We start from the raw sequence: 112,665 nt of genomic DNA on the forward strand, positions 1-112,665 counted from the left end.
GTGCCTGCAGCGACCGCAGGCTGGTGACGATGATCGTCGCCAGCGAAGTGGCCAGACACATCTGCATCAGTTGCGGGCCGTCGTAGCCCAGCGCGCCGAACGCATAGAAGAACGCCGGCACGAGGATGATGCCGCCGCCGACACCCAGCAGACCCGCCATGACGCCCGCGATCGCCCCGATCACCAGCAGCAGGGCCCCCATCGCCAACAGCAGGGTCGTGTGGTCCATGCGTGGTCCCTCCTCAGGCGGCGTGGGTGGTCACGCGGTCCAGCGCATCTAGCACCACCTGCGGGCTGGCACCATCCACGTGGGCGTTCTCGGACAGGAAGCGCCGCCATTGGCGCGCGCCCGGCTGGCCCTGAAACAGGCCCAGCATGTGACGCGTGACCTGTCCCAGCCGCCCGCCAGCCGCCAGATGATCCGCGATGTAGGGCAGCATGGCATGCACCACCGCCACCGGATCGCCGGTGTGGCCGCGGCCATAGATCCGGCAGTCCGCGTCCAGCAGGATGGCGCAGGGATCGTGATAGGCCGCACGCCCCACCATCACCCCGTCCATCCCGGCATCAAGGAAATCCTGCGCCTGATCGAGACTGGTGATTCCGCCGTTCACCGACAGGTGCAGGTGGGGGAACGCCGCCTTCATCGCCATGACCAGATCGTAGTCGAGTGGCGGGATGTCGCGGTTCTCCTTGGGGCTGAGGCCCTGCAACCATGCCTTGCGGGCGTGGATCGTGAACCGCGTCACACCGGTGGCGGACACGCGCGACAGGAAATCCGGCAGGACCTGTGCGGGGTCCTGATCGTCGACGCCGATCCGGCACTTCACCGTGACCGGCACGCCGGTCACCGCCTGCATGGCGGCCACGCAATCGGCGACCAGATCCGGTTCCGTCATCAGGATCGCGCCGAAGCGGCCCGATTGCACCCGGTCGGACGGACAGCCGCAGTTCAGATTGACCTCGTCATAGCCCATGTCGGCGCCGATGCGCGTCGCCTGCGCCAGCAGCGCGGGGTCGGATCCGCCCAGTTGCAGGGCCACCGGATGCTCGGCCGGGCCGTAGGCCAGAAGACGCAAGGTGTCGCCATGCACGACGGCGGCGGCGGTCACCATTTCGGTATAGAGCAGCGCCTGCGACGACATCAGGCGGTGCAGGTGCCGGCAATGGCGATCGGTCCAGTCCATCATGGGCGCGACGGACAGGCGGGCATGGCGGTTCAGGTCTGCTGCGGTCAGGTCTGTCATCGTGACCCCTCTGGGCTGTCGGTCGGGCGGTGTGGTGCCGGGCGGTTCGGCGTCAGGACGCTGTCCTAGCCCAGACATACCCGCAGCGCAAATGACGGCATGACATGCGAAGGGGCCCGCGCCGTCACCGGCGCGGGCCCCCTGTTCAGACCGGCCAGCGTTCAGCGTGCGGCTGCGACCGCATCGGTGGTCACGACGCCATGATCGTTGCCCCAGCTGTTGCGGATATAGGTGCCGATATGCGCGATTTCGGCGTCGGACAGCTGACTGCCGAAGGCAGGCATATAGCCGAAACCGTGCACCAGCGTCGTCGCGACATAGGCCTCGTCCGCCAGCTTGAGGTTGTCGGCCAGTTGTGCTGCACCATCGCTGCGCCCGGCGGGGCCGTGACAGGTGGCGCAGGTCTGCGCATAGATCGGCGCACCGGCGGATGCGACCGCGGCCACGTCCGCGTCGGCGGCGATCGCCTCTGCGGTTGCATTGCCGGTGTTGGGATCCTCGAACTCCTGCGGCATGTCACCGGTGGTGCCCGTGGCTCGTGCCTCGTCGACGGTCAGGCCAGCGGGTGTCTGGCCCACGTCAGACCCGCCGCCACCGGCCGCGTCATAGGTGAACAGCAGGATCGATCCGGGGTTGTGCAGGACGGATGTGTTCAGGCCGTCGCCGAACTTCTGCGCCGCTGACCCGAAGGCATCGGTGGCGATGAACACGCGGTTCTCGAGGCCCACAACCACGTCGCGGTAGCGGTTCTGCGTGGACAGCCATGCGACCGGGTCACCGTCCGCCTGCAATCCGTCGTCGGACAGACCCTGCACGTAAAGCGTGCCATGCTTCAGCGTCGGCAACAGGATCGCATTGCCCCATTCGGCAATCCCGTCCGCACCCGCCACATAGGGCAGCAGCGATGCCGGGGCGATCGTCGGATCGCAGATATAGCCGCAGATCTCGCCGATGGGATAATCGTCGTCCACGGTGAAATAGGTGGCCAGTGGCGGCACCATCTCGGCCTCGTACGCCTCCTCGGGGTACTGCGGGACGCTGTCGGGCAGCGGGTCGGCGTTCTCGCTCACGTCGGCGGGGGCCGAGCTCCAGTCGACGTAGAGGTAGTTTTCGCCGTCGATGCGGCCCGCCACGCGGGGCCAGCCATAATTGCCGCCCGCCGTGATGACGTTCAACTCGTCATCGGTGGCGGGGCCATGCTCGGCCTCATAGAGGACGCCATTCTCGCCGAACGCCAGACCCTGCGGGTTGCGGTGGCCATAGCTGAACACGTGGCTGCGGACGCCCTCGATCTCGGGGTTGTCGTCGGGGATCGTGCCGTCGAGGTTCAGGCGCAGCACCTTGCCGGAGTAGGTCCGCCAATCGCCCGCCGCCACCTCCTCGGCCGACGGCAGCACAAGTGCGAGGTTCGCCTTGCGCAGGTTGCGGCCGAAATTGTGGCCCTGCTCGCCGATCGCGTAGTAGAGTTTGTCATCCGGCCCGAACACGACGCGACCGGCGTTGTGGTCGTCGCCCGCCGGCAGGCCGTCGATCAGCACTGTCGGATCGGTCAGTTGCTGGGTCGCCGCATCATAGGTCATCCGCACGATCCGGGCGTGGGGTTCCGGCGCATCGGCGGTGCCGTAGTTAACGGTATAGCCGACATAGACATAGTCGTTGCCAGTGTCCTGCAGCAGTTCCGGATGCAGGGCGAGGCCCAGCAGGCCTTCGTGTTGGGGGCCTGTATAGACGTCGTCGATCTGCGCCAGCACCTGCTGTGCGCCCGTGACCGGATCGACGCGCGTGATCTCTCCACTCGTGCGTTCGGTGACCCAGATCATGTCATCCGGCCCCCAGCGCATCGCCCACGGATTGCTGAGGCCCGTGGTCAGAACCCGCTCCGAAAACAGGCCGTTGTCGCCCTGTGCGATCGCGGTCGGCGTGACTTGCGCCGTGGCAGCGCCTGCGGTCAGCGCAAGGGCCGCGAGCAACCCGCCCCCGCTGGTCAGGCCGAAGGCGGTCGCGGAGTTGCGGCGGTGTGGGCGTGTATGGGTCATGGGGTCTCTCCAGTGTCGGGTGCGCAGGCGGGACGCGGACGCGGTCGTCCGCGATATCACCTGCTTCAACGTGTCGCAGAACAATCGGTTCCAGAGGGGTGCGACATCACGTCGTCGAACGCAACTTGAAAATCGGCGATCAAATTGTGCAAAAACGCACGCAACCTGATGAGTGGACTGGTTTTTCGGCTGGCAGACCTGCGCGTTTCACCCGGCGTGGTCTGTCGTCAAGCGAAGATCAGGGCGATGTCGTCGGGGTGCAGCAGCGTCCACTGACCGGGTGCCAGATCGTCAGGCAGCGACAGCCCGCCCAGCCGTTCGCGATGCAGCTTTTCGACATGATTGCCCGTGGCGGCGAACATGCGACGCACCTGATGATACCGCCCTTCGGTCACGGTCAGCAGCGCTTCGTTGGGCGAGACAACCTCCAGCACGGCGGAAGCCAGCGGTGTCGCCTCGCCCCGCAGCATCAACTGACCGGCGGCAAAGGTTTCGCCTTCGGTCCCGTCCATGGGGCGCGCCAGATGCGCGTGGTAGGTCTTGGTGATGCGGTGGCGCGGACCGATGATGCGGTGCAGCAAGGGACCGTCGTCGGTCAGCAGCAGCAGGCCGGAGGTCTGCTTGTCGAGCCGTCCAACGCTGGAAACCACGGGATCGCGTCGCCGCCAGCGCGCTGGCAGCAGGTCGTGGATCAGCGGCCCGTCTTCGGTATGCGAACAGGTCATGCCGACGGGCTTGTGCATCAGGATGACCATCCCCACCAATGGATCGAGCGCCTGTCCGGCGATCTGCATCCGAGCAGGCAGGTCAGGCGTCAGCGGGATGCGGTGCGTGGCATCGCGCAGCGCAACCCCGTCAAGGAGGATCCCGCCGCGCCGCGCCATCTGCGCGATGTCGGGGCGCGCGCCATAACCCATGGACGACAGCAAGCGGTCGATGCGCGATGTGGGGGTCTTGGCCATGACGGCGGATGTCCTTGACGGCAAACGGCCCGTCGCCCTGCGATCGTCTGCAGGACGCGAGGGCGGCATTCTGGTGGGCGGTGCGGGGCGCGACACCCCGACATCGTCGGTGTAAACGATGACGACCGGGTGTCAACGATCTGCTTTCGTTGGATTTTGCCTGCCGACTGCGGTGGTGGACCTGACCTCGCCGGTGGTCGCCCCGTGGGTCGCGCCAATGATGCCTCATTGGTTCGGTATGCCGAACTTCGCACAAATTCTCGGTATGCGACACAATTAGTGCCAATGGCGCAACGATACGGACAATCGAACATGTCACGCGAGCGCCCCATGCAGAGACGGTTCAAAAGTCTGATGTCGCCTGGGAACGCCTATGCAGCCAGCATCGCGCTGCTGATCGCGATTTGATTGGTCTTTGGCATTCACGGTGTACGCACCAACATCGCGGCCCATGTCGAACAGCAGCGCGGGAAGGCCGCGCAGGACGTGGCCCAGATCGGCGCCCGGTTCGCCGAAACGGTGTATGGCCAGGACGGAATCGGATTGGCGCTGGCCGACTTCCTGCGCGTGAGGCCGGATCCGGACACGCGTGATCTGGATGAAATGGCCACGCGATTCCTGACACGGCACCCCGATGTCCGTTCCATCGTCTTTGCGCCGGATCTCGTCGTGTCACAGGTCTATCCGGAAAACATCTACCGGAATCTGGTCAGCATCGACTACACCGCGTTCCCGGAACGGATGACGGCCATCGACCGGGCCATCGCAGAGCGCGGGCCCATCTTCGACCACCAGCCGCTGAACCTAAACAGCGAGCCGGCCTATATCATCAGGTATCCCGTTTTCGTGCCGGACGATGCCACCGGCGCCGAACGGGTCTAGGGCATCGTGTCCATCACCATCCCGCAAGAGACGCTGCTGGCCAGCAAGCTCTTTCCCGGACAGGACTTCGCCCCTGCGACGTTCATGATCCGCGAGATCGACGTGATGGGTGAGGAAATCAACCGCCTTGCCGGCGATCCGGCCGTGCTCGATCGCGATCCCATGACAGGGATCATCCCGGTTCTCGACTCTCACTGGGAAATCGCGGTCGCACCCACGGCTGGCTGAGTCATGTTTTCGGACAGTTCGGTCGGATTCATCGCATCGCTGATCACGGCCGTCCTCGTCCTGGCCGGCCTGATCGTCATGATCCGCAAGCTGAACCGGTCGAACATGCGGATGCTGCAATTCATGACCGAAAGCATCGACGCCATCGGAGAGGGGATCGTCGTCTTCGACCGCCAAGACCGGGTCGCGTTGGTCAATCCGAGGTATTCCAAGATGATGCGGAGCAACCAACCTGCCGTCGCCAAGAAATCCCGGTTCATCGGCAAGGTGTCGCACGAACTGCGCACACCGCTGACCGTCATCAACGGCTATATCGCATGTCTGGTCAAGGCCGCCGAGCGGGCGGCCGAAGGGGCAGATCCCGATCGCAACGTGGCACAGATCAAGGCTCACGGCGCCCGGATCCAGAGTGCTGCCAGCCACATGCGACGCATCGTCGAGGATCTGCTGGACTGGAGCAACAACGAGCGCGGTCGCCTTGTCATGGATCGTGCGCCGTTCGCCATGGATGCGCTGTTGCGTGATGTCACCGACGACTTTCGCATGGAAATCGAACGCAAGGGACTGGTGCTGGAGACCGCGATCGGCGGCGCGCAGGTGATGGGTGACAGGGCACGGCTGAAGCAGGTGATCTGCAATCTGCTGTCCAATGCCCTGCGCTTCACGGATGCCGGGCGCATCGTCGTCACGCTGGCGTCCGATCGCGACGAAGTCCGCATGGCGGTGGCGGACACGGGAATCGGAGTTGCGCCTCAGGACCACGCCAGGATCTTCGAGACGTTCCATCAGGTCGATAATTCCGACGCCCGGACCTATGGCGGGTTGGGATTGGGTCTGGCGATCGTCGCTGAAATCGTGCGCCAGCACGGCGGACGCATTCAAGTCGACAGCGATCTTGGAACAGGCGCGGTGATGACGCTCAGACTTCCGACGCATGCCTGAACGCTGAAACCCCGCGGAGGCGGGCACCGACGCCGGCGGTGACCGTCAGGCATCGAACAGCGTCGCCTTTGGGCGGGCAGTGTAGGCGGTGTGCTGCTTTGGTCCGCTGACGACACCGTGGTCGCGGGCGCCGCACAATTGGCCGGATCACCGCATCCACGATTGGCCAGCGTCCACGGCCCAAACCAGATGAGTGTCCCGGAACGATACGGCGCGCGGATGGTTGAAGGGGCGGTAGCGAAAATGGGTGCGGCTTGCAGAATGGTGACGCCATGACGGAAACACATGACGATCTGGGGCAGGTGCTGCAGGAATTGCGCGACGCCGCAGCCGACAGCGACGGCAATCGGGTGGCGGTCGGCGATCTGTTCGATGCGCTTGATGCGCGGGGATATGGCTCTGTCCTGACCATCCTGCCGCTGGTGGAGCTGACGCCTTTGGGTGGCGTACCGGGGTTTCCCACCACCCTCGCACTCGTGCTGGCGATCGTGACCTTCCGCCTGTTTCTGGGTTACGACCATTTGTGGGTGCCCGGTTGGCTGCGCCGCCGGCAGTTGAAGTCCGACAAGGTCGAAGGCGCCGTCGATTGGCTGAAGCCGGTGGCCGCCCGCATCGACGCGCGGCTTCATGCGCGGCTGGAACGGTTCACCAGCGGATTCTGGCAGCGGATCGCCTGCGTCGTCATCCTCGCCCTGCTAGTGACCGTGCCACCGCTGGAGCTGGTCCCCTTCGCAACCTCCGGCCCGATGATCGTCGTGGCCCTGTTCGGCGCCAGCATCCTGTTCCGCGACGGCCTGCTGATGCTGTTCGCGCTGGCCGGAACCGCGCTGCTGGCGGGGATCCTGCTGGTGATGCTGGGCCCGTAGGCGGGTCCATCCAGATGCTGCTCTAGCCAGTCAGGGACCGCACGCTGACGCTCTGCGTCTGCGTGCGTCTGGCCTGCATCCAGAGGACAAAGGTCCCGTTTCCGGCAGGAACGCCGGTGATCGCATCGTCCCGGACGGTTGCACGGCGCTGCACCTTGGGTGGGACTGCGATCACGTCGGCCCGCCTCTTCAACCGGCGTGATGTCGTAATGGCCGACACCGAGGCTCAGGCGACCAGCGACGATTGCCTCACCGGTCGTGGACACGTTCGCCTGCCAACCCTGGATGCGACAACTGTGACGTTCCATCGGCAGTCCGTTTGCGAAGTGCGGGAATGGGGCTGTCATCAAGGCCAGCCTTGACAGGACGCCACGGTGGGTCAGCGCAACAGCATTGCTCAGTTACTAAGCCAGACAATGTAGATGAACGTCAGGACCAGAACGATGACGATCTGGGCGATCATCGCCTTGATCAGAAACTTTGATCGTTTCGTATCGTCGTCGACATCGATCTTTTTCATCACAGGCCTCCTTGCATGTGCCCTGCAGGCGTCGACGCCACCACGATATGCGGGCCGCCGTCAAACGGATGGGCCTCGCACACGGCCACGCCGCAACAACCTTGCGCCCAGCCACCGCGCAGTCGTTGGTATCTGGTGGGTGGTGAGGGGCTCGAACCCCCGACATTTTCGGTGTAAACGAAACGCTCTACCAACTGAGCTAACCACCCGCGCCGTGGTGTTAGGGCGGATCGCGCCGTGACGCAAGAACCCGCCGCACCATGTCAGGCCATAGACCGCATCGCAAATGTTAAGGGGTGCCACCCTGCGGCGACACCCCTTGATATTCTGGTGGGTGATAAGGGATTTGAACCCCTGACATCTTCGATGTGAACGAAGCGCTCTACCACTGAGCTAATCACCCGGTACGCGGGATTTAGCCCTCGTCATCGTCGTCCGCAACCCCGGATTTCGCGTTTTTCGACGATCCGCCCGACGCGCGGCGGCCCTTCGGTCCCCCACCTTTTGCATTGCGGCCCTTGCCCCCCTGCCCCTGCGCCGGATTGTCGCCAGCCTCGGCGCCCTGCGCCACAGGTGCCGTGCCACCTGCTCCGTCCTTCATCGTGCGCAGCTTGATCGTCAGCAGTTGCGCACCGTCGCCCAGATCCTTGACCTTGATCGCCTTCAGCTTGCCCATCGGCGGCAGGGTCAATTCGCCACCGGCGATCAGGATGTCGGCCAATTCGGCAAGGGTCGCCTCGATCGCGGTCTTGGCGTCGCGTTTGCGCAGGTTGGCACGGGCCGTGACGCGGTCGATGAACTCCGCCTTCTTCACCTCACCGCCGGCAGGCATCGCGGCAGCAGCGCCGACGACGCGGGGCTGCGCCACGGCGACGGGCGTCGCGGCGTCGACCGCCGTCTCGACCTGCGGCGTGATCGGCGTCAGACGCAGTGTGCCGCCCGTGGTGTCCGGCATGGGCGTATCCGTAGTGGTCTTCGGAAGGATGGGGCCTGACATGTGCGATCCTTGGCTGTGGGCGGGACGCCGTGTCGCGGCACCCTGTTGCATCCACGATGCCAGACGGATGCGCCACGAAAAAGGCGCGCCTGTGACGGCGCGCCTTTCATTTGTGACCGGGTGGCACGATGCAGGATCAGTGGATCCCGGCACCGACACCCTGTTGGCGGGCCGCAAGGGCTGCCGCTGCGGCCGCCTCTTCCGCCGCCTCGTCCCATTCGATGGGCTCCGGCTTGCGGATCAGGGCGTGCTCCAGCACCTCGGACACGTGGGTGACGGGGATGATCGTCAGCCCTTCCTTCACGTTGGCGGGGATGTCCGCCAAGTCCTTTTCGTTCTCCTGCGGGATCAGGACGGTCGTGATCCCGCCGCGCAGGGCGGCCAGCAGTTTTTCCTTCAGACCGCCGATCGGCATGGCATTGCCGCGCAGGCTGACTTCGCCGGTCATGGCGATGTCCTTGCGAACGGGGATCTGCGTCAGCACCGACACGATGGACGTGACCATCGCAAGGCCCGCGCTCGGCCCGTCCTTGGGCGTCGCACCGTCCGGCACGTGGACGTGGATGTCCGTCGTGTCGAACTTCGTCGGCTTCACCCCGATGCTGGGACTGATCGAGCGAACGTAGGAGCTGGCCGCGTCGATCGACTCCTTCATCACGTCGCCCAGCTTGCCGGTAGTCTTCATCCGGCCCTTGCCCGGCAGGCGCAGCGCCTCGATGCTGAGAAGCTCGCCGCCGACGCTGGTCCACGCGAGGCCTGTGACGACACCGATCTGGTCGTCCTTTTCCGCCAACCCGTAGCGGTGCTTGCGCACGCCAAGGAAGTCGCCAAGGTTGTCCGCCGTGACCGTGATGTGATCATAGGCCTTCTTGGCGATCTGCGTCACGACCTTGCGGGCGATCTTGGCCAGCTCGCGCTCGAAGTTCCGCACGCCGGCCTCGCGGGTGTAGTACCGCGCAATATCGGTCAGCGCGCTGTCCTCGACCACCAGTTCCTTCGCCCGCAGCCCGTGGTTCTTCATCACCTTGGGCAGCAGGTGGCCGCGCGCGATCTCGCGCTTCTCGTCCTCGGTGTAACCCGACAGGCTGATGATCTCCATCCGGTCCAGCAGCGGCCCCGGCATGTTGTAGGAGTTCGCCGTGGTCAGGAACATCACGTTCGACAGATCGTATTCCACCTCGAGGTAGTGGTCCACGAAGCTCGCGTTCTGTTCCGGATCGAGCACCTCCAGCATCGCCGATGCGGGATCGCCACGGAAGTCCTGCCCCATCTTGTCGATCTCATCGAGCAGGATCAGCGGGTTGGTGGTTTTCGCCTTTTTCAGCGCCTGGATGATCTTGCCGGGCATGGACCCGATATAGGTCCGCCGGTGACCGCGGATCTCGGACTCGTCACGCACGCCGCCAAGGCTGATGCGGATGAACTCGCGTCCCGTGGCCTTCGCCACCGACTTGCCCAGCGAGGTCTTGCCCACGCCCGGAGGGCCGACGAGGCACATGATCGGCCCCTTCAGCTTGGCGCTGCGACCCTGCACGGCCAGATACTCGACGATCCGCTCCTTGACCTTTTCCAGCCCGAAGTGGTCGTCATCCAGAACCTTCTGCGCATGGCCCAGATCCTTGCGGGTGCGCGATTTCACGCCCCATGGCACGCTCAGGATCCAGTCGAGGTAGTTGCGCACGACCGTCGCCTCGGCGCTCATCGGGCTCATGTTCTTGAGCTTCTTGAGTTCCGCATCGACCTTTTCGCGGGCTTCCTTGCTCAGCTTCGTGGCTTCGATGCGCGCCTCGAGCTCGGCCACTTCACCGGCCCCGTCCTCGCCGTCGCCCAATTCCTTCTGGATCGCCTTCATCTGCTCGTTCAGATAGTATTCGCGCTGCGTGCGCTCCATCTGGGACTTCACGCGGGTCTTGATCTTCTTTTCGACCTGCAGCACGGACATCTCGCCCTGCATCAGGCCGTAAACCTTCTCCAGCCGCTCCGACACGGACAGCGTTTCCAGCAGACCCTGCTTCTGCGCGACCTCGATCCCCAGGTGGCCCGCCACCAGATCGGCAAGCTTCGCCGGTTCCGTCGTCTCGCTGACGGCGGACATCGCCTCTTCGGGGATGTTCTTCTTGATCTTGGCGTAACGCTCGAACTCGGCCGCGACCGTGCGCACCAGCGCCTCGATCTCGTCCTCGGTGCCGGGCACTTCGGTCAGCGCCTCGGCGCGCGCCTCGAAGAAGCTGGCATTCTCGACGAAGTCGGTGATCCGCACGCGGCTGCGGCCTTCGACCAGCACCTTCACGGTGCCGTCGGGCAGTTTCAGCAGTTGCAGGACGTTCGCCAGCACACCGGCGCGATAGATGCCGTCCTGTGCGGGGTCATCTTCGCCGGGGTCGATCTGGCTGGACAGAAGAATCTGCTTGTCGTCGCGCATCACCTCTTCGAGGGCGCGGACGGATTTCTCGCGACCCACGAAAAGCGGCACGATCATGTGGGGGAACACCACGATGTCGCGCAGCGGCAGGACGGGATAGGATGTGGCAAGGTTGTCTTGCATGGGTCTTTTCCTTTCAGTGGCAACGCGCACCGGTCCCACTGTCGGCAACCTGTGGTGCGTGTCCGATACGACATGTGGGGCGGTGTGCCACGTGTTTCAACGCCCCCGCAACGCCGCACCGGGCTTGGGGCGAAATGTGAACCCCGCCGCGGCGACCTGCAAGGCGACATTTGGCGTCAGTTGCGAAAACCGGCTGCGGCGCGTCGCCGGGCGATGACCGTTCACGAAAAATTAACAACATTGCAAATTGACGTTACGTAAGGTAAAAGAAGGACAGGAAATTCAGCGTGGAACAGTCATGTTACCAGGTGTTGCAATCCTCTTGGCACTGCTCGCGGCGCTTGCGTCCGCATCGTTCGACGCATCAGATCCAGACGATACCGAAAACGTAGAGGGGCCGGACGACAACACCGACCCCAAGCCCGATCCCATCACAGACGCCGGTGACGATACCGACCCCGACGATACGGATCCCGACCCCACAGATCCCGTCAGCATCTGACACGTCCATGGCAGGCAGTCAGCCGGTCCTGTCAGTCATCCTCACATACTATGACGAGACGCCATTCCTGCAGATGGCCGTCTCGTCCGTGGCGGCACAGGGCATCGACGGAATCGAGCTGATCATCGTCAACGACAATCCCGCGCGCTTTTCACAGCAGGACTTCGATCACTACGATCTGCCTGCCTTCGCGCGCGTGGTCCACCATGCCCAGAACCTCGGCCTGTCGGCGGCCCGCAATACCGGGCTGTCGCACGCCACCGGCACGCATGTGGGATTTCTGGACGGTGACGATTACTACGTGGCCGGCGGCCTTGCGGCGCAGCTGGCCCATACACGGGCCACGGGTGCCTGCATCACCCACGCCCAGTGCTATGTCTCGCGTCTGCGCAGCCCGCAGGTCGATCTGCTGCGCCGCGACCGTCTGCTGTTCGGCACCCCCCGCACGGGTGAGGGGCTGACCGCGTTCGAGGAGGCGCAGTTCATCACCTCGAGCTGGTCGAGCCTGTATCGCCGCGACTTCCTGACCGACAATGCGCTTGCGTTCGATCCCGCGCAGCGCAAGTTCGAGGACCGTCTGTTCGTGCTGCAGACCGTCACCGCCGCACGCCGGATCGCGACGCTCGGCCGCCCCACACGCGTCTGGCGCAGGCGGGCGGGCTCGATCTCGGTGACGCGGGGCGATCCGGACCTGCACCGTCTGCAAGTGCAACTTCTGGAGAAATGCGTGGCGCACGTCACGGACCAGAGCGTCACGGGCCGCCTGCCGCCACGGTTCCTCAAGCGCGAGCATTTCAACACCTTCAGCCGGGTGATCTGGGACCTGCAGATCATCGACGCCATCGCCACGGCCGACCACCCCGCCTATGGGGAACTGGGGCAGCGCATCGCTGCGCTGCTGGACGGGGGCCGGTTCGGACATGCGATCTTCGACGATCCCGTGCTTGCCCCGGTTAACCGTGTCGGCCTGCGGTCGCGACAGGGCGTCATCGGTCGCACCGACATCTTTGCCCTGCACCGGATGCTGCGCGATGCCGACTTTGCCGGTGCCGCGGCGCTGCTGGCGGACCGGCGCGCGGCGGCGGCATCGCCGCCACCGGCCCGCCCCATGGTGCACAGCGCACGTCCACGCCTGATCCTGCACGTGGGCCTGCACAAGACGGGGACGACCTATCTTCAGCATCAGTTGCTGGCGCAGCGCGCGGCGCTGCTGGACCAGGGCATCCTCGTGCCGCTGACAGGCCTGACGGACCACGGGCACGCGGCGATCCGCGCCGGTGGCCAGCCCGGCCATCAGGGGTTGCTGGGCGCGCTGCGGCGTGACGACCCCAAGGTGTGGCAGTCGCTGGAGGCAGAGTTGGCGCAGGCGGCACAGGTGCCGATCCATACGGTCGTCGTGTCGTGCGAAAACATGCTGCTGCCCCTCGCCGATGACCGCGACGAGCGGATCAGAATGCTGGCGGGCCTGACCCATCGCTTTGCGTCAGCCGTGCCGGTGGTCACCCTGCGGCGTCCGGACCACCAGATCGAAAGCTTCTGGCGCGAGATCGTGTGCAACGGCCAGCGTATGGGCGCGCGGTCGCTGGAAGAGTTCACCGGCGACACCGCCCCCCTGCTATGCGACCTGCCCGCCCTGATCGGTCCGGTCGAGGCGCTGACCGGCGAACGCGCGATCCTGCTGGACTTCGATGCCGCCCGCGCGCGCGACGGCCTGTGGGCCGACCTGTGCACCGCCATCGGGATGACGCAGGCACCGACGCCCGTTCCCGTGCCGCGGTATCCCTCTGCCGGGCCGCGCATCACGCAGGCCGCCCGCCTGATCAATGCCCTGATCCCGGAGACGTCCCTGCGGATCGCCACGTTGCGCGACCTGTTCGCCGTCTGGCCCGCAGAGGAGCCGGGCGGCTGGACCATGCCGGTGTCGATGGCCAGCCACGTGCTTGACCGCTTCGAAATCGCCAGCGCCGCCTATGCCGCCGAACGTGGCTATGTCCCGCCGTTCGCGGCATGGCGCGCCGATCTGGCCACCACCCCCCGCGCCGAGCCCGCCATCCTCACCGCCGCCGATCTGGCGCGTCTGCGCGATGCGCGTCTGCGCTGCGAACGCCCCGACCGGGTGCCGGCCGCCGCCGCACTGCCGCGCCATCAGCCACCCCCGATGCAGCCAGAGGCGGACCCGGTTCCGGCACAGCACGCCGCGCGGCCCGCACCGCGCGCCGCCGGTCCGCAGATCGTCATCCGCCCGCGTCCCTGGCTGGTGCACGCGCTGCGCAGGGTGCGCATGCTGCGCTAGGCGTCAGGACACGGCGTCGGACTGCGTTTAAACCGGTTCGATGTCGCCCTGCGCGCGGACCGCGTGGAAATCCGCCTCCCACGCCACGAACCGCCCGGCCGCGATGGCGTCGCGCATTCCCTGCATCAGCGTCTGGTAGTAATGCAGGTTGTGCCACGTCAGCAGCATGCCTAAAATCATCTCCTGCGCGCGAAAGACGTGGTGCAGATACGCGCGGGAATAGTTGCTGCAGGCCGGGCAGGTGCACCCTTCGTCCAAGGGTCGCGGGTCGTCCGCGTGGCGCGCGTTCTTCAGGTTCACGACGCCGCGCCGGGTAAAGGCCTGCCCCGTGCGCCCGGAGCGGCTGGGCAACACGCAGTCCATCATGTCGATGCCCCGCTTGACCGCTCCCACGATGTCGTCGGGCTTGCCCACGCCCATCAGATAGCGCGGCTTGTCCACCGGCAGCACGCCCGTCGCATGGTCGAGGCAGCCGAACATCGCCTCCTGCCCCTCGCCTACAGCCAGACCGCCGACCGCATAGCCGTCGAAGCCGATGTCGGTCAGCGCCTGCGCGGATTCGGCGCGGAAATCCTGTTCCAGCCCGCCCTGCTGGATGCCGAACAGCGCATGTCCGGGCCGGTCGCCAAAGGCATCGCGCGACCGCTGCGCCCACCGCATCGACAGTTGCATCGATGTGGCGATCCGGTCCCGGTCGGCGGGCAGCGCGGGACATTCGTCGAAACACATCACGATGTCGGATCCCAACAGCTTCTGGATTTCCATGCTGCGTTCCGGCGACAGCATGTGCTTGCTGCCGTCGATGTGCGATTTGAAGCTGACGCCCGCTTCGGTCAGCTTGCGCAGATCCGCAAGGCTCATGACCTGAAACCCGCCCGAGTCGGTCAGGATCGGCCCGGACCAGTTCATGAAGCGGTGCAGACCGCCCAGATGCGCGATCCGTTCCGCCGTGGGCCGCAGCATCAGGTGATAGGTGTTGCCCAGCAGGATGTCCGCACCCGTGGCCGCGACGCTTTCGGGCAGCATCGCCTTGACCGTGGCGGCGGTGCCCACGGGCATGAAGGCAGGCGTGCGGATGTCGCCGCGCGGGGTGTGGATCACGCCGGTGCGGGCCATCCCGTCGGTGGCGTGCAGATCGAAGGCAAAGCGGTCGGTCGGGGTCGCGGTCATGGGGCAGCATCCTGAATGGCCTGCCCCTTTTGCCTTCGCACCGCCGAAATGGAAAGAGGCGGGGCGCCGCCACTGCCCTTTACGCCACGCCCGGCAAAACCTATATGAACGGTCAGGAATGCACGGGGAAGACTGCCATGACCGATCAGACAGCACCGATGGAAGGGACGCCGCTGATCGCGCCTTCCACCACCGATCACCCGCTGCACGAGCAGATCGTGGCGGCCTGCCGCACGGTCTATGACCCGGAAATCCCGGTGAACATCTATGATCTGGGGCTGATCTACACGATCCAGATCGACGACGCGTCTGCGGTCAAGGTCATCATGACGCTGACCGCACCCGGCTGTCCCGTCGCAGGCGAAATGCCCGGCTGGGTCGCCGACGCGATCGAACCCCTGCCCGGCGTCAAGCACGTGGACGTGGAGATGACGTTCGAGCCGCAGTGGGGCATGGACATGATGAGCGACGAGGCCCGCCTCGAGCTAGGATTCATGTGAACCACTTGAGTGTGAGGGCCACCGCCCTTACGTTCCAAATGTCACGCTGAAAGGACATCCCATGTTCGGTATCCCCGGCAAGCAGGCGGTCACCATCACACCGCGCGCAGCGACGCAGATCGCGAAACTGATGGCCCGCGACGGGCATCAGGGCCTGCGCATCGGCATCAAGAAGGGTGGCTGCGCCGGCATGGAATACACCATGGACTACGTGACAGAGGTCAATCCGCTGGACGAGACCGTCGAGGTCGACGGTGCCCGCGTGATGATCGCGCCCATGGCACAGATGTTCCTGTTCGGCACGGAAATCGACTACGAGACGACGCTGCTCGAGTCCGCGTTCAAGTTCCGCAACCCCAATGTGGTCGATGCCTGCGGCTGCGGCGAATCGATCAAGTTCGACATCGGGCTGACAGCCACGCAGGCCTGACGGGCTGTCAGCGGTCCGGGCCGCGCCCGTCCGTCGCGACACGCATTGCACGTCGTTCTGTTGCGGCCTGGCTTGGCCCGCCGTTCAGGTATCGACGCTGCGCGCCACCCGCATGTCATCAGGCGTGACTGGGGCCAACCTGTGGTCAGCCCCCGACGGGCTCAACCTTCCGCGAGCATGCCCTTTTCCGCGGCCAGATCGCGCATCCGCTTCTGCAGCTTCTCGAAGGCACGGACCTCGATCTGCCGGATGCGCTCGCGGCTCACGTCATAGCGCGACGACAGATCCTCCAGGGTGATGGTCTCGTCGTTCAGGCGGCGCTGCATCAGGATGTCGCGCTCGCGTTCGTTCAGCACACCCATCGCCTCGGCCAGCATGGCGCGGCGGCTTTCGAGTTCGTCACGCTCCTCGTAATCGCCGGCCTGATCGGCGTCCTCGTCCTCCAGCCAATCCTGCCATTGCATCGTGCCCTCGCCCTCGGACCCGACGGTGGCGTTCAGCGACGCGTCGCCGCCCGACAGGCGACGGTTCATCGACACGACTTCGGCTTCCGTCACGCCAAGGTCGGTGGCGATCCGTGCCACGTTTTCGGGGCGCAAATCGCCCTCCTCCAGCGCACCGATCCGGTTCTTGGCCTTGCGCAGGTTGAAGAACAGCTTCTTCTGGGCGCTGGTCGTGCCCAGTTTCACCATCGACCACGACCGCAGCACGTATTCCTGAATGGACGCCCTGATCCACCACATCGCGTACGTCGCAAGGCGAAACCCTTTTTCGGGGTCGAACTTCTTCACGGCCTGCATCAGGCCCACGTTCGCCTCCGAGATCACCTCGGCCTGCGGCAGGCCGTAGCCGCGGTAGCCCATCGCGATCTTGGCCGCCAACCGCAGGTGCGACGTGACCAGCTGGTGGGCCGCCTCCGTGTCCTCGTTCTCGGTCCAGCGTTTCGCCAGCATGTATTCGGTTTCGGGTTCCAGCATCGGAAACTTGCGAATCTCCTGCATGTAGCGGTTAAGCCCCTGTTCTGGGGACGGGGCCGGCAGGTTCTTGTACTCGCTCATCGGATGCTCCTTGTGTCCGGGCGGTCCCGGACGGATTGGATATGGCTGTCGCCGGGCGGCTGTTCAATCGGTTTGACCCCGATTGACTGACCCTTCGTAAACCTAACCCAGTATGCCCTGCCGCGTTCCGTGACACAGTGGTAAAGTCTGTGCGAGGCCGCACAGACCTTGGGTCAGATCAGACCTGATACTGCAAATTCAGCAAGAGCTGCGCCATATCCGCCGGCAGGTCGGACGTAAACTCCATCTCATCGCCAGTAATCGGATGCGTGAACCCCAGCGTGGCCGCGTGGAGCGCCTGCCGTGGAAACGTCCGCGCCGCCACCACGCCCGCGGGCCCCACCGCCTTTTCCGCCAGCTTCTGACGCCCGCCATAGACCGGATCACCGATCAGCCCGTGGCCGCAGTGGGACAGGTGCACGCGGATCTGGTGGGTGCGCCCCGTTTCCAGCCAGCATTCCACCAGCGCCGCGACGGCTGGCGTGCCGAGCGGGGCAACGATGCGCACCCTCGTCACCGCGTGGCGGCCGGTCTGGAACGATACCGCCTGCTTCTGCCGGTCGGACCTGTGCCGCCCGAGGAAGGTCTGCACCTTCAGGATGTTGCCCGGCTCGAAACTGGTGCCCTTCACCCCGCGCAGACGCGGATCGTTGGCATCCGGCACGCCGAAACACACGGCCAGATAGCGCCGTTGCACGCTGTGATCGGCGAACTGCGCCGCAAGTCCCCGGTGCGCCGCATCCGATTTGGCCACCACCAGCAGGCCGGAGGTTTCCTTGTCGATGCGGTGCACGATGCCGGGACGCTTCATCCCGCCCACCCCCGACAGCGCATCGCCGCAATGATGGATCAGCGCATTCACCACCGTGCCGTCAGGGGTGCCTGGGGCCGGATGCACGACCATGCCCGCGGGCTTGTCCAGCACGATCAGGTGCTCGTCCTCGAACACGATCTCCAGCGGGATGTCCTGGCCTGCGATATGGCTCTCGACCGCCTCGGCCACGGTGATGGCGACGGCGGCCCCTTCGCGCACGCGGGCCCGCGGATCTGTGACGACCGCGCCGTCGATGGCCACCGCGCCGTCGGCGATCAGCCGCCCCAGACGCGAGCGCGACAACACCGCGTCGTCCGGCACATCGCGTGCAAGGGCCTTGTCCAACCGTGCAGGCGGATCGGCGGCGATCAGGAACGTCACCAGCCCGGCAGCGATGCCTGCGGCATGCGCCGCATCGTCATCGTCCGGCAGGTCGTCGTCGTGAAACGGGGCATCGGTCATCGGTCAGGCACTCCTTGCGCGCGTCGCATACGCGCGACGGGCCGGGATGTCACGCGCGACGCACGACAAGGGCTATTCCATTAGATATGGGGGATGGTACCACGTCCCCGGTTTGAACGGGGGACCTCTTGATCCACAATCAAGCGCTCTAACCAACTGAGCTAACGCGGCACTGAGGGGTGATCTACCGAAGCCCCGCCACGATTGCAAGTCCCGAACGGCCCGCGTAGACATCCGAAAACAGGAGGCCCCCGTGGGTATCAACGACGAACGCGATCTCGAGGCGAACATGCAGATCGGCCCGACCGAACTGGGCATGGTGCGCCTGTTCATCACCTCCGGCACGCTGGAAATACCGATGGATTTCGACCCCGAAGAGGCCGAGGAAATCGCGGAGGAAATCCGTGCCGCAGCGCAGGCCGCCCGGGCCGTCAAGCCGCGATAACGCGCTGCGTTCGCTGTTCTAGGGTGCGACTGTGCCTGCGGCCTTGTCAGCGACCCGCGCGGTGAACCGGGCGACGTCGATGACGGCCCGCCTGTGCGTCCCCTCGCCGATCAGCCCCGCCGCGTCCCACGCGGTCACGCGGAACCGCAGACTGCGCCCCGTCACATCGACCAGTTCGGCACGCGCGCGGATTTCCATGCCCGCAGGTGTCGGGGCCACATGGGTGACGTTGATGTCGGTGCCAAGGGAATGCTGCCCCGCGTCCTGATGCGGCAGGATGCACTTGATCGCGGTCTCCTCGAGGAATCCGACCAGATACATCGTCGCCAGCACCGGCGGCATGGTGGAGAAGTCGCCGAACACACCCGCCGCCCCCGGCACCAGCATGGACGGCGTCACCACCATGCGGCTCTCGGCCACCAGTCCGACTGTCAGCATCGCTCACCCTCCGAACGGCAGGACGAAACCGGGGTCCCGCGCCGCCTGCGCCCGCACCGCCGCATGGCGGGCGATGGCCTGGATCATGGCCTTTCGCCGCGGGGGCGCAAGGGGTGTCGCGTCACCCATCGCCACGATCTCGGCGTCGTAGCTGTCGGCGATCATCAGGCCGGACCCCTCCGGCAGCAGGTCGGTCGGAAACGCGGGCCCCACGGCCCAGAAGAATCGGTCGCACCACGGCAGGTAGCCTTGCCACTTCGCATCCGCCCGGTAATCCGCGACCGAGGATTTGCACTCCACGATCCAGACCTCGCCCTTTGGACCCAGCGCCATCACGTCGACGCGCAATCCCGGTGCAGGCACCAGTTCGACGACGCTGACGAAATCATGCCCGCGCAGGTGCCGCGCCACACCACGGGCCAGCAGCTGGCCCGGCGTCAGAAGCGGTGTCGGCACCGGCAGGATCGCATCGTCCATCATGGCAACCAGATATGAACAAAACGGAAACATGCGTCAAGCCACCCGCCACCTGCCATGCGCCCCTTGCGGCGGCGCCCCACTGCGCCTAACTCTTGTGGTGGCGGGTTTCTGCTCTTCCCGTGCGCATGGGGGCTACATTCCAGTGGCCTTAAGCAAATCCGAGGGCGCTGGCTCTGTCCGGACTCCGGTTCGGTTACCCGGTACCCACCTGTACATACAGGTCCTCGGGAATAAGCCCTCGCACGGTCGCTGCGGTTCCCGCCACCCGCATCCCAATAACGAGACACGACGCTGGGGCCCCTCTTGGGTTTCTTCTGGTCACAAATATCCTGGGGTCCGGGGCAAAGCCCCGGCTTCTTCCTGTCACGGGGCAAAGCCCCGAAAAGGGGGTGGGCGGGCGGGGCCGCCACGCCCCGTCACTCAGAACCCGCCGGGGCGATCCTCGTGGGCCATGTGATCCAGCACCGCGTTCACGAAACGCGGCTCCTTGCCGTCGGGAAAGAACGCCCCGGCCACATCGACGAATTCGGTGATGACCACGCGCGGCGGCGTGTCGCCCGCGATCAGCTCGGCCCCGGCGGCCCGGAACAGGGCCCGCAGCGTCGGATCGATGCGGCCCAGCGGCCATTTCGCCACCAGCGCCCGGTCGGTCATCTGATCGATCTTCGCCTGCTCGTCGACCGCCCGTTCCATCAGGCCACGGAACGTGTCCACGTCGCCTTCCAGCATCTCGATGTCGTCGAAGATCTCGCCGAAGCGGTGATCCTCGAACTCCTTGATGACGCTGTCCACGGTCTGCGCGGTCGCTTCCATCTGGAACAGCGCCTGCACGGCGAAAAAGCGTGCGGCAGACCGCATCTTGCGCCGCTGGTTGTTCGAAATCGTCATGCGTTGTCACCACCGCGGCCAAAGCCGCCGAAACCGATGGATGACCCACGCTGTCCCCAGCGCCGCGACAGTGCGATCAGGTGCAGCGCCGCCGCTGCCGCACCGCCGCCCTTGTCCTGCCCGTCCGCCTGCGCGCGCACGGCGGCCTGCTCATGGCTTTCCACCGTCAGGATGCCGTTGCCGATGCACAGCCCCTGCAGGCCCAGCAGGGTCAGGGCACGGCTGCTGTCGTTGCAGACCGTATCGTAATGTGTGGTCTCGCCACGGATGACGCAGCCCAGTGCCACGTAGCCGTCGAAATCGCCCATCCGCGCGGCGATGCCGATGGCGGTCGGAATTTCCAGCGCGCCGGGTACCAGCGCCTCTTCCAGCTCTACCCCGGCTGTGGCGCAGACGGCGCGGACGCCCATGATCTGCTGATCATAGATGTCCTTGTAATAGGGTGCTGCGACCGACAGCAGGCGGACCGGCTTGTCAAGGCCCGCCCCCGTCAGGTCCGGCAGCGGCAGCGTTTGGTGGGTGGGTCCGGCCATCGTCAAATCTCCGAGATCTTGCGGGTGCCGGTGATCTCCAGACCATAGGCGTCGAGGCCCACGACCTTCGGTCGCGGCGAATTCGTCAGCAGTTCGATCCGGTGCAGGCCTAGCGCCGACAGGATCTGCGCGCCAAGGCCGTATTGCCGCAGGGTCTGCGGCGACACGTCGTCGTCAGGCACCATCTGCATGTCCAGATCGCGCAGCAGCACCAGCACGCCGCGCCCTTCGGCCGCGATCAGCGTCATCGCGTCGCCGAATTCGTTACGGCGACCGGGTTGCCCCGTCCCCACCACGTCCAGCATCGGATCGAGGGCGTGCATCCGCACCAGCACCGACGCATCGTCGGTGGTCACATCGCCCTTGATCAGGGCGATATGCTCGGCCCCCTGCGTCTCGTCGGTGAAGATGCGCATGTCCCATTCGCCGCCGAACTCCGACGTGATCAGGCGCTGCGCCTGTTCGCGCACGAGGTTGTCGTGGCGACGGCGATAGGCGATCAGGTCGCTGATCGTGCCGATCTTGAGGTTGTGCAGCTGCGCGAAGGCCACCAGATCCGGCAGGCGGGCCATTTCGCCGTCGTCGCGCATGATTTCGCAGATGACGCCGGACGGGTTCAGGCCTGCCAGACGGCTGATGTCCACGGCCGCCTCCGTATGGCCGGCGCGCACCAGCACGCCACCCTCGCGGGCGCGCAGCGGGAACACGTGGCCCGGCGTGGCGATGTCGGCGGCCCCCTTGGCCGCGTCGATGGCGACCGACACGGTGCGGGCGCGGTCGCCCGCGCTGATGCCGGTGGTGACACCTTCGCGCGCCTCAATGCTGACGGTAAAGGCGGTCTCGTGGCGCGATGCGTTGTTGGTGCTCATGAGTGCGAGGCCCAGTGCGTCGATGCGGCTGCCGGGCAGCGCCAGACAGATCAGGCCGCGCCCGTGGGTCGCCATGAAGTTGATCGCGTCCGGCGTCGCCATCTGCGCGGGGATCACCAGATCGCCCTCGTTCTCGCGGTCCTCGTGATCGACCAGGATGAACATGCGCCCGTTGCGCGCGTCGGCGATGATGTCGTCTGTCGGGCTGATGGCGTCGGACCAGTCCCGTTCGACCGGGCCTGCGGTATCAAAGCTCTGGCTCATCGGGTTCCTTTCACGTCAACGGGCCGCAGATACCCCAGCCCTGCGCGATTGGAAAGGCCGCAGGACCGCACAGAATGCCTCAGCCCGCGGCGGCGAAATAGGCGTCGCCCGCCACCCAGCCCGCCGCACCCACCGCCGCCACCCAGTCGCGTTCCAGCGCGGTATCACCCACGATGACGAAACGGTCGGCGGGGCCACGGAGGCGCACCACGCCCCGCAGATGATCGCGGGTCGCGGCCCATGACAGGGTCGTGGCGGGGGCGGCGAAGGCCGCGTCGATCACCGCCAGCCGCGCAAGGGCGGCGGTGGTGACGCGCGGCTGCGCCAGCGCCACACGGTCGGCCCGCAGACGGGACAGCAGCGCGGTCCGGTCGGCGGGCAGAGCATCCGCGTCGCGCAGCACCCGCAGCGCATTGGATGAAAACAGGAATCCGATCAGATCATGCCCCGTGCTGGCCCTGATCCCGGCATAGGTCCTATAGGGCAGCCCCAGCTCCTGCGCCCGTTTCACCCGCAGGCGCACCACCTCTACGGCCAAGTGCGGCAGCAGGGCGGCGCGGGCGTGGGTCCATGCGATGGTGCGGCCCCGGTGACCGGGGTCCAGCGCCGGACCCGCGTTGTGACCGATCCCCGGCCCCACGGTTGCCAGTCCTTTCGGCGACGGCCCCGCCATCACGCCCAGTCCTGCAACCGCGCGACGTAGCGGGCCATCGTGTCGACCTCGAGGTTGATGCGGTCGCCGACGCGGGTCGTACCCCATGTGGTGACGGTCTTTGTGTGCGGGATCAGGTTCACGCCGAAATCGGCACCGTTCACTTCGTTCACCGTCAGCGAGGTGCCGTTCAGCGCGATGGACCCCTTGGGCGCGATGAAGCGGGCAAAGGCGTCAGGCGCGCGGAACGTATAGCGTGTGCTGTCACCCTCGTCGCGCATGGCGATGACCTCGGCCACGCCATCCACGTGGCCCGACACGATGTGCCCGCCCAGTTCGTCCCCCACCCGCAGCGCGCGTTCGAGGTTGATCGCGGTGTCCACCGCCCAGCCGCCCACGTTGGTGGCGCCCACCGTCTCGGCGCTGATCTCGACCTCGAACCAGTTCTGCGGATCGCGGCCCAGTGCGACGACGGTCAGACACACACCCTCGCAGGCGATGCTGGCGCCGATGTCGATGCCGCCCACATCATAGGCGGTGCCGATGCGCGCCCGCAGGTCGCCCCGCTGGTCGAGTTTCAGCACACGTCCCACGTCGGTCACGATCCCGGTAAACATCGCTGCTCCTTCACTGTTTCACAGCAGTTAATCCTGCATGATCCGCCGGGCAAGCACCGCTGCCCCGTCAGCGGCGCGATCAGGACTTAATTTCGCCCGTCACCTTCGCTAGTGACGGTCACGTAACCCGTAGCAGATGGCACCCGTAACCCCGTGACAGCCCCCCGGCACTTTCTGTTTCTGCAAGGGCCGCATGGCCCGTTCCTGCACCGTCTGGCCCGGATGCTGCGGGCGGCGGGGGCACAGGTGTGGCGCGTGGGCTTCAATGCCGGCGACCGGGCGTTCTGGTTCGGCGCGCCCGGCTATATCCCGTTCAGGGGCAAGGCCGAAGCATGGCCCGACACGTTCCGCGACCTCGTGGCGCAGCATGGGATCACCGATATCGTCCTGTATGGCGACACACGGCCGATCCACGCGCAGGCGGTCGCAGCGGCGCGCGAAATGGGCCTGCGCATCCACGTGTTCGAGGAAGGCTACATGCGGCCCTACTGGATCACCTACGAACGGGGCGGCACGAACGGTCACTCGCGTCTCATGGACCTCAGCGTGGACGACATGCGCACGGCGCTGGCGCGCTCCGACCTCGACGTGCTGACGCCGCCCGCGCACTGGGGCGACATGCGCCACCACGTGTTCTACGGCGCGCTGTATCACTGGTTCGTCATGTTCATGAACCGCGACTACCGCAATTTCACCCGCCACCGCGAACTGCCCGTCGGCACCGAGGCGTGGCTCTATACCAAGCGTCTGCTGCTGATGCCCTACATCGCGCTGGACCGGCGCATCGCCACGCTGCGCATCCGCTATGGCGGGTTTCCCTATCACCTCGTGCTGCTGCAACTGGAACACGACGCCAGTTTCCAGAAACACTCGCCCTTCACCCGGATGGAGGAATTCCTGCAGGTCGTCATGGACGGCTTCGCAAAGGCGACACCGCGTCATCATCATCTGGTGTTCAAGGCGCATCCGCTGGACAACGACCGCAGCCCCACGAAACGCATCATCCGCCGTCTGGCCCGCGAGGCGGGCGTGCAGGCCCGCGTCCACTATGTCCGTGGCGGCAAGCTGGCGCGGCTGCTGGACCATGCACGCACCGCCGTCACCGTCAATTCGACCGCCGCCCATCAGGTGCTGTGGCGCGGCATCCCGCTGAAGGTGTTCGGCAACGCGGTCTACAACAAGCCGGAGTTCGTGTCGGATCAGGCGCTGCCGGATTTCTTTGCCAGTTCGGACCGGCCCGACACCCGCGCCTACAAGGACTACCGCCGCTTTCTTCTGGAAACGAGCCAGGTGCCCGGCGGGTTCTATTCGGCGGGCGGGCGGCGTCAACTCATGCGCCAGTTGATCGACATGATGCTGGCGGATGCCGATCCCTACGACACGCTGGCCGCCGGCAAGGCCCCCCCCCGCCAGCCCCTGCGCATCGTCAAATAGAACCGGATCGCCCCGGCCCGATCGCCGCACGACGCGACAAGTCGGCAACACTGCGCCGACCCTGCCCCCGCCCGGTAGCCTGCGGAACTATCTTTTCCTGACGTCCTGTCATAGCTTCGCACAAAAGACGACCGAGGCAGAACAAGAACAGGTCGAGGAGACCGAGCAGTGCTTTACCCGACATTGCGCCCGATCCGGGGTGCGACCCTGTTGCTGACGGCAGGCCTGCTGGCCGCCTGTGCCCTGCCACGCGTGGGGCCGAACAAATCCGAAATCTTCGCAGGCTCGGTCCTGCGTGAAGGCGACGCCTTCGTGCTGACCGTGGACGACCGCGTGAACGCCATCGCTGCGGTGGCTCCGGCGCTGGGGTTCAGCGCCGGGTTCCTCAACGCCGGAGAGCTGGGGGCGGACACGATCCGCGCCGGCGACACGCTGGGCCTGACGATCTTCGAGAACGTGGACGACGGCCTGCTGGTGCCCACCGGCGCCAACGCGACCGCGATCGAGGAGGTGCAGGTGGATGCGCAGGGGTTCATCTTCGTCCCCTATGCGGGCCGCGTGCGCGCCGAGGGCAACAGCCCGGAGGCATTGCGCCGCGTCATCACCGAACGGCTGGCCGAACAGACGCCGGACCCGCAGGTCGCGATCAACCGTCTGGCGGGCGACGGTGCCACCGTGTCGGTGCAGGGTGCCGTGACGGCGCAGGGCGTCTATCCCATCGAACGCCCGACCCGCTCGTTGATCCCGATGCTGGCCGCCGCCGGCGGCGTGGCAGTGGAGCCCGATATCGCCCGCGTCACCATCCAGCGCGGCGACCAGCGCGCCGAGGTGTTCTATGACGACCTCTTTGCAAGTGCCGCCAACGACATCGCACTGCGCGACGGCGATGCCATCGTGGTGAAATCCGACAGCCGCACCTTTACCGCGCTGGGGGCCACCGGCGCACAGGACCGCATCACGTTCGAAAGCCGGACCATTTCTGCGATCGAGGCGCTGGCGCAGGTCGGCGGGTTGTCGTCCACCGCAGCCGACCCCACCGGCGTCTTCGTGTTCCGCAACGAGCCCGAGGAGATCGCGGAGCAGCTGGTCGGTCAGGACGTGACCGGCCCGCAGCGCGTCGTCTATGTCCTCGACCTCACGCGGCCCAACGGCATGTTCATGGCCCGCGACTTTGCCATCCGCGACGGCGACACCGTCTATGTGACCGAAGCGCCCTTCGTGCAGTTCAACAAGACCATCGCCGCGCTGACCGGATCGCTGAGCGCCGCCAACGGCGTGCAAGACGCCACCGGCCTCTGACGCCGCCATGACAGCCCCGTTGCCAGACGCCGCCGCAGGGACACCCCTGCGGCGGCTTTTCGTGTACAACGGCGGCTTCCTGACGCAGACGACCGTGCGGCGCATCCTGTCGCTGGCGGGCTGGGACATCCGGCTGGGCCTGCCCGGACCCGACGACGCCGTGGGCGTCTGGGGCCATTCCCCCACCGCCCCCCGCGGCGAGGCGGTGGCACGTCACAAGAATGCGCCCGTCGTGCGGATCGAGGATGCATTCCTCCGTTCCGTCCTGCCGGGGCGCGACGGGGAACCGCCACTGGGACTGGTGATCGACCGGCGCGGGATGCACTACGACCCCACCCGGCCCAGCGATCTGGAATGTATCCTGCGGGACGATCCGCTGGACGACACCGCCGTGCTGAACCGCGCCCGCGCCGCGATGGCCGACATCGCGCGGCTGCATCTGTCGAAATACAACGCGACCGACCCGGATCTGCCGGTGCCGGACCCCGGCTATGTGCTGGTGATCGACCAGACGCGGGGCGATGCCGCCGTCACCGCCAGCCGCTGCGATGCCAACACGTTCAAGGAGATGCTGTTTCTGGCGCGGACCGAACACCCCGCCGCCCGCATCGTCATCAAAGCCCACCCGGAAACCGCGGCGGGCCACCGGGCGGGCTATTACGACGCGACCGCCTGCGACGATCCCCGTATCACCCTGCTGGACGCACCCGTGTCGCCCCACGCGCTGCTGGCCGGGGCGGTCGCGGTCTATACCGTGTCATCGCAACTGGGGTTCGAGGCGATCATGGCCGGACACAGGCCGGTCGTGATGGGCCAGCCGTTCTACATGGGGTGGGGACTGACCGACGACCGGATGCCGCTGGACCGCCGCCAGCGCCGTCTGACGCGGGCGCAGCTGTTTGCGGGGGCGATGATCCTCTATCCCGTCTGGTTCGATCCGTACCGCGACGCCCTGTGCGGGATCGAGGACGTGATCGCCATCCTTTCCGCCCAATCCCGCGCATGGCGTGACGATCGGCGCGGTTGGATGGGCTACAGGATCAGCATGTGGAAGCGCGGCCCCCTGCAGCAGGTCTTCGGCCGCCACGTGCCGATGCGCTTCGCCCGCAAGGGCGGACAGCAGACCGACACCCGGCGCGCGATGATCTGGGCCAGCAAGGCACCGCCGGACTGCGACATGGTGCGGATCGAGGACGGGTTCCTGCGCTCGCGCGGGTTGGGTGCCGATCTGGTCGCCCCCCTGTCGCTGGTGCTGGACGATCTGGGCATCTACTACGACCCGACGCGGCCCAGTCGGCTGGAGCAGCTCATCACCGAAGCCTGCACCTTGCCCGCAGGCCCCCGCGCGCGGGCCGACCGCCTGGTCGCGCACCTGCAACGCGCGCGGCTGTCGAAATACAACGTGGGCGGCACCGATCCGCTGCGCGGCCTGCCGGTGGGGCGGCGCATCCTGGTGCCCGGTCAGGTGGCGGACGATGCGTCGGTGCGGCTGGGGGCTGGTGACGTGGCGGACAACGCCGCACTGCTACGCACGGCGCGGGCGGCCAATCCCGCCGCCGTGATCCTGTTCAAGCCGCACCCGGATGTGGAGGCGGGTCTGCGCGACGGTGCCGTGCCTGACGCGCTGACCCATGCGGATGCGGTGCTGACGGACATGGATGCAGTCACCGCACTGGATCTGGTGGACGAGGTCTGGACCATGACCAGCACCATCGGCTTCGAGGCGCTGCTCCGGGGCAAGCGCGTGACCTGTCTCGGCACGCCGTTCTATGCGGGCTGGGGGCTGACGGACGACCGCGCGATGCCGCTGGCCCGGCGCGCGGCGCGGCCCGACCTCGCGGCGCTGGTTCATGCGGTGCTGATCGACTATCCGCGCTATCACGACCCCGTGACAGGCCTGCCCTGCCCGGTCGAGGTGGTGGTGGACCGGCTGGCGGACGGCGACCTGCCCGCCATGGGCCGGGCGAACCGCCTGCTGGCCAAGGCACAGGGGGTGATGGCGTCGCAGGCGTGGATCTGGCGGCGCTGAGGCGGTGGTCTAGAGCGGCCGCCAGACCTGCATCACGTCGGCCCCCACAGGTGACACATGGTCCAGCCGGAACCGGGGGGCCTGCGCCAGATCCGTGACGCCCAGCCCCGCCAGCGACGGCAGACCGTCCGCACCGATCGCCACACCGGCCTGAAACAGCACCAATTCGTCGACCAGATGCGCCTGCAACAGGGCTGCGGCCAGATGCCCGCCGCCTTCGCACAGCACGCGGGTGATGCCACGGGCGGCAAGCGCGCGCAGGGCCGACAACGGATCGACGCGGTTGTGCGCGATTTCGCATTCAATCGGCACGACACCGACCCGCGCCCATTCGCGGGTGTCCGCATCAGGGCCGTGGCACAGCCAGACCGGCTGGTCGCGGGCGGTCTGCACCAGTCGGCTGTTGATCGGCAAGTTCAGGTCGCGCGACAGCACCACACGCACCGGCTGGCGCACGTCACCCAGATCGCGCACGTCCAGCATGGGGTCATCCGCCCGCGCGGTGCCCGCCCCCACCATCACCGCATCGTGCCGCGCCCGCAGCGCATGGACCGCGTGCCGCGCCGCATGACCGGTGATCCAGCGGCTTTCGCCGCTGGCCGTGGCGATGCGACCGTCGAGGCTGCTGGCGAGCTTCAGCGTCACCCACGGGCGGCCCTTGGTGATGCGCGCGAGGAAACCTGCATGATCCGCTTCGGCCACGCGGCGCAGGCAGCCCACATCGACCGCGATCCCCGCCGCCTGCAGACGCGCGATGCCCTGCCCCGCCGTGCGCGGGTCGGGATCGCCCGCGGCCACGACCACGCGTACAACGCCAGCCGCGATCAGCGCATCGGCGCAGGGCGGCGTCTGGCCGGTGTGGGCGCAGGGTTCCAGCGTGACATAGACGGTGGCCCCGCGCGCCGCATCGCCCGCCTGATCCAGCGCCACCCGTTCCGCATGGGGCCTCCCGCTGGTCTGGGTATGACCGCGACCGACGACCACATCGCCCTGCACGATCACGCAGCCCACCGCCGGATTGGGCCAGACCTGCCCCATGCCGCGCCGACCCAGCGCCAGCGCCAGCGTCATCCAGCGGGTGTCGCGGTCATGGCCCTGACCGGTCATGCGTCTGATTTGTTGTTCGGGCGCAGGTCGGTCATGAACTTTTCGAAATCGTCGGCGGCCTGGAAATTCTTGTAGACGCTGGCAAAGCGCACGTAGGCCACCGTGTCGATCCGCGCGAGGCTTTCCATCACGATCTCACCGATGGTGCCAGACGGGATGTCGGTGTCGCCAAGGCTTTCGAGGCGGCGCACGATGCCGGAAATCATCTGATCCATCCGCTCCGGCTCTACCGGGCGTTTCTGCAGGGCGATGCGGATCGAGCGTTCCAGCTTGTCGCGGTCGAACTCTTCGCGGCGACCATTCGATTTGATGACCACGAGGTCACGCAGCTGAACCCGTTCGTAGGTGGTGAAACGACCGCCGCAAGCCGGGCAGAAGCGCCGCCTGCGGATCGCCACGTGATCCTCTGCGGGACGCGAGTCCTTGACCTGGGTATCGACGTTTCCGCAAAAGGGGCACCGCATGGCCGATCCTTATCTCTGTCCCTGCCCTGGGGTTCGATCCCCAGTGATCCACAGCGACTATAGGCGGGCCGCTAGGGTTTGGGTAGGGCCGCCGGGTGCCCCCCCGCATCTGCCATCGCCTGGGTGAGTCTTTTGTGCACAAGGCACGCGGACCCCATCGTGACCCGCCGCGTTAAGTCTGCACACAGAATTGGAGAAAGCCGTGACCGACACCCCACAAAAGACCCTGTTCATCACCGGCGCATCGAGCGGCATCGGTGAGGCGACGGCCCGTGCCGCCGTCGCATCGGGTTGGCGCGTCGGTCTGTTCGCCCGCCGCCGCGACAAGCTGGAGGGGCTGGCGCAGGAGCTGGGCGACGCGGCGCTGGTGCTGACCGGCGACGTGACCGATTACGACGATCAGGTCGCCGCGCTGGACCGACTGGCGCAACATTTCGGCAGGGTCCATGCGGCCTTTGCGAACGCAGGCCGGGGTGCCGCCAAGGGTGGCGTGGGCGGTGGCGACGTCGACGACTGGCAGGGCCTGATCGACCTGAACGTCGTGGGTCTGCTCAAGACGGCAAAGGCCGCCCTGCCCCATCTGGAAAAGACGCGCGGGCATATGGTCCTGACCGGATCGGCTGCGGGGCGCGTCCATCTGTCGGGCTCGATCTATGGCGCGACCAAGTGGTTCGTGCACGGTTTTGCGGGAAACCTTGCGGAGGAGATGAAAGGCTGGGGCGGACGCTGCACGGTGATCGCACCCGGCATGGTGAACACGCCGTTCTTCGACGAGGCCAAGCCCGACAAACTGCAGCCCGCAGATGTGGCGGGTGCCGTGATGATGGCGCTGAATGCCGCCGACAGTGCGGACGTGCGCGAAGTGTTCCTGATGCCGCGGGGCTGATGGGACCGGTCGCGGGGCCGGTGCCTGCACGGGAAGCCGTCACGGGGGCCAGCCCCCGCACCCCCGGGATATTTGTGACCAGAAGAATGAAGGACGGGGCACGCGCAGCAAGCCAGCGGTGACCTATGAACGCGGCGATGGCCAAAGAAGGCGGTCGACGTCGCCCGATCGGTTCGGGCGCGGTCACGCGGTGATCAGGTTTGCGTGAAAGGGCGTGCCGCAGGCTGGTGCGGCGGGACGCCGTTGTTACGCTGCGGCGTGCGGGGGCATCCTTCCTCGTCGCTGACAGGAGGGACGCGCGATGACGCGACTGACGGCCAAGGATTTCGAGCCCAAGCTGCTGGAGCTTTACGACTTTTATGCCCACGGAATGATCACGAAACGGCAGTTCCTCGACGGGGCGGCAAAGTTCGCCGTGGGCGGCCTGACCGCCGCCGGCATCCTCGGGTTGATGGCCCCGAACTATGCCCTTGCAGAGCAGGTGTCGTTCAACGACGAAAGCATCACACCGGAATACATCATGTATCCGTCGCCGAACGGACATGGCGAGGTGCGTGGCTACCTCGTGCGGCCTGCAGGCGTCGCGGGGCCGCTGCCCGCCATCGTCGTGGTGCACGAGAACCGCGGTCTGAACCCCTATATCGAGGATGTTGCCCGGCGGCTGGCCAAGGCCGGTTTCATGGCGCTGGCTCCCGACGGGCTGACGTCCGTGGGCGGCTATCCGGGCAACGACACCGAAGGGCGCGATCTGCAGTCCAGCGTCGATCCGGAAAAGCTGATGAACGATTTCTTTGCCGCCGTGGAGTTCATGATGGCGCATGAGGGATCGACGGGGAACGTCGGCATCACCGGGTTCTGTTACGGCGGCGGTGTCGCCAACGCGGCGGCGGTCGCCTATCCGGAACTCAAGGCCGCCGTACCCTATTACGGTCGTCAGGCGGATACGGCGGACGTGCCCGCGATTCAGGCGCCGCTGCTGATCCATTACGCGGAACTGGACGAGCGGGTGAACGAAGGCTGGCCCGCCTTTGAGGCGGCGTTACAGGAGAACGGCAAGACCTATGAGGCGCACATCTATCCGGGTGTGAACCACGGGTTCCACAACGACAGCACCCCGCGCTACGATCAGGCGGCGGCGGAGCTGTCGTGGGAGCGGACGCTGACGCATTTCAGGACGCATCTGGTGTGAGACGACACGGGGCGGACCTGCAAGGTCCGCCCCATTCGATTTCCGTCGTTCAGGCGATCAGCGGAACAGGGCGTCGCCCTGTTCGTCGATCATCTGCCGGGCCTTGGCGATGCTGGCGGACATCGCCTCGTCCCGGTCGGCCATCGTGTCGGCGCGGATCAGGTGATGCGACCGCGACACGCCGTCGATGTCCTTGGCGATATGCGCCGCGATCCGGTGCACCGATCCCTCGCGGATCGGGTCCGGCGTGATGCGAAAACCGTTGTGGAGCACCGGCTCTACAGTCGTATTACCACCGGTGTCGGCGTCGTCGCGACCACCTAAAAGGCGTGACCAGAGCGACATCGGCAATCCTCCCTTACTGATCCAGGAACGAACGCAGCTTACGCGACCGGCTGGGGTGCTTGAGCTTGCGCAGCGCCTTCGCCTCGATCTGGCGGATGCGTTCGCGCGTGACGCTGAACTGCTGACCCACCTCTTCCAGCGTGTGGTCGGTGTTCATGCCGATGCCGAAACGCATCCGAAGCACGCGCTCCTCGCGCGGGGTGAGGCTGGCCAGCACGCGGGTCGTGGTTTCCTTCAGGTTTTCCTGAATGGCGCTGTCCAGCGGCAGGATCGCGTTCTTGTCCTCGATGAAGTCGCCAAGCTGGCTGTCCTCCTCGTCGCCGATCGGCGTTTCCAAGCTAATCGGTTCCTTGGCGATCTTCATCACCTTGCGGACCTTCTCGAGCGGCATCTGCAGCTTTTCGGCCAGCTCCTCCGGCGTCGGTTCGCGGCCGATCTCGTGCAGCATCTGGCGACCGGTGCGCACCAGCTTGTTGATCGTCTCGATCATGTGGACCGGGATGCGGATGGTGCGAGCCTGATCGGCGATGCTGCGGGTGATCGCCTGACGGATCCACCACGTCGCATAAGTGCTGAACTTGTAGCCGCGGCGATACTCGAACTTGTCCACGGCCTTCATCAGGCCAATGTTGCCTTCCTGAATGAGATCAAGGAACTGCAACCCGCGGTTGGTGTATTTCTTGGCGATCGAGATGACGAGGCGGAGGTTGGCCTCGACCATTTCCTTCTTGGCCTGACGGGCCTCCTTCTCGCCCTTCTGGACCTGGGACACGATGCGGCGGAATTCGGTGATGTCGACGCCGACATACTGGCCGACCTGCGCCATGTCGCCGCGCAGCTCCTCGATCTTGTCGGTGGACCGTTCGACCAGCGCCTGCCAGCCGCGACCTGCGCGGGCGGCGATTTCTTCCAGCCAGTTGGGGTCGAGCTCGCGGCCCCGGTAGGCGTCGATGAATTCGCGGCGGTTGATGCGGGCCTGATCCGCCAGCTTCACCATCGCGGAGTCGATCTGCATGATCCGGCGGTTGATGCCGTAAAGCTGGTCGATCAGTGCTTCGATGCGGTTGTTGTGCAGGTGAAGCGAATTCACCAGCTCCACGATCTCGGACCGCAGGGTCTGATAGGTCTCTTCCTCGGCGGTGGAAAAACTCCTGTCCTCGTTCAGCGTGGCGGACATACGCGCGTCCTGCATCTCGGACAGCTTGCCGAAGTCGCGGGCGATGATTTCCAGCGTCTCGAGCACGCGCGGCTTCAGCGCGGCTTCCATCGCCGCAAGGCTCATGTTGGCCTGCTCGTCGTCCTCGTCGTCGTCATCCTTTGCGATGGGGTTGCCATCGGCATCCAGATCGCTGCTGTCGTCATCATCGCGCGGGCCGGCATCGCCGGCACCGGTCACGACGGCCACCTCGCTGTCGTCGTCGCCCAGCTGGTTGCCGAACGTCGTCTCGAGGTCGATCACGTCGCGTAGCAGGATGTCCTCGGACAACAGTTCGTCGCGCCAGATCGTGATGGCCTGAAAGGTCAGCGGGCTTTCGCACAGCCCGAGGATCATGGTGTTGCGACCGGCCTCGATGCGCTTGGCGATGGCGATCTCGCCTTCGCGCGACAGCAACTCGACGCTGCCCATCTCGCGCAGGTACATCCGCACGGGATCGTCGGTCCGGTCGAGCTTTTCAGCCTCGGCCCCGCCCAGCACCACGTCGCGGCCGCCCTGGACGGTGGCGATGTCGGTCGACCCGCCTGGCTCTTCGCTTTCCTCTGATTCTTCCTGTTCGGTGACCTGGATGCCCATTTCCGACAGCATCGACATCACGTCCTCGATCTGGTCGGAACTGACCTGATCGGGCGGCAGAACGGCGTTCAACTGGTCATAGGTGATGTAGCCGCGCTCGCGCGCGTCGGCGATCATCTTCTTGACGGCGGCCTGGCTCATGTCGAGGCTGATGTCGCCGTCTGAATCGTCCTTGCGGTCGTCGTTGTCCTTGGCGGCCATGGATCAAAGCTCCTCGTCGTGGCAGTCAGTCGGGGCGGTCAGTCGTCGGCAGGTCGGTCTTGGGTTGGTGGATCGTCGATAGGCGTGGTCTCGGTCGGCGCGGCGGCAGACGGTCGGGTCATGACGGACAGGTAAGGCCCGTCACCGATTCGGTTGGAACGAATCAACGCGCAGTGCGGTCGATTCGCAACCGGGAAAGGCTGATTTTCAGGGCCGATGTTGCACGTCTCCCCGCACTTGCCCCGGATCGGCGCAAATCGCAAGCAGCAACGCCAGCACCATTCCGCCCCTTCACTTAGGATCGCGGGGGCGTTTTGCAATCTGGATGGCGTCGAATACCGACCGGGCATGTTCCACCTCGGACTTGTCCATGCCGAAGCCGTTGTCGGCCACGACGATCTCGGCGTTGTCCTCGCCGCCGATGCGGGTAGACTGCGCTACGGCGCGCACCGCCTGCCCCAGCCGCCACGTCAGCCCCTCGTCGGCAGCGTCCACGTCCTCGACCGCCTCCGACACCTCGCGCGGCAGCGCGCGGGCGGCGGTCAGCTTTGCGAAACTCTCGGCCAGGCAGCGGCGGGCGAAATCGACGTCGCCGGGTTTGCGCAGACCCGATGTCAGCGCCACGTCGGGCTGCGACAGCAGGGCCGCCGTCGCGTCGGGGCCAAGGCAGTCGGCCAGATGGACGGTCATGTCCGCGTCTTCGGCACAGCGCAGGATCGCATCCCGCAGGCGGGCGTGACCTGCGTCGGTGCAATCCATCGTCTCGAGGGGGGCGAGGAAGTCGCGCAGCACCGCCGGCGTGGCGATCAGCGTGGCGAGGATCACCGCCTCGCGCATGTGGCTCTCGTCCGCGGCGCCCGCGCCCAGCGCCGAGCGCTTGTTGCTGGCGACGGGGGCCATGTCGCGTTCCCACGGTTGCTGGCGCGGATTCCATGCCGCGCGCGGGGTGAACGGTTTGCCAGACTTCGGCGCGCGCCGGGAGCGGAACAGGTCCCAGCGCAGCTCCTTCAGCGCCTCGTCGTAGTGGCGGCGGATCGCAGGGTCCTTGATCGTCAGGGTGCGGTCGAACAGCGCCTTTTCCAGCGCTGCACGGCGTTCCGGGCTGTCGAAGACGCGGTCTTCCGTCTCTCGCTGCCACAGCAGCTGCACCATCGGCTGGGCCGCATCGACGATGTCCTGCATCGCCTGACGGCCCAACTTCTTGATGACGTCGTCGGGGTCCAGACCCGCCGGCATCACCGCAAAGCGCAAGCTTTGCCCCGCCTGCAACAGCGGCAAGGCCAGATCGACGACCCGCAGGGCGGCGCGCAGGCCCGCCGTGTCGCCGTCCAGCGCGATGATCGGTTCCGGCGAGATGCGCCACAGCATGTGCAGGTGGTGTTCGGTCACGGCGGTGCCGAGGGGGGCCACGGCGGCCCCGAACCCGGCCTCTGACAGCGCGATGACGTCCATGTAGCCTTCGGCGACGATCAGCGGCTGCCCCTTGCCCGCCGCCGTGCGCGCGGACTGGACGTTGTAGAGGGTGCGCGATTTGTCGAAGAGCGGCGTTTCCGGCGAGTTGTAGTATTTCGCCGGGGCCTGCGCGTCCATCGCGCGACCGCCGAAGGCGATGGCACGCCCGCGCGCGTCGCGGATCGGGAACATGATGCGGCCCCGGAACCGGTCATAGGGCGCACCGCCCCGGTCGCTGAGGGCTGCCAGCCCCGCCTCGATCACCTGCGCCTGCGGCACGCCCTTGGCGGTCAGCGCAGCCAGCACGCCGCCCCGGTCGGGGGCAAAGCCGATGTCCCAGCGCGCGATGGCCTCCACGCTCAGCCCGCGACGGGTCAGGTAGTCGCGGGCGGCGGCGGCGGCGGCGGTGTTCAGGTTCAGCCGGAAATGCTGTACCGCCTGTTCCATAACATCGGTCAGCGCGGCACGGGTGTCGGTCTGCGCCTGCGCGCGCGGATCGCGGGCGGGCATCGGCAGGCCCGCCTCGGTCGCGAGGATCTGGACCGCCTCCATGAATCCCACGTTCTCGGTCTCCTGCACGAAGGAGATGGCGTCGCCCTTGGCGTGGCAGCCGAAGCAGTAATAGAACCCCTTGCGGTCATCGACGTGAAAGCTGGGGGACTTTTCCTGGTGAAACGGGCACGGCGCCCACATGTCGCCCTTGCCTTGATTGGACTTCTTGGCATCCCAGATGACCTTGCGCCCGACGACCTGCGACAGCGACAGGCGGGTGCGCAATTCGTCGATGAAACCGGGGGGCAATGACATGGGCGTAGTATCGCGGCTGGGCAGGCGGGAGTCGAGAGGGTGCCGGGGATGACGCTGGTGCTGCATGGGGGCCAGCCCCCCGGCTGCGCCGTCCCCCGGGATATTTTTGACCAGAAGAATGCGGACGGGCGTCTTGGGTTCAGGTCGGTGTCGGGCGCCAAACGGCGCGGGGTTCAGGGCCGGCTTGGGGCGGGGGCCGCCGTGGATGGTCCGGCGATCAATCCTCGCGCAGCGGCATCAGGAAATGGCCGGTGGCCTGCGCGAACAGGCGTGCGCGGTTGTCCTGCCACGCCTCTACATGGACCGAGGCATAGCGGCGGCCGGAGCGGTTCACGCGGGCGCGGGCATAGGCGTCGCGCGGCAGGCCGGATCGCAGGTAGTCGATGTTGAAGTCGATGGTCTTGGGCAGGCGGCGCAGGGGGGCGGCGGCCGTTTCGGTTGCGGCGGGCGTCGTGCCACCGGCCTCCATGTCCTCCCAGATCATGACCCAGCTCAGTTCGACGATGGCCGCCACTTCGAGGAAGGCGGCGGTGACGCCGCCGTGCAGCGCGGGGATCGCGGGGTTGCCGATCAACATGTCCGCGTATGGCAGCACCGCCGTCAGCTCATCGCCATGACGCTCGAACCGGATGCCGAGGAACCGGATGTAGGGCACACCCGCGACGAGGCGCTGCAGCGTCGTGTCGCGGCGCTGCTTGACCACCTGCACGGGTTCGGGGGGGCGACGGGGGGTCATGTCGCCGTTCCTGTCGCCGGCCGCGACGCTGCGGGGCGTTCGACGGTGAACGCGCCCGTGGCACTGGCGACGGGGCGCGCGGTGTCGTCGTCGAGTGCCACGGCCCGCACGAAGGCGACCGACCTGGTCACGTGATAGCAGGTGGCGCGGGCGGTGATCGTCTGGCCGGGGGTGGCGGGGCGCATGTAGTCGATGCGCAGGTCGATGGTCGCCGTGCCCATGCCCGCCGCCGGGTGCACCATGACGGCCGCCCCGCAGCAGGTGTCCATCAGCGCCGACACGGCACCGCCATGGATCACCCCCGTCTCGGGATCGCCGACGAGGCGGTCGTCGTAGGGCATGGTGATGGTCGCCTCGCCCTCGCCCACCTCGGTCAGGGTCATCGAGAGCGCCGCCGCATGGGGGATCATCGCGATGAACTGTCCCGCCGCCCGCAGGCGACGGTCCGCCTGGCGGCGATCGTCCTGCCCGGAGGCGATGAGCCGGGGATCGAGTGGCACCTGTGGGGCATCGGTCATGGCGGGGGCCTTTCGCTGGTCGCGGCCAAATTGGCACTTGCGAAGGCGGGCGCAACCCCTATGTTCCGCTTTGAGAATAAGTCGCAACTGCAAACAGCCGCATCTGAAAGTGGTCCACACCGACATGCCTGCCACATCGGCCATCGCCACGCCTTCGGGTCCGAATTCACCTTCCGACACAGCGCAGGCACCGGGCTGGCGGCGCCGCACGATCGGCCCGTTCCGGTTGCCGCGTCTGATCGTGGCGCTGTCGCTGCTGGCGCTGGCACTGGCACCGGGATCGCTGGGGGCATTGACGCGCGGCCTGATGACCGACGCCTTCGTGCAGGTGTCGGCCTTCGTCGCGGCGACGCTGATCCTGTTCTACGGCGCCGAGCGGGTCTTCCGCTTCAACATCGGCGACACGCTGAGCAATGCCCGCGGCTGGCAGGTGCCGATGGCGGCGCTGCTTGGTGTGACGCCCGGTTGCGGTGGCGCGGTGATGGTCGTCGCAGCCTACAGTTCCGGCCACGTGCGGTTCGGCGCGGTGGTGGCGACGCTGACGGCGACCATGGGCGATGCGGCCTTCCTGCTGATCGCCACGCGGCCCGACGCGGCGCTGGTGGTGCTGCCGTTGTCCTTCGTCGCGGGCATCGTCAGCGGCTGGATCGTCGATGCCCTGCCCGGTCACGACCGCCCGGCGCGCAAGGTCGGCACCGGCGCGCTGGCCCCCCTGATCGGGCGTACCCGCTTGCAGGACATCGCTTACGGACTGTTCGCCCTGCCCGGTCTGGTGATCGGCGTCACGCAGGTGATGGGCGGCGACGTTGCGGCAATCTTTGGCCCACTGCTGCCCATCGTGGGCCTTGGCGGCACGGCGGTCGGCCTGTTCATCTGGTCGACCTCGCGCCTGCAGGCCATGACCAACGACCGCGACGCGCCCGTCACGCGCATGGCCGAGGAGACCGCCTTCATCTCGGTCTGGGTGATCTGGGCCTATCTCGGCTACGATTACCTCGTCGCCTACGGCGGCTTCGATCTGGAGGCCGTGTTCAGCGCGGTGGGTCCGCTGTTGCCGCTGATGGGCGTGCTGGTGGGCCTCGTGCCGGGGTGCGGGCCGCAGGTGCTGGTGACGACCCTGTATGTCGGCGGCGTGATTCCGTTCGCGGCCCTGATGGGCAACGCGATTTCGAACGACGGGGATGCGCTGTTTCCGGCCATCGCACTGGACCCGGGGGCCGCGATGCGGGCCACCATCTATACCACGGTGCCGGCGCTGATCCTGGCCTACGGGTTCCACTGGCTCGCCCCGGGCTTCATGAACTAACGCGACGCTGAACCGACGCTGGCCGATTGCCCTGCCCCGGACGCACCGCTAGGCTATGGATCAAAGGAGCATTCCATGCCCGACAGCCGACTGTCCTTCAAGGAGATGTGCACGCGTTTCGACGTCACGCCGCGGACCCTGCGCTATTACGAATACATCGAGCTGCTGACGCCAGAGCGCGAAGGGCGTGCGCGGTTCTATGGGGCCCGCGAACTGGCGCGGATGACCCTCATCTTGCGCGGACGCCGCTTCGGCTTTGCGCTGGAGGATATCCGTCAGTGGCTGCTGATCTACGAGAAGGAAGGCACCACCGCCCAGATGCAGGCCTGGGTCACGATGGCCGACCGCCAGATGGCGGAACTGGCCGAACAGCGCCGCCAGCTCGACGAGACGATGGCCGAGTTGCAGCGTCTGCGCGACGAGACGGCCGCCACGCTGGGCTGACGCCGCGTCAGATGTTGCGCAGCGCGGCCCGCATCTTGCGTGACCTTTCGTCAGCGGTTTTCTGACGTGACGTTATGTTTACGTTAACGTCAACGTTCGTTGTATGATCCGGATATAGCGCCGATCTGGTGTCCATGACCGCCAGACGGAGAACGAAACGATGACGACCCAAGACACACACCAGCACGCATCCGGCCAGACCAAATCGGATCAGACCAAATCGGGCCAGACCAAACACAGCCAGACGAAGGCCGCCGACACCATGAACATCCGCGAGATGTGCGATGCCTTCGACGTGACGCCGCGCACCCTGCGCTTCTACGAGGCCAAGGAACTGCTGTTCCCGATCCGCGAGGGCCAGCGCCGCCTGTTCACCCGGTCCGACCGGGCGCGGTTGAAGCTGATCCTGCGCGGCAAGCGCTTCGGCTTCAGCCTCGAGGAGATCCGGCAACTGCTGGACCTCTATGCAATGGGCGACGGGCAGTTGACGCAACTGAGCCAGTCGCATGCGCTGGCCGAAAAGCACCTGGCCTACATGCTGGCCCAGCGGGCGGAGCTGGACGAGGCCATCGCGGAGCTGAAGGCTCAGATGGACTGGGGTGCAGCCAAACTGAAAGAGATCGCGGCGCAACGCAACAGCGCCGCCTGACACCACAACGCGCAGACCCCTGCGCCCTGCAGACACGCCAAGGGAGTGACACCATGCCAAGCTATACCGCCCCGCTGAAGGACTATCAGTTCGTGCTGCACGACGTGCTGCAGGTGTCCCAGCAGGACATCCCCGGTTTCGCGGACCTCGACCGCGACTTCACATCCGCCGTGCTGGAGGAGGTGGGCAAGCTGTCGTCCAACGTGCTGCAGCCGCTGAACGCGGTGGGCGATATCGAGGGCTGCCATCTGGAAAACGGCGTGGTACGCACGCCCACGGGCTTCAAGGCGGCCTTCGATCAGGTCCGCGAAGGCGGCTGGACCGCGCTCGACGCGGAAGAGCAGTATGGCGGCCAGGGCCTGCCCTACGTCATGCACACGGCGGCGAACGAGCCCATGGTCAGCGCCAACATGGCGTTCAACATGTATCAGGGTCTGACCCACGGTGCCTATTCCGCGATCCTCGCCCACGGGTCGGACGCGCAGAAGGACATGTTCCTGCCCAAGCTCGCGTCCTGCGAATGGACCGGCACGATGAACCTGACGGAACCGCATTGCGGCACCGATCTGGGCCTGATGCGCACCAAGGCGGTGCCGCAGGACGACGGCCCTTACCGCGTCACGGGACAGAAGATCTTCATCTCGGCCGGTGACCACGATCTGGCGGACAACATCATCCATCTGGTGCTGGCCAAGATCCCCGGCGGCCCGGACGGCATCAAGGGCGTCTCGCTCTTCATCGTGCCCAAGTTCATCGTGAAGGACGACGGCACCCTGGGCGATCGCAACGGCGTCAGCGTCGGCAAGATCGAAGAGAAGATGGGGATCCACGGCAACTCCACCTGCGTCATGAACTACGACGAGGCCGTGGGTTACCTGATCGGCGAGGCGCACAAGGGGATGCGCGCGATGTTCGTCATGATGAACGAGGCGCGTCTGGGCGTGGGCCTGCAGGGCTATTCGCAGTCCGAAGTCGCGTATCAGAACGCCGTGGCCTATGCCAACGACCGCCTGCAGGGCCGTGCCGTGACCGGCGCTCAGAACCCCGCAGGGCCCGCCGACCCATTGATCGTGCACCCGGACATCCGCCGCAACCTGATGGACCAGAAGTCCTTCAACGAAGGCGCGCGGGCCTTCACGTTCTGGGGCGCGATGCTGCTGGATAAGGCACACAAGACCGGCGACAAGGATGCCGAAGGTCTGGTGTCGCTGATGACGCCCGTCATCAAGGGCTTCCTGACCGACAAGGGCTTCGAGTATGCCACCGCCGCCCAGCAGGTCTACGGCGGCCACGGCTATATCGAGGAATGGGGCATGTCCCAGTTCGCCCGGGACGCCCGGATCGCCATGATCTACGAAGGCGCCAACGGCGTGCAGGCGCTCGACCTCGTGGGCCGCAAGCTGGCGTTGGACGGCGGCAAGCACCTGATGGGCTTCTTCGAGATGATCAAGACCTTCATCAAGGACAACGAGGGCAACGAGGGTCTCGAGAAGGACTTCCTCGACCCCCTGAAGGCCGCGAGCAAGGACATGCAGGCGGCGGCGATGTACTTCATGGGGTCCATGAAGAACCCGAACAATGCGCTGTCGGGATCCTACGACTTCATGCACCTGATGGGGCATGTGTGTCTGGGCTACATGTGGGCCCGCAGCGCCAAGGCCGCGATGGCGGCTTTGGAGGGCAATGCCGCCGACACCGCGTTCTACGAGACCAAGATCGCGACCGGGCGCTACTACATGGCGCGGCAACTGCCGGCGACGGCGTTGCATCTGGCGCGCATCAACACCGGCGCCGGGACGGTGATGGCACTGGACGCCGCGCAGTTCTGAGACGGGTGGCGGCGGGGTCCGCCCCGCCCTACCCTCTCGCAGGACACGATGAGGCCAAGGAGATTCCGCGATGCCCAAACGCCTGCGCCTGACCCGCCGTTTTCCGGTCGCCATGACCGAGGACGGCTACCGCCGCCTCAAGAAATTCGCCCGCGATGCCGGACTGGACGAAGGCGAGGCGCTGTCGTTCCTGTTCGAGAACTTCGACTCTGTGCTGGATCAGGACACGTTCGGCCACCGGTTGCGGTTGTTCAATGCCGAACTGGAGGCGCGCAAGACGTGATGGTGGGATGGGCCGGGATGGCGGGACGCCTCCCGCGGGGGAGTATTTCCCAAAAAGCGAGGACATCCAATGTGGCCCGATCCGCAGAGAGTTCCCCAACCCCGTCGGGAGAGGCGCAGCACGACGGACCGGGTCCTCGCTTTTTACGGTCATCGGCTCTCCAGCTTGTACCGTGACACCATTTTGCCGCGACGCGGTTAACGGCTGGTAAAGCAGGCCAGGTCCTGTCCTCGCTTTTTCAGAAATACTCAAAACATCGCGCCGCAGGCGCGACCGACCGAGAGGACCGACATGACGATCCAGCTCTATTGCTTCGGCGAAAGCGGCAATGCCTACAAAGCGGCGCTGACCATGACGCTGGCGGGGGTCGCGTGGACGCCGGTCTTCGTCGACTTCTTCAACGGTGGCACGCGGACGCCCGCGTTCCGGTCGCTCAACGTCATGGGCGAGGTGCCGGTGATGGTGGATGGTGATCTTGTCATCTCCCAGTCGGCGGTCATTCAGGACTACATCACGTCCAAGACCAGCAAGCTGGGGGGCCGCAGCGCCGACCAGCGGCGCGAGATCCTGCGCTGGATGTTCTTCGACAACCACAAGGTCAGCGGCGTGGCCGGGACGTTGCGGTTCAACACCAACTTCCTGCCCGAGGACAAGCGCAACGCGGACGTGAACGCCTTTCTTCTGATGCGGCTGAAGTCGGCGCTGAAGGTGATGGAGGTGCACTTGACGGGCCGCGACTGGCTCGCGGGCGACGCCCTGACCGTCGCGGACATCGCCTGCTGCGGCTATCTGTTCTACACCGAGCCCTTCGGCTTCGACCGCGCGGAATTTCCCCATGTGGACGCGTGGCTGGACCGCATCGCGGCCACGCCCGGCTGGGCCCACCCCTATGACCTGATGCCGCGGGCCCTGCCCGCCGCCTGACCCGACCTGACCAGAAGGACCAGATCCATGACCGAAGCCTATATCTATGACGCCGTGCGCACCCCCCGCGGCAAGGGCCGCGCCGACGGTGCCCTGCACGAGGTGACCTCCGCCCGCCTATCAGCAGGCATCCTGAACGCGCTGAAAGAGCGCAACGACCTGCAGGGCCACGCGGTCGAGGATGTGATCTGGGGCAACGTCACGCAGGTCGGCGAACAGGGCGGCTGCCTCGCGCGGACGGCCGTGCTCGCCTCCGACCTCGACCAGTCGATCCCGGGGCTTGCGATCAACCGCTTTTGCGCATCCGGCATGGAGGCGGTGAACCTCGCCGCCAACCAGATCCGCGGCGGGGCGGGACAAGCCTATATCGCCGGCGGGGTCGAGATGATGGGCCGTGTCGCCATGGGCAGCGACGGGGCGGCGATCGCCGTGGACCCCAGCATCGCCATGGACACCTATTTCGTGCCACAGGGCATCTCGGCCGACATCATCGCCACCGAATACGGCTTCACCCGCGACGACGCGGATGCGCTGGCGGTGGAATCCCAGCGGCGCGCCAAAGCGGCCTGGGACGATGGCCGTTTTGAGAGGTCCATTGTCCCCGTACGCGACATGAACGGTCTGACCATCCTCGGCCATGACGAGTTCATGCGCCCCGGCACCGACATGCAGAGCCTCGGCGCGCTGAAGGCCAGCTTCAAGGACATGGGCGAGACGATGCCCGGTTTCGACAAGGTGGCGCTGATGAAGTATCCCCACCTCGAGCGGATCAACCACATCCACCACGCGGGCAACTCCTCGGGTATCGTGGACGGGTCCGCAGGCGTGCTGATCGGGTCCAAAGAGTGGGGCGAGGCCATGGGCCTGAAGCCCCGCGCCGTGATCCGCGCCACCGCCAAGATCGGCACCGATCCCACGATCATGCTGACCGGGCCGGTGCCGGTGACGGAAAAGATCCTTGCCGACAGCGGCATGAGCATCTCGGACATCGACCTGTTCGAAGTGAACGAGGCCTTCGCCTCGGTCGTTCTGCGCTTCATGCAGCGGTTTGACGTGGACGCGGACAAGGTCAACGTGAACGGCGGGTCCATCGCCATGGGCCACCCGCTGGGTGCCACCGGGGCGATCATCATCGGCACGCTCCTGGACGAGCTGGAGCGGACAGGCAAATCCACCGGTCTCGCCACATTGTGCATCGCATCCGGCATGGGTGCGGCCACGATCATCGAACGCGTCTGAAGCATGTCCGCTACGCTTCTGCAGGATTGGCTCGACCGGGTTGCGGCCCTCGTCTTTGCCGACGACTTCGACGGATGGGCCGATACGATGGGCCAGCCGCTGCTGGTGGTCAATCCTGTTGGACGGTCTAGCATCGTCACGCGCGACCAGTTGCGGGACAAGTTCGCGCTGTGGCGGTCGATGTTCGACACTCTCCGGGTCACGCACATGATCCGCACGGCGCACGACAGCGTCGGACTGGACGACGACCGTCTTGCCGGGACCTATTCCACCGACCTGCTGAGCAACGGTCACAGGGTCATGCCGCGGTTCGCATCCACCATCATCCTGACCCGTCAGGACGGCATCTGGCGCGCCACGGAACTCAGCAGCGGCATGGCCCCCACCTATCGCCACCTGATCCATACCGATACACCACCTTCCGCCGCAGGGACGACAGGCCCGGCTGCGACACCGACACAAGGGAGAGACACATGACCGATTTCACCATGGCCACCGGCGCGGATGGCGTCGCCGTAATCACCTGGGACACCATCGGCAAGTCCATGAACGTGATGAGCCAGCAGGGCTTCGCCGATCTGGACGCCCTCGTGGCGCAGGCACTGGACGATGCCGCTGTGAAGGGCATCGTCATCACCTCCGGCAAGGCCGGCAGCTTTGCGGGTGGGATGGACCTGAACATCATCGCCCGGATGCGCGACGACAGCGACGATCCCGCGCAGGGCATCTTCGACGGCGTGATGGCGATGCACGCCGTGCTGCGCCGGATCGAGCGTGCGGGCATGGACCCCAAGACGCTGAAGGGCGGCAAGCCGATCGCCGCCGCCCTGCCCGGCACGGCGCTGGGCATCGGTCTGGAAATTCCGCTGGCCTGTCACCGCATCTTTGCCGCCGACAACGCCCGCGCCAAGATCGGCCTGCCGGAAATCATGGTCGGCATCTTTCCGGGCGCCGGCGGCACCACGCGGATCAGCCGCAAGCTGGGCGCCATGGCGGCCAGTCCGCTGCTGCTGCAGGGCAAGCTGAACGATCCCAAGGCCGCCATGCGCGCGGGCATCGTGGACGAGGTCGTGGCCCCGGAAGAGCTGCTGGACAGAGCCAAGGCCTGGGTGCTGTCCGCAAAGGATGCCGACATCGTGAAGCCGTGGGACCAGAAGGGCTACAAGATGCCCGGCGGTGCCCCCTATCACCCCGCAGGCTTCATGACCTTCGTCGGTGCATCCGCCATGGTGAACGGCAACACGATGGGCGTCTATCCGGCGGCCAAGGCGCTGTTGAGCGCGGTCTATGAAGGCGCGATGGTGCCTTTTGATACCGCGCTGAAGATCGAGGCGCGTTGGTTCACCCATGTGCTGCTGAACCCGTCGTCGTCGGCGATGATCCGCAGCCTGTTCATCAACAAGGAAGCGCTGGAGAAGGGTGCTAACCGTCCCGACGTGCCCGACCAGAAGGTGCGCAAGGTCGGCGTCATCGGCGCCGGCATGATGGGGGCTGGCATCGCGCTGGTGTCGGCCATGGCCGGCATCGCGGTCGTGCTGATCGACGCAAGTCAGGAGTCCGCGGACAAGGGCAAGGCCTACACCGCCGACCACATGGACAAGGGCATCGCGCGCAAGAAGGCCACGCCCGAGAAGAAGGACGAAGTCCTCGCATTGATCGAGGCGACCACCGACTATGCGGCATTGAAGGACTGCGACCTGATCGTGGAGGCGGTGTTCGAGGACATGGGCGTGAAGGCCGACGTGACGAAGAAGGTGCAGGCCGTCACCGGCCCCAACTGCATCTTCGCCACCAACACCTCGACCCTGCCAATCACGGAACTGGCCGCTGCCGCCAATGACGCGGAAAAGTTCATCGGCATCCACTTCTTCAGCCCCGTGGACAAGATGAACCTGGTGGAAATCATCCGCGGCAAGGGCACCGGCGATGTCGCAGTGGCCAAGGCGCTGGATTTCGTGCGCCAGATCCGCAAGACGCCGATCGTGGTGAACGATGCGCGGTTCTTCTACGCGAACCGTTGCATCATCCCCTACATCAACGAAGGCATCCGCATGGTCGCCGAGGGCGTCAGCCCCGTGCTGATCGAGAATGCGGCCAAGCTGGTCGGCATGCCCTTGGGCCCGCTGCAATTGGTGGACGAGACCAGCATCGACCTTGGCGTGAAGATCGCCAAGGCCACCAAGGCCGCGATGGGCGACGCCTATCCGGACGGTGCGGTGGACGATGTGCTGTTCGCCATGGCCGACCAAGGCCGCATGGGTCGCAAGTCGAAGTCGGGCTTCTACGCCTATGACGACGCGGGCAAGCGGCTGGGCCTGTGGGAGGAGTTGGCGACGCAATACCCGGTGGCGGACGACCAGCCCGATCTGGTGACCGTGCAGCACCGCCTGCTCTTCGCACAGGTGCTGGAGGCGGTGCGCGCGCTGGAGGATGGCGTGCTGACCGATATCCGCGAAGGCGACGTGGGCGCGATCCTCGGCTGGGGCTTCGCCCCGTGGTCGGGCGGCCCGTTCAGCTGGCTCGACATCATCGGCGCCCCCTATGCGGCGGAACAATGCGACCAGTTGCAGGCGGCCTATGGCGACCGCTTCGCCTGCCCCGCCCTGCTGCGCGAGATGGCCGACAAGGGGCAAAGCTTCTACGGCCGCTTCGGTCAGGGTGCCGCCAAGGCAGCCTGAGGCTTTCCCCGAGTTGATCCAACAGGCCCGGCTCCCGTGATCGGGGCCGGGCCTTTTGCTGCGCGGACGGCCAGCTTTGTGCCGGATGCGGGCTGAGCGCGACGGCAAAGAGCGCGATCTTTGGCCGCCCGGGAACGGCGCTATGGCGAGGAGCAGCACGCGCACCCGCAATACTCGCCCAACGAACGCGTCAAGGCGTGATGCCTCGGTGCCGTATGTCAGTCAGACCGGTGATCAGGAATGGTGCCCCCACACGGACTCGAACCGCGGACCTACTGATTACAAATCAGTTGCTCTACCAGCTGAGCTATAGGGGCACTGGGGGCGGTTTAGCGTGGGTCCGGTGGCCGCACAAGAGGGGTTTGCACGCACCGCGACACGGATCTTCAGCGGTTCGCGCGGGCGAGCAGCAGCACCGCGCACAGACCCACAGCGCAGATCACCAGCGCCGCCGGTGCCGCCTCGGCCAGATTCTCGAGGCTGGCCTTGGCATAGACCCGCGTGGACAGCGTCTCGCGGTTGTAGAGCATCAGGGTCGCGGGCAGTTCCTTGACCGCATCGACGAAGGTCAGCAGCAGCGCGGAGCCGACGCTGGCACGGATCAGCGGCAGGTGCACGGCCCGCAGCACGGCCCCCGGCGACCGGCCCAGCGACCGCGCCGCCATCGGCAGGCTGGCCGGCACCCGGCCAAGGGCCGCATCCGCCGCCCCCTGCGAGATCGCGAAGAACCGCACCACATAGGCCAGCACCAGCACCCCGGCGCTGCCCGTCAGCAGCAGACCCGGATCGGTCCCCGTCACAGCCAGGATCAGATCGGCCAGCCGGTTGTCGAACGCCGCCATCGGCACGAGGATGCCCAGCGCCAGCACCGCCCCCGGTGCGGCATAGCCAATGGCCGACACCGGCAGCAGCAGCTTGGGCAGCCGGTGGCCCGACAGACGTGTGCCATAGACCATGAACACCCCGGCCAGCACCGCGATGGCGGACGCGGTGCCGCAGACGACCAGCGTGCGGACCAGCGCCTGTGCCAGACCGGGTGCGGTCCACTGCGCCGCCGACAGCGCATGGCTGCCCAGCACCGCCACCGGCAGCACGAACCCCACCAGCACCGGCAACGCGCAAACCGCCGTCGCGACCCACGCCCCCGGCCCCGAAAGCTGCGCGGGCGTGACCGGGCGCACGTTGCGGGCCGATCCGGCGAACCGGGCGCTACGACGCGTCGCCCGTTCCAGCCCCACCAGCATCACGATGACCGCAAGGATCACGCAGGCGATCTGCGCAGCCCCACCCAGATTGCCGCCCTGCCGCCAGACCGAGAAGATGCCCGTCGTCAGGGTCTGCACGGCGAAATAGTCCACCGTGCCGAAATCGTTGACCGTCTCCATCATCACGACGGCCGTGCCTGCGACGATGGCAGGCCGCGCCAGCGGCAGGCCGACGCGCCAGAACCGCGCGACCGGCCCGGCCCCCAGCGCGCGCGCCACCTCGAAGCCCGCACCGCTCTGCTCCCGGAACGCCGCGCGGGCCAGCAGATAGACGTAAGGCGTCAGCGCCGCACCGATCACGAGGATCGCCGCACCACGCGTCCGGATCTGCGGGAACCAGTAGTCGCGCGAATCCGCCCAGCCGAAGGTCGCGCGCAGGCCGGTCTGCACCGGCCCCGCATAATCGAGGAAATCGACCAGCGCATAGGCCCCCACATAGGCGGGCACCGCCAGCGGCATCAGCAGCGCCCATTGCAGCCACGCACGCCCCGGAAAGCGGTACATGACGACCAGCCACGCGGTCACGGTGCCGACCACAGCCGTCAGCGCACCGGTGCCCAGCATCATTACCAGCGTGTTGCCCATGTAACGGGGCAGCGTCGTGGACAGCAGATGGGGCCAGATGTTCTCGGTCGGGTTCAGGGCGAACCAGATCACCGCCACGATGGGCGCGATCGTCACGACGGCGACCAGCACGGCACCCGCCGACCACGGGTCCATCCTGACCCCGCGCGGGGGCCGTTGCGGCGGACGCGGCGTGGGTCCGGGGTGCATGATCTGCTGCGACATGGTCCCAGCGGCTAGCGGAAACCGGTTCCACTGTCCATGAATCAAGCTATGCTGTGCGGCGAAACGCCCCTTCCGCGCGACAGGACCACCATGGAAATCGCCTTGCACATCGGTGCCAACTGCACCGATCAGGACATGCTGCTGAAGTCGATCCTCAAGAACGGCGACGTGATGGCGGCGCACAACGTGGGCGCCCCCGGCCCCGGCAAGTATCGCCGCTTGCTGCGCGAGACGATTCAGGTGCTGAACGGCAGCACGCCCGGGCCGGATGCGCGGCAGATCCTGCTCGACTCGATCGTGGGCGACGCCGTGCCGGACCGGCTGGTGCTGAGCAACACCAACTTCATCTGCATCCCCAACCGCATCTTCGAGAACGGATTGTTCTATCCGCAGGCCGAGTTCAAGCTGCGCGGCATGATGCAGCTGTTCCCGCAGGACGAGTTCGACATTTATCTGGCGCTGCGCGATCCGGCGACGTTCCTGCCCGACGCCTATGCGCGGTCCAAGGCCGAAAGCTATGCCGCGTTCCTGCAGGGGCATGATCCGCACAACCTGCAATGGTCCGATCTGGTGCGCCGCATCAGACGCATCGCCCCGCAGGCGGCCCTGACCGTCTGGTGCAACGAGGATACGCCGCTGATCTGGTCCGAACTGGTGCGCGATATCGCGGGCCTCGACCATGACGTAAAGATCACCGGCGGGTTCGACCTGTTGGCCACGATCATGTCGCAGGAGGGGATGGGGCGCCTGCTTGCCTATCTGCGGGCGCATCCGCCGCGTAACGATGCCCACAAGCGGCAGGTCATCGCCGCCTTCCTCGACAAATACGCACGCGATGACGTGGTGGACGAGACGGTGGATCTGCCGGGCATGACGGCGGACGACGTGGCGGACCTGTCGGCGGCCTATGACGAGGATGTGGCCCTGATCGCCGGGATGCCTGACGTGACCTTCGTGGCCCCCTGAGGGGCTGCGCTGACGCACCATCACGCGTCGGGGTGCGCGGCTGCGGCGCACCCGTCACCGCGTTGCGTCAGCTCATGCCGAGGGCGGCGAGATAGATCTCGAGCACGGCCTCTTCCTCGTCCAGATCGTCCTTGTCGCGCTTGCGCATGGCGATGATCTTGCGCAGCACCTTCACGTCGTAGCCACGGCCCTTGGCCTCGGCCATGACTTCCTTCTGCGCTTCGGCGATGTCCTTCTTTTCCGCCTCCAACCGCTCGAATCGTTCGATGAACTGGCGCAGCTCCTCGCCGGCGACGTTATCGGAGGGAAGGCTGGCGGTATCGGACATGGGCGGCTCCTGCGCGGCGGACTAGGGGTCCGTCCTAGCCTGCGGTCCGAATCCTTGCAAGGTCGGATGCCTTGCACGGCGCGCCCCGACACGGTAACGCCGCTACAGCGGTTGGAGGAATGGCATGACGGTTCTGATCTGGGTGGGTGCCGCGATATCGGTGCTGGGGCTGGCCGGCGTGGTCTGGTCCATCGTCGGCGTGGCACGGGCGCGGCGGCAGGGGCTGGACGACGCGGCGCTGCGCGCACGGATCGGCCGGATGATGCCGGTGAACCTCGCCTCGTTCATGTCGGCGATGCTGGGCCTGATGATGGTGCTGGTCGGCGTGATCCTGAGCTGACGCCACCGCACCAGCCGGGTGCATGGACGCGGTGCCAAGCGACTGGACGCAGGTCCCGTGCGCGGCTACCAAGTCGCCATGGATATACGCAACATCACCCCCGACTATGCCGTCAGCCCGCAGATCGACGTGGCCGACGTGCCCGCGATCAAGGCCGCAGGGTTCGACACCGTCATCTGCAACCGTCCCGACGCCGAAGTGCCCCCGGACCAGCAGGCCCCAGCCCTGCAGGCCGCGGTCGAGGCGGCGGGCATGACTTTCGTGCTGAACCCGGTGACCCATCACGGGCTGGACGACGACATGGTGACAGCCCAGAGCGAGGCCGCAGGCCATGGCAAAACGCTGGCCTACTGCGCGTCCGGCACCCGGTCCACCATCGTCTGGGCGCTGGGACAGGCGGGTCATCAACCGCCCGATGCCATCATCGCCGCAGCCTCGGTCGCGGGTTATGACATCGCAGGTCTGCGCGGCAGGCTGGGCGACGCGGACTGATCCGCGCCCGCCGGCATGGCGGCCACCGCGACCTTCGGTGCTGCGCAGCGCGGTGGGATGTGCGGTCCGCAGTCCTGTCGCGGCAGGCCGAAGTGCGGCGGCGATCGGTGCATCGCTGACCGCGCGGCTGACCAAGGTCCTGCCAGCATGGCGGGGGCCCCGCCTTTGGTCGCCGAAAAGAGTGCCGCATGCGCCAGTGGCGGTTGCCTGACACATACAGGATCATGCGGGCGACCTGCCGATCGCTCGCGTTGCGACCCGACCCGAACCGTCAACACTTGTCCCATGTCGGCAAAAGCCCGGCTGCTGGGTGCGGCCCGACCCGGTTCAGGACACGGGATCGCCGGTGCTGACCTGCAGGTCCAGTTGCACCACCGGACTGTCGGTGGCGCGGGTCCTGATCGTGCGCACCGCTGCCGGATCGCCGGACCTGCCGTGGCCGGTTGGCGCATCGGACATCTCTGTCATCGCTAGATCCACCATCGGCACCGTGTCGGCGCTGTGCTGGACCCGCACGGCGACGTGGCCCCCGATCTGGCCCAGCCGGCCCCGCGCGACGGTCCGGCCAAGGGGATCCTCCAGCCGCACCATCCCCACCGTGCACCCCTGAAGCGGCAGGATCTGTCCGATGTCCATGGCCGTCAGAACGGCGGCAGGAACGGTCATGCGGTGCAGCACCGCATCCAGCCGCGCCGGGGCGGCCAGAACGGCCGTGCGGAACCGATCGTGCCAGTCGGCGGCCCGGTCGGCGCCCCGGTCGGCCGCCCGGTCCTGACGCCCCCCCGGCACCGCCGCCGTCCCCGCCTGCGGCGGCAGGGCCAGCATCAGCTGCCCCGGCCGGTCGGCGTCGCCGCAGCTCAGCGACAGCGTGATCCGGCGATAGAACTGATCCGCCAATTCGAACCCCGCTGCGCGCGGCGTGTCGAAACGGGTGCCGAGGACGGCCCCCTGCATCCATCCATCCAGCGCGGTGCGGATTGTCGTCTCCTCCATCTCGGCCAGGATCTGGATCAGCAGGGGCTGGGCCAGCGTCCCTTCGGTGCGGGTGACGGGGCGCAGGTCCGGCGAGCCGGGCGCAATCCGGCCCGTCGTCAACATCTCGATCTGGGCGGACACCAGCCCCGCGTCGCAACCGATCAATCCGCAGACAGCACCGTCGCGCATCAGCGCCAGCAGCAGCATGTCACCGCCGCAATCGGCCAGCAGGCGATCCAGCGGCAACACCAGTTCGGCCACCTGCCCCACCGTCACGGTCAGTCCCGTCGTGGCCTGCGCCGCACGTTCCACGGCCAGCCGCACAGCCCGGGACGCCGTCAGCGGCACATCGGGCACATCGGGTGCCCTGCGCCGCGTCATCCGGCCTAGCACACCTGCACCTGTCGCCATGGTCATTCCGACGGCCCCCCATTCGCACATATCCACATGACGCCTGTCTGACGCAAAATGGTTGACGGTGTGCTTACGCCGCGGGGCCAGCCATCACGCCGACCGGGCCGACGGACCGGGATCGGCAGCCGCCATCTCATCGACGTGCGCTGGCACCGTGACACGGAAACACGCGCCCTGCGGCTGCACGACATAGGCGATGTCTCCGCCGAGACGGCCCATGATCTCGCGGCAGATGGCCAGCCCCAGCCCTGCGCCACCGGCGCGCGACGAATCGCCCAGCCGCGAGAATTTCTCAAAGATCACGGCCCGGTCCTGTGCGGCGATGCCGCGACCGTTGTCGCTGAAATCGACGCTAACCGCCCTGCCTGCATCCCTGACGCGGATCATCAGCGCAGGAGCCGCCGCATCGCAATACTTCGACGCATTGGCGATCAGGTTGATGAAGACCTGCGCCAGACGGTCGAGGTCTGTGTCCAGCCAGACCGCCTCGGCGGTCCGGTCGCGCAGGATCTGCAACCCGGCGACCCGGTCCGCACCCCGCGACACCCCCGCCGCCGCCACGGCGCGGTCCAGCAGGTCGTCCAGCCGCCCATGCTGCATGTGCAGCGTCACTTGACCGTTTTCCAGCACAGACAGATCCAGCAGGTCATCCAGCAGTCGCGTCAGACGCAGCGCCTCGGCGTTGATGATCCCCGCCATGCGCTGCGTGTCGGCGGGGCCGATCCCGCCCTCGCGCAGAATGTCGGAGAACGACCGGATCGAGGTCATCGGCGTGCGCAACTCGTGGCTGATCTGGGACAGGAACGCATCCTTCTGCACCGACAGGGCCATCAGCTTTGCATTCGCCTCGCGCAGCGCCTGCGCGGTGCGGTCCTGTTCGGCTGACTTCGCCTCGAGCTTGTTCGAGTATTCGAGGATCTGCGCCGTCTCGTCGGCGAGCGCGATCAGATCCTCGACGGTGACGGCGGCACCTTGCGTCAGTTGCGCGATCATCGCATGTGCGGTGGCCGCCCCGACAGAGCCTGCGAGTTCACGCTCCAGCCCTGCCACGAAGGCCGGTGTGACATCGGGCAGGCCATCGCTGCGCCCCTGTCGCGCCGCCTCCTGCGCAAAGATCGCCTGTGCCTGTGCCGCACCGAGGATGCGTTGCGACATGATCAGCAGATCCTCGGCGGCGACGGCGGACCTGGCCCAGGCGGGACCGCCTGCGGTGTGGTCGAAGACGTTGACGAAGGCGGCCCCCTGCAGGCGTTCTAGCGGCGCCGGGAACGACAGGACGGAACCCGCAAAGAACAAGCCGGTGTTCACCAGCAGCGACCAGAACAACCCGTGCAGCACCGGATCGACGCCCGTGATGCCGAACAGTGCCTCTGGCCGCAGCCACGACACACCGAAGGGGCCGTCCTGCATGACCGTGGCGGACATCACCGCGTCCAAGCCGAAACTGGGCAGGAACAGGCACCAGACCCAGACGCCGAACCCCGCGACCAGCCCGAGGATCGCCCCGGTGCGCGTCGCACCGCGCCAGAAGATGCCGCCCATCATCGCCGGCAGCACCTGGACCACGCCTGAAAACGACACAAGACCGATGGCCGCCAACGCCGTGCCGCCGCCCGACAGCCAGAAATAGAGGTAGCCCAGCGCCAGCACCCCACCGATCGACAACCGGCGCGCCAGCAGCACCACGCGCCGCACGTCGCCCGACATGGTGGCCCCCGGCGCGCGGCCCGCGCGCATCCAGACCGGCAGAACGATGTGATTCGACACCATCGTGGACAGGGCGATGGTCGCCACGATCACCATCGACGTGGCCGACGAGAAGCCGCCGAGGAACGACAACACCGCCAGCCCCTGCTGCCCAGACGCCAGCGGCAGGGTCAGGACGAACAGATCCGGGTTCGATCCCGGCGGCATCACCCGCAGGCCGACCACGGCGATCGGAATGACGAACAGGCTCATCAGCAGCAGATACAGGGGAAAGGCCCAGCTTGCGGTGGCCAGATGCCGTTCGTCCGCATTCTCGACCACCAGCACCTGAAACATGCGCGGCAGGCACAGGAACGCGGCACCCGAGAGGAAGATCAGCCCCGCCCAGCGGCTGCCCGACTGGGTCCAGTCGCTGATGGGCGACGTGCCGATCTCGGTCAGGATGGCGCCCACGCCGTCCGACAGGCCCCAGACGACGAAGATGCCGACGGCCAGCAGGGCGACCAGCTTGACCACCGCCTCGACCGCGATGGCGATGACGACGCCGTGGTGCCGCTCGTTCGCGTCGAGGTTGCGGGTGCCGAAGACGATGGTGAAGAGTGCGAGGCCCATCGCGATCCATACGGCGAAACGGTTGATCTCAGGCCCCGCCCAGTCGGCCCCGCCCGCAAGTGCGAAGACCTGGAACGACAGGGTGACGGACTGCAGCTGCAGGGCGATGTAGGGGGTCGCCGCCACGACCGACATGACCGTGACGATCACGCCGAGCGTGGTGGATTTGCCGTAGCGGGCCGAGATCAGGTCGGCGAGCGAGGTGATCCGCTGCGCCCGCCCGATCCGCACGAGCCGCCGCAGGATCCACCACCAGCCCACCATGACAAGGGTCGGGCCGAGGTAGATCGTCACGAACTCCAGCCCTGACCGTGCGGCGTAGCCCACGGCGCCGTAGAACGTCCAGGCGGTGCAGTAGATCGACAGCGACAGCGTATAGACGATGGGCAGGCGCAGCCAGCCGCCCTGCCCGCGCGACGCCTGCCGTTCCGCCATGAAGGCCACGACGAACAGGAACGCCACATAGGCCAGCGCCGCGACGATCAGGGCGTTGAACGACATCATCGGATCCGGGACCCGGCACCGGACCGCAGGCTAGCGCGGGGCATCCGCGTCCACCGCGACCGGCGTCAGACGGCGCGCGATCAGGGCCGCAAGCACGATCAGCAGCGCCCAGCCCGCGAACAGGAACACGACGGCGGCGGCGGTGCCGCCCGCCTCGTCCGGCTCTCGTCGCCACATCAGCGGCATCAGCCAGACGATCGCGCCCAGCACCGGCAGCATCCGCGCCGCATCCCGCAGGCGCCGCTGGCGATAGATGTCGCGCGCCAGGAACAGGCCCGGTCGCGACATGGGCGATGGGCGCACCGGCAGCGCCGACCGGCCGGCGGCGTGGTGCGTGCCGCCCCCGGCACCTGTCGCGGCGTCAGCACCAGTACCGTCACCGTTCCCGTGCACCGCCGCGTGCGTCACGTCAGGCATCCCGCACGACCCCTGCGTTGCAGGGCGGGATGGCAGGTGCCGCTGCGACGGCACCGGTGCCGGATGCGACGGTCGCCGTGGCTGCCGCACCATCGTGGCGCACGGCCAGCAGACGGCGCACCTCGGCGCAGATCGCGGCATTGGAGAACGGCTTGGTCATGAAGGCATCAGCACCCAGATCCGCCGCAAGGGCGCGGTCCTTGGCCTGCCCGCGTGCGGTCAGCATCAGCACGGGCAGGTCGGCGGTCGCGGCATCGGCACGCAGATCGCGCAGGATGTCATAGCCAGACCGGCCCGGCAGCATCACGTCGAGGACGATCATGTCGGGCCGCTGCGCGCGCACCTTGGCCATGGCCGTGGCCCCGTCCTGATGCGTGTGCACCGTGAACCCGTCGCGCGACAGAATGAAGCTGATGGCCTCGATGATGTTCGGCTCGTCCTCGATCAGCAGGACACGTCTGGCCATCGTGCAGCACTCCCCCCATCGCCCCCTAGCACCGGTGCGGCGCCGCGGTTGCGGCGCGGACCGGTGGGTGCACCGCCCCCTCCCCGGGGCGCTGCAACCTAGCGACTATCGCGGCGGATGCCTCAGGAGTCAAAGGCCTTGCTGAGCGTGACGCCAGCCGGTTCACGGCGCGCGGGACAATCGCCGCGCGGACACACGCGGCACCCGGCCCCCACAGGCACCGGCGGCACCGGACCGGGGGCCGCGTCGGGGCGCACCAGCATCACCGCCGCGATCAGCGGCGGCATGTGCGGGCCTGCGGGATGCGGGATGCTGTCGGCCACCGCATCGCACCACAGCCGCGTGCCTGCAGCCCCCGGCAACTGCACCTGCGCCGTCACGGGCCGCCCCGGCTGTCCGAGGGCGGTGAACACGGGCCACAGCGGACACAGGCCGCCCCGCACCCAGGCCACTCCCGGCAGCGGCTTTTTCAGGCGGATCGCCCCCGCCGCGTCGCAGATCAGCAGACCGAGGTCGCTGTCGGGCAGCACGGCCAGCCGCCGCATGACCTGCGACAGCGGGCGTCCCAGACGGGTCGCGACGCGCAGCGGATCGCATCCCTCGGCCCGCGCCACGGGACCGATCACGTCCAGCGGCAGCGCCAATGCGTCGGCCAGATAGGTGGCGTCGAAGGCCGCCAGCAGATCGCGCGCCGCCGGCGACACGGGCGGATCCAGCAAAGGGGTGCCGACAAAGCCGCCTTCCAGCGCGGGACGATGAAAGCCGGTGAGCGACAACACCTGTTCCATCTCGTCGGTCGGGGACAGGGCCGGCACCGGCCCCTCGGCCGGCGTGTCGAAATAGGCCGTCAGCGCGGCCGAGGTCTGGGCCAGCCGTTGCGCCTCGTCATGGATGTTGCGGTGGAACCGGGCCTGCCAATCGGCGTCCACCGGCCGGTCGCCGGTCAGGATCGCGGCGGTGGACTGGATCGCGGTGACGGCGGCGATGATGCCGTGCAGCGCCTCCGACAGCGCGGGATCGTGGGTCAGGCGGTCGGCCATCAGCCGTGTCCGCGCCTCGAGTGCGGCGGTCTGGCGGGCCTGTGCGGCGATCAGCCGGGCCCAGCCCGGATGTCGTGCGGCCAGATCGGCGGCCTGCCCAGGGTCCGCGCCCGTGTCGGGCTGGCCCACGGCGGCGGTCTGCATCTGTGCGATCAGGGCGGCGTCGGCACCGGCGGCCAGCGTCGCCGCCTCCAGCCCCAGTTCTGCGGCCAGCCGCCCCAGCAGCTTGCCGCCGATGCGGCGGCGGTCGTGTTCGATCAGGTTGAGGTAGCTGGCCGAAATGCCCGCCGCCTGCGCCAGATCGCGCTGGGCGATCCCCGCGTCCATGCGCCGCGCCCTGATCCGCGATCCGGTCCTGTCCATCGCACCTCCTCCTCGTCCCTACCCGCAGCCATACCGCATCACGCACCACCACACCAAGGCGCCCGTCCGGTACCGCAGGCGCAACCGCCGTCGATTTACAATTCCACCAGAGCAATTGTGCAGAAATTTACAAAACCGACAACCGCCGCGAAACCACCGTTATGAAAATTGCACAAGCCGCCCCATCCTGCCGCAAGCGCTGTCAAGTGCAGGTCGCGGAACGGGAGGGTTCCAAGGCCGCGAAACATGAGGGAGGGATACCATGACACGATCGCATTTCTCACGCCGTGGCGTGCTCAAGACCGGGGCCATCGCGGGTGCTGGCCTGATGCTGCCGACCTACCTGCGCGCGCAGGAGAGCGGCTTTACCAACGCGCCCACCGGCGACACCGTGACCTTCGGCTTCAACGTGCCGCAGACCGGCCCCTATGCGGAAGAGGGTCTGGACGAGCTGCGCGCACAGGAACTGGCGGTGCAACACATCAACGGCGAAGGTGACGGCGGCATGCTGTCGACCTTCAGCTCCAAGGTCCTCGACGGGACCGGCCTGCTGGGCAAGAAGGTGACCTTCGTCAGCGGCGACACGCAGACCAAGGCCGACGTCGCGCGCGCCACCGCGCAGTCGATGATCCAGAAGGACGGCTGCATCATGATCACCGGCGGGTCGTCTTCGTCCGAGGCGATCGCCGTGCAGGGCCTGTGCCAGGAGGCTGGCGTCATCTTCATGGCGGGTCTCACCCACTCCAACGACACGACCGGCAAGGACCGCAAGCGCAACGGCTTCCGCCATTTCTTCAACGCCTATCAGTCCGCTGTCGCGCTGACGCCGGTGCTGGAAAAGGTCTATGGCACCGACCGCCGCGCCTATCACCTGACCGCCGACTATACCTGGGGCTGGACGCAGCAGGAATCGATGGCCGCGTCGACCGAGGCCGTGGGCTGGGAAACCGTGCAGAACGTGCTGACGCCCGTCGGTGCCGGCGACTTCTCGTCCTACATCGCGCCTGTGCTGAACTCGGGTGCCGATATCCTCGTGCTGAACCACTACGGCGGGGACATGGTGAACTCGCTGACGCAGGCCGTGCAGTTCGGCCTGAAGGGCAAGCAGGTGAACGGCAAGGACTTCCAGATCGTCGTGCCGCTCTACTCGGAACTGATGGCCAAGGGTGCAGGCTCCAACATCGAGGGCGTCTACGGCTCGATGAACTGGAACTGGCAGCTGCAGGACGCGGCCACGCTGGCCTTCGTCAAATCCTTCGGCGAAAAGTACGGCTTCCCGCCGTCCAACGCCGCGCACACCTGCTATGTGCAGACGATGCTCTATGCGGATGCGGTCACGCGGGCCGGGTCGTTCAACCCCTGCGCCGTGGTCGAGGCGCTGGAGGATTTCGAGTTCGACGGCATGGGCAACGGGGCCACGCTGTACCGTGCGTCCGATCACCAGTGCTTCAAGGACGTGCTGGTCATGCAGGGTATCGCATCGGCGTCGGGCAACGCGAACATGGTGGGTTACGACACCCTGTCCATCGTGGAAACCACGCCGCGCGCGCAGGTCGAATATGCGGACGATCACCCGATGTTCGCCGGTGGCACGCTGGGCGAATGCGCCGTCGGCGCCTGATCTGACGACCCGGGGGGCTGGCGCACGTCGCCGGCCCCCACCCCGAAGGCCATACACCCTGCGCCACACCCCGACCCATTCCCGACAGACCGAGCCCCCGAAAGGAGCGGACCGACGATGGACGCCATCATCCTGCAAATCCTCAACGGTCTGGACAAGGGATCGGCCTATGCGCTGATCGCCCTTGGCCTGACCCTGATCTTCGGCACGCTGGGGGTCGTGAACTTTGCCCACGGCGCGCTGTTCATGATCGGCGCGTTCTGCGCCGTCACGATGCAGCGCCTGCTGACATGGAGCCATCTGGTCGTCGATCCGACCCGGACCGACTTCCTCGGCAATCCGATGCAGACCGAGGTGCCCTATCTCGCCAGTCTCGTGGGGGTCGATACGGCACAGGCGATGATCACATGGGCGGTGCCGCTGTCGATCATCCTCGTGATTCCGGTGATGCTGTTCGTCGGCTGGGCGATGGAACGCGGCCTGATCAAGCATTTCTACAAGCGGCCCCATGCGGACCAGATCCTCGTGACCTTCGGTCTGGCCATCGTGCTGGGCGAGATCATCCGCGCGGTCTATGGCGCGAACCCGATCCAGTCGCCCGCCCCCGCCATGTTCAGCGGGTCCGTCGACATCGGGACCTACCTCGGGTTTCAGCCAAATGCCGTGGTGTATCCGATCTGGCGACTGGTCTATTTCTGCTTCTCCGCCGTCATCATCGCAGCCGTCTTCGCGTTCCTGCAATTCACCACCTTCGGGATGGTGGTCCGCGCCGGCATGGCCGACCGGGAAACGGTGGGGATGCTGGGCATCGACATCGACAAGCGGTTCACGCTGATGTTCGGTCTGGCCGCCGCCGTCGCAGGCCTTGCGGGGGCCATGTATGCGCCCATCGTGTCGCCCAACTACAACATGGGCATGGATTTCCTCGTGCTCAGCTTCGTCGTGGTCGTCGTCGGCGGCATGGGGTCGCTGCCGGGGGCCGTGCTGGCCGGGTTCCTGCTGGGCATCCTGCAGGGCTTTGCATCCATGAACGAGGTCAAGGCGATCCTGCCGGGCATTGACCAGATCATCATCTACGTCGTTGCCATCATCATTCTGTTGACGCGTCCGCGGGGCCTGATGGGTCGCGCCGGCGTGATGGAGGACTGATCCCATGCTGGGTCTGACACGCAAAGACTTCACCCTGTTCGCCATCGTGGTCGTGCTCGCGCTGCTCGCTCCCGTCCTGCTGAACCCCTTCCCGGTCAACTCGGCGCTGGGGCAGACGTTCAACGCGGGCTATCCCGCGCTGATGCAGCGGTTCGCCATCTTCGGCATCCTCGTCGTGGGCTTCAACATCCTGTTCGGCCTGACCGGCTATCTGTCCTTCGGTCATGCGGCGTTCCTCGGCGTCGGGTCCTACGCCGCCGTGTGGATGTTCAAGCTGCTCAGCTTCAACATCGTGCCCGCGATCATCCTGTCGGTCGTCGTGGCCGGTCTCTTCTCGGTCGTGATCGGCTTCGTCAGCCTGCGGCGGTCGGGGATCTACTTCTCGATCCTGACCCTCGCCTTTGCGCAGATGTCCTATGCGCTGGCCTATTCGGTGCTGACGCCGCTGACCAACGGCGAGACGGGCCTGCAGGTCTATCCGTCGGATCCGCAGTATCTGGCCGCCGCCGGTGCGCCGTCGGGCCCGCATTTCTTCGGTCTGCCGATGGCGCAGGCGACGACGCTGCGGCTTGGCGACTGGGCGTTCACGTTCCAGGTTGGCTACTATCTGTGTGCGATCATGCTGATCGCGGCGTTCTATCTGTCGATCCGCATCTTCCGCTCGCCCTTCGGCATGATGCTGCGGGCCATCAAGTCGAACCAGACGCGGATGAACTACACCGGCCTGAACGCGAAACCCTACATGCTGCGCGCCTTCATCATCTCGGGCATGTATGCCGGTCTGGCCGGTGGCCTGCTGGCCGCGATGGACCCGCTGACCGGGGCGGAGCGGATGTTCTGGACCGCATCGGGCGAGATCGTGGTCATGGCGATTCTCGGCGGCGTCGGCACGCTGATCGGGCCGGTGCTGGGGTCCGGCGTGATCAAGTATCTGGAAAACATCGTCTCCAAGATCAACGAGTCGGTGCTTCACAACGCCCTCGCCTTCCTGCCGGACGGGATCGAGAACTTCTTCGTCACCGTGATCCATCCCTTTGTCGGTGAAGGCTGGCACCTGACGCTGGGCCTGTTGTTCATGGTCATCGTCATCTTCCTGCCCGGTGGTCTGGTGGAGGGCGGTCAGAGGCTGGCCGGTCTGTTCGGCCGCCGGTCCACGGCGACCACCGCCGCCGACCGCGACGCCGCCCGCCAGTCGCCTGCAGAATAAGGAACGCAAGCCATGGGAATCCTCGAAATCAAGGGCATCAACAAGCGCTTCGGCGGCTTGCAGGCGCTGGGCGACGTGAACCTGTCCATTCAGGAAAACACCGTCCACGCCATCATCGGCCCGAACGGCGCTGGCAAATCCACCCTGCTCAACGTGCTCGTGGGCAAGCTGATCCCGGACAGCGGCTCCGTCCTGTTCGACGGGCAATCGGTGCTGGGCCGCAAACCCTTTGAGATCGCGCAGATGGGCATCAGCCGCGTGTTCCAGACGCCGGAAATCTTTGCCGATCTGACGGTGCTGGAAAACGTGCAGATCCCCTGCTTTGCCAAGCGGGACGGATCGTTCCGCATGCACGCGCTGGAACCTGTCCGCCACGAGCGCGAGATCGGCCGTCAAGCCGAGGCGATGCTGGACGAGGTGAACATGCTGGGCAAGGCGGACGTCATCGCATCCAGCCTGTCGCGCGGCGACAAGCGGCGGCTGGAAATGGCGATGTGTCTGGTGCAGGAACCGCGCCTGATGCTGCTGGACGAACCCACCGCCGGCATGGCGCGGGCGGATACCGAAAACACGATCCAACTGCTCAAGGACATCCGCAAGCGGCGCGGGATCACCATGGCGATCATCGAACACGACATGCAGGTCGTGTTCAGCCTCGCCGACCGGATCACGGTCATGGCGCAGGGCACCCCGCTGGTCGAAGGCAGCCCGGACGACATTAAGGTCCATCCCAAGGTGCGCGAAGCCTACCTGGGTGAAACGCAGATCTGACGCCCCGGTGACGGGACCATTTCAAGAAGGACACAGCCGATGAACGCTCAGTTCGACCCGCGCAAGAACAATGCCGCCGTGGACCGCCCCTTTCTGCAGGTCTGGCAGATCGAGGCCTATTACGGCGAAAGCTATATCGTGCAGAACGTCAGCTTCGACATCCGCGAGGGCGAGATCCTCGCGCTGCTGGGGCGCAACGGGGCGGGCAAGACCAGCACCCTGCGCACCATCGCGCGCCTGGGCAACCCGGAGCTGAAGCACGGCGAGATCTGGCTGGATCACCAGCCGCTGCACCTGATGAAGAGCCATCAGGCGGCGGCGGCTGGCATCGCGCTGGTGCCGGAGGATCGGCGCATCATCGCGGGCCTGACGGTCGAGGAGAACCTGCAACTGGCCCAGATCGCCCCGCCCATCGGCTGGTCGCTGGAACGGATCTACGAGCTGTTCCCGAGGCTGAAAGAACGTCGCAAGCAGGAGGGCGTCACCCTGTCGGGCGGCGAACAGCAGATGCTGGCCATCGCGCGCGCGCTCGCCCGCGACATCAAGGTGCTGCTGCTCGACGAACCTTACGAAGGGCTGGCCCCGGTGATCGTGCAGGAAATCGCAAAGACCCTGAAGATCATCCGCGATCAGGGCATCACCACGGTCATCGTCGAACAGAACGCCGTGGCCGCGCTGAAACTGGCGGACCGGGCGGTGATCCTCGACACAGGATCCGTCGTGTTCAACGGATCGGCGCAAGAGGTGCTGGAGAACGAGAAGCTGCGGGCGGAATACCTGGCGATCTGACGCGGTCGGCCGCGTCTTTACGTGTTGGTAACGCGGTCGGGCGATAATCAGGACAGCGCGTTTCGAATCGTTCAGCCGTCAGGATCATGCCATGGACATCGCCATCGCCGCCGTCCCCATCGTCCGGCCGCCCTTGTCATCCTGGGTGCAGCCACCGCCACCCGCAGTCCCGCCCGCCCCAATCGGGATTGCGCGCGACGACTCACGGGCAGGTGCACAGGCGGCAGCACAGGGGGTCGCACAGACGGGGATCGGCGGTACCAGCGCCGATCAGGCCGCGGCCATCGCGCGGACACGCCTGTCGTCAGATGCGGATGGCGCAGATCCGGTGGTGCGCGTCCTGAAACCTTACGGCGTGACAATGCTGCCGCGCGGCCCCGTCGACGCCATCGATCCGCCTACCTGAGCCGATCCGGTCAGGACCGCTTTCCACCCCGTGCCCCATAGCCTATAAGCGTGCGAAATGCGCGGCCCGACGGGTCGCGCCCATGTCGCAACACGAACAACGGCCGGGATACAGATGGGCAACAAGACCTCTCAGGACAGCGATGTCAGCTTCATTCAGGCCTTGGCCGAACTGCTGCGCGCCAACGATCTGACCGAACTGCAGGTCAAGCGCGACTATGCGGAAAACGACAGCCTGAACGTGCGCGTCAGCCGCCACGTGCAGATGGCCCCCGCCCCGCAGCAGGCGCTGATCCCGGCCCCGGCGGCCCCCGCGCTGAGCGCCCTGATGCCCGCCCCCATGGCCGTGCAGAACGATCCGGCCGCCCATCCGGGTGCCGTGACCTCGCCCATGGTCGGCACCGTCTACATGGCGGCAGAGCCGGGCGCCGCCCCCTTCGCCCAGATCGGCACCGTGGTGAAGGAAGGCGATACCCTCCTCATCATCGAGGCGATGAAGACCATGAACCACATCCCCGCCCCCCGGTCGGGTACCGTGAAACGCATCCTCGTCGAGGATGGCGGTCCGGTGGAATTCGGCGCGCCCCTGATGATCATCGAATAGGGGCTGCGCCATGTTCGACAAGATCCTGATCGCCAACCGGGGCGAAATCGCCCTGCGCGTCGTCCGCGCCGCCCGCGAGATGGGCATCAAATCCGTGGCCGTCCATTCCACCGCCGACGCCGACGCGATGCATGTGCGCATGGCCGACGAGGCGGTGTGCATCGGCCCGCCGGCGTCCGCGCAATCCTATCTGAACTTCCCGTCGATCATCGCCGCGTGCGAGATCACGGGCGCGCAGGCGATCCATCCGGGCTACGGCTTTCTGTCGGAAAACGCAGCCTTCGTGCAGGTGGTCGAGGATCATTCCCTGACCTTCATCGGCCCCACCGCGGCGCATATCCGCATGATGGGCGACAAGATCACCGCCAAGGACACGATGAAGGCGCTCGGCGTGCCTTGCGTGCCCGGATCGGACGGCGGCGTGCCGACGCTGAAGGATGCGCAGCGCGTCGGCGAAGAGATCGGCTATCCGGTCATCATCAAGGCGACCGCCGGTGGCGGCGGGCGCGGCATGAAGGTAGCCCAGACCGCTGCCGACATGGAAAAGGCGTTCCATTCGGCAAGGGCCGAGGCGAAGGCCGCTTTCGGCAACGACGAAGTCTATATCGAGAAATACCTGACCACGCCCCGCCACATCGAAATCCAGGTGTTCGGCGACGGCAAGGGCAACGCGGTCCATCTGGGCGAGCGTGACTGTTCCCTGCAGCGCCGCCACCAGAAGGTCCTGGAGGAAGCCCCCGGCCCCGCGATCACGCCCGAACTGCGCGCGCGCATCGGCAAGGTCTGCGCAGATGCCGTGGCACGCATCAACTACATCGGCGCGGGCACGATCGAGTTCCTGTTCGAGAACGACGAGTTCTATTTCATCGAGATGAACACCCGCCTGCAGGTGGAACATCCGGTGACGGAGAACATCTTCGGTGTCGACCTCGTGCGCGAACAGATCCGCGTGGCTGCCGGTCTGCCCATGTCGTTCACGCAAGACGATTTGCAGATCCGCGGTCACAGCATCGAGGTGCGGATCAACGCGGAAAAGCTGCCGAACTTCTCGCCCTGCCCCGGCACCATCACTCAGTATCACGCGCCGGGCGGCCTTGGCGTGCGGATGGACAGCGCGCTCTATGACGGCTACCGCATCCCGCCTTACTACGACAGCCTGATCGGCAAGCTGATCGTGCATGGCCGCGACCGGCCAGAGGCGCTGGCGCGTCTGTCGCGCGCATTGGGCGAGTTGATCGTGGACGGCGTGGACACGACGATCCCGCTGTTCCACGCGCTGCTGGCGGAACCTGCCGTGCAGTCCGGCGACTACAACATCCACTGGCTGGAACACTGGCTTGCGTCGAACCTCGGCTAGGGCATGACGCAGGCGCTGTCGCCGGACCTGCTGCTGCACGCCTACCGTCAGGGCGTGTTTCCCATGGCCGAGACGCGCGACGCGACAGAGGTGTTCTGGGTCCAGCCCCGGATGCGCGGCGTGCTGCCGCTGGATGCCTTCCGCATCTCGCGCAGCCTGCGCAAGACATTGCGGCGCGGGCATCTGACGGCCACCACCGACACCGATTTCGCCGGTGTCGTGCGGGGCTGTGCCGCGCGGGACGAGACGTGGATCAACGCCGAAATCTTTGACGTCTATGTGGCACTGCACACCCAGGGCGATGCCCACGCGGTCGAGGTCTGGCAGGACGGCACACTTGTCGGCGGCGTCTACGGGGTCACCATCGGTGCCGCGTTCTTTGGCGAAAGCATGTTTTCCACCGTCACGGACGCGTCAAAGGTCGCACTCGCCTGCGCCGTGGCGCGGCTGCGGGCGCAAGGCTTCGTGCTGTTCGACACGCAGTTCATCACGCCGCATCTGGCCTCGCTCGGCGGGGTGGAGGTGACGCGCCGCACCTACGAGGCACGTCTGATGGAGGCCATTCACTGCAGCGCCACCTGGGGGCCGCCCGGTCCGATCCCGCTGGATCAGCTGCCGCAGGACATGACCCACACGTCGTAGCGCGGGTGATCCATTGCGTTCAGCGCGGGGGCAGAGGCGATCATCCAGCCGCTGAATACGGGCGTGGGATCGTCGCGGTCCGTCACGTCGAGCTCCGCATAGGCATCCCCTGTGGGGTTGTCGGTCGGTACGCGGCAGTCGTTCATGCGGACCTGCAGGGTGCCGACGCTGCCCGTCTCGCCAACCGCCAGGCTCAGCTCTGCCAGCTGTCCCGTCACCTTGTCCAGGACGCGGAACTCTCCGGTTCCGACCGACGTCGCCTGTTGCGCCGCGACCGCGCCCGGCAGCAGCAGCGTAGCCAATGCCAGTCTACGGATCATTCCGGCGTCCACGCCTCGTAATCGCTGCGCGCGACGGGGGCTTTGCCACGGATCGACCCCTTGGGCGCATAGGCGTCCACGGTGCCCGTCAGGTTGGGCAGGTGCGGCTGCTCCCACGGCTGGTGGACCAGCGGGGCGGTCGTGGGCGGCTCGTCCCATGTCCGGTGCAGCCAGCCATGCCATTCGGGCGCGACCTTGGACGCCTCGGCCTCGCCGTTGTAGATCACCCAGCGGCGGCTGTCGTCGGCGTTGCGGTAGAAGATGTTGCCACCCGCATCCACGCCGACCTTCTGTCCCTTGCGCCACGTCCAGAACTGGGTGGCAAAAGTCTGCCCGTCCCACCAAGTGAAACAGCGTGCAAAGGAACGAGCGAAGCCCATGGCGATCTCCGGGTTTGGTTGGCCCTGTCAGGTTGGTTCCTTCATGGCCCAAACGGGGGCAAAGGTCCAGTGGCACCGGGGTCAGGGGACGCGGGCCGTCACCTCGATCTCGATCTTCATCTCTGGCCGCTGCAGGCCCGCGATCAGCATCGTGGCCGCAGGCCGCGCGGTGGCGAAGGCGTCGGCCACGATGGGCCAGCAGGGTTCCCAATTGGCGCCGTCCGGCAGGATGTAGGTGACGCGCACCACGTGATCGAGGCCGCTGCCCGCCTGCCCCAACGCCTCCGCGATGGTGGCCAGCGCGTTGCGGCACTGGTCCGTCACGTCGTCCGGCATGGTCATCGTGGCATAGTCATAGCCCGTGGTCCCCGCGACGAAAACCCAGCCGTCCGCCACGACGGCGCGGGAATAGCCGATCTGCGCCTCGAAGGGTGATCCGGTGGTGATGCGGGTGACGGTCATGGCTCAGTCTCCGAAGCTGATGCAGGCGCCGAGCCGCGCTATGGGAGCGTAGATGATGACGGTACCCGCTGGATCCGTGCGGGATAGGTATGGAACAGGACCACCCCGACAGAAAAGGGCCGCTGCGGTGGCAGCGACCCTCTTCGGAAGCGTTGTCAGAATCCACCGCACAGCTTACGCGCTGGCCGATTCCTTCTTCTTCTTGTCGTCGTGGATCATCAGCGGGCTGGCGTCGGGGCCGACCGCTTCTTCGTTCACGACCACTTCGGTCACCGTGTCGAGCCCCGGCAGTTCGAACATCGTGTCCAGCAGGATGTCCTCCATGATGGACCGCAGGCCGCGGGCACCGGTCTTGCGGGCGATCGCGCGTTTCGCGATGGCCTTCAGCGCGTCGTCGGTGAAGGTCAGCTTGGTGTTCTCAATCTCGAACAGGCGCTGGTACTGCTTGACCAATGCGTTCTTTGGCGCGGTCAGGATGGTGATGAGCGCGTCTTCATCCAAATCGGTCAGCGTCGCGATCACCGGCAGACGACCGACGAATTCCGGGATCAGCCCGAACTTCAGCAGATCCTCCGGCTCGAGGTCGGTAAAGATCTCGCCCACGCCACGCTCGTCCGGGCCCTTGACGTTGGCACCGAACCCCATGCCGGACCCCTTGCTACGCTGGGCGATGATCTTGTCCAGACCAGCGAAGGCGCCGCCGCAGATGAACAGGATGTTCGTCGTGTCGACCTGCAGGAATTCCTGCTGCGGATGCTTGCGCCCGCCCTGCGGCGGGACGGAGGCAACGGTGCCTTCCATGATCTTCAGCAGGGCCTGCTGCACGCCTTCACCGCTCACGTCGCGGGTGATGGACGGATTGTCGGACTTGCGCGTGATCTTGTCGACCTCGTCGATATAGACGATGCCGCGCTGCGCGCGTTCCACGTTATACTCGGACGCCTGCAGCAGCTTGAGGATAATGTTCTCCACATCCTCGCCCACATATCCCGCCTCGGTCAGGGTCGTCGCGTCCGCCATCGTGAACGGCACGTCGAGGATGCGGGCCAGCGTCTGCGCCAGTAGCGTCTTGCCGCAGCCGGTGGGGCCGATCAGCATGATGTTGGACTTCGACAGCTCGATGTCGGACTTGTCGGAATTGTTCAACCGCTTGTAGTGGTTGTGCACGGCGACCGACAGCACGCGCTTGGCATGCATCTGGCCGATGACGTAATCGTCAAGCACCTTGCAGATGTCGCGCGGCGTCGGCACGCCGTCGCCGGATTTCAGCGAGGCCGTCTTCGTCTCTTCGCGGATGATGTCCATGCACAACTCGACGCATTCGTCGCAGATGAACACGGTCGGCCCTGCGATCAGCTTGCGCACCTCGTGCTGGCTCTTGCCGCAGAAGCTGCAGTAAAGCGTGTTCTTGCTGTCGCTTCCGGTGGTGCTTGCCATGGGTCGTGTCCTTTGGCCGTGGGCCGATGGGTGGGGCCGATTGGGTGGGCCCTTTGGTGTGGCGCTGTCGTGATCCGAAACACTAGGACAGCGCCGACAGGGCCACAACGCCAAAATCATGCGGGTGCGACACGATCAGGCGGGTGTGATCGTCGCACCCCGGCGGCATGCCGGGGTGCGGCGCGGGTCTGGATCAGGCCTCTTCGGGGCGTTCGCGGTTGACCACGATCTCGTCGATGTGGCCCCATTCCTTGGCTTCCTCGGGGGTCATCCACTTGTCGCGGTCCAGCGCCTTCTGCACCTTGGCCAGCGGCTGGCCGGAATGCTTGACGTAAAGCTTGTACATCCGCTCGCGCGTGGCTTCGATGTTGCGGGCGCGGATCAGGATATCCTCGGCGGTGCCCTGTGCCCCGCCGGACGGCTGGTGCACGAGGAACTCGGCGTTCGGCAGCGCATAGCGCATCCCCGGCTCGCCGCCGATCGAGATGACGGAGCCCATCGACGCGGCCAGACCGCAGACCAGCGTGGACACCTTGGGGCGCACGTATTGCATCGTGTCGTAGATGCTCATCCCCGCCACGACGGACCCGCCGGGGCTGTTGATGTACATGCTGATCTCCTTCTTCGGATTCTCCGATTCAAGGTGCAGCAGTTGGGCCACGACCAGCTGGCTCATGCCGTCGTGGATCGGGCCGTTCACGAAGATGATCCGTTCCTTCAGCAGGCGGCTGAAGATGTCATAGGCGCGTTCGCCGCGTGCGGTCTGTTCGACCACCATGGGCACGAGGTTCATGTAGGTCGCAACGGGGTCATGCATGGAAGGTGGCCTCTGGTTCTGGACGCGGGACTGCGCGCGCCCGTTCGGTTCGACCTAAGTCTATGCACCCGCAAGGGGGGCTTCAAGGGCACATGGCGGGCGCGCTGTCGCGCCCATGCCGCACCGCACGATCGCGACAGGGCCGGCTCCGGCCGGACATCGCACGCCGGATCCGACCGGCCGCGCCGCATTAAAGCCCAATCGTCGGCGTACTTACGCCGTGGGCGGCTGCAATTCACCGATCCAGATCAAACTTGCCCATCGGCCACGAACCGGCCCCGCTCAGAAAGAAACGCCCCATGCCTTTCGGTCTTCTCTTTGGCACAGGCGCGGACGGGCGACTGAACGCGAACGATGCCGCTTCGACCATCGGCAACTTCACGATGGCACAGACCCTCGGACGCGGGCGGGTCAGTTTCACATCGGGCAGCGGCAGCGGTTTTCGTGACGGCGTCTACATGCTCGGGACCGACGGCACCTTGCGGTTCGTGCCGGACGTGGCGTTTCCGACGAACATCACCGGCGCGGCGGTCACCACGGCCCCGAACGTCGGGGTCATCACCGGCACCGGCGGCAACGATGCGGCGATCAACGGCACGGCGGGGTCCGATGTCATCTATGGCGGCACCACGTCGTCAGAGACCGCGACAGGCGACGACACCATCAATGCCGGCGACGGCAACGACTACGTCTATGCCGGCAGCGGCAACGACACGATCTTCGGCGGGGCCGGCAACGACTCGATCTTTGGCGGCGATAGTGCCGATCGGATCGACGGCGGTACAGGTGACGACAGCATCGACGGCGGTGCCGGCGACGACAGCATTGACGGGGGTGCCGGCAACGACAGGTTGTTCGGTGGTGCCGGCAACGACACGGTTTCCGGCGGGGCCGACAACGATTACATCGACGGTGGCGATGGCAACGACAGTCTGCGCGGGGATGCCGGCATCGACACGCTGCTGGGCGGGGTGGGTGACGACACGCTGGACGGCGGCATCGGCGACGACCGGCTGTACGGCGGCAGCGGCGCCGACAGCATCCAGGGCGGCGACGGCAACGACATCATCGTCGGCGGCACCGCCAACGGCACCATCACGAACGGCGGCTTCAACGGCAACGCCAACGGCTGGACCGGCACGGATATCGAGTATAACTCCGAAGCCACCTATCTGACCAACGGCGCGACCAACGGTGTGGTCGAGATGGATGGCAGCGCCGGCCAGACCACGGTGATGCAGCAGAACATCACCGTGACCGAGCCGGGGATGACCACGCTCGGGTTCCGCGCAGGCATGCGCCCCGGTGCGTCGGGCACCACCTCTGGCAAGACGGGGATCGACGGCTTTCGCGTGGATGTCCTCGACGCGCAGGGCAACGTGCTGTTCACGCAGACCGTGCTGCCGCAGACCGTCGCACCGGCGTGGACCACCTACAGCTTCGACGTGGGCCTGCCTGCCAGCGGCACCTATACCCTGCGGTTTACCGAAATCGGCGACAACGACAGCTACGGCGCGCTTCTGGACGACATCACGCTGACGAACGGCGTCGACGGGGCCGACATGCTGGCGGGCGGTGCGGGCGACGACACCATCCATGGCCAGACCGGGGCCGACAGCCTGTCTGGCGATGCGGGCAACGACGTGCTGTTCGGCGGCGCCGACAACGACACCCTGTCCGGCGGGGCCGGCAACGACCAGCTCCTTGGCGGCACCGGGTCCGACCTGTTCGTGGTGACGGACAGTGACGGTACCAACACGGTCACGGGCGGCGAGGACGCGGGCAACACCGAGACGGACACGCTGTCCCTTGGCGGTGCAACCGGCGTGAACGTGACGTATTCCGGCAACGAGGCGGGTACCGCGACCTATGGCGCGACCGGTGGGCAAACCACCTTCGACCAGATCGAGCGAGTCGTCACGACCGCGCAGGCGGACACCATCGACGGGCGGCTGGCCACGGGTGGCATCGACGTCGATGCGGGCGCGGGCAACGACAGCATCACCGGCGGCAGCGGATCCGACACGATCCTTGGCGGCGCGGGCGACGACAGTATTGCAGGCGGTACTGGCGACGACATGCTGTTCGGCGGCGCGGGTGCCGACCGGATCGAGGGTGGGGCCGGCAACGACACGATCGACGGCGGCGGAGCCGACGGGGCCGCCGACGTGCTGGTCCTGCGCAACGGCTTTGGCCGCGACACCGTCACCAGCGGTGACGCACCTGTGGCCATCGGCGGCGGGCGCTATAGCTCGCTCGACACGCTCGACGTGACCAACCTGTTCGACGCGCAGGGCAACCGCGTCAACACCCGCGACGTGGTGGTCAGCACGGATGCGAACGGCAATGCGGTCCTGACCTTCCCCTCGGGCGACGCCCTTGTGGTCGTCGGTCTGTCGCCAGCGCTGGCGGCGGACGAGTTCTTCCTCAACGCGATCGGTATCCCCCTGCCCGACGGCACGGTCAGCGGCACCGCGGGCAACGACACAATCGGTGCGGGCTATGTCGACGGCGACGGTGACCGGCGGGATGGCAACGACGCGGTGCTGACCGGGGCCGCAGGCGACGACGACCTGATCCGGGCCGAGGGCGGCAACGACACGGTGTTCGCGGGCCTCGGCAACGATCAGGTCTTCGGCGGCGACGGGGCCGACATTCTGTATGGCGAGGCCGGCAACGACACCCTTCTGGGCGAGGCGGGCACGGACACGCTGTTCGGTGGCGCAGGCAACGACACTGCCAGCGGCGGCGACGGCGCCGATGTCCTGTTCGGCGAGGATGGCAACGACAGCCTGTCCGGCGACGCAGGCGCCGACACGCTGTTCGGCGGCGCGGGCAACGACACGATCGCTGGCGGCGCGGACAATGACGTGGTGCGTGGCGGCACCGGGGCCGACAGCCTCGACGGCGGCACGGGGATCGACACGCTCGACTATGCTGACAGCGCGGCGGGCGTCACCGTCAACCTCGCCACAAACACGGCCACCGGCGGCGATGCCACCGGCGACACGATCGCGAACTTCGAGAACGTGACAGGCTCGGCCAGCGCCGACACCATCACCCTGTCGAATACCGCAGGCACCGTCGTGGCGGGCGCGGGCAACGACACGGTCACGGGTGGGACAGGCAATGACAGCCTGTCCGGCGACGCAGGCGCCGACACGCTGTTCGGCGGCGCGGGCAACGACACGATCGCTGGCGGTATCGGGTCGGACACGCTGTTCGGCGGGGCTGGCAACGACACGCTGATCGGCGGCACCGGGACCGACACGCTGGTGGGGGGCACGGGGAGCGACACGCTGGATGCAGGCGCATCCGACGGCGCGGTCGATGTGGTCGTCATGCGATCCGGCGATGGCAATGACATCGTCACGGGGTTCGAGGCCCCGATCGCCGATGGCAATGGCGGCTTCGTCGGCCGCGACCAGATCGACGCCGAGGCCATGCTGGATGGGCAGGGCAACCGCGTCAACGTGCGTGACGTCGTGGTGGGCAACGACGGCAGCGGCAACGCGGTCCTGACCTTTCCGGGTGGCGAGAGTCTGACGGTCGTCGGTGTCACACCGGCGCAGGCGGCCAATCCTTTCTTCCTGAATGCGATGGGCATCCCCCTGCCCGACGGCACGGTCACCGGCACCGCCGGGGCCGACGTGATCGAGGGGGGCTATACCGACGCGGACGGCGACCGGGTGGATGCCGGCGACGCGATCCTGCCGGGCATGACCGGCGACGACGACGTGATCGCGGCGGGCGGCGGCGACGATATCGTCCGCGCGGGGGCCGGTCGCGACACGGTCTTCGGCGGGACCGGCAACGATTCGCTGGATGGTGGGGCCGGCGACGACACGCTCTATGGCGAGGCCGGTTCCGACATCCTGTCGGGCGGTGCCGGCATCGACAGCCTGTTCGGCGGCGACGGCGCGGATACGCTGTCGGGCGGCACCGGCAACGACAGCCTGTCGGGCGGCGACGGCGACGACACCTTCGTCGTGGGCCCGGGCGACGGTAACGATACGATCATCGGCGGCGAGGCCGGGCAGACGACGGGCGATACGCTCGATGCCCGCACGATCACGGCCGACACGACGCTGACCCTGACGGGGCCGGAGCAGGGCACGCTGACCGCAGGGCTCGGCGACGGCAACGCCACGAACGACACCGCGGTCAGCTTCTCCGAGATCGAACGCTTCTTCCTTGGGTCAGGCCGCGACACGGTGCTGGGTGGCGAAGGCGACGACACCGTGGACATGGGCGCCGGCGACGACGTGTTCCGCCTGTTCGACCGGTTCGGCGACGACAGCGTCACGGGCGGCAATGGCGGCGAAGTCACCGGCGACACGCTGGACGGCAGCGCCGTCACCGACGACCTGACCGTGACCCTGTCCGCACCGGGGGCCGGCACCCTGACGGACGGCAGCGACACCGTCACGTTCACCCAGATCGAGGGTGTGGTGACCGGTAGCGGCGACGACCGCGTGACGGGCAGCACCGGCAGCGACCGCATCGCGACGGGGGCCGGTGCCGATACCATCGACGGTGGTGCAGGCGACGATACCATCGATGGTGGCGCGGGCAACGACAGCATCATCGGCGGCGCGGGCAACGACAGCATCCTGGCAGGCGCGGGGGCCGACCGGATCGAGGGGGGTGCGGGCGACGACCGCATCGACCTGGGCGCCGCGGACGGCATGACCGACACGGTCGTGCTGCGCGACGGCAGCGGCGACGACGTGGTCTTTGCCTTTGCGGGGCCGGTCGCCAACCCGGACGGCAGCTTTACCCCGCAGGACCTGCTGGACGTGTCGGACCTGCGCGACGCGCAGGGGCAGCCGGTGAACGTGGCCGATGTCACCGTCACCGACGACGGCAACGGCAATGCCATGCTGGGTTTCCCCAACGGCGAAAGCATCGTTCTGAACGGGATCGACCCGGTGGCGGCGGCCGACCCGGCCTTCCTCGCGGCCCTCGGGATCCCGCCGACAGACGGCACCGTGTCGGGCACCGCAGGCGACGACCTGATCGCAGGGGGCTACGTCGATGCGGACGGCGACCGGGTGGACGGCGGCGACGCCGCCGCACCGGGCGCCGGACCCGACGACGACGTGATCGACGCCGGGGACGGCAACGACACCGTGCGGACAGGGGCGGGCAGCGACAGCGTCGCGGGCGGTGCGGGCAACGACAGCCTGTCCGGCGGCGACGGCGACGATACCCTGTCGGGTGACGCGGGCGACGACACACTGTCGGGCGAGGCCGGTGACGACGTCCTGACCGGCGGCGACGGCAACGATGTGCTGGACGGCGGCGAGGGCCGCGACACGCTGTTCGGCGGCGCGGGTGCGGACCGGCTGACCCTTGGACTGGGCGATACGGCGGACGGCGGGGCCGAGAACGACGACTTCATCCTGCCGGACTCGACCACGGGCCCGGCGGGTCGCATCGTTGTCGCCGGTGGCGACGGGTTCGACCGGCTGATCATCGACCGCAGCCAGATCGCCAGCGGTCTGCCCGACTTCAGGGCCAATCCGTCCGCCAGCGGCACGCTGACCCTGCTGAACGGCACCACGGTCGACTACACCAGCATCGAGGGGATCATCTGCTTCACCCCCGGCACGCGGATCGCCACGCCGATGGGCGCGCGCGACATCGCCACGCTGCGCGTCGGCGATCTGGTGATGACGCGCGACCACGGCCTGCAGCCGATCCGCTGGATCCAGCAACGCACCGTGCGTGCGGCGGGGCGGTTTGCCCCCATCCGTATCCGCCCGGGGGTGCTGACGGGACAGGACAGCGACCTGCTGGTATCGCCGCAGCACCGGATGCTGTTTCAGGGCTACCGGGCAGAGCTGCTTTTCGGTGAAACCGAGGTTCTGGTCGCGGCACGGCATCTGGTGGACGGCGCACAGGTCACGCGAGAGGCTGGCGGCCAAGTCACCTACATCCACATGATGTTCGACGCGCACGAGATCGTCTTTGCCGAAGGGGCCGCGACAGAAAGCTTCCATCCCGGTGCCGTCGGCCTCGACGCGATCCACGATGCGGCACGAGAGGAGCTGTTCGCGGTGTTCCCAGAGCTGCGTGCCGACCTGCAACACTACGGCGACACGGCGCGCCGCTGTTTGAGGCGACACGAGGCGGAGCTGCTGCGGGTCTGACCCGCGGCCCCCTCACCCGGACTTGCGCCCCGTTGCTCTGCGCGGCAATGGCGCGGCGCAAGGGCGGCCCGGCGTGCCTGCCAGCGCGCCGGGCCTGCGATCACATGGGCCTTCAGTCGGCCCCCAGCCAGGTGCGGTAATCGCTGACCAGCAGATGCGTGGGGGGCACGTCCTCCTCGATCCGGCTGAAGCGCCCGATGGGTTCGCGAAAGATGTTGTCGGTCTCGTCGTCGTTCACGGTGCTGACCTCTCCGATCAACACGTCGCCGCCGTCGCCCCAGAAGGCGTGCCAGTGACCCGGCATCAGCGTGACACTTTCGCCGGGGGCGAAGCGCAACTTTTCGCCGGGGGCGAAGTCGCGCCGCAGCCCGTCGCACATCACCATGCCGCCCGCCGTCGCATCGAACCGCCCCTGATCGTCCGAGCCGTAGAGTTCCACCACCAGCGTGGCCCCGCCCCGGTTGATGATGTCCTCGGCCTTCAGCGCGTGGGTATGCATCGGCGAGAGCTGATCCTGCTTGGAGATGAGCAGCTTTTCCGCATAGCACATGCCGCCGCCGCGCTGCAGATCGTCCAGCCGCCCGTTGCGCAGGGTGAACAGGAACAACCCCATCTCGTTATAGCGGCCCGCGCCGTAATCGGTGATGTCCCAGCCGTTGCGGGCGCGGATCACCTCGGCGGCCTCATGCTTGCGGGCCTTGAATTCGTCCGGCGTCCAATAGGCCCATGCGGGCAGGGCAAAGCCGTGGCTGCGGATCATGGCGTCCGCTTCGGCCATGATGTCGTTGATGCGGGATCGTTTCATGCAGTCCTCCTCGGGTTGGGCGCGAGAGTGCGGCGGGGTGGGACGGCGTGCAAGGGTCACTGCGCGGGGCACGTGCGGGTGGCGTCGTCGGCGGACAAGGTCGTTGCCGCCATCGTGCGCGGTTGCACATATGCGACGCAATGAAGCATATCGGTGCGATTCCTGCAGATCGGCACGGGGTGCCACGTATCAGCCCCACCGACACCTTCCAGTCAAAACGGACAGAGCCATGACCGACACCGTTCCCCTGCCCGTCGTACGATACTTCGCAGCCCGCACCCCTGTTGAAGTCGCCGACGCCTTCCCTCCCGATGGCATCGCCCATGACGAGGGCCGCACCCACCAAGGACACGATGCGATCCGCCAGTGGCGCGAAGGGGTGGCCAAGGTCAGCTACCGTCAGGACCTGTTGTCGGCACGGACCAGTGCGGACCGGACGACGGTGGCGACCCACCTGACCGGAGACTTTCCGGGAAGCCCTGTGGACCTGCGCCTGACGTTCGACGTCACCGGCGACCGGGTCGCGCAGTTGACGATCGGGTGACGCCGCAAACCGCCTAGGTGCAAAGCATCAGACGCGATGCGGCCCAGCCCGTCAGCCCACCTTGCGGGCGGGCATGCGGCGACCCTGCGCCCAAGCGCCCGCAGCCTCACCAAACGCCGCGAACAGCGGACGCGAGACGGGGTCGAGGCCCGCCTGAAACTCCGGGTGCCACTGCACGCCCAGCGCGAAACCGGGCGCGTCCGCGATATGGATCGCCTCCGGCGTGCCGTCAGGGGCGTGACCTTCGACGATGACGCGGGCGCCGGCGGTCTTGATCCCCTGCCCGTGCAGTGAATTGGTCAGGATGGTCTGCGACCCCATGATCCGGTGGAACACGCCGTCTTCCGTCAGGGTCACGATGTGGCGAATGGCGAACTTGTCCTCCAGCGATCCATCGGGGGGCATCCGGTGGTTGTCGCGCCCCGGCAGATCGCGGATTTCAGGGTGCAGCGTGCCGCCGAAGGCCACGTTCATCTCCTGAAAGCCCCGGCAGATGCCGAGCACCGGCAGACCGGCCTCGACGCAGGCGCGGATCAGCGGCAGCACCAGACGGTCGCGGTTGCGGTCGAAGGTACCATGCGCCTCGGTCTCGTCTTCGCCGTATTCCTCGGGGTGGACGTTGGGGCGGCCACCGGGCAGCACGATCCCGTCGCACAGGGTCAGCACGTCGGCGGCATCGATCATCGCGGTATCGGCGGGGATGATGATCGGCACGGCATCGCAAACGGTGCGCAGCGCTTCCATGTTCATGTCGCCGGACGCCTGCACGGGATAGGTGTCGTTGATCAGGTGGCTGTTGCCGATGATGCCGATGACGGGACGTGACACGACGTTCTCCTGTAGGGCGCTTGGCTGCCTGAAGTAACGGCTTGCAACGGGTTTGCAAAGGGATCAGGCCGCACAGACACCCCTGCGCAGGGGCACCTGTGCTGTCCGCCTGCGGATCAGGCGGTGTTGCGGCGCGGCGCGGATTTTCGCGCCGCGCGCGGGTCACGCCTCTCCGGTCAGGTCCACCGCCGCCAGACCTGCCAGCGCCGCCACCACGTCGTTGTCGGACGTGTCGCCGGTGACGCCCACGGCCCCGATCACCTCGCCGTCATGCTTCACCAGCACGCCGCCCGGCACCGGGACGACGTGACCGCCATAGACGCCGTTCATCGCGGCCATGAAATAGGGCTGCGCCTCGGCCCGCGCCATCTGGGCGCTGCCGGGCATTCCCAGCATGACCGCACCATATGCCTTGCCGTGCGCAATGCCGAACCGGCCCGGCGCGCTGCCGTCGGCGCGGGCAAAGGCCACGACATGCCCGCCCGCGTCCAGCACGATGACGGACAGCGGCTTGAACCCGCGCTCTACGCCCGTCGCCATGGCGGTGGTGATGATCGTCTGCGCCTGTGCGGCAGTGATGCGGGTCATTGTGCGGTTCCTGTCATGGTTTTCGCTGTCGCACGCCAGTCGTGCAGCAGTGGTTCGGTATAGCCGGACGGCTGCGTGCGTCCCTGCAGCACCAGATCGCAGGCCGCGCGGAACGCAGGCCCGTCGAAACCGGGTGCCATCGGGCGATACGCCGGATCGCCCGCGTTCTGTGCGTCCACGACGGCGGCCATCTTCTGCATCACCTGCATCATGCGCGCCTCGTCCATGACGCCGTGCAACAGCCAGTTCGCCAACGCCTGAGAGGAGATGCGGCACGTTGCGCGATCCTCCATCAGTTGCACATCGTGGATGTCGGGCACCTTGGAACAGCCGATGCCCTGATCCACCCAGCGCACGACATAGCCAAGGATGCCCTGCGCGTTGTTTTCCAGCTCTGCGGTGATCTGGTCGTCGGACCAGTTCGTGCCCTGCGCCAGCGGGATCGTCAGCAGATCGTCAAGCGTGCCGCGCGGCCCGCCCGCGCGGATCGCGTCCTGACGTTGCGTGACCGAAATGCGGTGGTAATGCGTGGCATGCAGCGTGGCCGCGGTCGGCGACGGCACCCAGGCGCAGGTGGCACCGGCCTGCGGGTGGTTCGATTTCTCGGCCAGCATCCGTTCCATCAGGTCGGGCATGGCCCACATGCCCTTGCCGATCTGCGCGCGGCCCTGCAACCCGCAGGCCAGACCGATGTCCACGTTGCGATCCTCGTAGGACTTGATCCAGGCCGCGTTCTTCATTTCGCCCTTGGGCACCATCGGGCCTGCGGCCATGCTGGTGTGGATCTCGTCCCCGGTGCGGTCGAGGAAGCCGGTGTTGATGAACGCGACCCGGTCGGCGGCAGCACGGATGCAGGCCTTCAGGTTCGCGGACGTCCGCCGCTCTTCGTCCATGATCCCCAGCTTGACCGTGTTGGCCGGCAGACCCAATACACGCTCCACCGCGTCGAAGATCTCGACCGCGAAGGCGACCTCATCTGGCCCGTGCATCTTGGGCTTCACCACATAGACCGATCCCGCGACGGAATTGCGGATCCCGTCGGTTTTCTGCAGGTCGTGCATGGCGATCAGCACCGTGCACATGGCATCGAGCAGCCCCTCGCCCACTTCGCGCCCTTCCGCGTCCAGCACGGCGGGGGTGGTCATGAGGTGGCCCACATTGCGGATCAGCATGAGGGACCGGCCCTTGACCGTCATCTCCTGCCCGTCGGGGCGCGTAAAACCGCGGTCGCCGTGCAGGGCACGGGTGATGGTTTGGTCGCCCTTGGTGACCTGTTCGGTCAGGTCGCCGCGCATCAGGCCCAGCCAGTTGCCATAGGCCAACACCTTGTCCTCCGCATCGACGGCGGCGACGGAATCCTCGCAGTCCATGATGGTGGACAGGGCGGATTCCAGGCGGATGTCGCTGATCCCGGCGCGGTCCTGCGCGCCGATCTTGGACGTGGGATCGACTTCGAGCTCGATCAGCAGGCCGTTGACGCGCAAAAGCACCGTCAGCGTCGCACCGGACCCCGCATGGCCCGCGAACTGGCCCTGATCGCGCAAGGCGGGCGACAGCATGCCGTCCACGACCTCCAACCGGTCCACATCCGCCCAGCTGCCATGGGCCAGCGGCGCCACGGCATCCAGATGCGCGCGTCCCCACGCGATGGCACGCGCGCCGCGCGCGGCGTCGTAGCCGTTGCCCTGCGGCACGTCGCCCAGCGCATCGGTGCCATACAGTGCATCATAAAGGCTTCCCCAGCGGGCGTTCGCGGCATTCAGTGCAAAGCGGGCGTTCATGATCGGCACGACCAGCTGGGATCCAGCAATCTGCGCGATCTCTGGGTCGGTGCCGGTGGTGTGGATCGTGAAATCGTCACCCTCGGGGACCAGATAGCCGATCTCATTCAAAAAGGCGCGATAGGCCGCCGCTTCGAACGGTTTGCCCCGATGCAACGTATGCCAATCGTCGATCTGGCGTTGGAGCTCTTCTCTGTACGCAAGAAGATCGCGGTTTCGCGGACCCAGCATGTTGACCATGTCTGCGAAACCGGCCCAGAACGCGTCCGGCGCAATCCCGGTGCCCGGCAGGGCCTGATCGTCGATGAAATCGGCCAGAACCCGGGATACCTGCAATCCGGCCTTGTCGGTGCGATCGGTCATGTCGTGCTCTCCTGCAAATGTCGCCACATGGCTACGGGGCGGCGCGCCGGGTGTCCAGACATGGCCCCCGCAACGGGCCACGACAAGCTACCCCGCCTAGCGGGTCTTTGCCCCGCCGCGCGCCATGCGACATTTGTCAGAGCAGTAGCGCACTTCGTCCCAGACCTTGGCCCAGGCCTTGCGCCATGTGAAAGGGCGACCGCAGGTCGCGCAGACCTTGGTCGGCAGGTCGCCCTTTTTGACCATCTTGGGCAAGATCAGTTGCCGGTTGCAGCCGGTGCTGCGGTGGCAGGTGCATCCGTCGCGGGCACGGCCTCGCCGGTCTCCGCCTCGACCGATTGGCCGGTGCGCGCGTCAGTCTGCGTGTCGGCCCCTTCGATCCCGTCGCTGCTGGAGCTGGTCCACAGCATGAAGCCGCCCAGCAACAGCAGCGCGAAGACCACGACCAGCGCCATGCCCCGCAACGGTCCGCGATGCTGCTTTTCCTGTTTGTCCAGATTTGTCTGGGGTGCCGACATGTGTCTCTCCTTGCAGTGATCCGGGCAGTCCTTGCACGGCCTTGTTCGACTACATAACGTCATGGCACCCAAAGTTGTTTCGCAAAAGGTCGTCCCCATGCAAGATGTCGCAGCATCCACCATCCATCTGGCCGATTACACCGTGCCCGGCTGGCTTGTGGACGGCGTGCATCTGACGGTCAGGCTGGCCCCGCACGCGACCCGCGTGCTGTCGCGCATCGCATTCCGCCCCAACCCGGACAGCCCGCCGGTTCCGTTCACCCTGCACGGCGAGGATCTGCGCCTGATCCACGCGGCCATCGACGGACAGCCCGTGACGCCCGTCGTCACACCCACCGGTCTGACCTGCGACACGCCCCGCAGCGCCTTTGTCTGGGAGGCGGAGGTCGAGATCGCCCCCGCCGCCAACACGGCGCTGGAAGGGCTTTACATGTCGAACGGCATCTACTGCACCCAATGCGAGGCGGAAGGGTTTCGCAAGATCACCTACTATCCCGACCGCCCCGACGTGATGGCGGTGTTCACCGTCCGCATCGAAGGGGACACCCCGGTGCTGCTGTCGAACGGCGATCCGGTGGCACAGGGGCCCGGCTGGGCGGAATGGCACGATCCTTGGCCGAAACCCGCGTATCTGTTCGCGCTGGTGGCTGGCGATCTGGTGGCGCACAGCGACAGCTTCACCACTCTGGACGGGCGCTGCGTCGCGCTGAACCTGTGGGTGCGCGCGGCTGATCTCGACAAATGCGAATTTGGTATGGGCGCCCTCAAACGCGCGATGGCATGGGACGAACGGGTCTATGGTCTGGCCTATGATCTGTCGGTGTTCAACATCGTGGCCGTCGACGACTTCAACATGGGCGCGATGGAAAACAAGGGGCTGAACATCTTCAACGCCAGCGCCGTGCTGGCCAGCCCCGAGACGTCCACCGACGCGGATTTCCGCCGGATCGAGGCGATCATCGCCCACGAATATTTCCACAACTGGACCGGCAACCGGATCACCTGCCGCGACTGGTTCCAGCTGTGCCTGAAGGAAGGGCTGACCGTGTTCCGCGACCAGCAGTTCACCGGCGACCTGCACGGCCACGCGGTGAAGCGGATCGAGGATGCGCTGGTCATGCGCAACCGCCAGTTCCAGGAGGATGCGGGACCGCTGGCGCACCCGGTGCGCCCCGACCGCTTTGTCGAGATCAACAATTTCTACACCGTCACCGTCTATGAAAAGGGGGCGGAGCTGGTGGGCATGCTGAAACGGCTGGTGGGCGACGACGGCTGGCGGGCGGGCATGGACCTGTATGTCGCGCGCCACGACGGGCATGCCGCCACGATCGAAGACTGGCTGGCGGCGTTTCAGGACGCGACGGGCCGCGACCTGACCCAGTTCATGCGCTGGTACGAACAGGCGGGCACGCCGCGCCTGACCGTCACCGACGACTATGCGGACGGCATCTACCGCCTGCACATCGCGCAGACGACACGGGCGACGCCGGACCAGCCGGACAAGCCGCCGCTGCACATTCCCGTGGCCATCGGCCTGCTGGACGACACCGGGGCCGAGGTCGTGCCGACCACCCTGCTGGAGGTGACGGAGGCGCAGCAGACATTCACCTTCGACGGGCTGTCCGCCCGGCCGGTGCCGTCGATCCTGCGCGACTTCTCCGCCCCCGTGATCGTGAACCGCACGGTGGACGCGGCGGAACGGGCATTCCTGCTGGCGCACGACACCGATCCGTTCAACCGCTGGGACGCAGGCCGCAATCTGGCACGGGACATGGCGCTGCGCCTGATCCGCACCGGCGGCGGCGCACCCGATCCCGGCTATCTGGCGGGGCTGCGGGCGACGCTGACGGACGACACGCTGGACCCGGCGTTCCGCGCCCTCGTCCTGACCCTGCCCGCCGACAACGACCTGACCATCGCACTGGCGCTGGACGGCACGGTGCCGGACCCGGATCTGATCCACAGGGTCCGCGAGGACATCCGCGGCGCCATCGCCTGCGACCTCACCGACATCCTGCCGGACCTGTATGCGGCACAGCAGGTCACCGCACCCTACGCCCCCGATGCGTCACAGGCCGGGCGGCGGCGTCTGGGCAATGCGGTTCTGATGCTGCTGTCCCTGACCGACGACGGTGCAGCGGCACAGGCGCAGTTCGACGCGGCCACCAACATGACCCAGTCGCTGGCGGCGCTGGGGGCATTGCTGTCGGTGGGGCGCGGTGCGGCGGCGGCACAGGCGTTCCACGACCGCTGGCAGCACGACCGGCTGGTGATGAACAAGTGGTTGGCCATTCAGATCGCAATGGCCCCGCCGGAACAGGCGGTCGCGATTACCGACGCGTTGACGCGGCATCCGGCCTTCGACTGGGGCAATCCCAACCGGTTTCGCAGCGTGCTCGGCACGCTCGCGGCGCATCCGGCAGGGTTTCACCGGGCCGATGGCAGCGGTTATGCCCTGCTGGCGGACTGGCTGATCCGCCTCGACCCGGTGAACCCGCAGACGACGGCGCGGATGGTCAGCGCGTTTGACGGGCTGGGGCGGTTCGATGCGGGACGGCAGGTGGCGATGCGCACGGCCCTCGCCCGCATTCGCCAGGCCCCGGCCCTGTCGCGCGACACGACCGAGATGGTGAACCGCCTGCTGCGATAGCGGCGCGCTTGGACTCTGCGGCATTTCGGCATAGATGTCATGGAACAGTTACCGGTGACGAGGCATGAGGGTTTCATGAAAGACCGCATTGATCCGCTGATCGTCGAGCGTGCGCCTTGGATGTACCGGTCGTGGCCGGGCGTCGGATTGATCCGTGGTCTGATGCATCTGGCACTGGCCTATGACCGCACGGTCGCCATCGCCACCGACATGCGCGATGCGCCGTCCGCGCAGATCATGGCGACCATGGGCGACATGCTGGCCAAGCACGTCGAGGTACAGGGCCTGTCGAACCTGCCGCTGCACGGCCCGGCGCTGATCGTCGCGAATCACCCGACCGGCATTGCGGACGGCATCATCCTGCACCACACCATCGCGCGGATCAGGCCGGACCTGTATTTCTTCGCCAACTCCGACATCCTGCGCGTCATGCCGCAGATGGGCGACATGATCTGCCCGGTCGAATGGCGACTGGACAAGCGCACCCGCGAAAAGACCCGCAACACGATGGAATACGTCCGCGCGGCGACAGAGGCCGGGCGCTTGGGCGTGATCTTTCCGTCGGGCCGTCTGGCCAAGCGGGTCGGGTTCAAGCTGCACGAGCGGCCGTGGATGGCCTCTGCCGCCATGCTGGCGCGCAAGTTTGACCTGCCGGTCATTCCGGTGAACCTGCAGGCGCGCAATTCGGCGCTGTTCTATCTCTTCGACAAGATCCACCCGACCCTGCGCGACGTGACCCTGTTCCACGAGACGCTGAACAAGGACCGCCAGCCCTACCGGATCACCGTGGGTGAACCGATCCAAGCGTCTGCGCTGCCCAAGGGGTCGGAAGACGGGATCGAGATGCTGAAGAAGGCGACGCTGGCGCTGGGTGGCGTCGATGCGCCCGCCGTCAGCCTGATCCGCATGACGCGCCCGCTGTTCCGCGCCCCGGTGCCCCGCAGCTAAGCGGCACGCCGGTTTTCGCATGGGCCCGCGCGCCCTCTCTCACCTGAAAGATCGTTGAACGCCTCTCGCCCGCCGGTCTGACACCCCGAAGTGCCGCGTCGTCAGTCCGAGGACGCCACGGCCAAGGCTGCCGGACGGCCCACCGCACGAGCGTGGCCCGCGATCCCCGCCCCCGCCACCATGCGCAGGTCCGGCGCCGCTGCGCCCGGCCGCAAGGCAGGGCGGGCCGTGGGCCGCAACGTGACGCGGGTCACGCCCGGCCGCTTGACCGGTGCCGTGCAATAGGCCTGCTCGCTGGTCCACGCGGCCATCGCCGCCGCCTTGTCGGCGCGGCTCATCGGGCCCCAGTCGGCGGCGACGCCACCACCCGCAGCCACCACGCCATCGCGTTTGACCGTGCTTGCCATGATGCGCGCGGCGCAGGACAGGTTGGCGACCGGGTCCTTCAGGGCGTCGCCCGTGGTCGCGTCGCAGCCATGACCCGCCGCCGTGGCGGGCATGATCTGCAGCAGGCCATACCACGACCCGCCACCGCCCACCGCAGCCGGGTTCTGGCCGCTTTCGTGTTGCGACAACGCAGACATCATGCCGACCCAGAACGCCTGCCGCTGAGCCGGACCATTGTCCGCATAGGCGGGGCACCATGTGCCGATATCCGCCGGCACCACCGAATCGAGTCCGCGTTCCGCCACCGCCGCCATCGTGGCCCGCGTCCACGTCCGCGCCGCCGCGCCGTCGCCCCAGCGGGTCGCCGGCACGTAGTCGGGACGGATGCGCGGGCGCACCGACGGCGCACCGGCGATCACATGCACCGGATACCGGATTATGTGGACGGGGCGCGCGACAGGGCGATATGTGGGGGGAGGTGCAGGGGCCAAGGGCGGCACCGTGGCACTGGCCGGTGTGAGGGAGGCGGGACCCGAGTCCCGATCGACAGGCGTCTGGGCCGCAACGAGTGTTGCGCCGAACGCCGCGATCACTCCCCCCAGAATGATGATCCGCAACAGCATGGGGCGTAAACTGCCCTGCGGACGGGCTTGCAGGCAAGGGCCGCGTCCCTGCACAGGCGGAAGGGCGCCGGTTCGCCGCCCTTGTTCCACCACCGACCCTGCCCTAGAAGGACGGCTGACAGTTGATGAGGATTGCCATGCTCGACCTGAACCACCCCACCCCCGCGCCACGCGTCATCAGCGGGGCAAAGCACGACTGGGAACTGGTCATCGGGCTGGAAGTGCACGCACAGGTCGCCACACGGGCCAAGCTCTTCTCGGGCGCGTCCACATTGTTCGGTGCGGAACCCAACAGCAACGTGGCCTTCGTGGACGCGGGCATGCCCGGCATGCTGCCCGTCATCAACGAGGCCTGCGTGGCGCAGGCCGTCCGCACCGGCTTAGGGCTGAAAGCGGCGATCAACCTGACCTCGGCTTTCGATCGCAAGAACTACTTCTATCCCGACCTGCCGCAGGGCTATCAGATCAGCCAACTGTATCACCCCATCGTGGGCGAGGGCGAGGTGCTGGTCGAATTTGGCGACGGCACCGCGCGCACCGTGCGGATCGAACGCATCCATCTGGAACAGGACGCCGGCAAGTCGATCCACGACATGGACCCGGCGATGAGCTTTGTCGATCTGAACCGCACTGGTGTGGCGCTGATGGAAATCGTCAGCCGCCCCGACATCCGCGGACCAGAGGAAGCGGCGGCCTATGTCGGCAAACTGCGCCAGATCATGCGCTACCTCGGGACCTGCGACGGCAACATGCAGAACGGCAACCTGCGTGCCGACGTGAACGTCAGCGTATGCCGTCCGGGCGATTACGAACGCTATCAGGCCAGCCAGGATTTCAGCCACCTCGGCACCCGGTGCGAGATCAAGAACATGAACTCCATGCGGTTCATCCAGATGGCGATCGAGGTCGAGGCCCGTCGCCAGATCGCGATCATCGAGGATGGCGGCGCGGTCGTGCAGGAAACGCGCCTGTATGACCCGGACAAGAACGAGACCCGCTCCATGCGGTCCAAGGAGGAAGCACACGATTACCGCTACTTCCCTGACCCCGACCTTCTGCCGCTGGTGATCGAACAGACGTGGGTGGACGACATCGCCGCACGTCTGCCGGAACTGCCGGACGCCAAGAAGGCGCGCTTCATCGCCGATTTCGGCCTGTCGGACTATGACGCGAGCGTGCTGACGGCGGACGTGGCGAATGCGGCCTATTTCGAGGATGTGGCCAAGGGCGGCGGCGACGGCAAGCTCGCGGCGAACTGGGTCATCAACGAACTGTTCGGCAGGCTCAAGAAAGACGACAAGGACATCGGCGACAGCCCGATCCCGGCCGCGCGCCTCGCGCAGATCGTGGCCCTCATCAAGGCGGACACGATCAGCGGGAAGATCGCCAAGGACGTGTTCGACATCGCCTATACCACGGGGCGCGAGCCGGACGAGATCGTGGCGACCGACGGGCTGACGCAGGTCACGGACACCGGGGCCATCGCGGCGGCGGTGGACGAGATCATCGCAGCCAACCCAGCACAGGTCGAAAAGGCGAGGGGAAACCCCAAGCTGGCAGGCTGGTTCGTCGGTCAGGTGATGAAGGCCACGGGCGGCAAGGCCGCCCCCGCCGCCGTCAATGCGCTGGTCATGGAAAAGCTCGGCCTCTGACCACGCAGCTGCGGGATCGGGGCTTTGCCGCCGATCCCGCCCCTTGCCGCAGCGCCACCCTTGGCCCGCGGCGATGCGGCTGCTATCGCCGCCTTCCATCAGATCCCGAGGATGCCATGACACAGATCGAATACCGGGTCGTTCCGGCCCCCCGTCGGAGCGAACGCGTCAAGGGCCTCAAGACGCCGGAGGACCGCTATGCCCGCGCCCTGTCCGCCGTGCTGAACGCGCAGGCCGCCGACGGCTGGGAATACCTGCGCACCGACACCCTGCCGTCAGAGGAACGCGAAGGCCTGATGGCCGGGCGCACCACGGTCTATCACAACATGCTGGTGTTCCGCCGTGTGACGGCCCCGGTGGCGACAGCCCCCCTGCCCCTGATCGAGGATCGCCGCGCAGCGCCCGTGCCACAGGCCCCCGCCCCCGCACCAACCCCCGCCCCAGCACCGACCCCCGCCCCCGCGCCGCCGGCTGCGCCGCCCGTCCCTGCGTGGCAGCCGCCGTCGCCCACAGGGTCGGCCTATCCCATCACGACGCCTGCCATCGGGGGTGCGACCCGTGGCATCGCCCCCGCCACTGTCACGGCCCCGGCGACACCGGCCGGGCCGACGCTTGGCGATACATCGGCGGGTGACGGCGCGGTCGGGGATGCGCCGCCGGTAGACCGGGCCTGACCGATCGGCGGTCAGGCGGTTGGGGGCAGACGCGCCACGACGACGCAGCCCCCCGGTTCAGCGGAACTCGATCGCCAGCGCGTGCAGGCGACCGATGATGCCACGGCCCAGCGCGTCATGCACGGCGCGGTGTTTCGCCAGCCGCGACTGGCCGTCCAGCGACGGGGCACCGATCACCACGCGCCAGTGGCTCTCGCCGGACCCGTCGTCGCCCATGTGGCCCGCGTGCTGCGCGCTCTCGTTGTGGACCTCCAGATGCTCCGGCTGCAACCCGCGCGTCAAAGCGTCTCGAATGTCTGCGTCAAGGGCCATTATTTCTCTCCTGCCTCTTCAATCTGCCAGCCACAGGTCTAATGTGCCTACTCCGAGTCGGAAAGGGACGATCCCATGAACAAGAAAGACCCCTTCGGCTTCGACATCTCGGTGTCGGGTGCCAAGAAGAAGAACCCGCGCGGGCGGCGGGGCATGTCGGGGGCCTCCGAGACCTCGACACGGGTCTGCGACCATGACGGCTGCGACGAGGCGGGCCAGTACCGCGCGCCGAAATCGCCGGAGTCGATCGACGACTACTGGTGGTTCTGCAAGGACCACGTCCGCGAATACAATCTGAAGTGGAACTTCTTCGACGGCACGTCCGAGGCCGAGCTGATGGCCCAGATGGAAAAGGACCGCGCCACCTGGGAACGTCCGACCAAGCCGATGAAGCGCACGGTCGAGGAACTGGCCTGGGCGCGCCTTGGCGTCACCGACCCGCACGAGGTGCTGGGCGCCAATGCGACCCGCAACCCCGGCAAGAACGGCGGCGGCACGCGCAAGCTGCCCCCCACGGAACGCCGCGCGATCGAGATCCTCGATGCCCGCGACCACATGGCCAAGACCGAGATCCGCAAATGCTACAAGGCATTGATCAAGGTGCTGCACCCGGACATGAACGGCGGCGACCGCAGCCAGGAGGATCAGCTGGCCGAGGTGGTCTGGGCCTGGGACCAGATCAAGGTCAGCCGCAACTTCCGCGAAAAGGACTGATCGCGGCACGCCCCCCGACCGGGGTGGCCCACGATGCGGACCCGCCGCAGGCACGGCACAGGTCTAACGCCGCGTCCTGCCCCATGCGGGGGCCAGCCAGTTGCCCTGACGCAGGGGCGACAGGGGCGGGTCCTGTAGGTCCAGTGGCCTGAACAGGCTGTCGCGTTCGCGTCGCCAATCCCGCATCATCCGGTGCGACGTGCCCAGCACCGCCAGCCATACGGCGGCAAGCACCGGGTGGCCCAGCAGGGTCAGGGCAAACATCAGCGGGCCGAACATGGTGCCGTAGAACGGCAGCGCCAGCGTGCCTGCGACCAGCGCGCCCACGAAACTGACGATCAGCGCCCCGCAGGCCGCCCGCACCGCGCCGCCCACGCCTGCGTGCCCCAGCCATCCCCGCCCCGCGCGGAACCCGGCCAGCGCGCCAAGGCTTCCCGCCACGCAGAACCACGCATCCGCCGCCGTCAGGCTGCGGCGCAGGGTCTTGACCTCTCCCATCTGGGTGGCGACCATCAGGCACAGCACGCCGCCGCAAGCCGCCAGCACCAGCATGGCGGCCAGCATCCGGCGCTCTCCGGGGGTCGACGGGTGCAGGCGGGCGAAGGTGGCCTTCATCGGGTAGCGTGGTCCTGCGACATGTTGTCCACATTGCCTATGCTGCAATTCGGGCGGACGTAAGGACAGCGACCGTAACGCCGGGTGAACAGACCGTTTCCACCGCAGGCACATGTGTCCGGGAACCACCGGAAACATGCAGGGTCCGTTCGGTCACCGCCACGGCAAGGACCGTGGCGGTGAACCTTGCGCGGATCAGGCCGCCACGAACTTCAGGCTGATGCCGTTCAGGCAGTGGCGCTGGCCGGTCGGCTGCGGTCCGTCGTTGAAGATATGTCCCAGATGACTGCCGCAGCGGCGGCAGTGCACCTCGGTCCGGGGTGTGAACGCCTTGTTGTCGACCTTGGTCCCGATCGCATTCTCGAAGGCGGCGTAGAAGCTGGGCCAGCCGGTGCGGCTGTCGTATTTGGTGCTGGACGGATACAGCGGCAGGTCGCAGCCCCGGCAGACATAGGTGCCGGCGGCATACTGCTTGTCGAGCGGGCTGGTGCCGGCGCGTTCCGTCGCCTCCTCGCGCATGACCGCGAACTCGTTTGCATTCAGCATGGCGCGCCACTCCGCCTCGGTGCGAGTGACTTCGAACGCCTGTGCCCGCAGCGCGAGCGGGGCAGCGGTGGCGGCAAGGGTGGACAAGAGGAAGGTGCGACGATGCATGGGCATGTGTCCTGTTGGCTTTTCGCACGCAGCTTAACCCAGCCTGATCCCGTTCCGATAAAAAACACGGCATCCGCACGAAACTGTGACGCGCTGTCGCAGTCCGGCAGGCTCAGCCCTGCGCCACAACGCCCGTCGCGAGCACGGCCCCCGTCGGCGCACCCGTAGGCGACCCGCCCACAGGCTCGTCCGAGATCGCGAGGGTGCCGCCCGCGAGGACACGCGCCACGTCGGCGGGGACGCGGACCACCGCGTCGCCGGTATCGGGCAGCACGCCCAACGACACCGGGGCCGCGTCGCCGGCGATCAACCACAGTTCCAGCACGCGACCGGTCACCGCATCGCCCGCCGTGCGTGTAATCTGCAACGTCCCCGCCGCGGCGTCATAGCTGGCCTGCACGACCAGCGTGTCGTCAGCCGCCGCGATCTGCGCCGTCAGCGGCGGCACCTGCCCGGTGATGTCCGTCGTCATGCCACCGGGCGGGGCGACGATGTTGAACACCCACAGCACCGCAAGTGCCGCGACCAGACCACCGGCCATGGCGGGCAGCAGTCCCAACCGCTGCAACCACGACTGCACGGGTGTGGCGGCGACCGGCGTCGGTGCCGCATCGAACAGCGCGGCCCTGATCCGCGTCAGCACGCGGGCTGGGGGCACGACGGCGGGAACGTCGTCGGCAAGAACGGCCATCCGGTCGGCCCAGAACGCGTATTCGTCGCGCAGATCGGGATCGACACCCAGCACGGCGTCGAAAGCCTGACCCTCGTCCGGGGTCAACAGGCCAAGGACGTACTCCGCCGACAGGGCACTCGCGTCCTCTCTGGCGATGTCGTCTGATGTAGGTTCACCCGTCATGGGACAGACACTCTCTCAACTTCAGCAGGCTGCGGCGCAGCCAGGTCCGCACCGTGTTCAGCGGCACGTCGTAGTGATCCGCCAACTCCTGATAGGTGTGGCCGTCCAGATAGGCGCGGCGCACCGCCCCGGCCTTGTCCGGGTCCAGTTGCCCCATGCAGTCGTCGATCCGCCCGCGCGTCGCGCTGGCGACGGCCAGCGCCTCTGGTCCGGGGGCGCTGTCCGGTATCTCGGCCGCCTCGTCCAACCCCGCCCCCATCAGGGCGCGGCGGGCGCGGACCTTGTCCACCGCATGATTGCGGGTCACGGTGATCAGCCACGTCATCGGGCTCAGACCATTGACGCGGTACCGGTCGGCATTGCGCCAGATCTTGACGAAGGCTTCCTGCAGGGCGTCCTCGGCTTCCGCCCGATTACCCAACACACGCAGGCACACGCCAAAGAGTTTCGCCGAGGTTGCGGCATAGAGTCCTTCGAACGCGGCGCGGTCGCCCAGCGCCGTGCGGGCGATCATGTTCTCGATGTCGGCTGTCGTGGTCATCTGCAATGTTCCGTCGCACGGACCGGCCCGCAGCGGGGCCAGCATCACGTGCAATCTGACGGTTTCGACGGAAAAGGCAACGGCACCCGGCCCGCCCCTACATGACGCCCGGGCCTGCCGCCCCTACCCCTTGGCATTCATCGCGATATGTTGCATGCCGAACCCATATCCGTATTCCGCGCGACCCGCGACAGAAAGGCAGTTCCATGGCCGACGGCATGACCGACATCAACGCAACACCGACCGAGGACATCTCGGTCCGCGATGTCTTCGGCATCGACAGCGACATGAAGATCAAGGGCTTCGCGGACCGCACCGACCGCGTGCCGGAGGTCGACAGCACCTACAAGTTCGATCCCGACACCACCTTGGCGATTCTCGCGGGCTTCGGCTACAACCGCCGGGTGATGATCCAGGGCTACCACGGCACCGGCAAGTCGACGCACATCGAACAGGTGGCAGCCCGGCTGAACTGGCCCGCCGTGCGCGTAAACCTCGATTCACACATCAGCCGGATCGACCTGATCGGCAAGGACGCGATCAAGCTGCGCGACGGCGTTCAGGTGACGGAATTCCACGAAGGCATCCTGCCCTGGGCGCTGCGCAATCCCGTCGCCATCGTGTTCGACGAATACGACGCGGGCCGGGCGGACGTGATGTTCGTGATCCAGCGCGTGCTGGAAACCGACGGCAAGCTGACGCTGATGGACCAGAACGTGATCCTGACGCCGCACAAGTATTTCCGCCTGTTCGCCACTGCCAACACGGTGGGCCTCGGCGACACCACGGGCCTGTACCACGGCACGCAGCAGATCAACCAGGCGCAGATGGACCGCTGGTCCCTGGTGGCGACCCTGAACTACCTGTCGCACGACGCCGAAGCGGCGATCGTGCTGTCCAAGTCGCCGCACTACAACACCGACAAGGGCCGCCGCACGATCAGCCAGATGGTCACCGTCGCCGACCTGACGCGGACCGCCTTCATGAATGGCGATCTGTCCACGGTCATGTCGCCGCGCACCGTGCTGGCCTGGGCCGAGAATGCCCGCATCTTCGGCGATGTGGGCTATGCCTTCCGCCTGTCGTTCCTGAACAAGTGCGACGAGCTGGAGCGTCAGACCGTCGCAGAGTTCTACCAGCGCTGCTTCGACGAGGAGCTGCCGGAAAGCGCCGCCAGCCTCAGTCTCGCATGATGCAGGATCTGGCATGATGCAGGATCTGGCATGAAGCAGGATCTGGCATGACGATCGATCCCGCATGACACGTCGCAGGGTCATGGCTGTAGGTCTGGTCGTGCTGGCGGTGCAGTCCTGTGCGCCGCAGCCCGCCCCCGGCCTTTACGACGTGACCCTGTCGGCCAGCGGCGAACTCGCTCTGGTGCGGGCCGTGACGCCCGCCCCTACCATCGCGGGGATCGAGGGGGCGGCCCTGACCGCCGCGACGGGTCGCCGCTGCACCGCGACCGCAGCACCAGTGATCTACACGCTTGCCGGGGACGATCGCGATGCGGTTCTTCCTGCCAGTGCGGGCCAGCGTTTCGCAGGACGGTTTCCGGTGGCGCTGGACTGCTGAGGCGGGCCGCTAGCGCTGCGGCCGCGCCGCCGTTGCAGCGTCGAGAAACCTGAGATTCTGCTCGCGCGTCTTTGCCGCCGCATCGTCATACAGGAACGGCAGAAACGCATAGCGGCGTCCGCGCGTCACGCGGCTGACCTTGTGCAGAAGCGAGCACGAGAACACGACAGCCCCGCCCGGCGGCGCCTTGAAGCTGCGGGGGCCGTATTCGGGAAAGCTCACCTCGCCGCCATCGAAGTCGTCGTTGAGATTGATGGACACAGCAAAGCGCCGGTGCGCCGTGCCCTTGGTCGTGTTGTCGCGGTGCGCGGAAAAGTGGCCGCCATCCTCGGCCGCATAACAGGACACGGTATAGCGTTCCATCCGGGTCACGGCGAATTGGTGGACCTTGGCGATCTGCGGGACCACGCGGCGCAGGAACCGGCCCCGCAAGGCCGCAATCAGGTCGCGATCCTCGATCGTGTGATCCTTGCGCTGCTTGAACCTGTCGTCGGTGATGCCGACCGTGCGACCGTCGATCTCGCGCATGAAACCGCTCTCTGCGCCGCCGTTCGCGCTGTAGACGTCGATCAGATGGGCACAGACCTCCGGCTCGAACACGCGGGGCAGGAACAGGACCGGGGCCATGATGTCCTGCCCCGTGTGCCGGTCGGGATGCGGCAGGCCGTCCAGCAGCGCAAAGAGTTGCGCATGATCACTGTGATCGTCGCGCAGCGGGATCGCGGCCAACACCCGCATGGTGGGGTCGATCACCACCCACTGTCGCACCATCCGCACATCCGGCCCCGGCACCGCATCGCGCGCGACCACGGCATAGAGGCGGCCTGCCGTCAGGTCGAAGTCCCACAAATGGCGATAGCCCGGCATCCGGTTCTGCAACCGTCCCGTCGCCTCGTCCTGCGGATCGGCACTGACACCGAAGAAGCACGCGAATTCGTCGTCGAAAAGGTCTGGCCTTGCGTGCACCGCAGCCAGCGCCGCCTGCGTCCGTCGATCGCCGCCACTGCCGAAAAAGCACATCACCAGATACCGTCCGGCCGCACTGTCGAAGGCGTAGCGCGGATTGGCCGCACTGCGCTGGACAAAGGACGGCGCCGGATCGCCGGGGGTCAGGCCCGGCCCGAGTGTGGTCAAGATCTTGATCGGATTGGTCATTGTTGCGGGTAGCCTCACGGTGACGGCGGGTACGCGATCCCGCCGCCACAGGCTAATGTGCACGGACGCACCGTCACAAGCAAAGTTCCGCCGATCACCACGGCGTCCGGGATCACATTCCCGTCATGTCGCAAACGAAGGCGGGGGCGGAGGATCTGCGACAGCCCGCCCCCGGTTGGCCTGCCTGCCCGGCTGGTTGTCAGCCGCGCGCGGCGTTGGCTGCGTTGGCCCACCAGACGATGTCGCCCAGCATTTCTGTTGCGTGGCCCAGCAGGTGATCCTCGATCGTCTCGATGTCGGCGCCAGCACCCATCGGGTGGACAGCCATGAAATCGCCGCCGCCGATGTGCACGGCGGGACGGACGGGGACCATCTCCAACTCGACCGCGATGGTGCGCAGGTGCTCGACGGCACGGGCCGCCCCCACGCCGCCATAGCCGATGGCGCCCATCGGCTTGCGGTTCCATTCCACATAGGCCTGATCGAGAGCGTTCTTCAACGCCCCGGTGATCGAGTGGTTGTACTCGGCGGTGACGAAGATGTAGCCGTCATAGCCTGCGATGGCCTGCTGCCACGCCACTGCCCTGGGGTCCTGACTGGGGACATATTTGTTGCCACCCATCTCGTCGAACAGCGGCAGGTCGAAATCGCGCAGATCGACGATTTCGGCGGTCATGTCGGTACGGGCCTGCGCCTGCTTCAGCATCCAGGCGGCGGGTTTGTCGGCAAAGCGGGCGTCACGGGTCGATCCGATGACGATGGCGATCTTTGGCAGGCTAGGCATGGGACGGTTCCTGTTGAATTGGCGTTGGGGGGCAGATGCGACCGGGTGACCGTGATCGCAACCGGCGTCTCAGCACAGGGTCTGTGCGCAGGTTGCAGCAGCGCCACCTCGGGCTGCACATGCCCTGATTGCGCATGGCACCTGCTGGACATGGGCCCGGCTGGACACGGGCCCGGCTGGACATGGGCCCGGCTGGACATGGGCCCGGCCAGCCCCACCTTGCACCCCACACGGCAGAGTGATTTACAAACCCCATGAACAAACCGTCAGACAATCCCGCAGATCCATTCAAGAAGGCGCTTGCCGAGGCCACCAAGGTCATGGCGAACGATCCCGATCTGACGGTCAGCTACTCCGTCGATCCGGCGGGACAGACCGCCGACACGATCCGCCTGCCGCAGGTCAGCCGTCGCATGACGCGCAGCGAAGTGCTGCTGGCGCGCGGCACCGCCGACGCCTTCGCGCTGCGGCACAAGTTCCACGACGCGGCCACATCCGCCCGCTATGCACCGCAGGGCGCGATGGCGCGCGACATCTACGACGCGATGGAAACCGCCCGGATCGAGGCGGTGGGCGCGCAATACATGCCGGGCACTGCCGGCAACATCGACGCCAAGATCGGCAACGAGGCGATGCGCAAGGGCTATGCCCAGATCACCGCGTCTTCGGACGCGCCGCTGGCTGTCGCCGCGGGCTATCTCATCCGCAATCTGGCGACAGGCCGCGACCTGCCGGACGGGGCGGACAACGTGATGAACCTGTGGCGCGGGTTCATCGAAAATCAGGCGGGCGGCACGCTCGACGGATTGGCCGACACGCTGTCGGACCAGCGCAGCTTTGCCCGCTTCACCCGCCAGATCATCAAGGATCTGGGCTATGGCGACCAGCTGGGCGACGATCCCGACGCCCCCGACGACGACCTCGACGACGACGCCGAAACCGGCGACGCGAACGAGGAACAGCCCGACAGCACCGGCGACGACAGCGAAGGCGAAGAGGCCGAGGCCAGCCCCGAGCAGACGCAGGAGGACACGCAGGACCAGTCACAGGCGCAGGTCAGCATGGACGACAGCGCCGACGCCGAAATAGGCGACGAGGCGGAGATGCCCGAAGGCGAGGCCCCGATGGAGCCCCCCGTCCCTGCCCCCGCCTCCGACGCCGATCCGGACTACCGCGTGTTCTCGACCGCCTTCGACGAAGAGATCAGCGCCGCCGATCTGGCAGACCCCGCAGAGCTGGAGCGCCTGCGCGCCTACCTCGACCAGCAGCTCGAGCCGCTGAAAGGTGCCGTGTCGCGGCTGGCCAACAAGCTGCAGCGCCGCCTGCAGGCCAAGCAGAGCCGCAGCTGGGAGTTCGACCGCGAGGAGGGCATCCTCGACGCGGGACGCTTGGCGCGGGTCGTGGCCAGCCCGACGACGCCGCTGTCGTTCAAGGTCGAGAAGGACACCGAGTTCCGCGATACCGTAGTGACGCTGCTGCTCGACAATTCCGGTTCCATGCGCGGGCGGCCGATTTCCATCGCGGCGATCTGTGCGGACGTGATGGCGCGCACGCTGGAACGCTGCGACGTGAAGGTGGAAATCCTCGGCTTCACCACCCGCGCCTGGAAGGGCGGCCAATCGCGAGAGGCGTGGCTGAAGGACGGCCGTTCCGCAAATCCCGGTCGCCTGAACGACCTGCGCCACATCGTCTACAAGGCCGCCGATGCGCCGTGGCGGCGGACGCGCCCGAACCTTGGCCTGATGATGAAGGAAGGCCTGCTGAAGGAGAACATCGACGGCGAGGCGCTGGAATGGGCCTATCGCCGGCTTGCGGTGCGGCAAGAGCAGCGCAAGGTCCTGATGGTGATCTCGGACGGCGCGCCGGTGGACGACAGCACGTTGTCGGTGAATCCTGCGAATTATCTGGAAAAGCACCTGCGCGACGTGATCGCCATGATCGAAAAGCGGCGCGGCGTGGAACTGGCGGCGATCGGGATCGGCCACGACGTGACGCGCTATTACGCCCGCGCGGTGACGATCACGGATGTGGAGCAGCTGGCCGGGGCGATGACCGAGCAGTTGGCGCGCCTTTTCGACGCCGATCCGCGCAAACGGGCGCGCGTCGTGGGGATGCGCAACGCCCGGTGATGTCAGGTTTTCGCCGGTGGCGAAAACCGTGACGCCTCCGGCGGGAGTATTTGCGAAAAAAGCGAGGACGGGGCTGCATGTTTCAGACGTTTGAGGCGACGACAGATCCCGGTCAGGGGCCGGGACGGTTGGCGGCCCTGCGCGACGTCATGCGCGCGGAGGGGGTGGATGCGTTCCTCGTGCCGCGTGCGGACCGCTATCAGGGTGAATACGTCGCCGACTGCGATGCGCGGCTGGCGTGGTTGACGGGCTTCACCGGATCGGCGGGCTTTGCCGCCGTGCTGGTGGACCGGGCGGGGGTGTTCATCGACGGACGCTACCGCGTGCAGGTGCGCAGTCAGGTGGCGGACGTCTTTACGCCGGTCCACTGGCCCGAAACATCGCTGGCGGACTGGCTGGTGGGCGCCCTGCCGCGGGGCGCGGTGGTGGCCTATGATCCGTGGCTGCACACGGTGACCGAAATCGCTGGGCTGACCGCCACGCTGGCGGCGGCGGGGATCAGCCTGCGCGGCACTGACAATCTGGTGGACCGTATCTGGCACGACCGGCCGGGGCCGCCTGAAGCGCCATTTGCGGCGCAGCCACTGGCCCTGACGGGCACGGGATCGGCGGACAAGCGGGCGGCGCTGACTGCTGGGGTGGACGCGGGCGCGTGGGTCATCACCCTGCCCGACAGCATCGCGTGGCTGCTGAACATCCGGGGCCGCAACGTGGCCCGCAACCCGGTGCCCCATGCCACGGCGGTGCTGCACCACGGCGGGTCGGTGGACCTGTTCGCCGAACCCGCGCAGGTGGCAGGCCTTGGCGATCATCTGGACGGCGGCGTGCGGATCGTGCCGTCTGCGCATCTGGCCGACCGCCTCGCCGCGCTGACGAGCCCCGTGCGGATCGACCCCGCGTCCTGCCCACAACGCATCCGCGACCTGCTGACAGCGCAGGTTGCGGAAGGCCCCGACCCCTGCATCCTGCCGAAAGCCCGCAAGACACCCGCCGAAATCGCAGGCGCCCGCGCCGCCCACCTGCGCGACGGGGCGGCGATGGTGCGGTTCCTCGCGTGGCTCGACGCGGAAGCGCCGAAGGGGACGCTGACCGAGATCGCCGTGGTGCGGGCCCTCGAGGGGTTCCGGCGCGACACGAATGCCCTGCGCGACATCAGCTTCGAGACGATCTGCGGCGCGGGCGCCCACGGCGCCATCGTGCATTACCGCGTGACCGACGGGACCGATGCGCCGATCCGGGTGGGCGAGTTGCTGCTGGTGGACAGCGGCGGGCAATATGCCGATGGCACCACCGACATTACCCGCACCGTGATCGTGGGCAAACCCAGTGATGAGCATCGCGACCGCTATACCCGCGTGTTGCAGGGCATGGTCGCGATCAGCCGCGCGCAGTTTCCGCGCGGTGTGGCAGGGCAGCATCTGGATGCGCTGGCGCGGGCGCCGCTGTGGATGGCGGGCCTTGACTACGACCACGGCACCGGGCACGGGGTCGGCAGCTACCTGTCGGTGCACGAAGGGCCGCAGGGCCTGTCGCGGCGCAGCACCACCCCGCTGGAGCCGGGGATGATCCTGTCCAACGAGCCGGGCTATTACCGCGAGGGCGCCTATGGCATCCGCATCGAGAACCTGATCACCGTGGTGCAGGCGCCGACAGGGCCTGACAAACGCGACCTGTTGGCCTTCGAGACGCTGACCCACGTGCCGCTGGACCGCCGCCTGATCGACCTGGATCTGCTCAGCCGCGCGGAGCGGGACTGGATCGACGGCTACCACGCCCGCACGCTGGCCCTGATCGGGCCACAGGTGACGGGCGCGGACCACGATTGGCTTGTACGCGCCTGCGCGCCGCTGTGACATGATACCAGATCAAGGGAGATCCACATGACCGATCACATCACCATCCGCCCCACCACCGGCACATGGGTCGTCCGCGCCGGCGGCGCCGTGCTGGGCGAAAGCGCGCAGGCGCTGGAGCTGATCGAAGGCGACCGGCCCCCGGTGATCTACTTTCCGCGCGGTGACATCGCGATGACGTTCCTCGACCGGACCGACCGCACCACCGTCTGCCCGTTCAAGGGCACCGCCAGCTATTACGCGATCGCCAGCCGCAGCGGGACGCTGGACAACGCGGTCTGGTCCTATGAGGACCCGCACCCGGAAGTGTCGGCGATCAAGGGCTATCTGTCGTTCTATACCGACCGCGTCGCGGTCGAGCAGGTCTGAACCGTTACGCCGGTGTGACGCCCTGATTGGCCATCAGCGCGCGGGCGGCGGCGCGGGCGGCATCGGTGACGGTGTCGCCCGCCAGCATGCGCGCGATCTCGTCGATGCGGGCCTGCGGGTCCAGCGGCACGACGGTCGATGTCGTGGTGTCCGCCGTCTGACGCTTTTCCACGCGCCAGTGATGCGCGCCCTGTGCCGCGACCTGCGGCGAATGCGTGACGACCAGCACCTGCCCGCCCTGCGCCAAGGCGGCCAGACGGCGGCCCACCGCATCGGCGGTGGCCCCGCCCACGCCGCGGTCGATCTCGTCGAAGATCATGGTGACGCCGCCCTGCCCGGCCTGTGACAGGCACACCTTCAGCGCGAGCAAGAAGCGGGACAATTCGCCGCCAGAGGCGATCTTGTTCAGCGGCCCTTGCGGCGCGCCGGGGTTGGTGGCGACGGTAAAACTCACCTCGTCGCGGCCATCCGGGCCTGCGGTGCCGGGGGCGATCTGCGTGGCAAAGACGGCGCGCTCCATCTTGAGCGGCGCAAGCTCCGCCGCCATCGCGGCATCCAGCCGCACCGCCGCCTCGCGCCGCGCGGCGGTCAGCGCATCGCTGGCCGCATCATAGGCCGCGACGGCGGCGGTCTCGGCCGCCTGCAGGTCCGCCAGACCGCGTTCGGAGTTGTCGAGCAGCGCCAGCCGTCCGCGCAGGTCGGCGGCGAAATCGCCTAGATCGTCGGCCAGCACGCCATGCTTGCGCGCCAGACCCCGGATCGCGAACAGCCGCTCCTCGGTGTCTTCCAGTGCGCGCGGATCGAAGGTCAGCGCGTCGAGCGCATCCAGCACGCCGCGCTGTGCGGCATCCAGTTCCAGCATGGCGCGTTCGATGGCCATCAGCGGCGCGTCGAGACGCCCGTCCGCCCGGTCGGCGGCCCCGCCCAGCCAGCGGACCGCGTCGGACATCTGCCCTTCCGCACCCTGCAGCCCCAGCGCCTCGCTGGCGCGGGCCACATCGGTCTTGATCTTTTCCGCCGCCTGCATGGTGCGCCGCGCGGTGTCCAGCGCCGCTTCCTCGCCCGCCTCCGGCATGATCGCGTCCAGCTCGCCCACCGCATGGCGCAGGTAGTCTTCCTCCTGACGCACCTCGGCCACACGCGCCTCGGCGGCGTAAAGCGCCTTGCGCGCCGCCGACAGGCCCGCCCATGCGGCACGGGACGCAGTCAGCAATGCCTGCAGGTCCGCATAGGTGTCCAGCATGTCGCGGTGGCCGCGCGGGTTCAGCAGGCCCCGGTCGTCGTGCTGGCCGTGCAGTTCCACCAGCGTGTCCGACAGGGCGCGAAGGACCTCGCCGCTGACCCGTCGGTCGTTCACCCATGCGGTCTTGCGCCCGTCGCGGGCGTTCACGCGGCGCAGGATCAGCGTATCCTCGACGGGCAGACCCGCTTCCTCCAGCACGGCGCGGGCGGGGTGGTGGGGCGACAGCTCGAACTCGGCCGTGACCTCGCCGTGGTCGGCACCCTGACGCACCAGTTCGGCCCGCCCGCGCCAGCCCAGCACAAAGCCAAGACTGTCGAGCAGGATCGACTTGCCCGCACCAGTTTCACCGGTCAGCACGTTCAGACCCGGCTGAAAGCCAAGGGCCAACCGATCGATGATCAGCATGTCGTGGACGTCGAGGGCGCGCAGCATCGGATCAATCGCCTATGGGGTGGGTCCTGCGCCGGACCTAGAGGAACTCGCCGCGCACAACCTGACGATAGATCGACGCCAGCCAGTTGTCGCCGCGCGCCTCGACCGACAGACCGCGTCCGGTCAGCAGGGCATAGCTGTCCTGATACCACGTCGTGGACGGGTAGTTTGCGCCAAGGATCGCACCCGCCGTCTGCGCCTCTGCATCCAGACCCAGCGCAAGATAGCTTTCGACAAGGCGGTGCAGCGCCTCGGGTGTCTGGGTCGTGGTCTGGAACTGTTCCACGACGACGCGGAACCGGCTGATGGCGGCGGCATAATTCGCACGCTTGAGGTAGTAGCGTCCCACCTCCATCTCCTTCGCCGCCAGATGATCGAAGGCCAGGTCGAACTTCAGGATCGAGGCGCGGGCATATTCGCTTTCGGGATACTGCTCGATCACCGTGCGCAGGGACTGCAGCGCCTGGAACGTCAGGCCCTGATCGCGGCCCACGTCGTCGATCTGGTCGTAATAGGACAGCGCCAGCAGATACTGCGCATAGGCGGTGTCATCCTCGGCGGGGTAGAAGTCGATGAAGCGCTGCGCTGCGGCCCGGCTGTTGGGATAGTCACGGTCCCGGTGATAGGCATAGGCCTGCATGATCAGCGCGCGTTGCGCATATTCGGAATAGGGATACAGCCGCTCGATTTCGCCGAAGTAGAAGGCGGCGTCGGCAGGATCGCCGGTCTCGACCTCGACCTCGCCCAGTTGATAGATCTGCTGGGCGGTCATGTTGTCGAGCGATCCCGGCGTCTGGGCATCGAAACGGCCACATGCGGCTACCAGCGCGAGGGCCAGCACCAGACCCAAGCGCGTGCGCGCACCCGTGCCGATCAAGCTGCCTGACATGTCGTGTCCCCGCGTATTCTGCCCGTAGGAGGCATCGCGCCTCCGGTTGTGTGTCCGTCTAACAGAAAAGAAACGCGGGCAAAATGCCTTTTGACCAAGGCGCACCAGAACGCGAGCGCCGCGCAGCCGGCGCAGTTCGGCGGGCAGGTCAGGATTACGCGACCGCGTGCAGGTCGGCCACCGACACGCCGACGCCGGGCAGGCGCGCGGCGATCTGGCGGTCGCACGCGATCATCCGCCACGCATCGGGGCGCGCGAACAGCGCGTGCAGCAGCGCGTTGGTCAGGTTGTGGCCCGCCTTGTGCCCCGTATAGCGGCCCAGGATCGGCGCGCCCGCCGTATAGAGGTCGCCCAGTGCGTCCAGCATCTTGTGGCGCACCGCCTCGTCCGCGTGACGCAGACCACCGGGTGTCAGCACGCGGTCCCCGTCGACGACCACGGCGTTGTCCAGCGTACCGCCAAGTGCCAGTCCGTGGCTGCGCATCTCTTCGACATCGGCATTGCGACAGAACGTGCGGCTGTCGCACAATTCGCGCACGAACGCCCCGTTCGCTAGGTTCAGCATCTTGTGCTGATGACCGATGGCGGCATCGGGAAAGTCGATCTCGAAGTCGATCTGCAGGCTGGTCGCGGGCCGCAGGCTGGCCCATGCATCGTTGTGACTGACGCTGACCTCGTGAAGGATTTCGATGGCGTGCAGGGGCGCGCGCAGCCGGGTCAGGCCGGTGGACACGATGCCCCGGACAAAGGCGGCGGCGCTGCCGTCCATGATCGGCACCTCCGGCCCGTCGATGGCGATGACCACGTTGTGCACGCCGCATCCCGACAGGGCCGCCATGATGTGTTCGATGGTGGACACAGCGACCGCATCGTGGCCCGGACCCGCGACCAGACGGGTGTTCAGCGGCGACACTTCAACGTTGTGCCACAGGGCGGGCAGACGGGCACCCTGCCCTGCGGCATCGGTGCGATGGAACAGGACACCGGTGTCGGCTGGCGCGGGGCGCAGGGTCATGCGGACGGGCTTGCCGGAATGGAGTCCGACACCCGTAAAGGAGAGAACGTCCGCGATGGTGGTCTGCATGATGGTGTCCCGCCTGAAGTCTTGCTCTGGTTTCGGTCTATGCCGGTTAACGCAGGAGATAGGTTTGTCACACCGATGTCGCAATTCACACATTGCAACGATCTGAAACATTGGATCGGGTAACCGCCAAGGCATTGGTTCACAATGAAAAAGGCCGCCCGAACCGGGCGGCCTATGATCAGTGCAACAGGTCTGAAACCTTAAGATGCCGCCGTTCAGTTCGCCTGACGGCGCAGAAAGGCGGGAATCTCGATCCGTTCCTGATCGGCGTCCGCCTGCGGGTCGGCGCGGGGCTGGTCGCGCAGCGCGCTGACCTGCGGCTGCTGACGGGGCGCCGGTGCGGCGGGCGCATCGGCCTGACCGGTCATGCGGTTGATCAGCGAGTTGATCCCAAAACGCGGCTTCTCGGCCTCTGCGGCGCGGGGCGCCTCTGCGGTCATGCGCGGGGCCGCGTTGCCGCCGGGACGGTTCAGGGCTGCGGCAAGGCGGGCCTTCGCCTCTGGCGTGGGCGTGCCCGGCTGCGGTGCGCGGGGCGCGACAAAGGTTTCAGCCGCTTCGATTTCCGGCTCGGGGCGCGGACGATAGGCGGGCGGCGGCAGGCTGTCGTCGGCAACCGCGTCGTGGCTGTCGTAGCCGGTCGCCTGATCGCGACCGTAGGCATCGTCGTCGTCATAGCTCTCGAACAGCGACCGTTCCGGTGCACGCTCCGGCTGGCGCTGCGCCGGTTGGCGTTCGGCATACTGACGCTCGGCAGGCTGACGCTCGGCCGCTTGACGGGCCACCGGTTCTTCATAGCGTGGCGCAGCTTCGCGCACGGGCTCGCGGGCGGCGGCGGGCTGCTGGCGCGGCTGCTCGGTACGGGCGGGTGCAGCGGCGCGGGGCGCCGGTTCCGGCTGGCGGATCGGCTGGTTCATCGACATCGACCGGCGGGCGGCGGGCACTTCGCTGCTGCGGGACATCGCATCGATGCCGGTCGCCACGACGCTGACGCGCATCCGGCCTTCCATGCTGGTGTCCAGCGTGGAGCCCACGATGATGTTCGCATCGGGATCGACCATCTCGCGGATCGTATTCGCAGCCTCGTCCAGTTCGAACAGGGTCAGGTCGTAGCCGCCGGTGATGTTGATCAGGACGCCCTTGGCACCCTTCAGGCTGATCTCGTCCAGCAGCGGGTTGGCGATGGCCTTTTCGGCGGCCGCCTTGGCGCGATCCTCGCCTTCGGCTTCGCCGGTGCCCATCATGGCCTTGCCCATCTCGTCCATCACCGACCGCACGTCGGCGAAGTCGAGGTTGATCAGCCCCGGACGCACCATCAGGTCGGTCACACCCTTGACGCCTTGATAGAGCACGTCGTCGGCCAGCGCGAAGGCTTCGGTGAAGGTGGTGTTTTCGGTCGCCAGACGGAACAGGTTCTGGTTGGGAATGATGATCAGCGTATCGACGACCTTCTGCAGGGCTTCGACGCCCTCCTCGGCCTGACGCATCCGCTTGTTGCCCTCGAACTGGAACGGCTTGGTGACGACGCCCACGGTCAGCACACCCAGCTCGCGCGCGGCCTGCGCGATGATCGGGGCCGCACCGGTGCCGGTGCCGCCGCCCATGCCGGCGGTGATGAAGCACATGTGCGCGCCTGCCAGATGATCGACGATCTGTTCGATGCTTTCCTCGGCGGCGGCGGCACCGACCGTGGCCCGGGCCCCTGCCCCCAACCCTTCCGTCACCTTGATGCCCATCTGGATCTTGGCCTGCGACCGCGACTGCTGCAGCGCCTGCGCGTCGGTGTTGGCCACCACGAACTCGACGCCGTCGAGTTCCTTGTCGATCATGTTGTTGACCGCATTGCCGCCGGCGCCGCCCACACCGAACACGGTGATGCGCGGCTTCAGATCGTCGTGTCCGGGAAGGGAGAGGTTTAGTGTCATCGCGCGGTCCGCCTGTTGGTGTGAGGGGCCCGTCCCACCGGGCAAATCGGTCTTTGGGCTGATTCTAACGGCTTGTGGCCGTTCCGTCACTCGAAAAGCACAGTCGCGGTACAAAATATGGCGTAAAATCGCCGGTTCCTTGCCGTATCTGGGGGCGTTTACACGATCTTGCGATCTACCAGTTATCCTTGAACCACTTCACAGCCCGTTTCAGCGACCGCGCCGGATAGGTTTCGGCGGGAATGTCGAAATCCCACCATTCGTCCTGCGGATGCGCCGCGAACAGCGCACAGCCCACGGCCCCCGAAAACGCGGGACCCGTCGCCGCCTGCGGCAGCCCCTGCACGCGCAGCGGGCGACCCAGACGCACCTGCTGGCCCAGGATCTTGGCCGCCAGACCGTCCAGACCGGGGATCTGGCTGCCGCCCCCCGTCAGCACGATCTGCTGGCTTGGCAGATGCTCGAACCCTGCGGCGTCCAGACGGGCCCGCACCTCCTCGAGGATCTCCTCGATGCGGGGGCGCATGATGCCGATCAGTTCCGCCCGGGAAATGGTGCGGCGGTCGCGTTCCCAGTCGCCGGTGTCGCCGCCGATCTCGATCATCTCGCGGTCGTCCATGCCGGTGGCCACGACCCCGCCGTAGAACGTCTTGATCCGCTCGGCCACCTGCGTCGGCACCTGAAGGCCCATGCTGATGTCGCCGGTGACGTGATCGCCGCCCATGCGCACCGCGTCCGAATAGATCATGTGCTTTTTCATGAACACGCTGATGCCGGTCGACCCGCCGCCCAGATCGACGCAGGCGGCGCCCAGCTCCTGCTCGTCCTCCACAAGGCTCGAGATGCCGGCGACATAGGCAGACGAGGCCAGCCCCGCCAGTTCCAGATCGCAGCGCTTGATGCAGAAGAACAGGTTGCGGATCGCTGTGGCGTCCACGGTCATCAGGTGCAGATCCGTCGCCAGACGGCTGCCCACCTGCCCGCGCGGGTCCGCCATGCCGCTGCGGTGGTCGAGGGCAAAGTTCACCGGCTGCGCATGCAGCACATCGCGGTCATGGCCGAAATCCGGCACCTCGCAGGATGCCAGCACACGGCCGATGTCGCCTTCCGTCACCACGCCGGTTTCCACGTCGACCCCGCCGTCGAGGCCATAGGACCGGGGTCGCGCCCCGCTGAAGCAGGCGATGACGTGGTCCACGCGGACCTCGGCCATCTTCTGCGCGGCCTGCATCGCGGTGCGGATCGCACGTTCGGTTTCCTGCATCGCGTCGATCTCGCCGAACCGGACGCCACGCGAGCGGGTGGTGGCGGCGCCGATCACGCGAAACTGCGAATGTCCTGCAAGCGCCGCCGGCCCGTCGATTTGCGGCATCCGCCCCGGCCCGTCGAAGCGCAGCACGAGGCAGGCGATCTTGGACGTGCCAACGTCGAGGATCGCGATGACGCCGCGCTGCATGGCAGCCCGGCGGACGTTGCGCATGGCACGTTGGGTTTCGTATAGGTCCCGCATCAGTCGTTCGCCCCTGTCGCCATGGCGTTGCGTGACGCCGCAACTGCCCCTTGTTGTACTCTGACCGTCGGACGCTGCGGGTTGCGCATGTCCACCAGCATCACATCGCGCGCCAGCAGTTCCGCCGACTGTTCCAGCCCGATCACGCGGTTCAGCGCAACCGCAGGCTGATACGTCGGCAGCAGGATGCGCTGGTCGCGGTCCAGCACCATGTCCCAGCGCCGCTCGCCGATCCGCACCAGTCCGCGGACCCGTTCCGCGATGGGTGCGGCGGTGCGGAACAGGGCCAGCGCCTCCTCCAGATGATCCTCGGCGCCCTCGCCCGCGATCAGCGGCAGGTCGCGGCGTTCGGCCCGTGTGGCGACGGCCCCGGAAAACACGCCGGCCCCGTCGATCAACTGCAACCCGTCGCTGGTCCGCCACAACGCGACGGGCTGGCGCGGCGTGATGCCCACCTCCAGCGCACCGCCGTCGCCGACGCGGACATAGACATCCTCGACCGCCGGAAGCTCCGCCACCTTGGCCCGCATCGCAGCCAGGTCGAGTGTGAAGGACGACACCGGGAATTTGACCGGGATCAGATCGGTGACGACGCCCGCAAGATCCTCGTCCGCGCCGGTCACGGCCAGATGCGTGACGCGGAATTCCGGCCTGTCCTGCACGGCCTGCGTCAGACGCTCGATCTGGCCCGTGACCATCGCGCGGTTCCCGTCATGCGCCAGCCACAGGGCGGCGATCAGCACGACGCCCAGCACCGGCCCACCCACATAGACGCCCGTGCGCACACCCGGCGTCAGCATCCAGCGTTGCCAGCGATAGCCCCATTTCGACGGCGCCGGATCGCGCAGAGGCCGCGTGCGGGGTGCGCGCGGGGCGCGCGGCGGGGTCATCGTGCGCATGACGCATCCTCGACCAGCCAGCGGCACAGCGCGCCAAAGGGGATGCCCACCGCCTGCGCCTGTTCCGGCGACAGCGACGTGGGCGTCATGCCGGGCTGGGTGTTCGTCTCCAGCAGCACGAGGCCCGCCAGACCGCGCGCCTCGTCCCAGCGGAAATCGGTGCGGCTGATGCCCCGGCAGCCCAGCGCGCGATGCGCGCGCAGGGCGTAATCCATGCAGGCGTCGAAGATCTCGGTCGGGATATCCGCAGGTACCACGTGCCGCGATCCGCCGGGGGTGTATTTCGCGTCGTAGTCGTACCAGCCGTCGGTCAGGATGTCGGTCACAGTCAGCGCCCGGTCGCCCATCACGGTGGTCGTCATCTCGCGCCCCGGGGCATAGGCCTCGACCATCACGCTGTCGGGCATCGTGTCGGCCAGCGCGGGCGGCGGGGCATCCTTGTCCATCACAAGGTAGATGCCGACGCTGGACCCTTCGTTGTTGGGCTTCACCACATAGGGCGCGGGCATGACGTGACGGCTGCGCACATCGGCGGCGCTGGCGATCACGCTGCGCACGATCGGCAGGCCTGCCGTCTCGTAGACCGCCTTGGTGCGCTGCTTGTCGAGGGCGAGGGCCGAGGCCAGCACGCCCGAATGGGTATAGGGGATGCGCAGCCATTCCAGCAGACCCTGCACGCAGCCATCCTCGCCCCAGCGGCCATGCAGGGCGTTGAAGACGACGTCCGGGGCAAGTGCGGTCAGCCGTTCGGACAGGTCAGGCCCGGCGTCAAGCTCGGTCACGCTGAATCCTTCGTCCCGCAGAGCCTTTGCACATTCGGACCCGGTGGAGAGTGAGACTTCACGCTCTGCCGATGGGCCGCCCATCAGTACAACTACTCTGGGTTGTGTCCCGCTCGACATACCCAAACCGCCTCATCGCGGGTCTTGCCGACCCGTCTGTCATTCGCGCCACCTGTCCGTGGCGCCCCCCCCTGCGGGGCGTTAGTTCCGTGTCCCATCCGGGCCGCGTTCGCCGACCCGCATGATTTCCCATTCTAATGTGATACCGCTGGAATCGTAAACCGCTTTCCGCACGTCTTCGCCCAAATCTTCAAGGTCTGCGGCGGTCGCACCCCCCGCATTGGTCAGAAAATTGGCATGCAGCGTGTTCATCACGGCACCGCCACGGATGGCCCCCCGCAGGCCCGCATCATCGATCAGTTTCCACGCCTTCAGGTCGTGGCTGTCGTCCGCCCGTCCGGTGCTGGAAAAGCCTGCGGGGTTGCGGAAGGTGCTGCCGGCAGTGCGGTCCTTGGTCGGTTGCGTCTGATCACGCCGGGCGAGCTGATCGTCCATGCGCTGCGCCAGCGCGGCGGGATCGCCCGCAAGCCCACGCAGGGTCGCCGACACCAGCACGGCACCATCCGGCAGCGTGCTGGACCGATAGGCGAGCTTCAGATCGGCGGCGTCCAGCGTCACCAGCGTGCCATCCCGCAGCACCGCCTGCACCGACACCAGCGCATCGGCGACGTAAGTGCCATAGCAGCCTGCGTTCATGCGCACGGCCCCGCCGATAGTGCCGGGGATGGTGCGCAGGAACGTCAGATCCACCCCCGCCTCGGCACTGCGCCGCGCCACATGCGCGTCCAGCGCCGCCGCCCCCGCCGTCACGGTCAAGCCATCCACGGCGATGCCGTTGAACCCGCGCCCCAGCCGGATCACCACGCCGCGCACGCCGCCGTCGCGCACGATCAGGTTCGACCCCACGCCCATCGGAAACACCGGCACGACCGGGTCGAGGGCGCTCAGGAAGGCGCACAGATCGTCCACGTCCGCAGGCTGGAACAGCACGTCCGCAGGCCCGCCGACCCGCAGCCACGTCAGTTCCGCCAGCGGGCGGTCCGGTGTCAGGGTGCCGCGCACGGGCGGCAATGCATCGCGCCAGCTCATGCAGCGCGCCCCCGCGTAACGCCACGCAACCAGCGCAGCAGGTGCAGCAACGGATACCGCAGCACGCTCGCCCCGCCCGCAAAGAACAGCAGGCCCAGCAGCGGCCCCTGATCGACCGTGAGCCACACCAGCAGCGGCAGGCCCACGGCCAGCAGCGCCATCGCCCGCCTGCGGTGCTGGTTGCGCCCCGGCAGCATCGCCGCCACGTTGGCCGCGATCAGCCAGACCAGCGCCATCACCAGCGGCAGACTGATGCCTGCGTCATCCATTCAGGCGGTCACGCAAGCCGTAGGCCCAGGCACTGATCGTGCCAGCCCCAAGACAGACCACCATGTCGCCGGGCACCGCCTGTTCGCGCACCAGACGCTCCAGATCCTCCTCGGACTCCACGGCGCGGGCGTGGCGGTGGCCGTGACGGATCAGACCTGCCACCAGACCGTCGCGGTCCGCACCCGGAATGGGCGCCTCGCCCGCGCTGTAGACCTCGGAAATGCCGACCACGTCCGCATCGTTGAAGCAGCTGCAGAACTCTTCGAAATGGTGGTTGAGACGACTGTAGCGGTGCGGCTGGTGCACCGCGATCACGCGCCCTTCGGTCGCCTGACGGGCGGCCTTCAGCACGGCGGCGATTTCCACCGGATGGTGGCCGTAGTCGTCGATGATCGTGATGCCCTGCACCTCGCCCACCTTGGTGAACCGCCGGTTCACGCCGCCGAAGCCTGCCAGCGCACGGCGGATCTCGTCCTTCTTCAACCCCAGATGGCGGGCGACCGCGACCGCGCCCAGCGCGTTGCTGACGTTGTGGTCGCCGGGCATCGGCAGGGTGCAGCCTTCGATCACGTCGCCTTCGGACTGCAGCGCCACGTCGAAATGCGCCACACCCTTGACGTAACGCAGGTTCACGGCCCGCACGTCCGCCTGCACGTTGAAGCCGAAGGTGACGACGCGGCGGTCGGTGATGCGCCCGACCAGCGCCTGTACCTCGGGATTGTCGGTGCAGCACACGGCCAGCCCGTAGAACGGGATGCCCGACACGAAGTCGAGGAACCCCTGACGCAGGTTCTCGATCGTGTGCCAGTGGTCCATGTGCTCGGGATCGATGTTGGTGATCAGCGCGATGGTCGCGGGCAGGCGGTTGAAGGTGCCGTCGCTTTCGTCGGCCTCGACCACCATCCACTCGCCCTGCCCCATCCGCGCGTTGGAGCCGTAGGCGTGGATCACACCACCGTTGACTACGGTGGGATCGAGCCCGCCTTCGTCCAGCAGCGCCGCGACCATGGTGGTCGTCGTGGTCTTGCCGTGCGTGCCCGCGATGGCCACGTTGGATTTCAGGCGCATCAGTTCGGCCAGCATCTCGGCCCGGCGCACCACGGGCAGGCCGCGCGCGCGAGCCGCGTCCAGTTCAGGGTTGCCCGCCTTGATCGCGGACGAGATCACGATGACCTCGGCCCCGTCCAGGTTCTCGGCCCGCTGGCCGATGTGGACTTTCGCCCCCATGCCGACCAGACGGTCGGTGATCGGCGTGGCCTTCAGGTCGGACCCCTGCACGGTATAGCCATGGTGCATCAGCACCTCGGCGATGCCGGACATGCCGATGCCGCCGATCCCCACGAAATGGATCGCGCCCACATCAAGGGGCAGTTTCGTCGGTGCCATCATCATTGCCGTTCCGTCCATGTCTATGCCATGTCGCCGCCAAGGTCCTCGACCAGGCCTGCAAGCCGCGCTGTAGCGTCCGGTGTGGCGCAGGACAAGGCGGCCCGCGACATCTGCAGCGCACCGGCGGAATTGCCCAACACCATCTCCATGTTCTCGGCCAGTGCGGCGGACGTAAACCGGCTTTCGGGCATCAGGATCGCCGCCCCCGCCTCGACCATGGCGCGGGCGTTGGCGGTCTGGTGGTCGGCGGCGGCGGCGGCGAACGGCACGAGGATCGCAGGCCGCCCGATCACGCACAGATCCGCCACGGTGCTGGCGCCCGACCGGGCGATGACCAGCTGCGCCTCGGCCAGCCTCGTGGGCATGTCGTCGAAGAAGGTACGGATATCCGCGTCGATGCCTGCCTGTGCATAGGCGTCCGTCACGCGGTCCACATCCTCGGGGCGGGCCTGCTGGAACACGCGGATGTTGCGCCGCATCGCCTCCGGCAGGGCCGCGATCCCGGCAGGCACCACGTCCGACAGGATGCGCGCACCCTGACTGCCACCCACCACAAGCACCGACATCGGATAATCGCCCGGCGGGATATAGCCAGCCCCCGCCCGGTCGAGGATCGCCTGCCGCACCGGATTGCCGACATGGATGCCCTGCACGCCGTCCGGCAGCGCCGTGGGCCATGTGCCGCAGGCGACATGGTCGACCCGCGACGCAAAGACCTGATTGACGCGGCCCAGCACGCCGTTCTGTTCGTGGATCATGCGCGGGATCTGCAGCAGCGTGGCCGCCGCCATCATCGGGATCGCAGGATAGCCGCCGAACCCCACCACCACGCGCGGTCGGTCGCGGCGCAGCGCCAGCATGGCCCCCAGCGTGCCCGCACCGATCCGCAGCGGCACCACCGCCTTGGCCAGTGCGCCGCCACGGGCGAAGGTGCCGCTGTCGACCTGCGCGATCTCGACCGCATCGGGAAACCCGCCGGCATAGCGTGCGCCGCGCGGGTCCGTGCTCAGCGTCACGCGCCAGCCACGGTCCAGCATCGCCTCGGCCAGGGCCTGGGCGGGGAACATGTGCCCGCCGGTGCCGCCCGCCGCCATCATCAGATGCGGTCCCACGGTGCACCTCGCTTTTTGCAGAAA

Annotated in this window: 107 protein-coding genes, 4 tRNA genes and 2 pseudogenes (1 of these 113 only partly in view); 48 read left to right on the plus strand and 65 right to left on the minus strand. The window is 67.0% G+C overall.

Annotated features, from left to right (window positions below; genetic code table 11):
- From BMX16_RS01640 to BMX16_RS01655, 4 genes are all read right to left on the minus strand, one after another.
- On the minus strand, window positions 1-229 hold the 5' portion of the coding sequence (locus BMX16_RS01640) for a sulfite exporter TauE/SafE family protein (RefSeq protein ID WP_089897981.1). Its footprint begins 590 nt before the window's first position; only the first 229 of its 819 coding nucleotides appear in the window; the start codon lies at window positions 227-229; its stop codon lies beyond the left edge, outside the window.
- A 13-nt stretch (window positions 230-242) separates the two neighbouring features.
- Entirely contained in the window at window positions 243-1,247 is a 1,005-nt protein-coding gene (gene dusA / locus BMX16_RS01645) for a tRNA dihydrouridine(20/20a) synthase DusA (RefSeq protein ID WP_089897983.1), read from the minus strand.
- A 161-nt stretch (window positions 1,248-1,408) separates the two neighbouring features.
- A complete protein-coding gene (locus tag BMX16_RS01650) occupies window positions 1,409-3,283 on the minus strand; it encodes a glucose/sorbosone family PQQ-dependent dehydrogenase (protein ID WP_089897985.1) in 1,875 nt (624 codons plus the stop codon).
- A 227-nt stretch (window positions 3,284-3,510) separates the two neighbouring features.
- Window positions 3,511-4,245 carry a 16S rRNA pseudouridine(516) synthase gene (locus tag BMX16_RS01655; protein ID WP_089897987.1) on the minus strand — a complete coding sequence of 245 codons (735 nt, stop codon included), beginning with the start codon at window positions 4,243-4,245 and terminating at the stop codon, window positions 3,511-3,513.
- A gap of 486 nt (window positions 4,246-4,731) precedes the next feature.
- Here BMX16_RS01655 and BMX16_RS01660 point away from each other — a divergent pair, with 486 nt between their 5' ends.
- The 4 genes from BMX16_RS01660 to BMX16_RS01675 all read left to right on the plus strand — a co-directional run bounded on the left by BMX16_RS01660 (window position 4,732) and on the right by BMX16_RS01675 (window position 7,163).
- The gene (locus BMX16_RS01660; protein ID WP_143057979.1) at window positions 4,732-5,127 is read left to right on the plus strand and encodes a hypothetical protein; all 396 of its coding nucleotides are present in this window, start codon (window positions 4,732-4,734) and stop codon (window positions 5,125-5,127) included.
- A 6-nt stretch (window positions 5,128-5,133) separates the two neighbouring features.
- Window positions 5,134-5,355: a hypothetical protein gene (locus BMX16_RS01665; protein WP_089897991.1), complete on the plus strand. Its 222-nt coding sequence runs from the start codon at window positions 5,134-5,136 to the stop codon at window positions 5,353-5,355.
- A 3-nt stretch (window positions 5,356-5,358) separates the two neighbouring features.
- Window positions 5,359-6,297: a sensor histidine kinase gene (locus BMX16_RS01670; RefSeq protein ID WP_089897993.1), complete on the plus strand. Its 939-nt coding sequence runs from the start codon at window positions 5,359-5,361 to the stop codon at window positions 6,295-6,297.
- A gap of 272 nt (window positions 6,298-6,569) precedes the next feature.
- Window positions 6,570-7,163, plus strand: coding sequence for an exopolysaccharide biosynthesis protein (locus tag BMX16_RS01675; protein WP_089897995.1), 594 nt, complete (start codon window positions 6,570-6,572; stop codon window positions 7,161-7,163).
- 397 nt (window positions 7,164-7,560) lie between these two features.
- Here BMX16_RS01675 and BMX16_RS18160 read toward each other — a convergent pair whose 3' ends face one another.
- The 5 genes from BMX16_RS18160 to lon all read right to left on the minus strand — a co-directional run bounded on the left by BMX16_RS18160 (window position 7,561) and on the right by lon (window position 11,225).
- Window positions 7,561-7,683 carry a hypothetical protein gene (locus BMX16_RS18160; RefSeq protein ID WP_281242543.1) on the minus strand — a complete coding sequence of 41 codons (123 nt, stop codon included), beginning with the start codon at window positions 7,681-7,683 and terminating at the stop codon, window positions 7,561-7,563.
- Between the two features lie 133 nt (window positions 7,684-7,816).
- Window positions 7,817-7,892: transfer RNA gene (locus tag BMX16_RS01680), tRNA-Val, on the minus strand.
- 119 nt (window positions 7,893-8,011) lie between these two features.
- A tRNA-Val gene (locus BMX16_RS01685) sits at window positions 8,012-8,086 on the minus strand.
- A 12-nt stretch (window positions 8,087-8,098) separates the two neighbouring features.
- Complete coding sequence (locus BMX16_RS01690; protein ID WP_245731209.1) at window positions 8,099-8,680, minus strand: HU family DNA-binding protein; 582 nt, start codon at window positions 8,678-8,680, stop codon at window positions 8,099-8,101.
- A 136-nt stretch (window positions 8,681-8,816) separates the two neighbouring features.
- Window positions 8,817-11,225: an endopeptidase La gene (gene lon / locus BMX16_RS01695; protein WP_089897996.1), complete on the minus strand. Its 2,409-nt coding sequence runs from the start codon at window positions 11,223-11,225 to the stop codon at window positions 8,817-8,819.
- A gap of 247 nt (window positions 11,226-11,472) precedes the next feature.
- Here lon and BMX16_RS17505 point away from each other — a divergent pair, with 247 nt between their 5' ends.
- Together BMX16_RS17505 and BMX16_RS01705 are read left to right on the plus strand one after the other, a co-directional pair.
- Complete coding sequence (locus BMX16_RS17505) at window positions 11,473-11,727, plus strand: hypothetical protein (RefSeq protein WP_177174540.1); 255 nt, start codon at window positions 11,473-11,475, stop codon at window positions 11,725-11,727.
- Between the two features lie 7 nt (window positions 11,728-11,734).
- Window positions 11,735-14,020, plus strand: a complete 2,286-nt coding sequence (locus BMX16_RS01705) for a glycosyltransferase family 2 protein (protein ID WP_089898000.1) — start codon at window positions 11,735-11,737, stop codon at window positions 14,018-14,020.
- Between the two features lie 27 nt (window positions 14,021-14,047).
- Here BMX16_RS01705 and tgt read toward each other — a convergent pair whose 3' ends face one another.
- Window positions 14,048-15,190, minus strand: coding sequence for a tRNA guanosine(34) transglycosylase Tgt (tgt, locus tag BMX16_RS01710; protein ID WP_089898002.1), 1,143 nt, complete (start codon window positions 15,188-15,190; stop codon window positions 14,048-14,050).
- Window positions 15,191-15,327: 137 nt separating this feature from the next.
- On the opposite strand from tgt, the gene BMX16_RS01715 reads away from it, so the two are divergent.
- Together BMX16_RS01715 and BMX16_RS01720 are read left to right on the plus strand one after the other, a co-directional pair.
- Complete coding sequence (locus BMX16_RS01715; RefSeq protein WP_089898004.1) at window positions 15,328-15,690, plus strand: SUF system Fe-S cluster assembly protein; 363 nt, start codon at window positions 15,328-15,330, stop codon at window positions 15,688-15,690.
- A gap of 61 nt (window positions 15,691-15,751) precedes the next feature.
- Window positions 15,752-16,120 carry a HesB/IscA family protein gene (locus BMX16_RS01720; protein ID WP_089898006.1) on the plus strand — a complete coding sequence of 123 codons (369 nt, stop codon included), beginning with the start codon at window positions 15,752-15,754 and terminating at the stop codon, window positions 16,118-16,120.
- A 161-nt stretch (window positions 16,121-16,281) separates the two neighbouring features.
- Here BMX16_RS01720 and rpoH read toward each other — a convergent pair whose 3' ends face one another.
- From rpoH to BMX16_RS01735, 3 genes are all read right to left on the minus strand, one after another.
- Window positions 16,282-17,178 (minus strand): RNA polymerase sigma factor RpoH, encoded by an 897-nt coding sequence (gene rpoH, locus BMX16_RS01725; RefSeq protein WP_089898008.1) that lies wholly within the window; start codon window positions 17,176-17,178, stop codon window positions 16,282-16,284.
- Window positions 17,179-17,356: 178 nt separating this feature from the next.
- Window positions 17,357-18,388, minus strand: coding sequence for an RluA family pseudouridine synthase (locus BMX16_RS01730; protein ID WP_089898332.1), 1,032 nt, complete (start codon window positions 18,386-18,388; stop codon window positions 17,357-17,359).
- A gap of 160 nt (window positions 18,389-18,548) precedes the next feature.
- Window positions 18,549-18,625, minus strand: a tRNA-His gene (locus BMX16_RS01735).
- Window positions 18,626-18,707: 82 nt separating this feature from the next.
- On the opposite strand from BMX16_RS01735, the gene BMX16_RS01740 reads away from it, so the two are divergent.
- Entirely contained in the window at window positions 18,708-18,899 is a 192-nt protein-coding gene (locus tag BMX16_RS01740; RefSeq protein WP_089898010.1) for a DUF6324 family protein, read from the plus strand.
- A gap of 18 nt (window positions 18,900-18,917) precedes the next feature.
- On the opposite strand, the gene BMX16_RS01745 is transcribed toward BMX16_RS01740, so the two are convergent.
- The 7 genes from BMX16_RS01745 to BMX16_RS01775 form a co-directional block, all read right to left on the minus strand.
- Entirely contained in the window at window positions 18,918-19,337 is a 420-nt protein-coding gene (locus BMX16_RS01745; RefSeq protein WP_089898012.1) for a thioesterase family protein, read from the minus strand.
- Window positions 19,338-19,340: 3 nt separating this feature from the next.
- Window positions 19,341-19,817: an MmcB family DNA repair protein gene (locus BMX16_RS01750; RefSeq protein ID WP_089898334.1), complete on the minus strand. Its 477-nt coding sequence runs from the start codon at window positions 19,815-19,817 to the stop codon at window positions 19,341-19,343.
- 420 nt (window positions 19,818-20,237) lie between these two features.
- On the minus strand, window positions 20,238-20,705 hold the full coding sequence (nusB, locus tag BMX16_RS01755; RefSeq protein ID WP_089898014.1) for a transcription antitermination factor NusB: 468 nt from the start codon (window positions 20,703-20,705) through the stop codon (window positions 20,238-20,240).
- On the minus strand, window positions 20,702-21,238 hold the full coding sequence (locus BMX16_RS01760; protein ID WP_089898016.1) for a 6,7-dimethyl-8-ribityllumazine synthase: 537 nt from the start codon (window positions 21,236-21,238) through the stop codon (window positions 20,702-20,704). Before BMX16_RS01760 ends, nusB begins: the two co-directional genes overlap by 4 nt.
- Before the next feature lie 2 nt (window positions 21,239-21,240).
- The gene (gene ribB / locus BMX16_RS01765) at window positions 21,241-22,371 is read right to left on the minus strand and encodes a 3,4-dihydroxy-2-butanone-4-phosphate synthase (protein WP_089898018.1); all 1,131 of its coding nucleotides are present in this window, start codon (window positions 22,369-22,371) and stop codon (window positions 21,241-21,243) included.
- Between the two features lie 79 nt (window positions 22,372-22,450).
- Window positions 22,451-23,044, minus strand: coding sequence for a hypothetical protein (locus BMX16_RS01770; protein ID WP_089898019.1), 594 nt, complete (start codon window positions 23,042-23,044; stop codon window positions 22,451-22,453).
- The gene (locus BMX16_RS01775; RefSeq protein WP_089898021.1) at window positions 23,044-23,640 is read right to left on the minus strand and encodes a riboflavin synthase; all 597 of its coding nucleotides are present in this window, start codon (window positions 23,638-23,640) and stop codon (window positions 23,044-23,046) included. Before BMX16_RS01775 ends, BMX16_RS01770 begins: the two co-directional genes overlap by 1 nt.
- A gap of 153 nt (window positions 23,641-23,793) precedes the next feature.
- Between BMX16_RS01775 and BMX16_RS01780 the strand changes: the two genes are divergently transcribed.
- The 3 genes from BMX16_RS01780 (at window position 23,794) to BMX16_RS01790 (ending at window position 28,402) form a co-directional block, all read left to right on the plus strand.
- Entirely contained in the window at window positions 23,794-25,074 is a 1,281-nt protein-coding gene (locus BMX16_RS01780; RefSeq protein WP_245731210.1) for a capsule biosynthesis protein, read from the plus strand.
- A gap of 168 nt (window positions 25,075-25,242) precedes the next feature.
- On the plus strand, window positions 25,243-26,373 hold the full coding sequence (locus tag BMX16_RS01785; protein ID WP_245731211.1) for a polysaccharide biosynthesis/export family protein: 1,131 nt from the start codon (window positions 25,243-25,245) through the stop codon (window positions 26,371-26,373).
- A 7-nt stretch (window positions 26,374-26,380) separates the two neighbouring features.
- Window positions 26,381-28,402, plus strand: a complete 2,022-nt coding sequence (locus BMX16_RS01790) for a capsular polysaccharide biosynthesis protein (protein ID WP_089898025.1) — start codon at window positions 26,381-26,383, stop codon at window positions 28,400-28,402.
- A 9-nt stretch (window positions 28,403-28,411) separates the two neighbouring features.
- Here the strand turns inward: BMX16_RS01790 and ribD are convergent, their stop codons facing one another.
- Together ribD and nrdR are read right to left on the minus strand one after the other, a co-directional pair.
- Entirely contained in the window at window positions 28,412-29,509 is a 1,098-nt protein-coding gene (gene ribD, locus BMX16_RS01795) for a bifunctional diaminohydroxyphosphoribosylaminopyrimidine deaminase/5-amino-6-(5-phosphoribosylamino)uracil reductase RibD (RefSeq protein ID WP_089898028.1), read from the minus strand.
- The gene (gene nrdR / locus BMX16_RS01800) at window positions 29,506-29,973 is read right to left on the minus strand and encodes a transcriptional regulator NrdR (protein ID WP_089898030.1); all 468 of its coding nucleotides are present in this window, start codon (window positions 29,971-29,973) and stop codon (window positions 29,506-29,508) included. Before nrdR ends, ribD begins: the two co-directional genes overlap by 4 nt.
- Window positions 29,974-30,175: 202 nt before the next feature.
- Here nrdR and BMX16_RS01805 point away from each other — a divergent pair, with 202 nt between their 5' ends.
- Together BMX16_RS01805 and yghX are read left to right on the plus strand one after the other, a co-directional pair.
- Window positions 30,176-30,859 carry an SDR family oxidoreductase gene (locus BMX16_RS01805; protein WP_089898032.1) on the plus strand — a complete coding sequence of 228 codons (684 nt, stop codon included), beginning with the start codon at window positions 30,176-30,178 and terminating at the stop codon, window positions 30,857-30,859.
- Window positions 30,860-31,160: 301 nt separating this feature from the next.
- On the plus strand, window positions 31,161-32,048 hold the full coding sequence (gene yghX, locus BMX16_RS01810; RefSeq protein WP_089898034.1) for a YghX family hydrolase: 888 nt from the start codon (window positions 31,161-31,163) through the stop codon (window positions 32,046-32,048).
- A 57-nt stretch (window positions 32,049-32,105) separates the two neighbouring features.
- On the opposite strand, the gene BMX16_RS01815 is transcribed toward yghX, so the two are convergent.
- From BMX16_RS01815 to BMX16_RS01835, 5 genes are all read right to left on the minus strand, one after another.
- Window positions 32,106-32,393, minus strand: a complete 288-nt coding sequence (locus BMX16_RS01815; protein WP_089898036.1) for an HlyU family transcriptional regulator — start codon at window positions 32,391-32,393, stop codon at window positions 32,106-32,108.
- A 13-nt stretch (window positions 32,394-32,406) separates the two neighbouring features.
- On the minus strand, window positions 32,407-34,386 hold the full coding sequence (gene rpoD, locus BMX16_RS01820; RefSeq protein ID WP_089898038.1) for an RNA polymerase sigma factor RpoD: 1,980 nt from the start codon (window positions 34,384-34,386) through the stop codon (window positions 32,407-32,409).
- Window positions 34,387-34,677: 291 nt separating this feature from the next.
- The gene (gene dnaG / locus BMX16_RS01825) at window positions 34,678-36,645 is read right to left on the minus strand and encodes a DNA primase (RefSeq protein ID WP_089898041.1); all 1,968 of its coding nucleotides are present in this window, start codon (window positions 36,643-36,645) and stop codon (window positions 34,678-34,680) included.
- Between the two features lie 217 nt (window positions 36,646-36,862).
- Window positions 36,863-37,381: a PaaI family thioesterase gene (locus BMX16_RS01830; RefSeq protein WP_089898043.1), complete on the minus strand. Its 519-nt coding sequence runs from the start codon at window positions 37,379-37,381 to the stop codon at window positions 36,863-36,865.
- The gene (locus BMX16_RS01835; RefSeq protein ID WP_245731220.1) at window positions 37,378-37,791 is read right to left on the minus strand and encodes a PaaI family thioesterase; all 414 of its coding nucleotides are present in this window, start codon (window positions 37,789-37,791) and stop codon (window positions 37,378-37,380) included. The genes BMX16_RS01830 and BMX16_RS01835 overlap by 4 nt, the downstream gene beginning before the upstream one ends.
- Before the next feature lie 232 nt (window positions 37,792-38,023).
- Here BMX16_RS01835 and BMX16_RS01840 point away from each other — a divergent pair, with 232 nt between their 5' ends.
- The 9 genes from BMX16_RS01840 (at window position 38,024) to BMX16_RS01880 (ending at window position 47,251) form a co-directional block, all read left to right on the plus strand.
- A complete protein-coding gene (locus tag BMX16_RS01840; RefSeq protein ID WP_089898048.1) occupies window positions 38,024-39,205 on the plus strand; it encodes a putative manganese transporter in 1,182 nt (393 codons plus the stop codon).
- 75 nt (window positions 39,206-39,280) lie between these two features.
- Entirely contained in the window at window positions 39,281-39,649 is a 369-nt protein-coding gene (locus BMX16_RS01845; protein WP_089898050.1) for a MerR family transcriptional regulator, read from the plus strand.
- 262 nt (window positions 39,650-39,911) lie between these two features.
- Window positions 39,912-40,298 carry a MerR family transcriptional regulator gene (locus BMX16_RS01850; protein ID WP_245731221.1) on the plus strand — a complete coding sequence of 129 codons (387 nt, stop codon included), beginning with the start codon at window positions 39,912-39,914 and terminating at the stop codon, window positions 40,296-40,298.
- Window positions 40,299-40,351: 53 nt separating this feature from the next.
- The gene (locus tag BMX16_RS01855) at window positions 40,352-42,127 is read left to right on the plus strand and encodes an acyl-CoA dehydrogenase C-terminal domain-containing protein (RefSeq protein WP_089898067.1); all 1,776 of its coding nucleotides are present in this window, start codon (window positions 40,352-40,354) and stop codon (window positions 42,125-42,127) included.
- Between the two features lie 70 nt (window positions 42,128-42,197).
- Window positions 42,198-42,410, plus strand: coding sequence for a hypothetical protein (locus BMX16_RS01860; protein WP_089898069.1), 213 nt, complete (start codon window positions 42,198-42,200; stop codon window positions 42,408-42,410).
- 291 nt (window positions 42,411-42,701) lie between these two features.
- Window positions 42,702-43,334, plus strand: coding sequence for a glutathione S-transferase family protein (locus BMX16_RS01865; protein WP_089898071.1), 633 nt, complete (start codon window positions 42,702-42,704; stop codon window positions 43,332-43,334).
- 27 nt (window positions 43,335-43,361) lie between these two features.
- Window positions 43,362-44,573 (plus strand): acetyl-CoA C-acetyltransferase, encoded by a 1,212-nt coding sequence (locus BMX16_RS01870; RefSeq protein ID WP_089898073.1) that lies wholly within the window; start codon window positions 43,362-43,364, stop codon window positions 44,571-44,573.
- Between the two features lie 3 nt (window positions 44,574-44,576).
- A complete protein-coding gene (locus BMX16_RS01875) occupies window positions 44,577-45,050 on the plus strand; it encodes a hypothetical protein (RefSeq protein WP_089898075.1) in 474 nt (157 codons plus the stop codon).
- Window positions 45,047-47,251: a 3-hydroxyacyl-CoA dehydrogenase NAD-binding domain-containing protein gene (locus BMX16_RS01880; RefSeq protein WP_089898077.1), complete on the plus strand. Its 2,205-nt coding sequence runs from the start codon at window positions 45,047-45,049 to the stop codon at window positions 47,249-47,251. Before BMX16_RS01875 ends, BMX16_RS01880 begins: the two co-directional genes overlap by 4 nt.
- A 241-nt stretch (window positions 47,252-47,492) precedes the next feature.
- On the opposite strand, the gene BMX16_RS01885 is transcribed toward BMX16_RS01880, so the two are convergent.
- Window positions 47,493-47,568, minus strand: a tRNA-Thr gene (locus tag BMX16_RS01885).
- A 69-nt stretch (window positions 47,569-47,637) separates the two neighbouring features.
- The gene (locus BMX16_RS01890; protein WP_245731212.1) at window positions 47,638-49,236 is read right to left on the minus strand and encodes an ABC transporter permease; all 1,599 of its coding nucleotides are present in this window, start codon (window positions 49,234-49,236) and stop codon (window positions 47,638-47,640) included.
- Between the two features lie 159 nt (window positions 49,237-49,395).
- Between BMX16_RS01890 and BMX16_RS01895 the strand changes: the two genes are divergently transcribed.
- Window positions 49,396-50,271, plus strand: coding sequence for a hypothetical protein (locus BMX16_RS01895; RefSeq protein ID WP_089898339.1), 876 nt, complete (start codon window positions 49,396-49,398; stop codon window positions 50,269-50,271).
- 67 nt (window positions 50,272-50,338) lie between these two features.
- On the opposite strand, the gene BMX16_RS01900 is transcribed toward BMX16_RS01895, so the two are convergent.
- Window positions 50,339-50,599, minus strand: a complete 261-nt coding sequence (locus BMX16_RS01900) for a DUF2312 domain-containing protein (protein WP_089898079.1) — start codon at window positions 50,597-50,599, stop codon at window positions 50,339-50,341.
- A 124-nt stretch (window positions 50,600-50,723) separates the two neighbouring features.
- Here BMX16_RS01900 and BMX16_RS01905 point away from each other — a divergent pair, with 124 nt between their 5' ends.
- Complete coding sequence (locus BMX16_RS01905; protein WP_089898081.1) at window positions 50,724-50,939, plus strand: hypothetical protein; 216 nt, start codon at window positions 50,724-50,726, stop codon at window positions 50,937-50,939.
- 78 nt (window positions 50,940-51,017) lie between these two features.
- A complete protein-coding gene (locus BMX16_RS01910) occupies window positions 51,018-51,431 on the plus strand; it encodes a protein tyrosine phosphatase family protein (protein ID WP_089898083.1) in 414 nt (137 codons plus the stop codon).
- Between the two features lie 327 nt (window positions 51,432-51,758).
- On the opposite strand, the gene BMX16_RS01915 is transcribed toward BMX16_RS01910, so the two are convergent.
- From BMX16_RS01915 to BMX16_RS01935, 5 genes and pseudogenes are all read right to left on the minus strand, one after another.
- Complete coding sequence (locus BMX16_RS01915) at window positions 51,759-52,823, minus strand: FliM/FliN family flagellar motor switch protein (protein WP_177174541.1); 1,065 nt, start codon at window positions 52,821-52,823, stop codon at window positions 51,759-51,761.
- A gap of 87 nt (window positions 52,824-52,910) precedes the next feature.
- Window positions 52,911-55,643 (minus strand): ATP-binding protein, encoded by a 2,733-nt coding sequence (locus BMX16_RS01920; protein ID WP_089898087.1) that lies wholly within the window; start codon window positions 55,641-55,643, stop codon window positions 52,911-52,913.
- A 30-nt stretch (window positions 55,644-55,673) separates the two neighbouring features.
- A complete protein-coding gene (locus BMX16_RS01925; RefSeq protein WP_245731213.1) occupies window positions 55,674-56,060 on the minus strand; it encodes a hypothetical protein in 387 nt (128 codons plus the stop codon).
- Between the two features lie 106 nt (window positions 56,061-56,166).
- Window positions 56,167-56,526: pseudogene (locus tag BMX16_RS01930) on the minus strand (response regulator transcription factor); the annotation flags it as partial.
- 122 nt (window positions 56,527-56,648) lie between these two features.
- Window positions 56,649-57,929, minus strand: a complete 1,281-nt coding sequence (locus BMX16_RS01935; protein ID WP_089898090.1) for an XRE family transcriptional regulator — start codon at window positions 57,927-57,929, stop codon at window positions 56,649-56,651.
- Window positions 57,930-58,191: 262 nt separating this feature from the next.
- Here BMX16_RS01935 and BMX16_RS01940 point away from each other — a divergent pair, with 262 nt between their 5' ends.
- The 10 genes and pseudogenes from BMX16_RS01940 to aat all read left to right on the plus strand — a co-directional run bounded on the left by BMX16_RS01940 (window position 58,192) and on the right by aat (window position 66,474).
- The gene (locus BMX16_RS01940; RefSeq protein ID WP_089898092.1) at window positions 58,192-59,550 is read left to right on the plus strand and encodes a substrate-binding protein; all 1,359 of its coding nucleotides are present in this window, start codon (window positions 58,192-58,194) and stop codon (window positions 59,548-59,550) included.
- A 117-nt stretch (window positions 59,551-59,667) separates the two neighbouring features.
- Entirely contained in the window at window positions 59,668-60,699 is a 1,032-nt protein-coding gene (locus BMX16_RS01945) for a branched-chain amino acid ABC transporter permease (RefSeq protein ID WP_089898094.1), read from the plus strand.
- 4 nt (window positions 60,700-60,703) lie between these two features.
- Window positions 60,704-61,906, plus strand: a complete 1,203-nt coding sequence (locus tag BMX16_RS01950; protein ID WP_089898096.1) for a branched-chain amino acid ABC transporter permease — start codon at window positions 60,704-60,706, stop codon at window positions 61,904-61,906.
- Window positions 61,907-61,918: 12 nt separating this feature from the next.
- Window positions 61,919-62,437, plus strand: a pseudogene (locus tag BMX16_RS01955) (ABC transporter ATP-binding protein); the annotation flags it as partial.
- 144 nt (window positions 62,438-62,581) lie between these two features.
- On the plus strand, window positions 62,582-62,677 hold the full coding sequence (locus tag BMX16_RS18315; RefSeq protein WP_425433991.1) for an ABC transporter ATP-binding protein C-terminal domain-containing protein: 96 nt from the start codon (window positions 62,582-62,584) through the stop codon (window positions 62,675-62,677).
- 39 nt (window positions 62,678-62,716) lie between these two features.
- Complete coding sequence (locus BMX16_RS01960) at window positions 62,717-63,466, plus strand: ABC transporter ATP-binding protein (protein ID WP_089898101.1); 750 nt, start codon at window positions 62,717-62,719, stop codon at window positions 63,464-63,466.
- Between the two features lie 91 nt (window positions 63,467-63,557).
- Window positions 63,558-63,872, plus strand: coding sequence for a hypothetical protein (locus tag BMX16_RS01965; RefSeq protein ID WP_089898103.1), 315 nt, complete (start codon window positions 63,558-63,560; stop codon window positions 63,870-63,872).
- Window positions 63,873-63,986: 114 nt separating this feature from the next.
- Window positions 63,987-64,475, plus strand: coding sequence for an acetyl-CoA carboxylase biotin carboxyl carrier protein (gene accB, locus BMX16_RS01970; RefSeq protein ID WP_089898105.1), 489 nt, complete (start codon window positions 63,987-63,989; stop codon window positions 64,473-64,475).
- Window positions 64,476-64,485: 10 nt separating this feature from the next.
- Entirely contained in the window at window positions 64,486-65,832 is a 1,347-nt protein-coding gene (gene accC, locus BMX16_RS01975) for an acetyl-CoA carboxylase biotin carboxylase subunit (RefSeq protein ID WP_089898107.1), read from the plus strand.
- Between the two features lie 3 nt (window positions 65,833-65,835).
- Window positions 65,836-66,474, plus strand: a complete 639-nt coding sequence (gene aat, locus BMX16_RS01980) for a leucyl/phenylalanyl-tRNA--protein transferase (RefSeq protein ID WP_089898109.1) — start codon at window positions 65,836-65,838, stop codon at window positions 66,472-66,474.
- Here the strand turns inward: aat and BMX16_RS01985 are convergent.
- The 5 genes from BMX16_RS01985 to BMX16_RS02005 form a co-directional block, all read right to left on the minus strand.
- Entirely contained in the window at window positions 66,441-66,794 is a 354-nt protein-coding gene (locus tag BMX16_RS01985) for a DUF2155 domain-containing protein (protein WP_089898111.1), read from the minus strand. The genes aat and BMX16_RS01985 overlap by 34 nt on opposite strands.
- Window positions 66,791-67,174, minus strand: coding sequence for an NADH:ubiquinone oxidoreductase subunit NDUFA12 (locus BMX16_RS01990; protein WP_089898114.1), 384 nt, complete (start codon window positions 67,172-67,174; stop codon window positions 66,791-66,793). Before BMX16_RS01990 ends, BMX16_RS01985 begins: the two co-directional genes overlap by 4 nt.
- 81 nt (window positions 67,175-67,255) lie before the next feature.
- Window positions 67,256-67,636, minus strand: a complete 381-nt coding sequence (locus BMX16_RS01995) for a RidA family protein (protein WP_089898116.1) — start codon at window positions 67,634-67,636, stop codon at window positions 67,256-67,258.
- Window positions 67,637-67,810: 174 nt separating this feature from the next.
- Window positions 67,811-69,073 (minus strand): ATP-dependent Clp protease ATP-binding subunit ClpX, encoded by a 1,263-nt coding sequence (gene clpX, locus BMX16_RS02000; RefSeq protein ID WP_089898118.1) that lies wholly within the window; start codon window positions 69,071-69,073, stop codon window positions 67,811-67,813.
- Between the two features lie 193 nt (window positions 69,074-69,266).
- The gene (locus BMX16_RS02005; RefSeq protein WP_089898119.1) at window positions 69,267-69,890 is read right to left on the minus strand and encodes an ATP-dependent Clp protease proteolytic subunit; all 624 of its coding nucleotides are present in this window, start codon (window positions 69,888-69,890) and stop codon (window positions 69,267-69,269) included.
- Between the two features lie 299 nt (window positions 69,891-70,189).
- Between BMX16_RS02005 and BMX16_RS02010 the strand changes: the two genes are divergently transcribed.
- Window positions 70,190-76,045 (plus strand): Hint domain-containing protein, encoded by a 5,856-nt coding sequence (locus BMX16_RS02010; RefSeq protein ID WP_089898121.1) that lies wholly within the window; start codon window positions 70,190-70,192, stop codon window positions 76,043-76,045.
- 112 nt (window positions 76,046-76,157) lie between these two features.
- Here the strand turns inward: BMX16_RS02010 and BMX16_RS02015 are convergent, their stop codons facing one another.
- Window positions 76,158-76,850, minus strand: a complete 693-nt coding sequence (locus tag BMX16_RS02015; protein WP_089898123.1) for a D-lyxose/D-mannose family sugar isomerase — start codon at window positions 76,848-76,850, stop codon at window positions 76,158-76,160.
- A 229-nt stretch (window positions 76,851-77,079) separates the two neighbouring features.
- Between BMX16_RS02015 and BMX16_RS02020 the strand changes: the two genes are divergently transcribed.
- Window positions 77,080-77,394 (plus strand): nuclear transport factor 2 family protein, encoded by a 315-nt coding sequence (locus BMX16_RS02020; protein WP_089898125.1) that lies wholly within the window; start codon window positions 77,080-77,082, stop codon window positions 77,392-77,394.
- A 51-nt stretch (window positions 77,395-77,445) separates the two neighbouring features.
- Here BMX16_RS02020 and BMX16_RS02025 read toward each other — a convergent pair whose 3' ends face one another.
- The 5 genes from BMX16_RS02025 to BMX16_RS02045 all read right to left on the minus strand — a co-directional run bounded on the left by BMX16_RS02025 (window position 77,446) and on the right by BMX16_RS02045 (window position 81,472).
- The gene (locus BMX16_RS02025) at window positions 77,446-78,222 is read right to left on the minus strand and encodes a gamma-glutamyl-gamma-aminobutyrate hydrolase family protein (RefSeq protein WP_089898128.1); all 777 of its coding nucleotides are present in this window, start codon (window positions 78,220-78,222) and stop codon (window positions 77,446-77,448) included.
- Between the two features lie 162 nt (window positions 78,223-78,384).
- Window positions 78,385-78,810, minus strand: a complete 426-nt coding sequence (locus tag BMX16_RS02030) for a GlcG/HbpS family heme-binding protein (protein ID WP_089898130.1) — start codon at window positions 78,808-78,810, stop codon at window positions 78,385-78,387.
- Entirely contained in the window at window positions 78,807-80,954 is a 2,148-nt protein-coding gene (locus BMX16_RS02035) for a malate synthase G (RefSeq protein WP_089898132.1), read from the minus strand. The genes BMX16_RS02030 and BMX16_RS02035 overlap by 4 nt, the downstream gene beginning before the upstream one ends.
- A gap of 96 nt (window positions 80,955-81,050) precedes the next feature.
- A complete protein-coding gene (locus tag BMX16_RS02040) occupies window positions 81,051-81,200 on the minus strand; it encodes a DUF2256 domain-containing protein (RefSeq protein WP_425433992.1) in 150 nt (49 codons plus the stop codon).
- 11 nt (window positions 81,201-81,211) lie between these two features.
- On the minus strand, window positions 81,212-81,472 hold the full coding sequence (locus tag BMX16_RS02045) for a hypothetical protein (protein ID WP_089898135.1): 261 nt from the start codon (window positions 81,470-81,472) through the stop codon (window positions 81,212-81,214).
- 97 nt (window positions 81,473-81,569) lie between these two features.
- Between BMX16_RS02045 and pepN the strand changes: the two genes are divergently transcribed.
- Window positions 81,570-84,122: an aminopeptidase N gene (pepN, locus tag BMX16_RS02050; protein ID WP_089898137.1), complete on the plus strand. Its 2,553-nt coding sequence runs from the start codon at window positions 81,570-81,572 to the stop codon at window positions 84,120-84,122.
- A 75-nt stretch (window positions 84,123-84,197) separates the two neighbouring features.
- Window positions 84,198-85,070, plus strand: a complete 873-nt coding sequence (locus BMX16_RS02055) for a 1-acyl-sn-glycerol-3-phosphate acyltransferase (protein WP_089898139.1) — start codon at window positions 84,198-84,200, stop codon at window positions 85,068-85,070.
- 101 nt (window positions 85,071-85,171) lie between these two features.
- On the opposite strand, the gene BMX16_RS02060 is transcribed toward BMX16_RS02055, so the two are convergent.
- A complete protein-coding gene (locus BMX16_RS02060; RefSeq protein WP_245731214.1) occupies window positions 85,172-85,882 on the minus strand; it encodes a transglycosylase SLT domain-containing protein in 711 nt (236 codons plus the stop codon).
- A 335-nt stretch (window positions 85,883-86,217) separates the two neighbouring features.
- On the opposite strand from BMX16_RS02060, the gene gatB reads away from it, so the two are divergent.
- Window positions 86,218-87,732, plus strand: coding sequence for an Asp-tRNA(Asn)/Glu-tRNA(Gln) amidotransferase subunit GatB (gatB, locus tag BMX16_RS02065; RefSeq protein ID WP_089898142.1), 1,515 nt, complete (start codon window positions 86,218-86,220; stop codon window positions 87,730-87,732).
- A gap of 116 nt (window positions 87,733-87,848) precedes the next feature.
- On the plus strand, window positions 87,849-88,406 hold the full coding sequence (locus BMX16_RS17510; protein WP_177174542.1) for a DUF4177 domain-containing protein: 558 nt from the start codon (window positions 87,849-87,851) through the stop codon (window positions 88,404-88,406).
- A gap of 57 nt (window positions 88,407-88,463) precedes the next feature.
- On the opposite strand, the gene BMX16_RS02075 is transcribed toward BMX16_RS17510, so the two are convergent.
- Window positions 88,464-88,718: a BolA family protein gene (locus BMX16_RS02075; RefSeq protein WP_089898144.1), complete on the minus strand. Its 255-nt coding sequence runs from the start codon at window positions 88,716-88,718 to the stop codon at window positions 88,464-88,466.
- 75 nt (window positions 88,719-88,793) lie between these two features.
- Between BMX16_RS02075 and BMX16_RS02080 the strand changes: the two genes are divergently transcribed.
- Window positions 88,794-89,432 (plus strand): J domain-containing protein, encoded by a 639-nt coding sequence (locus BMX16_RS02080; protein ID WP_089898146.1) that lies wholly within the window; start codon window positions 88,794-88,796, stop codon window positions 89,430-89,432.
- A 63-nt stretch (window positions 89,433-89,495) separates the two neighbouring features.
- Here BMX16_RS02080 and BMX16_RS02085 read toward each other — a convergent pair whose 3' ends face one another.
- The 4 genes from BMX16_RS02085 to BMX16_RS02100 form a co-directional block, all read right to left on the minus strand.
- Window positions 89,496-90,047, minus strand: coding sequence for a hypothetical protein (locus BMX16_RS02085; protein WP_089898148.1), 552 nt, complete (start codon window positions 90,045-90,047; stop codon window positions 89,496-89,498).
- A gap of 195 nt (window positions 90,048-90,242) precedes the next feature.
- Window positions 90,243-90,701: a peptide-methionine (R)-S-oxide reductase MsrB gene (msrB, locus tag BMX16_RS02090; protein ID WP_089898150.1), complete on the minus strand. Its 459-nt coding sequence runs from the start codon at window positions 90,699-90,701 to the stop codon at window positions 90,243-90,245.
- Between the two features lie 112 nt (window positions 90,702-90,813).
- Window positions 90,814-91,557, minus strand: a complete 744-nt coding sequence (locus BMX16_RS02095; RefSeq protein WP_089898152.1) for an anti-sigma factor — start codon at window positions 91,555-91,557, stop codon at window positions 90,814-90,816.
- Window positions 91,547-92,098: a sigma-70 family RNA polymerase sigma factor gene (locus BMX16_RS02100; RefSeq protein WP_089898153.1), complete on the minus strand. Its 552-nt coding sequence runs from the start codon at window positions 92,096-92,098 to the stop codon at window positions 91,547-91,549. The genes BMX16_RS02095 and BMX16_RS02100 overlap by 11 nt, the downstream gene beginning before the upstream one ends.
- Before the next feature lie 206 nt (window positions 92,099-92,304).
- Here BMX16_RS02100 and cobS point away from each other — a divergent pair, with 206 nt between their 5' ends.
- Window positions 92,305-93,291 carry a cobaltochelatase subunit CobS gene (gene cobS / locus BMX16_RS02105; RefSeq protein WP_089898155.1) on the plus strand — a complete coding sequence of 329 codons (987 nt, stop codon included), beginning with the start codon at window positions 92,305-92,307 and terminating at the stop codon, window positions 93,289-93,291.
- 82 nt (window positions 93,292-93,373) lie between these two features.
- Window positions 93,374-93,670: a hypothetical protein gene (locus BMX16_RS02110; protein ID WP_089898157.1), complete on the plus strand. Its 297-nt coding sequence runs from the start codon at window positions 93,374-93,376 to the stop codon at window positions 93,668-93,670.
- 9 nt (window positions 93,671-93,679) lie between these two features.
- On the opposite strand, the gene BMX16_RS02115 is transcribed toward BMX16_RS02110, so the two are convergent.
- A complete protein-coding gene (locus BMX16_RS02115) occupies window positions 93,680-94,825 on the minus strand; it encodes a 2OG-Fe(II) oxygenase (protein ID WP_089898159.1) in 1,146 nt (381 codons plus the stop codon).
- A 199-nt stretch (window positions 94,826-95,024) separates the two neighbouring features.
- Entirely contained in the window at window positions 95,025-95,609 is a 585-nt protein-coding gene (locus BMX16_RS02120; protein WP_089898161.1) for an NADPH-dependent FMN reductase, read from the minus strand.
- Window positions 95,610-95,863: 254 nt separating this feature from the next.
- Between BMX16_RS02120 and cobT the strand changes: the two genes are divergently transcribed.
- From cobT to BMX16_RS02135, 3 genes are all read left to right on the plus strand, one after another.
- Window positions 95,864-97,738, plus strand: coding sequence for a cobaltochelatase subunit CobT (cobT, locus tag BMX16_RS02125; RefSeq protein ID WP_089898163.1), 1,875 nt, complete (start codon window positions 95,864-95,866; stop codon window positions 97,736-97,738).
- A 77-nt stretch (window positions 97,739-97,815) separates the two neighbouring features.
- A complete protein-coding gene (locus BMX16_RS02130; protein WP_089898165.1) occupies window positions 97,816-99,591 on the plus strand; it encodes an aminopeptidase P family protein in 1,776 nt (591 codons plus the stop codon).
- 27 nt (window positions 99,592-99,618) lie between these two features.
- Window positions 99,619-99,960: a DUF427 domain-containing protein gene (locus BMX16_RS02135; protein WP_089898167.1), complete on the plus strand. Its 342-nt coding sequence runs from the start codon at window positions 99,619-99,621 to the stop codon at window positions 99,958-99,960.
- Window positions 99,961-99,964: 4 nt separating this feature from the next.
- Here BMX16_RS02135 and recN read toward each other — a convergent pair whose 3' ends face one another.
- The 11 genes from recN to murG all read right to left on the minus strand — a co-directional run bounded on the left by recN (window position 99,965) and on the right by murG (window position 112,626).
- A complete protein-coding gene (recN, locus tag BMX16_RS02140) occupies window positions 99,965-101,635 on the minus strand; it encodes a DNA repair protein RecN (RefSeq protein WP_089898169.1) in 1,671 nt (556 codons plus the stop codon).
- A gap of 37 nt (window positions 101,636-101,672) precedes the next feature.
- Window positions 101,673-102,524, minus strand: coding sequence for an outer membrane protein assembly factor BamD (locus BMX16_RS02145; protein ID WP_089898171.1), 852 nt, complete (start codon window positions 102,522-102,524; stop codon window positions 101,673-101,675).
- A 154-nt stretch (window positions 102,525-102,678) separates the two neighbouring features.
- Window positions 102,679-103,608 carry a UDP-3-O-acyl-N-acetylglucosamine deacetylase gene (lpxC, locus tag BMX16_RS02150; RefSeq protein ID WP_089898173.1) on the minus strand — a complete coding sequence of 310 codons (930 nt, stop codon included), beginning with the start codon at window positions 103,606-103,608 and terminating at the stop codon, window positions 102,679-102,681.
- Between the two features lie 215 nt (window positions 103,609-103,823).
- Window positions 103,824-105,530 carry a cell division protein FtsZ gene (gene ftsZ, locus BMX16_RS02155; protein WP_089898175.1) on the minus strand — a complete coding sequence of 569 codons (1,707 nt, stop codon included), beginning with the start codon at window positions 105,528-105,530 and terminating at the stop codon, window positions 103,824-103,826.
- Between the two features lie 175 nt (window positions 105,531-105,705).
- Complete coding sequence (gene ftsA, locus BMX16_RS02160; RefSeq protein ID WP_089898177.1) at window positions 105,706-107,040, minus strand: cell division protein FtsA; 1,335 nt, start codon at window positions 107,038-107,040, stop codon at window positions 105,706-105,708.
- Window positions 107,040-107,939 carry a cell division protein FtsQ/DivIB gene (locus tag BMX16_RS02165; protein WP_089898179.1) on the minus strand — a complete coding sequence of 300 codons (900 nt, stop codon included), beginning with the start codon at window positions 107,937-107,939 and terminating at the stop codon, window positions 107,040-107,042. The genes ftsA and BMX16_RS02165 overlap by 1 nt, the downstream gene beginning before the upstream one ends.
- Window positions 107,927-108,847 (minus strand): D-alanine--D-alanine ligase, encoded by a 921-nt coding sequence (locus BMX16_RS02170; protein ID WP_245731215.1) that lies wholly within the window; start codon window positions 108,845-108,847, stop codon window positions 107,927-107,929. Before BMX16_RS02170 ends, BMX16_RS02165 begins: the two co-directional genes overlap by 13 nt.
- 75 nt (window positions 108,848-108,922) lie before the next feature.
- The gene (gene murB / locus BMX16_RS02175; protein WP_089898183.1) at window positions 108,923-109,870 is read right to left on the minus strand and encodes a UDP-N-acetylmuramate dehydrogenase; all 948 of its coding nucleotides are present in this window, start codon (window positions 109,868-109,870) and stop codon (window positions 108,923-108,925) included.
- Window positions 109,867-110,139 (minus strand): DUF2484 family protein, encoded by a 273-nt coding sequence (locus BMX16_RS02180; protein WP_245731216.1) that lies wholly within the window; start codon window positions 110,137-110,139, stop codon window positions 109,867-109,869. Before BMX16_RS02180 ends, murB begins: the two co-directional genes overlap by 4 nt.
- Entirely contained in the window at window positions 110,132-111,529 is a 1,398-nt protein-coding gene (murC, locus tag BMX16_RS02185; RefSeq protein ID WP_177174546.1) for a UDP-N-acetylmuramate--L-alanine ligase, read from the minus strand. The genes BMX16_RS02180 and murC overlap by 8 nt, the downstream gene beginning before the upstream one ends.
- Before the next feature lie 20 nt (window positions 111,530-111,549).
- Window positions 111,550-112,626 carry an undecaprenyldiphospho-muramoylpentapeptide beta-N-acetylglucosaminyltransferase gene (murG, locus tag BMX16_RS02190; RefSeq protein ID WP_089898346.1) on the minus strand — a complete coding sequence of 359 codons (1,077 nt, stop codon included), beginning with the start codon at window positions 112,624-112,626 and terminating at the stop codon, window positions 111,550-111,552.
- Window positions 112,627-112,665 lie beyond the last annotated feature (39 nt).

The organism is Loktanella fryxellensis, assembly GCF_900110065.1.
In the GTDB taxonomy this organism is placed as follows: Bacteria; Pseudomonadota; Alphaproteobacteria; order Rhodobacterales; family Rhodobacteraceae; genus Loktanella; species Loktanella fryxellensis.

Excerpts from the sequence above, each read along its gene's own strand:
- dusA (WP_089897983.1), bottom strand. The coding sequence starts at position 1,247 with ATGACAGACCTGACCGCAGCAGACCTGAACCGCCATGCCCGCCTGTCC.
- BMX16_RS01650 (WP_089897985.1), bottom strand. The coding sequence starts at position 3,283 with ATGACCCATACACGCCCACACCGCCGCAACTCCGCGACCGCCTTCGGC.
- BMX16_RS01655 (WP_089897987.1), bottom strand. The coding sequence starts at position 4,245 with ATGGCCAAGACCCCCACATCGCGCATCGACCGCTTGCTGTCGTCCATG.
- BMX16_RS01670 (WP_089897993.1), top strand. The coding sequence starts at position 5,359 with ATGTTTTCGGACAGTTCGGTCGGATTCATCGCATCGCTGATCACGGCC.
- BMX16_RS01675 (WP_089897995.1), top strand. The coding sequence starts at position 6,570 with ATGACGGAAACACATGACGATCTGGGGCAGGTGCTGCAGGAATTGCGC.
- BMX16_RS18160 (WP_281242543.1), bottom strand. The coding sequence starts at position 7,683 with ATGAAAAAGATCGATGTCGACGACGATACGAAACGATCAAAGTTTCTG.
- BMX16_RS01690 (WP_245731209.1), bottom strand. The coding sequence starts at position 8,680 with ATGTCAGGCCCCATCCTTCCGAAGACCACTACGGATACGCCCATGCCG.
- lon (WP_089897996.1), bottom strand. The coding sequence starts at position 11,225 with ATGCAAGACAACCTTGCCACATCCTATCCCGTCCTGCCGCTGCGCGAC.
- BMX16_RS01705 (WP_089898000.1), top strand. The coding sequence starts at position 11,735 with ATGGCAGGCAGTCAGCCGGTCCTGTCAGTCATCCTCACATACTATGAC.
- tgt (WP_089898002.1), bottom strand. The coding sequence starts at position 15,190 with ATGACCGCGACCCCGACCGACCGCTTTGCCTTCGATCTGCACGCCACC.
- BMX16_RS01715 (WP_089898004.1), top strand. The coding sequence starts at position 15,328 with ATGACCGATCAGACAGCACCGATGGAAGGGACGCCGCTGATCGCGCCT.
- BMX16_RS01720 (WP_089898006.1), top strand. The coding sequence starts at position 15,752 with ATGTTCGGTATCCCCGGCAAGCAGGCGGTCACCATCACACCGCGCGCA.
- rpoH (WP_089898008.1), bottom strand. The coding sequence starts at position 17,178 with ATGAGCGAGTACAAGAACCTGCCGGCCCCGTCCCCAGAACAGGGGCTT.
- BMX16_RS01745 (WP_089898012.1), bottom strand. The coding sequence starts at position 19,337 with ATGCTGACAGTCGGACTGGTGGCCGAGAGCCGCATGGTGGTGACGCCG.
- BMX16_RS01750 (WP_089898334.1), bottom strand. The coding sequence starts at position 19,817 with ATGATGGACGATGCGATCCTGCCGGTGCCGACACCGCTTCTGACGCCG.
- nusB (WP_089898014.1), bottom strand. The coding sequence starts at position 20,705 with ATGACGATTTCGAACAACCAGCGGCGCAAGATGCGGTCTGCCGCACGC.
- BMX16_RS01760 (WP_089898016.1), bottom strand. The coding sequence starts at position 21,238 with ATGGCCGGACCCACCCACCAAACGCTGCCGCTGCCGGACCTGACGGGG.
- ribB (WP_089898018.1), bottom strand. The coding sequence starts at position 22,371 with ATGAGCCAGAGCTTTGATACCGCAGGCCCGGTCGAACGGGACTGGTCC.
- BMX16_RS01770 (WP_089898019.1), bottom strand. The coding sequence starts at position 23,044 with ATGGCGGGGCCGTCGCCGAAAGGACTGGCAACCGTGGGGCCGGGGATC.
- BMX16_RS01775 (WP_089898021.1), bottom strand. The coding sequence starts at position 23,640 with ATGTTTACCGGGATCGTGACCGACGTGGGACGTGTGCTGAAACTCGAC.
- BMX16_RS01790 (WP_089898025.1), top strand. The coding sequence starts at position 26,381 with ATGACAGCCCCGTTGCCAGACGCCGCCGCAGGGACACCCCTGCGGCGG.
- ribD (WP_089898028.1), bottom strand. The coding sequence starts at position 29,509 with ATGACCGGTCAGGGCCATGACCGCGACACCCGCTGGATGACGCTGGCG.
- nrdR (WP_089898030.1), bottom strand. The coding sequence starts at position 29,973 with ATGCGGTGCCCCTTTTGCGGAAACGTCGATACCCAGGTCAAGGACTCG.
- yghX (WP_089898034.1), top strand. The coding sequence starts at position 31,161 with ATGACGCGACTGACGGCCAAGGATTTCGAGCCCAAGCTGCTGGAGCTT.
- BMX16_RS01815 (WP_089898036.1), bottom strand. The coding sequence starts at position 32,393 with ATGTCGCTCTGGTCACGCCTTTTAGGTGGTCGCGACGACGCCGACACC.
- rpoD (WP_089898038.1), bottom strand. The coding sequence starts at position 34,386 with ATGGCCGCCAAGGACAACGACGACCGCAAGGACGATTCAGACGGCGAC.
- dnaG (WP_089898041.1), bottom strand. The coding sequence starts at position 36,645 with ATGTCATTGCCCCCCGGTTTCATCGACGAATTGCGCACCCGCCTGTCG.
- BMX16_RS01830 (WP_089898043.1), bottom strand. The coding sequence starts at position 37,381 with ATGACCCCCCGTCGCCCCCCCGAACCCGTGCAGGTGGTCAAGCAGCGC.
- BMX16_RS01835 (WP_245731220.1), bottom strand. The coding sequence starts at position 37,791 with ATGATCCCCCATGCGGCGGCGCTCTCGATGACCCTGACCGAGGTGGGC.
- BMX16_RS01840 (WP_089898048.1), top strand. The coding sequence starts at position 38,024 with ATGCCTGCCACATCGGCCATCGCCACGCCTTCGGGTCCGAATTCACCT.
- BMX16_RS01845 (WP_089898050.1), top strand. The coding sequence starts at position 39,281 with ATGCCCGACAGCCGACTGTCCTTCAAGGAGATGTGCACGCGTTTCGAC.
- BMX16_RS01850 (WP_245731221.1), top strand. The coding sequence starts at position 39,912 with ATGAACATCCGCGAGATGTGCGATGCCTTCGACGTGACGCCGCGCACC.
- BMX16_RS01855 (WP_089898067.1), top strand. The coding sequence starts at position 40,352 with ATGCCAAGCTATACCGCCCCGCTGAAGGACTATCAGTTCGTGCTGCAC.
- BMX16_RS01860 (WP_089898069.1), top strand. The coding sequence starts at position 42,198 with ATGCCCAAACGCCTGCGCCTGACCCGCCGTTTTCCGGTCGCCATGACC.
- BMX16_RS01865 (WP_089898071.1), top strand. The coding sequence starts at position 42,702 with ATGACGATCCAGCTCTATTGCTTCGGCGAAAGCGGCAATGCCTACAAA.
- BMX16_RS01870 (WP_089898073.1), top strand. The coding sequence starts at position 43,362 with ATGACCGAAGCCTATATCTATGACGCCGTGCGCACCCCCCGCGGCAAG.
- BMX16_RS01875 (WP_089898075.1), top strand. The coding sequence starts at position 44,577 with ATGTCCGCTACGCTTCTGCAGGATTGGCTCGACCGGGTTGCGGCCCTC.
- BMX16_RS01880 (WP_089898077.1), top strand. The coding sequence starts at position 45,047 with ATGACCGATTTCACCATGGCCACCGGCGCGGATGGCGTCGCCGTAATC.
- BMX16_RS01890 (WP_245731212.1), bottom strand. The coding sequence starts at position 49,236 with ATGGACCCGTGGTCGGCGGGTGCCGTGCTGGTCGCCGTCGTGACGATC.
- BMX16_RS01895 (WP_089898339.1), top strand. The coding sequence starts at position 49,396 with ATGGAAATCGCCTTGCACATCGGTGCCAACTGCACCGATCAGGACATG.
- BMX16_RS01900 (WP_089898079.1), bottom strand. The coding sequence starts at position 50,599 with ATGTCCGATACCGCCAGCCTTCCCTCCGATAACGTCGCCGGCGAGGAG.
- BMX16_RS01905 (WP_089898081.1), top strand. The coding sequence starts at position 50,724 with ATGACGGTTCTGATCTGGGTGGGTGCCGCGATATCGGTGCTGGGGCTG.
- BMX16_RS01910 (WP_089898083.1), top strand. The coding sequence starts at position 51,018 with ATGGATATACGCAACATCACCCCCGACTATGCCGTCAGCCCGCAGATC.
- BMX16_RS01915 (WP_177174541.1), bottom strand. The coding sequence starts at position 52,823 with ATGACCATGGCGACAGGTGCAGGTGTGCTAGGCCGGATGACGCGGCGC.
- BMX16_RS01920 (WP_089898087.1), bottom strand. The coding sequence starts at position 55,643 with ATGATGTCGTTCAACGCCCTGATCGTCGCGGCGCTGGCCTATGTGGCG.
- BMX16_RS01925 (WP_245731213.1), bottom strand. The coding sequence starts at position 56,060 with ATGCCTGACGTGACGCACGCGGCGGTGCACGGGAACGGTGACGGTACT.
- BMX16_RS01935 (WP_089898090.1), bottom strand. The coding sequence starts at position 57,929 with ATGGACAGGACCGGATCGCGGATCAGGGCGCGGCGCATGGACGCGGGG.
- BMX16_RS01940 (WP_089898092.1), top strand. The coding sequence starts at position 58,192 with ATGACACGATCGCATTTCTCACGCCGTGGCGTGCTCAAGACCGGGGCC.
- BMX16_RS01945 (WP_089898094.1), top strand. The coding sequence starts at position 59,668 with ATGGACGCCATCATCCTGCAAATCCTCAACGGTCTGGACAAGGGATCG.
- BMX16_RS01950 (WP_089898096.1), top strand. The coding sequence starts at position 60,704 with ATGCTGGGTCTGACACGCAAAGACTTCACCCTGTTCGCCATCGTGGTC.
- BMX16_RS18315 (WP_425433991.1), top strand. The coding sequence starts at position 62,582 with ATGGCGCAGGGCACCCCGCTGGTCGAAGGCAGCCCGGACGACATTAAG.
- BMX16_RS01960 (WP_089898101.1), top strand. The coding sequence starts at position 62,717 with ATGAACGCTCAGTTCGACCCGCGCAAGAACAATGCCGCCGTGGACCGC.
- BMX16_RS01965 (WP_089898103.1), top strand. The coding sequence starts at position 63,558 with ATGGACATCGCCATCGCCGCCGTCCCCATCGTCCGGCCGCCCTTGTCA.
- accB (WP_089898105.1), top strand. The coding sequence starts at position 63,987 with ATGGGCAACAAGACCTCTCAGGACAGCGATGTCAGCTTCATTCAGGCC.
- accC (WP_089898107.1), top strand. The coding sequence starts at position 64,486 with ATGTTCGACAAGATCCTGATCGCCAACCGGGGCGAAATCGCCCTGCGC.
- aat (WP_089898109.1), top strand. The coding sequence starts at position 65,836 with ATGACGCAGGCGCTGTCGCCGGACCTGCTGCTGCACGCCTACCGTCAG.
- BMX16_RS01985 (WP_089898111.1), bottom strand. The coding sequence starts at position 66,794 with ATGATCCGTAGACTGGCATTGGCTACGCTGCTGCTGCCGGGCGCGGTC.
- BMX16_RS01990 (WP_089898114.1), bottom strand. The coding sequence starts at position 67,174 with ATGGGCTTCGCTCGTTCCTTTGCACGCTGTTTCACTTGGTGGGACGGG.
- BMX16_RS01995 (WP_089898116.1), bottom strand. The coding sequence starts at position 67,636 with ATGACCGTCACCCGCATCACCACCGGATCACCCTTCGAGGCGCAGATC.
- clpX (WP_089898118.1), bottom strand. The coding sequence starts at position 69,073 with ATGGCAAGCACCACCGGAAGCGACAGCAAGAACACGCTTTACTGCAGC.
- BMX16_RS02005 (WP_089898119.1), bottom strand. The coding sequence starts at position 69,890 with ATGCATGACCCCGTTGCGACCTACATGAACCTCGTGCCCATGGTGGTC.
- BMX16_RS02010 (WP_089898121.1), top strand. The coding sequence starts at position 70,190 with ATGCCTTTCGGTCTTCTCTTTGGCACAGGCGCGGACGGGCGACTGAAC.
- BMX16_RS02015 (WP_089898123.1), bottom strand. The coding sequence starts at position 76,850 with ATGAAACGATCCCGCATCAACGACATCATGGCCGAAGCGGACGCCATG.
- BMX16_RS02020 (WP_089898125.1), top strand. The coding sequence starts at position 77,080 with ATGACCGACACCGTTCCCCTGCCCGTCGTACGATACTTCGCAGCCCGC.
- BMX16_RS02030 (WP_089898130.1), bottom strand. The coding sequence starts at position 78,810 with ATGACCCGCATCACTGCCGCACAGGCGCAGACGATCATCACCACCGCC.
- BMX16_RS02035 (WP_089898132.1), bottom strand. The coding sequence starts at position 80,954 with ATGACCGATCGCACCGACAAGGCCGGATTGCAGGTATCCCGGGTTCTG.
- BMX16_RS02040 (WP_425433992.1), bottom strand. The coding sequence starts at position 81,200 with ATGGTCAAAAAGGGCGACCTGCCGACCAAGGTCTGCGCGACCTGCGGT.
- BMX16_RS02045 (WP_089898135.1), bottom strand. The coding sequence starts at position 81,472 with ATGTCGGCACCCCAGACAAATCTGGACAAACAGGAAAAGCAGCATCGC.
- pepN (WP_089898137.1), top strand. The coding sequence starts at position 81,570 with ATGCAAGATGTCGCAGCATCCACCATCCATCTGGCCGATTACACCGTG.
- BMX16_RS02055 (WP_089898139.1), top strand. The coding sequence starts at position 84,198 with ATGAAAGACCGCATTGATCCGCTGATCGTCGAGCGTGCGCCTTGGATG.
- gatB (WP_089898142.1), top strand. The coding sequence starts at position 86,218 with ATGCTCGACCTGAACCACCCCACCCCCGCGCCACGCGTCATCAGCGGG.
- BMX16_RS17510 (WP_177174542.1), top strand. The coding sequence starts at position 87,849 with ATGACACAGATCGAATACCGGGTCGTTCCGGCCCCCCGTCGGAGCGAA.
- BMX16_RS02075 (WP_089898144.1), bottom strand. The coding sequence starts at position 88,718 with ATGGCCCTTGACGCAGACATTCGAGACGCTTTGACGCGCGGGTTGCAG.
- BMX16_RS02080 (WP_089898146.1), top strand. The coding sequence starts at position 88,794 with ATGAACAAGAAAGACCCCTTCGGCTTCGACATCTCGGTGTCGGGTGCC.
- BMX16_RS02085 (WP_089898148.1), bottom strand. The coding sequence starts at position 90,047 with ATGAAGGCCACCTTCGCCCGCCTGCACCCGTCGACCCCCGGAGAGCGC.
- msrB (WP_089898150.1), bottom strand. The coding sequence starts at position 90,701 with ATGCATCGTCGCACCTTCCTCTTGTCCACCCTTGCCGCCACCGCTGCC.
- BMX16_RS02095 (WP_089898152.1), bottom strand. The coding sequence starts at position 91,557 with ATGACGGGTGAACCTACATCAGACGACATCGCCAGAGAGGACGCGAGT.
- BMX16_RS02100 (WP_089898153.1), bottom strand. The coding sequence starts at position 92,098 with ATGACCACGACAGCCGACATCGAGAACATGATCGCCCGCACGGCGCTG.
- cobS (WP_089898155.1), top strand. The coding sequence starts at position 92,305 with ATGGCCGACGGCATGACCGACATCAACGCAACACCGACCGAGGACATC.
- BMX16_RS02110 (WP_089898157.1), top strand. The coding sequence starts at position 93,374 with ATGGCTGTAGGTCTGGTCGTGCTGGCGGTGCAGTCCTGTGCGCCGCAG.
- BMX16_RS02115 (WP_089898159.1), bottom strand. The coding sequence starts at position 94,825 with ATGACCAATCCGATCAAGATCTTGACCACACTCGGGCCGGGCCTGACC.
- BMX16_RS02120 (WP_089898161.1), bottom strand. The coding sequence starts at position 95,609 with ATGCCTAGCCTGCCAAAGATCGCCATCGTCATCGGATCGACCCGTGAC.
- cobT (WP_089898163.1), top strand. The coding sequence starts at position 95,864 with ATGAACAAACCGTCAGACAATCCCGCAGATCCATTCAAGAAGGCGCTT.
- BMX16_RS02130 (WP_089898165.1), top strand. The coding sequence starts at position 97,816 with ATGTTTCAGACGTTTGAGGCGACGACAGATCCCGGTCAGGGGCCGGGA.
- BMX16_RS02135 (WP_089898167.1), top strand. The coding sequence starts at position 99,619 with ATGACCGATCACATCACCATCCGCCCCACCACCGGCACATGGGTCGTC.
- recN (WP_089898169.1), bottom strand. The coding sequence starts at position 101,635 with ATGCTGCGCGCCCTCGACGTCCACGACATGCTGATCATCGATCGGTTG.
- BMX16_RS02145 (WP_089898171.1), bottom strand. The coding sequence starts at position 102,524 with ATGTCAGGCAGCTTGATCGGCACGGGTGCGCGCACGCGCTTGGGTCTG.
- lpxC (WP_089898173.1), bottom strand. The coding sequence starts at position 103,608 with ATGCAGACCACCATCGCGGACGTTCTCTCCTTTACGGGTGTCGGACTC.
- ftsZ (WP_089898175.1), bottom strand. The coding sequence starts at position 105,530 with ATGACACTAAACCTCTCCCTTCCCGGACACGACGATCTGAAGCCGCGC.
- ftsA (WP_089898177.1), bottom strand. The coding sequence starts at position 107,040 with ATGCGGGACCTATACGAAACCCAACGTGCCATGCGCAACGTCCGCCGG.
- BMX16_RS02165 (WP_089898179.1), bottom strand. The coding sequence starts at position 107,939 with ATGCGCACGATGACCCCGCCGCGCGCCCCGCGCGCACCCCGCACGCGG.
- murB (WP_089898183.1), bottom strand. The coding sequence starts at position 109,870 with ATGAGCTGGCGCGATGCATTGCCGCCCGTGCGCGGCACCCTGACACCG.
- BMX16_RS02180 (WP_245731216.1), bottom strand. The coding sequence starts at position 110,139 with ATGGATGACGCAGGCATCAGTCTGCCGCTGGTGATGGCGCTGGTCTGG.
- murC (WP_177174546.1), bottom strand. The coding sequence starts at position 111,529 with ATGATGGCACCGACGAAACTGCCCCTTGATGTGGGCGCGATCCATTTC.
- murG (WP_089898346.1), bottom strand. The coding sequence starts at position 112,626 with ATGATGGCGGCGGGCGGCACCGGCGGGCACATGTTCCCCGCCCAGGCC.